Genomic DNA, 115,343 nt, shown 5'->3' with positions numbered 1-115,343 from the left:
CCCGCGTCACCCGCCGGACCTCCGCGTCGAGCAGCACGGCCGTCGGAGCCGCGTGATCTCCCTTGATCCGGGGCCGGGTGAGCCGTGGATCGGACGTGATCTCCACCTCGGCGGTCACTTGCGCGTACTGCCGCGCCAGGGCGGGAACAGGCCCCCGGCGCAGATCGGCCCCGTGCAACCCCGCGGAGGCGGCGGCCGCCGCGACACAGAGCAGCACAGCGGCGACGGACGCCCGGGGCCACGTACCCGACCGTTCTCCCAGGTTCCCGCCGGCGAACGGAAGCCCCTCACGCCGTCCGCCGAACCGACGCCCCTCCTCGGTGTGCGCCTCCCTTCGCCCCACCATCAGCAGCGCCCCGCCCACGACGAGGCAGACCACCGTGACGCCCGCGACCCACCCGGGCGGGGCACCCAACGTCACCGCCGCCGTCGCCCAGGCCGCCAGCGCGGGCGGTACGAGCCGTAAATCCGCCGGCCCTTCCTCCCGGGGATTCGAGGCTCCCAGCCGCTTGCCCGAGGCAGCATGCACAGCCCGCCGATTCGGAACGCCGAGGCCGGGTCCGCCAACATCAGCGCCACTCCCAGACCCCGACCCCGCACCGGCACCGGCACCGGCACCGGCACCGGCACCGGCACCGGCACCGGCACCGGCACCGGCACCGGCACCGGCACCGGCACCGGCACCGGCGAAGCCCACAACCCTCCTCCGTCCGCTCATGGCCGCACCAGATTCCGCAGATCGGCGAACCTGCGGTCCCCGATTCCATTGACCTCGCGAAGTTCGTCGACCGAGCGGAAGCCGCCGTTCTGGGTGCGGTAGTCGACGATGTGCTGGGCCAGGACGGGGCCGACGCCTGGGAGGCCGTCGAGTTGCTCCACGGTGGCGGTGTTGAGTGAAACAGGAGCGGCGGGTGCCGCACCGCCGACGGTCCCACCAGTGCCGGCCGCGCCCGCGCCGGATCCCCCCGCGAACATGGGTGCACCGACCACGATCTGCTCTCCGTCCATGAGGAGGCGGGCGCGGTTGAGTCCCTCGGTGTTCGTGCCAGGACGCACTCCGCCCGCGGCTCGCAGCGCGTCCTCTACGCGAGAGCCGGACGGCAGGCGTTGGAGCCCCGGGCTGCGCACCTTGCCGCTGACATCCACCACGATCGCGGTCCCGGCCGCACCGAACGGGCCGGGTGACCCCGCCGAGGCGTCCGGCGCCGCCCCCTGCTGCTTCGCTTGTCCGGCTGGTTCGCCGAATGGAGCCGCAGCCCGTACGACCTCGGGAGCCCGCACCGACTGGGTCCGGCCTGCCCAGAAGTGCTGCACGGCGAAGACCGCGGCGACGACGAGCAGCACGGTGAGAGCGGCCACGCTCCTGCGTTCAAGCCCGCACCTCGACTGCAGCCAGAGCGGCATCCGCTCCCGCACGGCCGGCCCGACCCGATCCCGCCAGGCGCCCGAACTCGCACCCGCACCGGCGCCCGCGCCCGAAGCAAGATCGCCCCGCACACCCGCGTCGACAGTCCCACCATCACCGGAAGCGCCGTAGCCGACCGCCCTGCCCACTCGGGCAGGGTCACGGTCCCCCACCACACGCCCCCGGGCAGGACCGGGATCCTCCATCCCGCTCCCCCGGAAGCCATCTCGGCCGACCTCCCCACTCCCCGGGAAAGCATCGCGGCCGACCGCCCCGCTCCCCCGGAAACCGCCCCGGACCCCGGCCCCGCGTACCCCGAAATCGCCCTCACCACGATCCGCAGCCCCGCCGCGCCCCTCAAGCCCCCAGACATCAGCAACGCCCGCCCCCACGACAGTTCTCGCCCTCGGGCTGTCCCCTACATCCCGGTCCCCCACATCCCAGTCCGCCCCCGGCGGCCCGTTCCCGTTCCCCAACTCCCGCCGTTCCCCGGCCCTTTCGGCGAAGAGCGCCTCCGCGCGCAGGCGGAGTGCCTCGGCCGAGGCCTCGCGGCGTCGGGCCCGGCCGCGGGGATGGTGGCGGCGATGGCGGGTGCGGCCGTCGGAGACGGGCCCGCGACCCGGGCCGCTGGTCGGAGTGGCTGTGCGTGAGCGTGATCGAAGTGCCATGCGGCGAGGATCCGGCACCTCGGCACATTCGCGATGATCTTGCTCAATTCCCGGGGACTACTGCCCAGTTGTGGATAACTGCTTCACCCACACGCGCCACACCCACCACATACGCCACGGCACCCCAACAGGCCCCTCTGGCCTCACCTGGGCGAGACAACAGCTCCCAGCAGCCCAGGCCCCGTGTGCGCACCGATCACCGCGCCGACCTCGCTGACATGCAGATCCGCGAGACCGGGCACCCGCGCCCGCAACCGGTCCGCGAGAGCCGCGGCCCGGTCGGGGGCGGCGAGGTGGTGGACGGCGATGTCGACCTGGGCGCTGCCCGCGCGGTCGGCGACGATCTCCTCCAGGCGGGCGATCGCCTTCGACGCCGTCCGTACCTTTTCCAGGAGTTCGATGCGGCCGCCGTCGAGCTGCAGCAGCGGCTTCACCGCGAGCGCGGAACCCAGCAGCGCCTGCGCGGCTCCGATCCGGCCACCACGGCGCAAGTAGTCGAGGGTGTCGACGTAGAAGTACGTGGAGGTGCCCGCGGCCCGTTTCTCCGCGGCTGTCACCGCCTCGTCGATCGTGCCCCCCGCCTCCGCGGACTCCGCCGCGGCAAGCGCGCAGAAGCCGAGAGCCATCCCGACCATCGCGGTGTCCACCACGCGCACGGGCACCGGGGCCTCCCGCGCGGCGAGGACCGCGGCGTCGTACGTCCCCGAGAACTCGGACGACAGATGGAGGGAGACGATGCCGGTGGCGCCCGCTTCGGCGACCCTGCGGTAGGTCTCGGCGAAGACCTCGGGGCTGGGCCGCGACGTGGTGACGGAGCGCCGCTTCTGCAGCGCCTGGGCCAGGGAGCGGGCCGAGATCTCGGTGCCCTCTTCGAAGGCCCGGTCGCCGAGGACGACGGTCAGGGGCACCGCTGTGATGCCGTGGCGCTCCATCGTCAGCGGCGGCAGGTAGGCCGTTGAATCGGTGACGATCGCGACATGGCGGGACATGAGCTGGAGGTTACCTGCCGGGGCGCACGGACGGCAGCCCGGCCCCTCCCACCTGCGGCTGGAGTGGCCGGATCAAGTCGTGCTCTCGGGGCGGGGCTTCTTCTGCCAGGGGTAGACGGGCCGCTGCCCCGGCGGGGTGATGGCGGGACGCGTCGGCTCCTCGGCCGTACGGGACTCCGGGCTGTCGGGCCAGGTCTGCCCGTCGGAGGCGGCCGGGTCCGGCGCCGGTGCCTCGGGCCAGGAAGCCGTGGACTCCGGCTCCGTGGTCCAGTGCCGCAGTGCGCCGGCCTCGACGTCTATCTGGGCGCTCAGCGAGTCCAGGTCGTCGTCCGCGAACCGGTGGGCCCGGTCACGCGCGGCCCAGCGCAGCGAATCCGCCGAGTGTGTGATGCGCTCGGTGCGCTGGCGCAGTCCGGGCAGCAACGAGATGAGCGTGCGCCGGTCGGGCTCGGTCTCCAGGCGCTTGAGATCGGCGTCCAGTTCGTGCCCGTGCGCGCTGAGCCGCGCGAAGAGGCCGATGGACTCCTTCAGGGACTCGTCCTCCGTCACGCCCGCGTGCAGCGCGTCCTGCGTGGCCCGCATCGAGGTGCGCAGCTTCAGGCGGAGCTGGGCCAGCTCGCCCAGCGGGCCCGGCTGGGCGAGGGTCTTGGCGCGCAGCGTGGTGTCCTCGACGGTGCGACGGGCCTGCGAGATCGTGCGGTCCACACCGCGCTTGGCGGCACCGACCACCTTCACCGTGGCGTACACGCCCAACACCACGAACAGCAGGAAGAGCAGGGCGATCACTGTGATCACGGCTTCCACCACGCTCCTCCTCCGGCCGGTCGCGGGCAGTTGCCGCGGCACTCTTCAACGGTAAACGCTACGGGCAGGTCCGGAGTTCCAGAAGAACCCCGAACCTGCCCGTAGGGGACTACCCCGACGGCCGCACCCGACATCGTGCGAAGGGCACGGCGGCCGCAGGCCGACGAGGGTCCGCCACCCGCCGGCTTCCGGGCTACGCCGGAACGATGTTCACCAGCTTCGGCGCCCGCACGATCACCTTGCGGATCCCCGCACCACCCAGCGCGGCGACGACCTTCTCGTCGGCCAGCGCCGCCTTCTCCAGCTCCTCGTCGGAGATCGAAGGGGAGACCTCCAGGCGCGCCTTGACCTTGCCCTTGATCTGCACGACGCAGGTCACGGCCTCGTCCACGACGTACGCCGGGTCGGCGACCGGGAAGTCCTGGTGGACGACCGAGTCGGTGCGGCCCAGCTTGCGCCACAGCTCCTCGGCGATGTGCGGGGCAAGCGGCGCGACCAGCAGCACCAGGGGCTCGGCGACCGTGCGCGGGACCGGGCGGCCCACCTTGGTCAGGTGGTTGTTCAGCTCGGTGACCTTGGCGATCGCGGTGTTGAAGCGCATGCCCTCCAGGTCCTGGCGTACGCCGTCGATGGTCTTGTGCAGGGCACGCAGCGTGTCCTCGTCGGCGTCTGAGTCGACGACCGTGACCTCACCGGAGTCCTCGTCCACGACATTGCGCCACAGCCGCTGCAGCAGCCGGTACTGGCCCACCACCGCGCGTGTGTCCCACGGCCGCGACACGTCCAGGGGGCCCATCGCCATCTCGTACAGGCGCAGCGTGTCCGCCCCGTACTCGGCGCAGATCTCGTCCGGAGTGACCGCGTTCTTCAGGGACTTGCCCATCTTGCCCAGCAGCCGGGAGACCTTCTCGCCCTGGTAGTAGTACGCGCCGTCGCGCTCCTCCACCTCGGCGGCGGGCACCGCGATGCCACGGCTGTCGCGGTACACGAAGGCCTGGATCATGCCCTGGTTGAACAGCTTGTGGAACGGCTCGGCCGAGGAGATGTGGCCCAGGTCGAACAGCACCTTCGACCAGAAGCGCGCGTACAGCAGGTGCAGCACGGCGTGTTCGGCGCCGCCGACGTACAGGTCGACGCCGCCGGTCGGCTGTCCTTCGCGCGGGCCCATCCAGTACTGCTCGATGGCCGGGTCGACCAGCTTCTGGTCGTTGTGAGGGTCCAGGTAGCGCAGCTCGTACCAGCAGGAACCGGCCCAGTTGGGCATGGTGTTGGTCTCGCGGCGGTACTGCTGCGGACCGCGGCCGTCGCCCAGGTCCAGGGTGACGTTGACCCAGTCCTGGTTGCGGGACAGCGGGGTCTCCGGGGACGTGTTCGCGTCGTTGGGGTCGAAGGTGCGCGGCGAGTAGTCCTCGACCTCCGGCAGCTCCAGGGGCAGCATCGACTCGGGCAGCGGGTGGGCGATGCCGTCCTCGTCGTAGACGATCGGGAAGGGCTCGCCCCAGTAGCGCTGCCGGCTGAACAGCCAGTCGCGCAGCCGGAAGTTGACGGTGCCCGCGCCGACGCCCTTGCGCTCCAGCCACTCGGTGATGCGGGCCTTGGCCTCGGTGACGTCCAGGCCGTCCAGGCTGATCTCGTCGTTCGACGAGTTGATGATCTTCGCCTCGTACGACCCGAAGGCGTTGTCCCATGTCGAGGTGTCGGTGCCGCGGCCGTCGGTCGGCTCGACCACGCAGCGGATCGGCAGCTCGAAGGCGCGCGCGAACTCGAAGTCGCGCTGGTCACCGGCCGGGACGGCCATGATCGCGCCGGTGCCGTAGCCCATCAGGACGTAGTCGGCGATGAAGACGGGGACCTGCTCGCCGTTGACCGGGTTGGTCGCGTACGCGCCGATGAAGACGCCGGTCTTGTCCTTGGCCTCGGCCTGGCGCTCGACGTCGGACTTCGAGGCGGCCTGCGCGCGGTAGGCGGCGACGGCCTCGGCGGGCGTGGCGTGGCCGCCGGTCCACACCTCGTGGGTGCCTTCGGGCCAGGTTGCCGGCGTGAACTTCTCGACCAGCGGGTGCTCGGGCGCCAGCACCATGTAGGTGGCGCCGAACAGGGTGTCCTGGCGGGTGGTGAAGACCGTGATCGCTTCGCCGTCGATCGGGAAGTCGACGCGGGCGCCCTCGGAGCGGCCGATCCAGTTGCGCTGCTGCAGCTTGATGGCCTCGGGCCAGTCCAGTGCTTCCAGGTCGTCCAGCAGGCGGTCGGCGTATGACGTGATGCGCATGTTCCACTGGCGCAGCTTGGCCTTGAAGACGGGGAAGTTGCCGCGCTCGGAACGGCCGTCGGCGGTGACTTCCTCGTTGGCCAGTACGGTGCCCAGCCCGGGGCTCCAGTTGACGGGCGCGTCGGACGCGTACGCCAGGCGGTACTCGCTCAGGACGTCGGCACGCTCGGCCGGGCTCAGCTCGTTCCACGCGCGCGTGGAGCCGTCGGTCGCCGGTACGGCGCGCTCACCGCTCTCGAACTGGGCGACCAGCTCGGCGATCGGACGGGCCTTGTTCGCCTCGCCGTCGTACCAGGAGTTGAAGATCTGCAGGAAGATCCACTGGGTCCACTTGTAGTAGTCCGGGTCGATCGTGGCGAACGACCGGCGCTTGTCGTGACCCAGACCCAGGGCACGCAACTGGGACTTCATGTTGTTGATGGCCGCCTCGGTGGTGATCCGAGGGTGCTCGCCCGTCGACACGGCGTGCTGCTCGGCGGGCAGGCCGAAAGCGTCGAAGCCCAGGGTGTGCAGGACGTTGTGGCCCGTCATGCGCTGATACCGGGCGGATACATCGGTGGCGATGTAGCCCAGGGGGTGGCCGACGTGCAGGCCCGAACCGGAGGGGTACGGGAACATGTCCATGATGAACTTCTTGGGCTTGGCGACCAGCTCCGGGTCGCCCGCCAGGTCGCCGCTCGGGTTCGGAGCGTCGTACGTACCCTCGGCGTCCCAGAAGTCCTGCCAGCGTGCCTCGATCTCAGCGGCCAGCGCGGCCGTGTAGCGGTGCGGCGCGGCCACCTCGGAGGCGGCAGCGGTATTCGTCTCGCTCATGATCCTCAAAGCTCCATCGATCGTCTCTGCCAGCGGCTTAGGAAATGAAAAAACCCCTCGCACAGGAGGGGACGCCGCGCCGATGCCGACCACGATTCGTCAGTGGCCGGGACTGGTCAGCGCGGCTCGCTAAGCAGAAGGCGTACGGCACGCATGGCGTCAGGGTACCGCAGCCCCCGCGCGGGCCGCGACGAGCTTCCGACGACCCGTCGGCACTCCGTGCCACTCCACGGAATCGTCACAAAAATCTGAACAACGTTCAAATATTACTTCGCGTAACGGACTCTAAGGGACAACACAAGGGCCTCACGGCCCTTAGATAACAACGCAATAACTCAAACGTCGCACTCATAGGTATGGCTCGACTTAGAGTGCGGCTTCGGGACCGCTTCCCCGAACTGTTTGGGAGTAACCCCATGACCCCTCGTCGTAAGAACAGCTCGCTTCCCCAGCCGGGCCGATCGGCTTACGGGGCCCTGACGGCTGCCGCGCTGTTGCTCATACCCGTGGTCGTGCTGGTCGGAGGTGACGGCCTGCGCGACTTCCTCAACTTCGGCGCCGGCGTGCTGTCGCTGGTCGCCCTCACCTGCTCCGTGGTGTGGGGAATCGTCGCCACCGACCGGCTGTTCCTCAACACACGCCAGCGACTGGTCGCGCAGGCCGTGCACAGAACGACCGCCGTGTCCTCGGTCGCCTTCCTCCTGCTGCACGTCTCGGTCAAGCTGGTGCTGGACCACACCACAGTGGTCGCCGCCGTGGTCCCCTTCGGGCTCGGCGTCACGGGCACCAACGGACTCATCGGCTTCGGCTCACTGGCCGGCCTGCTCATGATCTTCACGGCCATCACCGGTGCGCTGCGCAGCGCCTTCGCGTCCCCCGCGCCGATCGCCGCACGCTGGCGGGCCGTGCACATGCTGGCGTACCCGGCCTGGTGCTCGGCCCTGGTGCACGGCCTGTACGCGGGGCGTCCCGCCGCGACCTACGTCACCGTGATGTACAGCCTCTGCCTGGTCTTCGTGGCAGTCGCCCTGGCCCTGCGCTCGTCCTCCGGCCCCCTCAAGCGCGCCATCGCCGAGCGGATCCTCGCGATCATCGGAGAGAACAACCGCACCGGTGGCCGCCTCGCCCGTGAGGATCTCGAGGCATCCCGTGCCGCCGCGGGGGGCGCCTCGCAGCCGGGATTCGCCCCGCGCCCGCGGCAGTCCCTCGAGGACACGTACGTGCCCCAGCAGCGCATGGCGTCCCCCGCCTCGCCGTACGAGGCCCCGTACGACCCGGCCGCGACCAGCGGAAACAACGGCTTCGCAGCCGCCTACCGCGCGGTGTCGGGCCCTCCCGGCGGAGACGCCCTGGGCCCCGACCCGACCGAGCGCTTCCAGATGCCCATGGACATGCAGCCCACAGAGACGTTCCAGCGCGTCGACAACGGAAGCACGTCGGGCAGTTGGCCGATTCCCTCGCCGCCGCCCGTCGGTGCCGCGCCCCCCTCTGCCTACGACCCGCTCAATGACACGGGATACAACATCCCCGTCTATGACAATTCAGCCGCCAACACGTACGGCACGAGTGACGTGTACGACACCGGTGAGTCGAACGATGCCTACGGCACGTACAACCCCAACGACACGTACGACAGCGGTCCCACGACTGAAGTACTGCCAGGTGCCTTCGACGCTCCTGGCTCCGGTGAATCATGGAACGCCCCTTCCGGAGGCTTTAAGTGAACGAGGCCCTACCCGACGTCCCGGAAGTCCGCGTCGTCGGACTTCCGCAGCTCACGTCGGGTTTCGACCTGGTTGAACGACTCGATCTCCCGATGCACCTCAAGGTGCACGGGCCGCTCGAACCCATGGGCGGCGAGCAACTCGCGGGCCTCGCCGAAGCGATCTCCCTGAAGGGCCGCGGCGGCGCGGGCTTCCCCTTCGCCAAGAAACTGCGCTCCGTGGCGGAATCGGCCATCAAGAAGGGCATCCGCCCCGTGGTGGTCGTCAACGGAAGCGAGGACGAACCCGCCTGCCGCAAGGACACGGTGCTCATCAACCGAGCCCCGCACCTCATCCTGGACGGCGCGCTGCTGGCCGCGGAGGCCATGGGCGCCCGCACCCTCGTGATCGGCGTGACCCGTGAGTCCACCCAGCGGTCCATGGAGGCCGCGCTGGCCGAGCGCGGCCTGAGCAACCGCCGCGGATCACCCCTCCGCGCGCGCGTGCAGCGCAATCCGGTGCGCATGGTGACCGGAGCGGCGGCCTCGCTGATCCGTTCCATCGACGGCGGCCCGGCCATCCCGCCCGGCCGCAAGATCAGCGCGTCGCAGACCGGTGTCGGCGGCGCGCCCACGCTGCTGTCCAACGCCGAGACGTTCGCCCAGCTGGCCATCGCGGCCCGCATCGGCCCCGACCGCTACCGCAACACCGGTCTGTACGACGAGCCCGGCACCGTCATGCTGACCGTCTCCGGCGCCGTCGCCCGCCCCATGGTGATCGAGGTCCCGACCGGTGTACCGCTGCGGTACGTGCTCCAGCTCGCGGGCGCCCCGCCCATGCCGCAAGGTGTGCTGACCGGCGGATACCACGGCAAGTGGCTGGACGCGGCGACGGTCAACGAGGCGATCGTCTCGCGCAACAACCTGGACGCGGTGGGCGGCGCCCTCGGCGCCGGCGCGATCCTCCCGATCACCCAGCAGACCTGCCCCCTCGGTGAGTCACTGCGAGTGGCGCAGTGGCTGGCCGAGGAGAGCGCGGGACAGTGCGGTCCCTGCTACCTCGGTCTGCCCGCCGCGGCGCGCGGCCTGGAGGACATCCTCAACGGCGGCGGCCCGGCCGCCCTGGAAGCCGTGAAGCAGGTCGCCAAGGCCGTGAAGCGGCGCGGCGCGTGCTCGCACCCGGACGGCTCCGCGATGTTCATCGAGTCGACGCTCAAGGCCTTCACCGACGACCTCGCCGCGCATGTCCTCGGCAACGGCTGCGGAAGGCCCGTGGAGGGCGTTCTGCCGCTCTTCGAGGGCGGCCAGACCCCGACGGGCATCCCTGGCGGCCAGAACCAGCTGGAGGCGGGTCCTCCCCGCCAGAAGATCTACGTCGACTGGACGCTGTGCCGTGGGCACGGCCTGTGCGCGGACATCCTTCCCGAGGTCTTCGAACTGGGCGCCGACGGCTTTCCCACCGTCGCGCAGGCATCGGTGCCCCGCTACGCGGAGGCGAAGGCCCTGCGCGCCGTACGCCGCTGCCCGGCGCTGGCGCTGCGCCTCGAGGAGGACACCAGGTCCTCCGCCCCGGCGCGCAACAACCTGCCCGTGCTCTCCGAGAAGCGCGGCCGCCGGGCGCTCGGCTCCGGCCGCTGAACACGAAGAAGCGGGCCACCCTGATCGGGTGGCCCGCTTTCAACGTCTGTGGAGCTAAGGAGAATTGAACTCCTGACCTCCTGCATGCCATGCAGGCGCTCTACCAACTGAGCTATAGCCCCTTGTGGTCATGCGGCGAAGCCGCATCTTGACCGTGTCGCCCGGGTTTCCCCGGCGGCGACGCCAACATTACACGGTCCTCCGGGTGCACCACCAAATCGTTTCCGTGCTGTGCGGACAATACGGATATGCGGGATAGTGTCGGCCTTCGTGACCGTGATCGCCGCGCCCCGTGTCCGCCGCCGGGTGCCCGTCGCCCTGGGGGCGTGCCTGCTGTCGTTCGCGGCCTTCTGGTGCGCGCAGCGGGCCGCGCACGTGTCGATGATCGACCTGATGGTGTACCGGGCGGAGGGCGAGACGGTCCGCGCGGGCGGCGACCTCTACGCACTGCGCACGACCGAGGCCCATCTGCCCACCACCTACCCGCCGTTCGCGGCGCTGCTGTTCACACCGCTGACGCTGCTGGACACGGCGAGCATGCGAACCCTGGCAACGGTCGGAAACCTGGCTCTTCTTGTGAGGTTCGTGGCCCTCTCGCTGCGGCTCGTCGGGCACGCCCGCGTGGAGCACGTCTGGTGGGTCTCGGCGGCTGCCGTGTGGTGCGAGCCGGTGTGGACGACACTGCGGTACGGGCAGATCAATCTGCTGCTCGCCGTACTGGTGCTGTGGGACCTGTCACGCCGGCCCGGACACCGCTGGGCCGGAGTGGGCATCGGCATCGCGGCGGCGATCAAACTGACGCCCGCGCTCTTCGCGGTGTTCCTCCTGCTCACCGGCGCCGTGGAGTACATGAGGCGGGGCTCCGCGGGGCCGTGGTTACGGCACGCGCGCGGGGCGGCCGTCGCGTTCGCCGGGGCGACGCTGCTGGCGGCGGCCGTCCTGCCGTACGACTCATGGCGCTTCTGGACCCGCATGGTCTTCGAGGCGGGTCGCGTGGGGCTCGTCGAGGACACCGCGAACCAGTCGCTGCGCGGCGTCCTGGCCCGACTGCTGCACACCACGGAGCCCGGCGTCTGGTGGGCCGCCACGGCGGCTGTGGCGGGCGCGGCGGGCCTCGCTCTCGCCGTGGCCGCGGAACTGCGCGGAGGGCGGGCCTGGGCGGTGCTCGCGTGTGCGGTGACGGCTCTGCTGGTCAGCCCGGTGTCGTGGTCGCACCACTGGGTGTGGTGCGTACCGATGGTGCTGCTCCTCGCGACGGCCAGCCGGACCGCCGCCCTCTGCACGGCGCCGGCCTTCTGCTCGTACGCGCTGTGGTGGGTGCCGCACGGCCCGGGCAGGCTCGAACTGCACCAGACCGGCGCAGAGTTGACCTTGTCGGCCCTCTACGTAGGAGCCGGTTCCGCTTTCCTGGCCCTCGCCGGGCTCAGGCTGTCGCGAACGAATAGAACCGCTTGAGCGTGCAGTGCTCGTCGAGGAGCCGGCCGTAGATCGGCTCGCCCTCCAGTTCGCGGTACGTCTCGATCGGGTCGCCTTTTATGATCAGCGCCCGCGCGCACTCCTCGCACCAGTACTGGTAGTCGTGGTTGACCGGTTCCATGTCGCGGACGATTGGCGTACCACTGCCGCACCAATCGCACTTTCGCCTGTGCGCACCCATCGATCAGCTCCAGCTGTGGCCGCAGGCCGTGCACACGTAGGAGATCCCGCCGTTGTCGCCGAGAACCTGGGCGACATGGACCGATCCGCAGGAAGGGCAGTCAAGGAGAGTTACTTTTCTGCGTGTCTGTGCCGCTTCGAGGAGATCGTCGACCTCCTCGAGGATGCTCGCAGGCATCGCTTCTCCCTCCCGTCGGGCCGCGCCCCCTTCCGGCCGTTTGATTCTGCCACGGCCGGAGCAATACGGTCAGCGACGCCTTCGTACCAGTCCGGACACGGCACCCAGCGTGGCCGTCCCGGCCAGCGCATACATGCACGCGAGGAGCGCGTCCGCAGAGGTATACGCCCCGGGGGCCCCAAGTGACTCAAGCCGGTTCAAGAAGAGTGTGCCGAAGGCCGCGACACCGATCAGCTGACCGAGCTGGGTGACCGTCGCGAGCAGCCCGCTGGCGTCCGCCGCGTCCTCGGCACGGACGGTGGCCAGGGCCTTGGTGAGGGTGGGACTGAAACCGAGCGCGAGGCCCACGCCCACCCCCGCGAACGCCACGTACAGCCACGGGCCGCCGTCACCTCCGTCCCGCAGCACACGTCCGACACCGGCAACGGAGATCGCCGCGAGCGCGAAGCCGGCCGGAATCAGGCTGCGCTGCCAGGACGCGGGCCAGTTGCGCCAGGTCAGACCGACCAGGCCGAAGACCACAGCGGTCGGTGCGAAGGTGAGCCCCGCGCGCAGCGCGCTGTAGCCGAGACCGCCCTGTATGTGCAGCGTGAGTGTGAAAAGGAAGCCGGCGTTCACGGCCATCACGGCCAGTAGCCGGAAGACCGCGAGGCCGACGCCGGGCTGCCGCAACACCCTCGGCGCGATCAGCGGCGCCCCGCCACGTCGGGCGAGGCGGGACTCGTACAGACAGAACAGCCCGAAGCACACCGCGGCCGCGCCCAGCGACAGCCAGGACCACAGCGGCCAGTCCTCCTCCTGCCCCAGCACGAGCGGCACGGTGAACAGCGAGACAGCGGCGGCGAGGAGGACGAGCCCCGGCAGGTCGAGGCCGCGCGAACGCTCGAGGGCCCGCGCGTCGTCCCGCGGCAGTATGCGTCGGCCGACGGCCAGGAGTACGACGCCCACGGGCACGTTGACCAGGAACACCGGCCGCCAGCTGGTGCCGAACAGGTCCGCGCTGACCAGGACGCCTCCCAGCACCTGCCCGGCCGCGGCACCGGTCGCGAGGACGGCCGCGTACGCGCCGAGCGCCCGGGCTCGCGCCTCGCCGCTGAAGTTGCGCTGGATGAGGCTGAGTACCTGCGGGATCATCACGGCCGACCCGGCACCCTGAACCAGCCGGAAGGCGATCAACTCGCCGGTGCCCTGCGCCAGTCCGCAGGCCAGCGACGCGGCCGTGAACAGGGCGAGCCCGGCCAGATAGACACGGCGGTGGCCGAGCCGGTCGCCCAGCCGCGCTCCGGTGATCAGCAGCACGGCGTACGCGATGGTGTATCCGGCGACCACCAGTTGCAGGCCCGCGCCGGACGCGTGGAGTTCGGAACCGATCGTGGGCACGGCGACGTTCACGATGAAGACGTCGAGCAGTGCCATGAACTGGGCCGCGAGCACCACCGCGAGCAGCCGTCCGGGGCGATTGTCAGTGCCAGGGGCTTTACTGGTCACAGGACTTGGACCTGCTGCAGGACCTGGTCCCGAGGGGGTTGTCGTCGTCATGGCATCGAGCCTGACGGCGAGTGGATACGGGTAACGAGAGCCCGCCGATGCTGGTACTGACAGCACCTGGCAGCGGACGGGCCGAGCACGGACGATGGGTGACGGGGGATGTGATGCCGATGAACACGGCACAGCGCCGCAGGCCGGAGCTGGCCGCCTTCCTGCGCGGCAGGCGGGCGCGGGTGACACCCGCCGACGTGGGGATGCCGCCGGGCTTCCGGCGCCGCACACCCGGGCTGCGCCGCGAAGAGGTCGCGCAGCTCTCCGGCGTCGGCGTCACCTGGTACACGTGGCTGGAGCAGGGACGCCCGATCAACGCGTCCGCGCAGGTCCTGGACGCAGTGGCGCGCACGCTGCGCCTCGACCAGCCGGAGCGCGAGCATCTGTACCACCTGGCCGAGGTGCCGTACGAGCCGGATCCCCAGACCGCCGCGCGAGCCGTGGGCCCGCAGGTCCAGAGCATCCTCGACGCCCTCGACCCGCACCCGGCGGTGGTCTACAACTCACGGTTCGACATCCTCGCCACCAACCCCGCCTACCGCGACGTGTTCTTCGTGCCGGGCGCCCTCAAGACCCGGTCGTACAACGCGCTGTGGACGCTGTTCACGATGCCCGAGCCCGACTGTCCGCTGGTGTTCCGGGACACCGAGCTCCCGGTGATGGTGGCGACACTGCGCTCGTCGTACGGGCTCCATGCGGGCGAACCAGTCTGGGAGGACTTCATACGCAGGCTGTCGGAGGCCAGCCCTCTCTTCGCCCGGCTGTGGAGCGTCGGCGATGTGGCGCAGCCCGGTTCGCGGGTGAAGACGTTCCGGCACACGGCGGTCGGTGAGATGCGGATGACGTCCGTCTCGCTGTCGATCCACGGCATGTCCGAGTGCCGGATCGTGGTCTACCAGCCGGACGACGAGGAGACGCATCTGCGGACGGCACGACTCCGCGACCTGCGGGCGGCACCGGCAGCTGTTCAGACATAACTGTCCAGACAACGAAAAACCCCGTCCCCTGACGGGAACGGGATCATTCACCACTGATCTTTGACAACTCAAAAGAGTCGATCTGTGGAGCTAAGGAGAATTGAACTCCTGACCTCCTGCATGCCATGCAGGCGCTCTACCAACTGAGCTATAGCCCCGTGTGTTCTTCCCGCCCGGCGGGGCGAACAAGAAGAACTTTAGCCTGCGACCAGCCGGAAAGTGAAATCCGGTCCCGACGGGTCCGCGGGACCGGACAGGGGCCGCTCAGTCGTCGTCGCCGAGCACCGGCTCCGGCAGCGTGCCGGCGTTGTGCTCCAGGAGTCGCCAGCCTCGGGCGCCCTCTCCGAGGACGGACCAGCAGCAGTTGGAGAGCCCGCCGAGGCTCTCCCAGTGCTGGGATTCCAGACCGAGGAGACGGCCGATGGTGGTGCGGATCGTGCCGCCGTGGCTGACGATCACGAGGGTGCCGTCGTCGGGGAGCTTTTCGGCATGCCGCAGCACCACGGGGGCAGCGCGGTCGGCGACCTCGCTCTCCAGTTCGCCTCCACCGCGGCGGACGGGCTCTCCGCGCTTCCAGGCGGCGTACTCCTCGCCGTGCCGGGCGATGATCTCGTTGTGCGTCAGCCCCTGCCAGACGCCCGCGTAGGTCTCACGCAGGCCCTCGTCGTGGGTGACGTCGAGGCCGGTGAGTACGGAGAGCTCGGCGGCCGTGTCGGCGGCGCGCTTGAGGTCCGAGGCGACGATCACGTCGGGCTTCAGCGAGGCGAGCAGCCGAGCGGCGCGGCGGGCCTGGCCGATGCCGGTCTCGGTCAGCTCGACGTTCGTCGTGCCCTGGAAGCGCCGCTCGACGTTCCAGGACGTCTGGCCGTGCCGCCAGAGGATGACGCGGCGGCCCCGGCCGGGCTTCTTCCCGGCCTCGGCGCCCGCGGCGGTCACCGGAGCTCTCCGAGCTCGGCGGCGTCCTCCGCATCCTGGAGCTTGGCGTGCTCGGCGCCCTTGCCTCGGGTCGCCAGGGCGTCGGCGGGCAGGTCCAGCTCCGGGCAGTCCTTCCACAGCCGCTCGAGGGCGTAGAAGACACGCTCCTCGCTGTGCTGCACGTGCACCACGATGTCGACGTAGTCGAGCAGCACCCAGCGGGCCTCGCGGTCGCCCTCGCGGCGCACCGGCTTGGTGCCGAGCTCCTTGTTCAGCCGCTCCTCGATCTCGTCGACGATCGACTTGACCTGGCGGTCGTTGGGAGCGGACGCCAGCAGGAAGGCGTCGGTGATCGAAAGTACGTCGCTGACGTCGTACGCGATGATGTCGTGCGCGAGCTTGTCGGCGGCCGCCTGTGCGGCGGTCTTGATGAGCTCGATGGAGCGGTCCGTGGCGGTCACTACGCGGCTTTCCGTAGGCGGTCAGTAATGACTCAAGGGTCTCACGGACCGCCGACGACACCCCACGCGTTTCTCCGGCCCTGCCCCCGGCGCCCCGGTACAGGCCGCCGGCCGTCCCCGGGACGGCTCGTCGACCGTCCCGGGGCGGGCGCCCTCTCCCGCGTCCTGTCTACGAGGACGAGGGCTCGTAGTCCTGGCCGAGGACCACGGACACGTCCGCGTTGGAAGTGACCGTGCCCTTCTTCACCGAGGTGGCGGGCAGCCCCAGGGTCTTGGCGACCTCGGCGGCGTTCTCCTTCTGGGCGGCGTCGGCGTATGTGATCTGGGACACGCTCTGGCTGGTGGCGGCCGTGCCGGAGTCCAGGAAGGTGTAGCCGCCGTTGACCAGGACGACGCGGGCCTTCTCGGTGAAGTCCTTGTCGCCGGTGGCGTTCTTGATGCCGACGCGGACGGCGGCGCCCTCCTCCGGGCTCTTCACGGTGCCTCCGAGCACGTCCTTGACCACGCTGTCGGTGGCCTCCTCGCTCAGGGTGCCGTCCTGCTGCACGGGAAGCAGTGCCGTCTTGTAGTCGCCGCCCTTGGCCTGGTCGGCGAGGGTCGCGAGGAAAGTGCCGAGATCCTTGTCGGTCAGCGACGGGTCGAGGATCTGCGCCAGGGTCTGCACGGTGATCGTCGCGGCCTGCGGGTCGGAGGACAGCTTGCGCAGCACGCCCTGCATGACCTGCCCGAACCGCTCCAGCTGGGCGGTCTGGGACTCACCGGAGCCCTGGTAGGTGGCGTAGGCGACGGCCATCTTGCCGCTGAGGGACTGGTCCGAGCCCTTCTTCACGAGGGCCGCCTCGCCCTTCTTGTCGGAGTCGGGGTCCGGCACATCGGCGTTGGTGTCGATCTCGATGCCGCCGACGAGTTCGACGAGGTTGTTGAGGTACGGGGTATCGAGACGCCAGGTGCCCTCGATGTCGGTGCCAAGCACCGTGTCGACGGCGTCCAGGGTGCCGGCCGAGCCGTCGTCGTCGACGGACTTGGCGAGCGTGGTCGTGCTGCCGTCGTCGTCCGTCAGGGCAAGGGAGTTGGGCAGCAGGACGCTGGTGCCCTGCTTGGTGGTGGTGTTGTTCACGAGCAGCATCGTGGAGGTGCCGCTGCCACTTGTGTTGTGGAGGTGGACGACGATCACGTCACGCTTCTGGGCGGCCGCGGACGTGGCGGTGCCGGATTTGTCGCTCGTCGACGACAGGCCGGGGAGCTTGCCCGCGTACCAGAGGTAGCCGACGCCGCCGGTAGCGACCAGGGCGAGCACCACGACCAGGCCGATGATCCGGCCGCGGGTGCGGCGCCTGGCCTCCTCACGGCGTTCGGTGCGGTTCTCGGTGAACTTCAGCCAGTCGATGACGTCTTCGGAGTCGGCTTCCTGCTCCTCGACGAAGGCGAACTGCTCGGTGCCGTAGTCCCGGTCGGCCCGGGGCTCGCTCTTCTCCGCGGGACCCGCCTGCTGCGGGATGTAGGCGGTCTGCTCGGCAACCCGGGGCTGCTGACCGGTACTTGAGGTCTGCCCGGTCCGGCCCGCCTGCCCGGCCTGGCCCGTCTGCCCGTACGGGTCGTACCCCGTCGAGGTCCCGGCGGCACCGGGCGCGCCGGCGCCGTACGGGTCGTAGGAGTCCTGCGTGTTGTAGGTGGGGGCGGGCGGCTGCCGGCCGGTGTCATGGGACGACACAGGCGGCTGCTGACCGGTGTCATACGGCGACACAGGCGGCTGCTGGCCCGTCGCGTACGGGTCGTAGCCGTAGCCCTGCGGCTGCTGCTGTCCGTAGGTGTCGTAGCCCTGCTGCTGAGGCTGCTGGGGCGACACCTGCTGGTACACAGGCTGCCCGAACTCGTCGTAGCCGACGAGCTCGTACTGGTCGCCGCCCGCGTACCCGTCGTATCGGTCGTTCACCGGTGCCCCTCTCGGCTCACTAGCCGCGGTACAGCTCACGCTTGTCGATGTAGCGCACCACACCGTCCGGCACCAGATACCAGACGGGATCGCCCTTGGCGACCCTCGCGCGGCAGTCCGTGGACGAGATGGCGAGCGCGGGTACCTCGACGAGCGAGACACCGCCCTCGGGAAGCCCCGGATCGGTCAGGGTGTGGCCGGGCCGGGTGACCCCGATGAAGTGCGCGAGGGAGAACAGCTCTTCCGCGTACCGCCAGGTGAGGATCTGGCCTAGCGCATCGGCGCCGGTGATGAAGAAAAGGTCCGTGTCGGGGTTGAGCGCGCGCAGGTCGCGCAGGGTGTCCGTGGTGTAGGTCGGGCCGCCGCGGTCGATGTCGATGCGGCTCACCGAGAACGTCGGGTTCTCCGCGGTCGCGATGACCGTCATCAGATAGCGGTCCTCGGCCGGGGTGACCTTGCGGTCGGTCTTCTGCCACGGCTGCCCGGTCGGCACGAACACCACCTCGTCGAGGTGGAACTGCGCGGCGACCTCGCTGGCCGCCACGAGGTGTCCGTGGTGGATCGGGTCGAACGTTCCGCCCATGACGCCGAGGCGGCGCTTGCCCGGATTCGACGGGGCGTTCCCAGGACCGATCGTCAGACGCTTCACCACGCCAGGACTCACCATGTCAGGACTCATCGCACCAGAACCCACCGCTCCACGGGCGATTCCGCCGCTCACAGTGCCGTCGGCCGCGCCGCTCTCCGTGTCACCCGCCGGACCGGTAGGCATGTCCTGCTCTCCCATGCGTGCAGACCCTACCGGCCCGGTCTGTGGGCCCTGGTCGACAGGGGTCCCCGACCGTCCCGGTGGGTGTCAGCGGTCCCGGTTGAAACGCGTGGTGATCCACAGCAGCAGCATCAGGATGAAGAAGGCGCCGCCGCCGGTGAGGTAGGGGCTGAGGCTCTCGTGGTTGCCGCCGTGCTCTTCGCCCTCGGCGGCAAGAGTGACCAACTGTGCGGCGGTGCTGTGGAAGCTCATCTCGGCAGAACCTATCCGGTGTGGGCGGGATAAAGACGTCGGCCCATCGTAAGCGTGGGGCTCGGCCGCGATCACGCCGACTCCGCCGTTGGTGACGCGCGCCGCCCCGGCGACCGCTTACGCCGCTCGAAGCAACGTCGACCGCGAGGACGACGTCAGTCAAGGAGTAGGCCGGCGGTGAGCACGCCGGTCGACGAGAACCTCAGTCGTCCCGCTTGTAGCCGCGCAGCAGGAACCACGCCACAAGGACGGAGCCCAGCACCATCACGATCAGCACGACGCGGAGCAGATTGCCCGCCCCCTGCGTGTCTGCGGCGGCGGCCGCCTCGGTCAGCCGGAAGGCCGCGGGAATGTGCTCCATGGGGATAGCTCCTTACGTGTGCTGCCCCTTGACGGTATCTCCGCCTACGCTGGAGCCCGCTTCGGGGGCACGGCACTCAGAGCATGGGGGAACACATGTCCGATGACAGCCACGAGCAGAACGGGCACGAGAACGTGCCGAGCAGGCAGCGCAGGCGCTTCGAGGGGATCTCCTCGCGGGCGTACGAACACCCGGCGGACCGCTCGGCCCTGGTGGCCCTGCGCAAGCTCAGCGGCTTCGACACGGTCTTCAAGGCGCTCAGCGGCCTGCTTCCGGAACGCAGTCTGAGGCTGCTGTTCCTGTCCGATTCGGTGCGCGTCTCGGACGCCCAGTTCGCGCACCTCAACGCCATGCTGCGGGACGCCTGTCACATCCTGGACCTGGAGAAGGTCCCGCCGATGTACGTCAACCAGGACCCGCAGCCCAACGCGATGTGCATCGGCCTGGACGAGCCGATCATCGTCGTCACCACCGGCCTCGTGGAGCTGCTGGACGAGGAGGAGATGCGGGCCGTCGTCGGGCATGAAGTCGGCCACGCGCTGTCCGGCCACGCGGTCTACCGCACGATCCTGCTGTTCCTGACCAACCTGGCGCTCCGGGTGGCCTGGATCCCACTGGGCAACATCGCGATCATGGCGATCGTGACCGCGCTGCGCGAGTGGTTCCGCAAGTCGGAGCTGTCGGCCGACCGCGCAGGGCTCCTTGTCGGGCAGGACCTGAAGGCCTCGATGCGCGGCCTGATGAAGCTTGCGGGAGGCAATCACCTGCACGAGATGAACGTCGACGCGTTCCTCGCACAGGCCGAGGAGTACGAGGCCGGGGGCGACCTGCGCGACTCCGTGCTCAAGATCCTCAATACCCTTCCCCGCACGCACCCCTTCACCACCGTTCGCGCCGCCGAGCTGAAGAAGTGGGCGGAGTCCCGCGACTTCCAGCGGATCATGGACGGCCACTACCCGCGGCGCAGCGAGGACAAGGACACCTCGGTCGGGGACTCCTTCCGGCAGTCGGCGGCCAGCTACGCCTCCGACGTCAAGAACTCCAAGGACCCACTGATGAAGCTGGTCGGAGACATCGCGGGCGGCGCGGGAGACCTCGGCGGCCGGGTGCGACGCGGCTTCGGAGGCTTCGCGAGCGGTTCACCGAAGGACACGGGCAGCTCGACCAAGGAAGCGCCACCGAGGGACACCGACGAGCACCCCGAGGACGAGACCCCCAACGGAAACGGCTGACCGGAGACCAGCTCAGCAAAGGAGACCGGCTCAGCAAAACGGGCTCACAAGGCGCCCAGAAGCTCAGACCTTAGGCTGCGCGCTGGTCGCCAGTGATCCGCACAGCGCGGTGGCGCTACCGGTCGCGTACGGGTCCGTACCGGCCGGGCCGCCCGCCTTCGCCGTCTGCCCCGCGAGCAGCGGGCGCAGCTGGTTGACCGAGTCCTCGGAGCAGGCGAGCGGACCGGCCTGGACGTAGGAGACGACCAGCTCCGCCTGGTGCATGCGCAGGTCGTCGCGGTCGAAGCGGAAGTGCAGCTCGCGCCGGACGGTGAAGAGCGAGGCGTCCGCCTTCTCGTCCGAGCCCGCCGGCTTCAGCGCGTACACGAAGGTGTGGTCGGCGATGACCTCAAGGGTGTTCGAGTCGAACTCGGCGGCCTGGAGGGTGCCCTGCACACGGATCTTGGGGTCGGCGAGCTCGACACGGGTCGCGTCGAAGCGGACCAGCCAGCCGGTGGGGACGTGCCGCCCGTCGGCAGCCGGGCGGTCGAAGCTCTCGTCGAACTGGTCGAGCTGCTGTGGGTCGAGCAGGATCCGTACGGGCCGGGTGGCGCCGCCGGTGAGTACCTCCGGGTCGAGGGAGGACTCGACGAGGTAGTCCTTGGCGGTGGTCAGGGCGGTGACGACCTGGCTGTCGGAGAAGTGTGCGGTGCGCCGGGAGGCGGGCAGCGTGATGCCTTCGGCGCCCATGCGGAACTGGGCGGCCGGGCTGTTCGTGTACAGGTCCTCGGGGCGCATGGCTCCGGGTACCGCGCCCTGCGGGGCGAGCGGGATCACCGTCATCCGAAGCGGCTCGGGGGGCTGGGCTACGGGGGTCTGGTACGGGTGGCGGACGCCCATGTAGATCGCGGTGCCGAAGGCGACGGCGATCAGCAGGACGAGGATCAGCGCCTGCCGGGAGAGGCCGCGGTGGAGGGGTGGGCGGCGGCGTACGGCCGGGGCGTGGTCGGCCAGGCGCTCCTGCGCGGAGAACTCCTGGAGGCGGGCAGCGCGGACGAACGATTCGTCGAAGACGACGGATCGGTACTCGTCCTCTCCACCGGCGGAAGCACCCTCGGGTGTTCCCCCAGGTGGTTCTCCAGGCCCGCCCATACCTTCAGAGTAGGTCTCCGGGACCTCAGGTAAACGCCCTGCTACACGACAAGTTCTGACAGGTTCTCACCAGAGTCGTCCGAGTATTCGCACAGGGTTCGCCCTGGTGCCGGCAGCGGGGCCGAGCCCGGCTCGTCACGGGGTCGCCCCCGGTTCGTCACGGCGTGCGAGGGACCGCCGACACCGCAGGCTGGGAATAGTCGGCCGAAGCGGAGGGGCTGGTGCCGGTGACCTTGTCCAGGCCTTGCTCCAAGCCCGTCGAGGCGGGCGGCGGGACCTGTTCCTGGCGGTTCGAGGAAGCCCCCCGGTAGACCGCCGCGAAGGCCAGGGCGACCATGCCGATGCCCATCACGAGGGCGAGCATCCAGGCGACGGGGCGTTGCCAGCGGGTGTGTTTTCCGTAGGCTCTGCCGTACGTTCCCGCCAGGCCGTAACGGCCCTGAAGGACCTCGGTGTCGTCCAGATCGTCCAAATCGCGGTCCCGGCCGAAATCACCGCGGGCATCCGGTCCGAAGCCGTCCTCGTAGCGCTCGTCGTCCCCGCGTGCGCCCCGGGTGTGCGCCCGGCGCGTCTCGGCCTCGGCAGCCTCCGCGCGGGCCTGGGCGGCCGAGAGCAGCCGCTCCACGGCGGTCGGCTCGTGGATCGCGGCAGCCTGTACGAAGTCCTCGTCGAAGACCACGGAGGCGAACTCTTCGTCCGCACCCCCGCGGTCGCGGTCGTCGTCGGGCTCCCAGCCGTCGGGAAACGGCGAGCCCCCCACGTCCTCCGGCACGGATCCAGAGTAGACCTGGGGTGTCAATTTGGGCAGACGGTATGGAAATTCATCCGCCTGACGAGACGCGTCTCACGCGCCGCGCGCCCCGTCCCCGCGCCGGACGCGCCCGCACAGCGCCCGTACATCGCCGGGCGGGCGCCTTACCGCCGAACGTGTCCGTCCCCGGTGACGATGTACTTCGTGCTGGTCAGCTCCGGAAGCCCCATCGGCCCCCGCGCGTGCAGCTTCTGCGTGGAGATGCCGATCTCGGCGCCGAAGCCGAACTGACCGCCGTCCGTGAACCGGGTCGAGGCGTTGACCGCGACCGTCGTGGAATCGACCAGCTGGGTGAAGCGGCGGGCGGCCTGCTGCGAGGTGGTGACGATGGCCTCGGTGTGGCCCGAGGTCCACAGCCGGATGTGGTCCACGGCCCTGTCGAGCGAGTCGACGACGGCGGCGGCGATGTCGTACGAGAGGTACTCGGTCTCCCAGTCCTCGAGGGTGGCCTCGACGACGGTGGCCCTGGAGTCCTTGGCGTACGCGAGGACGCGCTCGTCGGCGTGCACCGTGACCCCGGCGTCCGCGAGGGCGTCCAGGGCACGCGGCAGGAACTCGGGGGCGATGTCCTGGTGGACGAGGAGCGTCTCGGCGGAGTTGCAGACGCTGGGCCGCTGCGCCTTGGAGTTGATCAGGATGTCGACCGCCATGTCGATGTCGGCGTGCGCGTCGACGTACACATGGCAGTTGCCGGTGCCGGTCTCGATGACCGGGACGGTTGATTCCTGGACGACCGTGCGGATCAGCGAGGCGCCACCGCGCGGGATGAGGACGTCGACCAGCCCGCGGGCGCGCATCAGCTCGCGTACGGACTCGCGGCCCTCGCCGGGTACGAGCTGGATGGCGTCGGCGGGCAGTCCGGCGCCGCCGACGGCGTCGCGCAGGACGCGGACCAGGGCGGTGTTCGACTCGAACGCCGAGGAGGAGCCGCGCAGCAGCACGGCGTTGCCGGACTTCAGGCAGAGGGCGGCGGCGTCGACCGTCACGTTCGGGCGGGCCTCGTAGATGATCCCGACGACGCCGAGCGGGACACGGACCTGGCGCAGGTCGATACCGTTCGGGAGGGTCGAGCCGCGGACGACCTCGCCGACCGGGTCGGGCAGGGACACGACGTCGCGTACGTCCGAGGCGATCGCGCGCACGCGCTCGGGCGTGAGCGTGAGCCGGTCGATGACGGTCTCGCTGGTGCCGGCCTCGCGGGCGCGCGCGATGTCCTTGGCGTTGGCCGCCACGATCTCGCTCGTACGGACCTCCAGCGCGTCCGCGATCGCGAGCAGCGCGTCGTCCTTCTCGGCCCGCGGCAGCGGCGCGAGGTCGGCGGCGGCGGACTTCGCGCGGTAGGCGGCCTGAGTGACCGGAGACATCGAGTCGTACGGCGAGAGCGTGGTCATGTCGGCAGCGTAATGCTCCGAACGGGTCTGTATCGCCGCTGTCCCAAACTCCAAGACACCCGGCGAAGGCGGCTCAAAAGGGATGTACGCCGACGGGAGTCGCGGGCAGTGGTCCGTAGCCCTCCGCGATCCGCTGGTGGTAGGTCCCGCGGTCGATGACCTCCAGGCCGACGATCTCCCAGGGCGGCAGCTTGGCGGTCTGCCGGTGCTCACCCCACAGGCGCAGCGCGACGGCCGCCGCGTCGTGCAGGTCGCGGGCCTCTTCCCAGTAGCGGATCTCGGCGTGGTCGTTGGCGTACCGGCTGGTCAGCAGAAAGGGGTGGTCGTGGGCGAGCTGCTCGAGACCGCGCCTGACCTCCTTCAACGGTGCCTCGTCACCCGAGACGCTCAGCGTGACGTGCCACAGCCGGGGCTGGTGCGCCGGTTCCCCGCTCGAGTACGTGTCTCCGGCCGCGACGCTGGTCAGCGCCCGTTCCTCGCCCACCGCACGGGAGGCGGCACCACCGCGGGACGCCGCCGCCCCAGGGCGCACTCGTCTCACGACGGCCTCCTTTACGCAATGGTCCGCAATGGTCCAGCTGAATCCGGGGGTCTCCCTGCAACAAAGTTGAGCAGGTGGGGCGCCGTCGCGTGGCGGTTTTACGGAACGTCCCCCCGCGGAGGACGGGCTTTCGGACGTTTATGGGGCAACCGGCACGTCGACGACATGGCGCCGCACGTACGGGTGCACGAGATCGCTACAGGTGCAGCAGCACGAGAGCGTCCCTGTGTACGACTTCGCGTTCGTACTCGGGCCCCAGTTCGCGCGCCAGTTCCCTGGTCGAGCGTCCGATGAGCTGGGGGATCTCCTTGGCGTCGAAGTTCACGATCCCCCGCGCGACCGCCCGGCCCGTGCTGTCGCGCAGTTCGACGGGGTCACCGGCGGTGAACTCGCCCTCGACGGACGCGATACCCGCAGGCAGCAGCGACATGCGCCGCTCGACGACCGCGCGCACGGCCCCGTCGTCCAGGGTGAGCGCGCCCTGCGGCGTGGAGGCGTGCTGCAGCCACAGCAGCCGGTCGGTGGAGCGCCGGCCCGTGGGGTGGAAGTACGTGCCCGTGTCGCGCCCCGCGAGCGCGTCGGCGGCGTGGACGGCGCTCGTCACCACGACCGGGATGCCCGCGCCGGTCGCGATCCGGGCCGCCTCGACCTTGGTGACCATGCCGCCGGTGCCCACGCCGGCCTTGCCCGCGCTGCCCATGTCGATGCCGTCGAGATCGGACGGCCCACGTACTTCCGCGATCCGCGACGTACCGGGTTTGCCGGGGTCGCCGTCGTACACGCCGTCCACGTCGGAGAGCAGGACGAGCAGATCGGCTCGTACGAGATGGGCGACGAGCGCGGCGAGACGGTCGTTGTCGCCGAAGCGGATCTCGTCCGTGGCGACCGTGTCGTTCTCGTTGACGACCGGCAGGGCGCCCATCGCGAGGAGCTTGTCGAGGGTGCGGGAGGCGTTGCGGTGGTGGGCGCGGCGGCTGGTGTCGTCGGAGGTGAGGAGCACCTGTCCGACGCGGATGCCGTGGCGGGCGCAGGAGGCGGCGTAGCGGGCGACCAGGAGGCCCTGGCCGACGCTGGCCGCGGCCTGCTGCCGGGCGAGGTCCCTGGGGCGGCGGCGCAGTCCGAGGGGGGCGAGACCGGCGGCGATGGCGCCGGAGGAGACGAGGACGACTTCCTTCTCGCCGCCGCTGCGGCACTTGGCGAGTACGTCGACGAGGGCGTCGACCCGGTCCGCGTCGAGGCCGCCCGCGGCGCTGGTCAGCGAGGAGGAACCCACCTTGACGACGATCCTGTGCGCCTGTGCCACGGCCTGCCTTGCCCCTGCCACCTGCTGTGCATCCCCTCGCGTCCGGTCCTGCTGCCCACCCGGCAATCTACGTGAAGGGGACCGGGCGTCGCGCATCGGTCCAGTTCCCGGACAGGCTTCTCGCGCGTTTCGCCCGGGTGTCACGCGGAAGGGCCCGGCTCCCGAGGGAAGTCCTCGGGAGCCGGGCCCTGAAGCAACCAGCGGAACCCGCGATCAGCCCTTGACCGCGGCTCCGTCGGTGTCGCCGGGAAGCGCACTCGCCAGGTCCGCGGCCGGAGCGCCCGCGGCCGAAGTGCCGTTCTCCTGGCCGAGGTTGCGCGTCTCGGCCTTCTGCGCCAGCTGCCGCACCGCGGAGTTGAACTGGTCGATCGAGGTCGGCTCGTCGGGCCCGAGCAGATACCGCTTCAGCTCCTGGCGTTCGGCGGCCTGCGCGTCGGCCGCCGGGTCGCGCACCGCGGCCAGCAACTGGCCCAGTTCGGCGGCCGAGTTGGACAGGATCACGGCGGCACGTACCGCGGTGTTCTGCCGCTTGAACTCCTCGGCGCCGAGCTCGGCGGAGTCGGTGACGGCGTACGGCTTGCCGCTCGCGATGAAGTCGGAGACCACGCTGGAGATGTCCGAGACCATCGCGTCGGAGACGTTGAAGCAGTCGTACAGACGCGGTTCGGCGCCCGTGACGACCTTGTGCTCCCAGCTGGGGATGGCACGCCAGTAGGCGTCGTCCCACTCGCCCCGCAGCCGGGCGATCTCCGCGTGCTTCTGGACGTCGACCACGCCGTCCCGGCTGGCCTCGGCCTCGTCGCCCTTCTGAGCGCCGGCCCCGGACAGCTCGGCCAGGCGGGCCTCGATACGGGTCAGCTCGGCCTTGGCCTGAGCCTGGACGGCCGTGTCGACGGTGAACCGGGAGTCGGCGGCGCGGGCGACCGCGGCCTTCTCGACCAGCGCGGTGATGCGCCGATGGGCGGCAGCGGCCTCGGCGCTGACGGTGCCGGTGAAGGGGTGCGGCTTGTAGAGCACCCGGACCGGCGGGTCGGCCTTCACCAGCTTCTTCACGATGGTCTCGCCGGCGAGCACGAGGGAGGTGTTGCCGGGGTTGCCGTCCCAGCCCTCCCAGGTGGGCGCGTACAGAACCGTGGGAGTACCTTCCGGCACGCCCTGCCAGGGCTGGATCGGCGCCAGTTGCGGGCGGCCGACCTCGACGATGTCCTCGTCGCGGACGCCGACGTCGGCGATGGCGTAGCGGTCGCGCCCGGCACGGCCGGCGGTCCACACCTCGTCGTACGCCTTGCTGAACGGGTTGACGCTGGCGAGCTTGTCGCTGTCGCCGTGGCCGATGAAGACGTGCTTCATGGTCGGGACGCGTAGCAGGTGGATGTTCTTGCCGACGTTCGCCGCGTACAGCGCGACCCGCACCGTGGACAGGTCCATGTTCATCAGGTGCACCCCTCCGGGCACGCAGATGACCGGCACGGTGGTGGGCGCCATGAGCTCCAGGATGGCGCGCTCACGGAGGATGATCAGCGGCCGGGTGTCCAGCTCCTCCATCGTCTCGAGCCACATGTTGACCTGGTACGCGGAGTCCTTGGAGCCCGAGAAGTAGAGCGCCGTCTCCGGGCGGTGCTCGCGCAGCCAGGAGTCGGTCGCCGCCAGGACCTCGTCCGCGCTCGGCGGGGTGCTCTTTCCGCGGACGTACGGGACGAGCGCGACGACGTAGCCGAAGGCCAGCACCAGTGTGATGGCGATGCCGACGAACCCGTACACGGCCGAGTCGGTCGCCGCGGTGACGAGCACGCCGACGACCGCGGCCAGGTCGAGGTGGAGCATCTTCTCGGCGTTCCGGTCCAGCAGGAACGCCGGGGGCGCGTCCGGGATGCGGATGCGCGAGCCCAGGTCGAGGTTGCGGGTGGCGACGGGCATCTTGCGGCGCGACCGGATCAGCGTGACCAGCGCGCTGTGCGGGGCCTGGAAGCCGTAGAAGGCGAGGAAGCACGCGATCGCCGCGTAGAAGACCGTGCTCTCGGACAGGTCGGCGCGCGCCAGGAGCAGCACCAGGAGCAGCTGCCGGATCAGGAACCTGATGGACAGACCGGCCCGTACCTTGCTGAGGCGGTTGATCAGATAGCTGCCACGCCGGTGCAGATAGTGGTCCGCCAGGTACGTCACGGCGGCCGCGGCCGCGAAGGCGGGGACGCTCGGAATGAGCGCGGCGAGCATCAGGCAGGGGAAGCCCAGCATCATGAGGGCCGCCGCCGCCAGCTCGGCCGCGCTGCCCACCCGGGCGACGCGAATAGCGGTGGAAATCACGGAGAAACCTGCTCTTGAGGGGTGAGTGCCGGTTTAATGCCAAAAAAGAGAGTTTGAAATTTTACGGATTCAGGCCTCTGCGAATGCGTGGAAAACACGCGAACACAGAGGCCTGAATTCTGAAGATCGATTAATTGATTATGCCACGCCGTCCTGGCGGTCCAGGACGGCGGCCAGGGCCGCCTCGAAACCGGAGGCCGTTCCGGCACCGGCCGTCGGGTCCTGCTGACGGACGTCGATCACGTGCCCGGTGAGCTCGGAGAGCAGCACGTCGAGCGAGGTCTGCGCGACGGCCTCGGACGAGAGCAGCGAACCCGCGGGCTCCTGGCCGAACGCCTTGGTCCGCATCGGGGTCGCGGTGCGCTCGGGGTTGATGCAGTTGACGCGGATGCCGTCGCCGGCCCACTCGTCGGACAGCGCCTGGGTCAGGTTGACCATGGCGGCCTTGGTCGAGGAGTAGAGGCTGTACTCGGCACGCCCGCGGGTGTAGCTGCTGGACGTGTAGAGGAGCAGCTGGCCGTTGGTCTCGGCCAGGTACTTGTAGGAGGAGCGGGCGATCTGCACCGGGGCCAGGTAGTTGACCTTCAGCGCTTCCTCGATGGTCGCGTTGTCGGTCTCGGCGAGCTTGCCGATGCGCAGCACGCCCGCGGTGTTGATGACGTAGTCGATGCGCCCGGTCTCCGCGTACGCCGTGGACAGCGCGTCGTCGACCTCCTCCGGGTTCTCGACGTGCGTGCCGGTGGTCGAGCGGCCCAGCGCGTACGTCTTGGCGCCGAAGCGCGCGGCGAGTTCGGCTATGTCCTTGCCGATGCCGTACGAGCCGCCGAAGACGACCAGGGTCTTGCCGGTGAGCAGCTCCCGGTAGGCGGCCTCGTCGGCCTGCTCGGGCGCGGCGGTGGAGGCGAGCTGGAAGAGCTTGTCGGCGATGAAGACGTCGACGGGCTGCGTGACCTTCATGTTGTACTCGTCGCCCGCGACGACGTGGATCGGCACGTCCGGCAGGTACTTGAGTACGACGCTGCAGTCGTCGGTGGCCTGGAAGTTCGGGTCGTTCGCGGCGACCTCGTAGGCCCGGCGGATCGTGGACAGCTTGAACGCCTGGGGCGTCTGGCCGCGGCGCAGCCGGGAGCGGTCCGGGATCTCGGTGATGAACTCGCCGTCCTCGCCGTGCGTGCGGGTCACGATGATCGTGTCCGCGGACGGGATGGCGACGTCGACGGCCTGGTAGCGCTCCAGGGCGGTGACGCAGTCGTCGATGACACGCTCGGAGAGCAGCGGGCGCACGGCGTCGTGGAACAGGACGTTGGCGTCCTCGCCCTCGGCCAGGCCCTCACCGAGGGCCGCGATGGCACGCTCGGTGGTCTCGTTCCGCGTCGAGCCGCCTTCGATGATCCTCGTCACCTTGGCGAAGCCCGCCTTCGCAACGATCTTCTCCACGTCCGGCACATAGCCCGGAGCCATCAGCACGATGATGTCGTCGATCGAATCGGCGTTCTCGAAGGTGGTCAGCGTGTGCTCGATGACCGCCTTGCCGGCGATCTTCAGCAGCTGCTTCGGAATCGACAGACCCACGCGCTGTCCGGTCCCACCAGCAAGGATCACTGCGGTGGTACGGGGCTTGGCAAAGTGCTCAGACACAGGTGACCTACCTTGGGGCGACAGGGAACCTACGAATGGTCCCACTTTCGGTTACTGGCATGCAAGGTGAGCGATGTCTGTTGCATATGTGCACGCAACCGATTATTCACCTTGCATGCAGGCGCCTTCCCAGAACCCGAACCGGATTGTCCGGATTTGCTGTGAGTAACTGCACACGATTTCCGTGCGTCCTTCACTCCGGCGGCAAGTGCTTCGCCTCACTCAGGTCCGCTTCAGGCGCTTGAGAACCCGGTGACCCAGTACCCGGACGAGTTCCCTGGACGAGGTCTGGTGAACAGTACGCACCGGCGCCGCCCGGCGCGCAGGAGCGGCGGCCGCGACGGCGAGCGCCCCGTACAGCGCCTGGGCCGCCACCTCCGGAGCGATCCGCGCACCCGCCGGCGCCGCGCCCTCCGGAGCCGGTACGACGGCCGGTACGACGGACAGCAGCGCCGGATCGCCCAGAACCCGTACGCCCATGGCCCCGATCCGCCCGGCCATTTCCGCGCCGATACCCGCGGCGGCCTCCAGCGCCCACACCGGTGTGCTGATCCGCGCGTCTCCCGGGGCGGGGCGGCAGGTGTTCTTCATATGCATGACCGCGCCGCCGCGCACGAGCTTGGAATACAGCTCGTCGGGCAGTCCGTTGCCGCGGAATTCCATGTTGAGCTTCCGCAGCATTTCGGTCTCGGCGAGCGTGAGGGAGCGGTTGGCCGTGTCCGGCACCTCCTCCAGAAGGCCGTCGGGCAGGCCGAGGAGCGATTCGAAGGTGCGCATCAGGCCGCCGCGGTCGCTGTCGTCGACCACGACGACGGTGATGTTCTCCGCGCCGACGACCCGCGCCCAGCGCTCCACGAGCCGGTCGTGGCGGTGCCGGCGCCAGAAACTCGGGTTGGGCTTCTCGTACGGGGCCTTGCGCAGCATGTGCGTCAGCCAGTCCTCGTAGCCCATGCGCAGGCCGTTCTGCACGTACTGCTGCCACTGCGAGGGCATGATCTTCGCGAGCGGGCGCAGGGTGATCAGGACGTGTACGCGGTCCCGGCCCAGGTCGTCGACGATCCGGGCGATGGTCTCGTCGTCGGGAGCGTCGGCGAAGAACTCGCTGCTGACCACCGAGGTGCGCTTCCCGGTGGCGTGCACCAGGTCCACGAGCCGCTGCCAGTGCCCCTCGGTGGGCTTGGTCTCGCCCATCATGCCGGGCCGGGCGCAGACCCCCAGGGCGGCCTCCATCGGGTGTCTGCTGGGCGCCGGGAAGACGACGCCGTGCTCGGCCATCGCGTCCCTCGCGGCGAACAGCGCGCCCTGGATCGACGTGGTCCCGGTCTTGTGGGGACCTATGTGCAGCAGCCGGGTACCCACCGGAAGCGGGGCCGGCGCGGCCGTCTCAGCGGCCGCCGCGTCAGGTGTCGAACAATCAATCTCCATGGTAAGAGGACATTAAGAGCAGATGCTGAGGACAGACTGAGAATGCCCTGGGACTCGCGTGAGTCCCAGGGCACCGGTTTGTTCGTACGAGTGGAATGGGCCGTACGGGTTGTACGAGCCGGACGGCCCGGCACCTGTACCAGGCGCCCCGGGCAGCCAGGGAGCCTAGAAGGGCTCGAAGTCGTCGTACTCCTTCTCGGCCTCGTCCCGCTCCGCCTGCTTGTCACGGCGACGCTGGGTGGCGGGACGCGGTTCGTCCAGCCGGTGGTCCTCGCCACGGCGGCCGAGCATCTCCGCACCGGCCATGACCGTGGGCTCCCAGTCGAAGACGACCGCGTTCTCCTCGGGGCCGATGGCGACGCCGTCGCCCGAGCGGGCGCCCGCCTTCATCAGCTCCGTCTCGACACCGAGACGGCTGAGGCGGTCGGCGAGATAGCCGACGGCCTCGTCGTTGCTGAAGTCGGTCTGGCGGACCCAGCGTTCGGGCTTCTCGCCGCGGACGCGGTAGAGGCCGTCCTCCTCGCGGGCCACGGTGAAGCCGGCGTCGTCGACGGCCTTCGGGCGGATGACGATGCGGGTCGCCTCCTCCGTCGGCTTGGCGGCGCGTCCCTGCGCGACCACCTCGGCGAGCGCGTAGGACAGCTCCTTGAGGCCCATGTGCGCGACCGCGGACACTTCGAAGACGCGGTAGCCGCGCGACTCCAGCTCGGGCCGCACCATCTCGGCGAGGTCCTTGCCGTCCGGTACGTCGATCTTGTTGAGGACGACCATGCGCGGCCGGTCGCCGAGACCGCCGTACTGCTTCAGCTCCTCCTCGATGATGTCGAGGTCGGAGACGGGGTCGCGCTCGGACTCCAGGGTCGCGGTGTCCAGGACGTGCACCAGCACGCTGCACCGCTCGACGTGGCGCAGGAACTCCAGGCCGAGCCCCTTGCCCTGGCTGGCGCCGGGGATGAGCCCGGGCACGTCGGCGATCGTGTAGACCGTCGAACCGGCCGTGACCACACCGAGGTTGGGGACCAGGGTCGTGAAGGGGTAGTCCGCGATCTTCGGCTTGGCGGCGCTCAGCACCGAGATCAGCGAGGACTTGCCCGCGCTCGGGTAGCCGACGAGTGCCACGTCCGCGACGGTCTTCAGCTCAAGGACGATGTCCTGGAGGCCACCGGGCACACCGAGCAGCGCGAAGCCGGGCGCCTTGCGGCGGGCCGAGGACAGCGCCGCGTTGCCGAGGCCACCGCGGCCGCCCTCCGCGGCGACGTACGTCGTGCCCTGGCCGACCAGGTCCGCGAGGACGTTGCCCGCCTTGTCCTGCACCACCGTGCCGTCCGGCACCGGCAGGATCAGGTCCTGCCCGTCCTTGCCGGAGCGGTTGCCGCCCTCGCCGGGCTTGCCGCTGGTCGCCTTGCGGTGCGGGGAGTGGTGGTAGTCGAGCAGCGTGGTCACGGCCTGGTCGACGACGAGGATCACGTCACCGCCCTGGCCGCCGTTGCCGCCGTCCGGGCCGCCGAGCGGCTTGAACTTCTCCCGGTGTACGGAGGCACAGCCGTGACCTCCGCTACCCGCGGCGACATGCAGCTCGACGCGGTCCACGAAGGTGGTCATGGGATGTGCCTCCAGTTACGTACGGAAAGTCTTTTGGATGTCGTGCCCTCGTTAGGGCCACATCCATTGAAAACACGCGAAAGGCGGACCCGCTTCCCGAAAGGGAAGTGAGGTCCGCCTCGCGAAAAGTACCGGTCAGGCGACCGGAACGATGTTCACGACCTTGCGGCCACGGTGGGTACCGAACTCCACCGCACCGGCGTCAAGGGCGAACAGCGTGTCGTCCTTGCCACGGCCGACGCCGTTGCCCGGGTGGAAGTGGGTGCCGCGCTGGCGGACCAGAATCTCACCGGCGTTGACGACCTGACCGCCGAAGCGCTTCACGCCGAGCCGCTGAGCATTGGAGTCGCGACCGTTCCGAGTGGACGATGCGCCCTTCTTGTGTGCCATGTCTCCTCAGTCCCTTACTTCGCAGCCGCGGGGATCTCAGTGACCTTGATCGCCGTGTACTGCTGGCGGTGGCCCTGACGACGGCGGTAACCGGTCTTGTTCTTGTACCGAAGGATGTCGATCTTGACGCCCTTGTGGTGGTCCACGATCTCGGCCTGGACCTTGATCCCAGCCAGGACCCACGGGTCGCTGGTCACGGCTTCGCCGTCGACAACGAGCAGCGTAGAGAGCTCTACGGTGTCGCCAACCTTGGCAGTGGAAATCTTGTCAACCTCAACGATGTCGCCTACAGCAACCTTGTGCTGGCGACCACCGCTGCGCACGATGGCGTACACGCGGATCTCACTCTCTGACTCGAAGCGGGACCCTCGCAGTCCAGCCGCACGCAGGGCGAGCGGCCTCTCCCGGAGACCGGGAGGCTTCCGGAAGAGTCCGGAAGGAAGGGTTTACGAGGGGCATGGCGCGCAATGAACACGCCGACGGTCTAGGTTACGGGGCGCCGGTCGGGGGGTCAAACCGGGCCCTGGCAGGGGCAGCGCCCCGCATTTCAGCCGACGAAGTCGGCCTTGTCCCCCGGGCCGTCGTCCTCGGCCCGAGGGTCAATCGGTGTCAGCCGGCAACCGCTTCGATGCTGCGGCGGATGGGCGCGAACGCCGAGCGAGGGCGACGCAGATTGCGGGCCCTGACCAGGGCCGGCCAGAAGTCCGCCCCGAGCAGGGCCTCGCCCTGGATGGCGTTCTTGCGCAGCAGGACTTCCTCCGGGACGACCTGCGGGTCGTCCCTGCGGTACTCCTCCATGATCTTGTCGTAGTTGTCCTTCAGCACGGTGCTGGTCGGGTCCGCCCCGAAGATCGCGACGACACCGGTCGGAACCGTGTCGAGTTCCACCACCACAAGATCGGGGCGGAAGCGCCGCAGTACCTGCGCCACCTTGAACACGTCGCCGGTCCACATCCCGGTGTGCCGGTCGCGGGCCGCCTCGTCGACGTCGCGCGGCAGCATGTCGTCCAGCACGATCACGCTCGACCAGCGCGAGTGCCGCTCGACGTTCATGAAGTCCCGCAGTGCGAACTCGAAGAGGTGCATGCCGTCGATGAACGACAGGTCGAGCCGCGGCTCACCGCCGAGGAGGTTCAGCACATCGCGGCGGGCGAGAGCGCGGAACGGGTTGCGCCCGTTCCGCAGGTGGATCAGCGGGTCCTTCCGCTCGAAGAAGGCATCGCTCGTCGCCTTGACCAGGTGCACGTCACAGCTGAGCTCCGACGTCACCTTGAATGCCGGGTCGATGGCGACCGTGGGGACTCGAGACAGCGTCAGGCTGCGGCCGTCATTGACTCCGATCTCAAGATAGTTGCGGGGTCGGTAAACCTTGTGCAGCTGGCGAAGAATTCCGTGCCGATCCACGTGGAACGCGCCCTTCACTGGCAGTTGACGAAACACCGATCCAACGGAAGCTAGCGGGGAGTTGACCGGGGAGTAAACACCTACCGGTCGGTAACCTCAGCGCTTGTCAAGGTCCGCACGATAAGCGATGCAGTCCTCGTATCTGGGGAGCAGTCCCTGAGCCGCCGCGTCCGCGAGCGTCGGAGCAGCGGCATCCTTGTCCGACAGCAACGGCTCCACGTCCGCCGGCCATTCGATGCCCAGCTCGGGATCGAGGGGATGGATGCCGTGCTCCCGCTGCGGTGCGTAGCCCTCGGAACAGAGGTAGACGACCGTCGCGTCGTCGGTCAGCGCCAGGAAGGCGTGGCCGAGACCTTCGGACAGGTAGACCGAGGCGTGTGTCTCGTCGTCGAGCCGGACCAGTTCCCACTGCCCGTAGGTGGGGGAGCCGACCCGGATGTCGACGATGGCGTCGAGCACCGCGCCGCGTACGCACTTCACGTACTTGGCCTGGCTCGGCGGCACGTCGGCGAAGTGGATACCGCGCAGGGTGCCGCGGCGGGAGACCGAGCAGTTGGCCTGGGCCAGGGACAGGTCGTGCCCGGTGCTCGCCCGGAAATCCGCTCCGCCGAACCACTCGTGGAAGCTACCGCGCTCGTCCGGAAAGACGTTGGGCTCGTAGACCCAGGCGCCTTCGATAGAGAGGGGTTTCATGATGTAGCGGGACCTCCGGGTCAGGATGCGAGAACTCGTTTGACCTTCTTGGCGACTCTGCGCCAAGCGGTCTGGGATCCGGCCGACTTGTCCGGCACCTTGTGCATGTTTCCGCCGATGTCCAGAGCCAGCCGCCCGTCCCGGGTCCAGTAGGGGGCGGCCTGGATGTTCTGGCGCTGCGAGCGCGCACCGCCGCAGGGCAGCAGTTCACTCACCGGGCCGCCCTCGACACGGGCCATCCGGTCGATCCCGAGCAGCTGGACGTTGACGTGAACGTCGTAGAGGCCCTTGGGGAGCCGACCGCCGCACGCGGCGGTGTCGGGGTCGATGCGGAGGGTTCCCTGGATCTCCACGGTCCCGTCAGCGGTGACAGTCACCTTGGACTCGACTTCGGGGAACCAGGCCTGCGACTTGTTGCGCTGTCGCAGCTGGAAATCGATGGCCGCACGGTTCTCGATGTCCTTGAAGGTCCAGTCGGGTCCGCCGTCGATCCCGTGGACCAGGGCGAGGTCGAGGCCGTAGCCGTCGGCCAGCTTCCTGACCTTCACCGTGGCACCGTCCTCGTACCGCAGCCGGGCACGGAACGGCGCCACAAGGGCGCCCTTCCGCCAGCGCACGGGTCCGCTGAACTCGACCTCGCTGACGGCGTCGCGGTAACGCTTGGCCACCTTGCGCAGGTCCTCGACCCGGTCGGCCTCGAGCAGTTCGGCGCGGAACCGCCAGAGCGGCGGCAGCCCCTCACGGACGGAGTCCGAGTACTCCTCGACGACTACCTTCCGGGCCGCCTCGTAGTGCCCCATGCTGTGGGGATCGCCGTTCAGGAAACCCGTCGTGGCGGTGTTCCGCAGGACTTCGACCCGGTAGTTACGCGTCAGGAAGGCGTCGCGCGCCGGTCCGGGAGTCGTGTTGGCCTTGACGATCTGCGCGGTCTTGGCAAGCCACGGGTAGTACTCCGCCGGCTCGGTACGGCCCTTGCTGTTGTTACTGCCGTCGTCGCGCTTGCTCCAGTCGTAGCACACGACATCGCCGACGATCGTGATGCTCTTGGCGAGCGGAAAGGCCTTCGCCAGGAACATCTGGTCCTCGAGACGGCAGCGCCCTTCCTGGAAGGTGATGTCGTTGTCGAGCAGGAACTGACGCCGGAACATCTTGTGCGGAGTCAGCGTCTCGTACAGCTCGGCGAACTCCGGACCGGTGCGTTCGACCGACTCGCGGAAAAGGCGAATGGGGCCACGCATGTTCCCCTTCACCTTGCCGACGACGATGTCGGAATTGTTCTTCAGCGCCCGGTCGTACATGACCTCCAGCGCCTTCGGGCCCAAGCCGTCGTCCTGGTCGAGGAAATGCACGTACTCGCCGAGTGCGCTGGCGACACCGACGTTACGGGGGCGCCCGGGCCAGCCCGAGTTCGGCATGGAGAGCACCCGGAAGTTCTCAGTCTTTTCGGCCACCGACTGGAGCCGCTCCGCGGAGTCATCGGTCGACCCGTCGTCGACGAAGATCACCTCGATCTCTTCCTGCGGCAGCGTCTGCTTCAGGATCGAGCTGATCGGGCGCTCGATGTACTCCCCCGCGTTGTAGACCGGGATGACGATGCTGACCTTCACGGTCATGGATTCCCCTCCTGAAGCTCTGCGACCAGCACGGGCATCGCGGAGCTGAGTCCTTCGGACCAGTCACGTATCGGTTCGATGCCGGCCTGCTGCCAACGATCGTGACCCAGCACGCTGTACGCGGGCCGGGGCGCGGGGCGGGCGAACGCCGCGCTGGTGGTCGGCCGGACCCGCGCCGCATCGGCGCCGAGCAGCCGGAAGATCTCCTGCGTGAAACCGAACCAGGTGGTCTCGCCACTACTGGTGCCGTGATACACGCCGGCCGGAGCGGTGCCGGCCAGCGCGGCCTGGCCCAGCAGGACCAGCCGGTCGGCCAGATCCACCGTCCAGGTGGGCTGACCTCGCTGGTCGTCGACGACGTCCAGGGTGTCCTTGACGGCTTCCAGCTTGATCATCGTGCGGACGAAGTTGCCGCCGCCCGCGCCGTACAGCCATGCCGTACGGACCACGAAGCCGCTGTCGGGAAGCGTCGCGAGGACCGCCTGCTCACCGACCAGCTTCGTGCGGCCGTACGCGCTGCGCGGGCCGGTCGGGGCGTCCTCCGCGTACGGCTTCTCGGCGTCGCCGGGGAAGACGTAGTCCGTGGAGACGTGCAGGAGTACGGCGTCCAGCTCGCGGCACGCCTCGGCCAGGTGGCGGGGGCCGTCACCGTTGATCCGCAGGGCGTCGTCCTCGCGGGTCTCCGCGTCGTCCACGGCCGTCCAGGCGGCGCAGTTGACCACGACGGCCGGGCGGTGCTCGGAGAGAACGGCCTGTACGGCGGCGGGGTCGGTGATGTCCAGGTCGGCGCGGGCGACCGCGACCGCCGGGATGCCGGCGCCGGCGAGCCGGGCCAGGACATCCTGCGCGAGCATCCCGCCCGCACCGGTCACCAGCCAGTTCCGGGTGTCACTCACAGGGCCGCGCGCTCCTTCAGCGGTTCCCACCACGCGCGGTTCTCGCGGTACCACTGGACCGTCTCCGCGAGACCCTGCTCGAAGGTCTTGCGCGGGACGTAGCCCAGCTCCTCGCGGATCTTGGTGCAGTCGACCGAGTAGCGGCGGTCGTGGCCCTTGCGGTCCTCGACGTACTCGACGCTGGTCTCCCAGTCGGCGCCGCACGCCTCGAGCAGCAGCCCGGTCAGCTCCTTGTTGCTGAGCTCCGTACCGCCGCCGATGTTGTAGACCTCGCCCGCGCGGCCCTTGGTGCGGACCAGGTCGATGCCCTGCACGTGGTCGTCGATGTGCAGCCAGTCGCGGACGTTGCCGCCGTCGCCGTACAGCGGGACCTTCTTGCCGTCGAGGAGGTTGGTGACGAAGAGCGGGATGACCTTCTCGGGGAAGTGGTGGTGCCCGTAGTTGTTCGAGCAGCGGGTGACGCGGACGTCCAGGCCGTGGGTGCGGTGGTAGGACAGCGCGATCAGGTCGCTGGAGGCCTTCGCCGAGGAGTAGGGCGAGTTGGGCTCAAGCGGGTGGGTCTCCGGCCAGGAGCCCTCGTCGATCGAGCCGTAGACCTCGTCGGTGGAGATGTGCACGAAGGTCTTGATGCCCGCCCGGTGCGCCGCGTCGATGAGCGTGTGGGTACCCACCACGTTCGTACGGACGAACTCGGCGCCGCCGTCGATGGAGCGGTCGACGTGCGACTCGGCGGCGAAGTGCACGACCTCGTCGTGCTCGGCCATCAGCTTGCCGACCAGCTCGGGGTCGCAGATGTCGCCCTGCACGAAGGCGAATCCGGGGTGCTCGCGCACCTCGTCGAGGTTGGCCGGGTTGCCCGCGTACGTCAGCTTGTCCAGGACGGTGATCGAGACATCACCGGGACCCTGGGGGCCGAGCAGCGTACGGACGTAGTGGGAGCCGATGAAACCGGCGCCGCCGGTCACCAGAATCCGGGTCGGGCGGGCGGGAGAAGAAGGCGTCGTCATGAAGAGATCTGCACCTTGCTGTGATCACCGAGCACGAGCCGGTGGGCTGCGGGGTTGCGGGGGGCGGGAGTGACTTCGACATCGCGGCCGATCAGCGAGGCCTCCACCCGGCGCACGCCGGTCACGGAGGAGCCGCGCAGCACGATGGAGTACTCGATCTCGCTGTCCTCGATCCGGCAGTCCTCGGAGACGGAGGTGAACGGACCGATGTACGCGTCGCTCACCACTGTGCCGGCGCCGATGATCGCGGGTCCGACGATCCGGCTGCCGCTGACACGGGCACCCGCCTCGATGCGCACCCTGCCGATGATCTCGCTGTCCTCGTCCACCGTGCCCTCGTTCACCGGGTCCACGGTCTCCAGGACGGACCGGTTGACCTCCAGCATGTCGGTGACGTTGCCGGTGTCCTTCCAGTAGCCGGAGATCGTGGTGGAGCGGACGTCACGCTTCTCGTCGATCAGCCACTGGATGGCGTGCGTGATCTCCAGTTCGCCGCGCCAGGAGGGCTCGATGGAGCGGACGGCCTCGTGTATGGCCGCGGTGAAGAGGTAGACGCCGACGAGCGCCAGATCGCTCTTGGGCTTCTTCGGCTTCTCCTCCAGGCCCACCACCAGGCCCTTGTCGTCGAGTTCCGCGACGCCGAAGGAGGTGGGGTTGGGAACCCTGGTCAGCAGGATCTGCGCGTCGGGCCGGTCGGCCCGGAACTCCTCCACCAGGCCGGTGATGCCACCGACGATGAAGTTGTCGCCGAGGTACATGACGAAGTCGTCGTCGCCGAGGAAGTCCTGGGCGATGAGCACCGCATGTGCGAGCCCGAGCGGCGCGTCCTGCGGGATGTAGGTGACCTTGATTCCGAACTGGGAACCGTCACCCACCGCCTCGCGGATCTCGTCGGCGGTGTCCCCGACGACGATCCCGACCTCGGTGACCCCGGCTTCGGCGATCGCCTCCAGGCCGTAGAACAGCACAGGCTTGTTGGCTACCGGCACCAACTGCTTGGCCGAGGTGTGCGTGATCGGGCGGAGGCGGGTGCCCGCTCCCCCGGAGAGCACGAGAGCCTTCACGTGTTGCCCCCAGATACTATGTTCATAAGGGAAAAATATCCCATTTTGTCTAAGTTTGATGTCAATCTCGCTCCTCATCTTAGCCCGGTCGTGCATCATCGATTCACACGTCGTTCACCTATGCGATTCACAGATGACGACCCGCGGTCCGGAATGATCCGGCCCATCACGCAAGAACGGCGGTGGCCCGCCCGGTTCTCACCGGGCGGGCCACCGCCGTTCTTCAGCCCCGTCGCGCGGGGCGCTGGAGGGACTGGGTCAGTCCTCCGTGACCGCCGACACCGTCGACTGGTCCTGCTGCTCGGCCGCCGCGGTCTTCTTCGACGCCGCCTTCTTGGCGGTCGTCTTCTTCGCGGCGGTCTTCTTCGCAACCGCCTTCTTGGCCACGGCCTTCTTGGCGGGGGCCTTCTTCGCGGTCGCCTTCTTGGCCGTCTTGCGGGCGGCCGTCTTCTTGGCCGGAGCCTCGGCGTCCGCCTCGGTTTCGGCCGTCTCGGTCACCGTCTCCGCCTGGACCGACGGGACGACCACGACGGCCGCCTCCTCGGACGCGGTGGGCGCGGTGGCCTTGCGGACGGCGCGACGCCGCGGGCGGGCCGGGGCGGCGCTCTCAGCGGGCGCCTCGACGGTCTGCTCGGCCTTCGGCTCCTGCGGGGCAGCCTCCGGCACGGGCGCCGCGACCGGCTCCGTGACCGTCACGACGGCCTCTTCCGCGGCCTTCGGCGAACCGGCCGGGGCCGACACCTTCCGGGTCGCACGACGCCGCGTACGCCCCTTGGGAGCGGCCTCGTCCTCCTGTACGGCGGCCACGGGGGCCGGGGTCTCCTCGACCGCCTGGACAGCCGGAGCCTCGACAACCGGAGCCTGCGCGGCCGGTGCCTCGACGACCGGGTCCTCGACCGCGGCCGGCTCGGCCTCGGCGACCTCGCGGGACTTCCGCTCCTCACGCCGGCCACGGGGAGCCCGCTCCTCGCCCTTGGGCGCACCCGCGGGAGCCGACGCACGCCGGGTGGCCCGGCGCCGCGAACGCCCACGGGAAGCCGCGGCCTCCGCCTCGGCGGCGCTGCTGTACAGCTCCTCGTCGGGCACGAACTCGGGCTGCGCGAACGGGACCGGAGCGGCGACCTCGGCAGCCACCTCGGCCTCGGTCTCGATCTCGTCCTCGTCGACGGATTCGTCGGTCTCCGTGCCCAGGGCCTCGTGCTCGTGCGTGTGCTCCTGCTCGGAACCGCCCCGGCCGCGCTTCTTGCGCTTGCCGCCGCCTCCGGCGGAGGTCGGCTGCTCCATGTGCACGATGACACCGCGGCCGTTGCAGTGGACGCAGGTCTCGGAGAAGGACTCGAGCAGACCCTGTCCGACGCGCTTGCGCGTCATCTGGACGAGGCCCAGCGAGGTCACCTCCGCCACCTGGTGCTTCGTACGGTCGCGTCCCAGGCATTCGAGCAGGCGCCGCAGCACCAGGTCCCTGTTGGACTCCAGGACCATGTCGATGAAGTCGATGACGACGATGCCGCCGAGGTCGCGCAGCCGCAGCTGGCGCACGATCTCCTCGGCCGCCTCCAGGTTGTTCCTGGTCACGGTCTCTTCGAGGTTGCCGCCCTGACCGGTGAACTTGCCGGTGTTGACGTCGACCACGACCATCGCCTCGGTCTTGTCGATCACCAGCGAACCGCCGCTGGGCAGCCAGACCTTGCGGTCAAGCGCCTTCATCAGCTGCTCGTCGATCCGGTACGTCGCGAAGACGTCGACCTCGGAGGTCCACTTCGACAGCCGGTCGGTCAGGTCGGGCGCGACATGGGCGACGTACCCGTGGATGGTGTCCCATGCCTCGTCACCGCTGACGATGACCTTGGAGAAGTCCTCGTTGAAGATGTCGCGGACGACGCGGACGGTCATGTCCGGCTCGCCGTACAGCAGAGTCGGCGCGTTGCCGCTCTTCGACTTCTTCTGGATGTCCTCCCACTGACCCTGCAGCCGCTCGACGTCACGGCGCAGCTCGTCCTCGCTCGCGCCCTCGGCGGCGGTGCGCACGATGACGCCCGCGTCCTCGGGGACGATCTTCTTGAGGATGGTCTTCAGGCGAGCGCGCTCGGTGTCGGGCAGCTTGCGGCTGATGCCGGTCATCGAGCCCTCGGGCACGTAGACCAGGTAGCGGCCGGGCAGGGACACCTGGCTGGTGAGACGGGCGCCCTTGTGGCCGATCGGGTCCTTCGTGACCTGCACGAGCACCGACTGGCCGGACTTCAGCGCGCTCTCGATACGGCGCGGCCCGTTGGCCATGCCGAGCGCCTCGAAGTTGACCTCACCGGCGTAGAGCACGGCGTTGCGGCCCTTGCCGATGTCGATGAAGGCGGCCTCCATCGACGGCAGGACGTTCTGCACCTTGCCCAGGTAGACATTGCCGACGTACGAGGTCGACTGCTCCTTGTTGACGTAGTGCTCGACGAGCACGTTGTCCTCGAGGACGCCGATCTGGGTGCGCTCGCCGCTCTGGCGGACGACCATCACACGCTCGACGGCCTCACGGCGGGCCAGGAACTCGGCCTCGGTGATGATCGGAACGCGCCGGCGGCCCTGCTCGCGCCCTTCACGGCGGCGCTGCTTCTTGGCTTCGAGGCGGGTCGAGCCCTTGATGGACTGCACCTCGTCGGACGGGTGCTCGTCCCGCTTGCTGCTGCGGGGCTCGCGGACCTTGACGACGGTGCGCTCGGGGTCGCTCTCGGCGGGCTCGGTGTCGGGACCGGAGTCACCGGCGCGACGCCGACGGCGCCGACGCCTGCGGCTGCTGCTGGAACCGCCCGACTCCTCGCGCTCGTCGCCCTCCTCGGCGTCCTCTTCGGCCTGCTCGGCGGTGTCCTCGGCGTCCTGCGCGGCCTGCTCGGCGGCGTAGTCGTCGTCACCGGACTCGCCGTCCGACTCGGCGGACTCACCACGACGACGGCGACGGCCGCCACGGCGGCGACGACGACGGGAGCCCGCGGACTCCTCGTCACCCTCGTCACCGTCTGCGGCATCCTCGACGTCCTCGGCGGGCTCCTCCACCTCTTCGGCGGCGGGCTCCACAGCCGCGGGCTCCTCCTCGACGGCCCGGCGGCGACGGCGCCTGCGCGGCCCCGTCTCCTCCTCGACGGCCTCAGGGGCTACGACGGTCTCGCGAACCTGCGGAGCGGCGGGGGCCTCGACGACCTCCTCGACCTCCTCCTCCGCAGCCTCGGCGGCAGCCGCTGCGGCGGCCCGCTCCGGCGTCTGGAACATCGGCTCGGTGAACACGGGCGCCTGGAACACGGCGACGGCCGGACGCGCGGGCTTGCGCGCTGACTCGGCTTCCTTCGGTGCGGGCGCGGAGAACCCGACGGCGGCCTTGCGCGTGGCGCGGCGGCGGCCGCGCCGCGGGGCCTCGTCCTCGGTCTGCGCGGGCTCGGCCTGCGCGACCTCGGCCTGCGCGGGCTCCTCGGGCTGGGTCTCGCTGGTCACGGGCGCCTCCACACGCTCGTCGACGGTGTCGCCCTCGGGCGCACCGGCGGGTGCGGAGACGCGCCGGGTGGCGCGACGACGGGTGGTGCGGCGGGGGGCGGCTTCCTCTACGGGAGCGGCCTCCTCTGCCTCGACGACGGCGGGCTCCGCCGGGGCGGCGTCGACGGCCGTCACCGGCTCCTCGACGGCCTCGGCGGCCTTGGGCGCGCCGGTGGGCGCGGAAGCGCGGCGGGTCGCACGACGACGCGGACGACCGGCCGGAGCGGCTTCCTCGGTCTCGACGGCGGCAACGGGGGCGGGTGCCTCGGCGGGCACCACGGTCTCCGCGACCTCAGCCGCCTCGGCCGTCTCCGACGCACCGGCGGGTGCGGACACCCGACGAGTGGCACGACGACGCGCACGACGCGGCGCGGCTTCCTCAGCCACCGCCTCTTCGGTGTCTTCGGCCTCAACGGTCTCTTCGACCGCTTCGGCCTGGACGACCGCTGCTGTTTCGTCCGCCTCCTCCGCGAGGTCGGCGGACGCCACGGCCGGTATGGCCGGCGCGGTGGTCTCGGCCACGGCTTCGGCGGCGCCCGTGGGCGGGCCGGCCGGGCGCGACGCTGCGCGGCGGCGGCGCCGCGGCGGCAGGGTGTCGCTGGGAGTGTTGTTGTTGTCGGAACCCTCAGTGGGTTCGATCGGCTCGAGCATGCGGGTGGATCTCCCGTCAGGCTCCCGGGCGCCGCACCTGGTCCGGCAGTGCCGGTGACGTCCGCGGCTCGCGCGATGCGCGGTGCCGCCGTCCGGGGCGCGGGCGCCGCACGGGAGCTCTCTGTGTCCTGTCTCGCCGGTTCCGTACGCCATGTGTGCGTACGGCCTGGCGAAAGTCTTGTGGTCGGTGCGCTGCCCGACCCAGGTGGCTCCCGAGTACGAGGGCGGCGCTACGACATCTGTCCTTACGCGGGACCTTCCGGCACCGGCGCCTTCGCGGCGGCAGATCCGGCGACCGCCTCTTCGTGAGAGGGAGGGACTGCCATGACTGCCTCGCGGTCGGGCGCGAGCGGGTCGGTCACCGTGCCGGTCTCTTCATCGAACAGCCCCTGCGCCAGCCTGGTCACCGCAGCGGCGACCGGCGGCGCCAGGTCGGCCACGGCGCGAAGACCGGACAGGACGTCGTCGGGTCGAACGGCAGGCGTCACGTGCCGAACAACCAGCCGCAGTATCGCACAGGCCTGGTCGCTCGACCTATCAGCCTGTGGACTGTTCGTCTCACTGCTTGTCTCGCTGCTTGCTTCACTACTTGCTTCACTGCTTGCCGCAGTGCTTGATCCGCTGCTTGCTTCAAGGCTTGCCACGGCGGCGCGGGCATCGAACGTCCGCATGCCGTTCTTGGTCTTGCGCTGCACCTCGACGGCGTCCGCCGCCTTGAAAGCCTCGACCGCGCGCTCCGCCTCTGCCGGGTCCACGCCGTCGAGGCGCAGCTCCCAGACGGAAGCGGTGAGCCGGTCGGCGAGCCCGGAGGTCCGGGCCTCGACCGCCTCGATGATGTCGAGCCCGACAGGCATCGACTCGTCGAGGAGATCGCGCAGCTTGTCCGGGTCACGCGCCTCGGTGAGCGCGATCTCCAGATACTCCGCCTCACTGCCCGTGCCGGTGGGTGCGGCATTGGCGTACGACACCTTCGGATGCGGCGTGAACCCCGCCGAGTACGCCATCGGCACCTCGGCACGGCGCAACGCACGCTCGAAGGCGCGCTGGAAGTCACGGTGGCTGGTGAACCGGAGGCGGCCGCGCTTGGTGTAGCGCAGTCGGATGCGCTGCACCGCGAGTGCGGGCGGCGGGCCTTCGGGCTGTCGCTTGCCCAGTGTCGTTCAGTCCTTCGTGAGAGCGGTCCTACTACTACCTAGAGTACGTGTCTCGTCGGCTCCCGGTTCCCTCCGGGACGCTCCGGAAGGAATGGGCGAGGGCTCGAGCGGCACCGGCACGGGCTCCCCAGGCGCCCCGAAAAGCATCCGCCGGAAGTCCGCGCGGGCCTGCCGGGCGGACTCCCGGGCGGTCGCGAGGGCCTGCCGTGTCGCCCGTCCCACGCTGCGCGCGGCCTCGGCGGCGGGCCGCAGGACCGTGTCCCGGACGGCATGCCCGACGGGCGTCAGCACGCTCAGGTACACCCACCGCACCGGCTCCACGAAGATCCACCGGAAGAGTCGCCCGAGGAACCGCCCGACGGCGAGCGAGATGTACCCGGCGACGCGCCAGGCGTGCCCGAGCGCCTCACCGACCTCCCGCCCTATGACGAGGAGGACACGCCCGATCGGCGCGAGCACCCACCGCCACACGGCGAGCGCGGGCAGCACCAGCAGCACACGCAACGTCCAGTAGAGCGCGACACCGATCCCGGTGAAGATCATCCGTACGAGCCACACGAGCCCCCGCACGGTCCAGGCGATGCCCCTCCCGACGGGCGCGAGGATCCACTCGTACAGCCACACACCCGGCACGACGAACAGGTACTTCACCAGCCACGCGACGGCGGTGTACACCCCGGTCCCGACAGCCGCGAGCACCATCCCCGCGCCCTTCCCCAGCCAGGCGATCGCATGCCCGACGGGCGTGAGCACCCGCGCGTACACCCAGCCGGCCCCGGCCCCGATCCCGCGGAACACCCAGCCGATCCCGGCCCCGACACCCCGGGCCAGCCAGGCGAGCGCATGCCCGATCGGCGTCAGCACGGTCCGGTACAGCCATACCAGCGGCACGACGACCAGCACGTGCCCGAGCCACCCGACCGCCTTCCCGGCCGGCACGACGACGTACCGCCACACCGTCACCAACGGCCAGACGAACACCGCCCACGCCAGCAACGCCAGCGCCCGCCCCACCGGCCGCAGCGCGTAGTCCCGCAGAAACCGGCCACCGACGACCAGCGCGTCCCACACCATCCGCACCGGCACGACCAGTACGAGCACCACGATCCGCACCGGGATGCGGATCGCGACCGCGAGGCACCCCTCGGCCTGCGCCTGGGGTACGGGTCGCTCGGCGGGCGTTTTCTCCAGATCCATACCGACGTAGACGCATCAGCCCACCGCATGGATGCGCCCTGTCCGGTCCGGATCCGATAACGCTGTTACCGGGGGACGGTGACCAGCACGCGCCCCCGGCCGCCGGCGTCGACGCGGTCGTGGGCCTTGGCGATCTCGTCGAGCGGGCAGCGGTCGCCGATGTCGACGGTGAGGGCTCCGACGGCGGCCGCGGCGGTGAGATCGCGGGCAGCCTGGCGTCTGGCCCCGGCGGGGAAGTCGTCGCTGCCGAGCATGCGGAGGGTGACGTTGGCGAACAGCAGGGGCCAGAAGGGGAGTTCGGGGCGGTCGGTGCGGGTGGCGTAGGCGGCGATGACCGCGTCGTTCGCGACCACCGCGGCGTCCAGGTCGGCGTTGTCCGACAGGGCCACCTCGACGATGCGGTCGACGCCCCGCGGTGCGTACGCGCGGATCGCCCCGGCCGGGTCGTCCTGGTCGAGGGCGACGGCGTGGGACACCACGGCGGGGTCGACGCGGTCCAGGTCTTCGCCGTGTCGCACCGTGGCGAGGACGGTGGCCCCGCCCCAGCGGGCGAGCTGGGCGGCCAGTGAGCCGACGCCGCCGAGCACGCCGTGCACCAGCACGAGCCTGCCATCGACCGGGCCGTCGGCGAACACGGTCCGGTGGGCGGTGATCCCGGGAATGCCCAGGCTCGCCCCGAGTTCGTCGCTCAGGTGCTCGGGCAGCGGCACCGCCAGATCCTCGGGTACGACGGTGTACTGGGCGGCGGTGCCGAAGGGCCGGTAGGACTGGGCGCCGTACACCCACACCCGCCGACCGACCCGGCGTGCGTCGACACCGTCGCCCACCGCGTCGATGACACCGGCCGCGTCACTGTGCGGGATCACCCGGGGATAGGGCATGGCCGAGCCGAGCCAGCCACGCCGTTTCTTGGTGTCGCCGGGATTGACACCCGACACGGTCACCCGGACGCGGACCTCGCCGGGACCGGGCTCCGGATCGGGCAGTTCACAGACCCGAAGCACCTCGACAGCGGGACCCTGTCGCTCGTACCAGGACGCAAGCATGGTCAGCCCTCCTTGGCCCCACCGGCCCCGAGTGCCCGGCCGGGGCGATCCTCAGTGCGTGTGCCCGCTGACCGCCGGCTGATTGACCGTCAGCGGCAGCAGCTTCTTGCCCGTGGGGCCGATCTGAATCGTCGTGTCCATGGCGGGGCATATGGAAAAAGCTCCAAAACCACGCCACGCTGGTCCGCATGGCGAAACGAGGACAGCGACGGCTCGCGGCAGAGCGAGCGACCTACAACGTGGAAGCCGAGTGGACCAAGGCCGACCTTGCCTTGTTAGGGGAGTTGCAGCAAGCCGAGGCGCTTCTCCCCGATGACGCTCCGCGGGCTCTGTTATCCATCCGTCTGTCTGTACTGACAGACGACACGACATCACCGGTGCGGCAGGAGCTCGACCTCCGCGTCCTGGCCAGGGAGCGAGGTTGCCGAGTCGTCGGCGTCGCCTCGGATCTCAACGTGTCGGCGACGAAGGTTCCGCCCTGGAAGAGGAAGCAGCTCGGGGAGTGGCTGAACAACCGCTCCCCCGAGTTCGATGAGCTCCTGTTCTGGAAGCTCGACCGCTTCGTACGCCGCCTCTCTGATCTCTCAACGATGATCGAGTGGAGTCTGAAGCGCGGGAAGAACCTGGTCTCGAAGAACGACAGCCTCGATCTCACGACGACAGCCGGGAAGATCATGGTCACGATCATTGGCGGTATCGCCGAGATCGAGGCGGCCAACACCTCCACGCGAGTCATGAGCCTGTGGGGCTACGCCAAGAGTCAGGAAGACTGGATCATCGGCAAGCCGACGTTCGGCTATGTCACGGATGACGACGACTCAGGGAAGCTCGTTCTCGTCATCGACCCCGAGGCGCACAAGGCACTGCACTGGGCTCGACGCATGGCACTTCGAGGACACTCCGCCCGATACATGGTGCGCTGCCTGAAGCGGTCCGGCCTCATGAGCCAGGGCCTCACCGTGGCAACCCTCCACCGCCGGCTCCGTAACCCTGCGCTCCTCGGCTACCGAGTAGAAGAGGACAAGCAAGGAGGGCAACGACGCTCGAAGCCGATCCTCGGCAAGGACGGCAGGCCGATCAAGGTTGCTCCCCCGATCTTCACTGAGGAGGAGTTCGAGACTCTCGGCGCCGCTCTCGACAAGCGCAAGAAGAACCAGCCTCCGCGCCGTGTCGGCGGAGCGACCCAGTTCCTCGGCGTCCTGCTGTGCGCCGACTGCACGACGAACATGACCGTGCAGATCACGAACAACAGCTACGGGACCTATCACTACCTGAGGTGCCGCAACTGCAAGAGCGGTGGACTCAGCGCGCCCCACCCCAACCAGGTCTACGAACGCCTCGTGGAGGACGTGCTCAAGGTCCTCGGGGACTTCCCCGTACAGGTTCGCCAGTACGCCGAGGGTGCCGAGGTACGGCGGGAGATCAAGCGCCTTCAAGAAACCATCGCGCTCTATATGAAGGAGCTCGAACCCGGAGGCAGGTACACGAAGACCCGGTTCACGAAGGAGCAGGCAGAGGCGACTGTCGACAAGCTCATCGGGGAACTGGAAGCCATCGACCCCGAGACGGCACAGGACCGATGGGTCAACGTCCACGGCGGGAAGACCTTCCGCGAGCACTGGCAGGAAGGCGGCATGGAAGCCATGTCCGCAGACCTGTACCGCGTCGGCATCCGGTGCGAGGTCACGCGCACGAAGGTGCCGAAGGTACGGGCCCCGAAGGTGCACCTCCGCCTGCTGATCCCGAAGGATGTACGCGAACGGCTCGTGATCCGAGAGGACGACTTCGCGCAAGCCCTCTAGCTTGAGTGTCAACCCCCGGGCCCGTTCAAAGGAGGCTGTCGTAGCGCTCTGACAGACTGCCCGCCATGGACACGGAAGCGTTCTGGTACGTGCTCGACGCCGCTAAGGAGGGTGACGAGCCGCTCGGCGTTGCTGTCTCCGATCACCTGTCGACCCTGCCGGCGGAAGAGATCCTCGCCTTTGAACGTCGCTTCTCCCGCCTGCGCGACGCGGTCTTCCGCTGGGACGTGTGGGCAGCCGCCTACCTCATCGGCGGGGGCTGCTCCGATGACAGGTTCAGTGACTTCACGGCTGGTCTGGTGGCGCTCGGACGTGAGTGGTACGAACGCGCAGCCGCCTGCCCGGATTCCCTCGCCGAGCACCCTGCCGTGCGTACCGCGGCAGCCGCAGGGGACTAGGACGTCATCTTCGATGAAGACTTCAACTTCGTATCGTCCCAGGCATATCAGCGGTTGACCGGTGACTCAGACGCCTTCTGGGAGGCCTCTACCGATGCTCGCGCCACGTCCGAGGAGGAAGAGCGCACGGGCATGGGCGAGTCGTTCAACTTCGACGATGCCCAGCAGATGCGCCGGCGTCTGCCGCGGCTGGCTGAGCTCCACCTCGGTCTTGGACCAGGCTGACTCCCGCCGGGCGAGCCAGCCCTCGGAATCGACTTCGGCGAGGGGGAAGCGCTCCGCGAAGCCGTCGACCTGGACGTAAGCGCGTCCGTGTTCGGTCCCTTACGACTGTCCGCAACTCGGCGGATGACTCGCCCGTCCAGACGATTTCGTTGCGCTCGTATGGTGGCGTTTCGACCGGGCCTTCCGGTCCATGAGCCGCATGCACGAACTCGCGAAGTGGGCGCGCGAGTACCGCAAGAGGTTGGGACGACGCGACGTAAGTCACTCCGGCCCTCTACCTGATGCCCGGATGTTCTGGGTTGGCGGCAGGGGGCCGCTCGGCTCCGTGCTCTGGTCGGTGCCCGTTGTGCCTGGCGCGGGTCACGGGTCGCTCGTCCTCGCGGACGTGGGTGGACGTAGACCACGTGCAACCGCTCTGTCAGAGCTGCCACAAGTTCAAGACCGCGAGGACTTCGGGGCCGCGTCGCCTCCGTTCTGGCACGGTTTCCTGCCCGAGCATGGTATGACTGCGTGCCAAAGACCGTGGCATATCGGCGAGTTGGAGTTCTGCCGTGGCAATCGCAGCTCAAGAAGTCCCGTGGACAAGCGTTGTGCTTGCCGCTGTTGGGGTGTCCACTCTTGTTTCCACGCTAGTGACGCTGACATGGCAGTTTGTGTCGTGGAAATGGTCGGGTGCCAGAGTAGTACCCACTATGACCTTCATGAACATGGTCCAGCTTGGTTCAGAACCCGTGCCGGTAATTTCGGTTCAAGCGTCCAACAAGGGTCGCGGGACCTGCGAGGTCACGCAGTGGTGGCTACAGGACAACCTTGATAAGAAAAAGGGGACTGTGATCATTGGACACGTGATCGGGTCCGCGAAACTGCCTGTCACTCTGGAGGGGTTGCACTCGGTTGCTTGGATGGTACGAAAAGACACGGTGATGAGGGACCTAGTGAACCGTGGTGTTTCACGCGTTCGGCCCATCGTGTCGATCGGCTCAGGCAAGCGATTTCACGGGAAGTGGGTAAAGGTCACCAAGCCGGACTGATCAACTTTCCCCGCTCCTAAAGACCCCCGAGCCCCGTTCAACCCTCAACTACACGTTCAGCGACTCGTCCACCACGTGACCCCCGCTCCCGTGGCGGTGGTCACCAGCGTGACGAGCCATGCGGGCACTCGCTGAATCGTCAAGTGCAGCCATCCCCCGCAGCGCAGTTCGAACTGTGGCGGCGCGCTTGGGGTGTTGCTGACCTGCTGATCGGTTGCCATGCATAGAGAGAAGCAGGCTGAAAGCGGCACAGCTACAGGAAATCGGTAGTCCCGCTGTAGTCCCGCCTGTCCGCTCTGTCGTGCATTCAGCGAGTCGTGATCCAGGCCGTGAACGCTGAACCGCCGCAGGTCACCAGCGCAGTCAAGAGCCGCACGGGGACGCGCTGCACAGTCATGCGGAATCCGCCAATGCGGATATCCAGTACGGGACTGCCATGATCGGGCTCCATGCGCTGACCCTCCATCAAGTCACCTACTCACGCTGCTGGGTTCGGATGATGGTGATGCCCCGTACGGTTGGCGATCACCTAACTCGGCAGCAGCACAGTATCCCCGAGTGCCCCCTCCAGGAAGATGTGGCGGCACTCAGTGCCACGCACTGATGAAGCGCGGTTCGAGTCGTGACAAGCCGTGTGGGCACACGCCGTGCATAAGCCCCGCCCCCTGCCGGAGCCGGTCCGGGGGACGCTTCCGTAGCCTCACTCGAACCATGTCGAGGGATCGAACGGTTCCTCGTTGCCGTCGTCGTCCACAATCACGATCTCGCTCTCGATCATGCTCGTCGCTTCGGCAGCCGAAGGGCGACGAACGGACGTCTCGCGCGGAGGCCGAGCCTCATGCTCGAACGCAGCGGCTATTGGCTCCGCCTCCCCTCTTCGCCTGCTTCCGCGTGGAGCCGCCGGGAATGTTCGAGGTCTTCGGCGATCCCTGCCGCGATCAGGGCGGCACCGGGGGTGTGGCCGGAGCCGACGTAGCGCCAGTGCCGTTCGGTGACCCCCTTGGGCATGTCTGCATGGCCCATGTGATCGGCGCGTTCGGCGCGCAGCGCCGAGTACGTCGTCGAGTAGGCGCGGGACTTGGTCAGGATGTGGCCCCGGTAGCCGAGGGTGTGAGCCCAGGCTCGGAGGTGAAGAGGCGCGTACTCGGGCAGGCCACCGAGGCGCCAACAGGTGCGCATGAGCGCCCGCACGTGGTCGGCGACGGGGGCAGCGTCGATGTCGTCCCAGGTTGTAAGCCGGTAGTCCGTGCCGGCGCCTGTCTCGCCCGCTCCCTTGGTGACGTACTTCGCGACGTACGCAGCCACAGCATCGCCGTCCGGGCCGAGACCGTCGGCACGCAGAGGACGAGCGTCGATCTGGACGCCCCAGCGTAGGTCGAGGTCTCCGACGGCGGGACTGTGGGCGGTGCGGACCACGACGCGTTGTGCAGATGCTCGTACGGCCTCGATGACGCGGTCCGTGGTCCCCCAAGCCGGGGGGTCGTCGGTCGGTCCGGCCGGACCGTCGAGTCGGATTACGGCGTGCACATGGACGGCCGCCCGTTTCTGGTACTCAGCGACTCGCGCGAAGGACAGCCGCGCATGGTCCGGGAAGCGGGACTGTGCCACGCCGGACGCCGAGGCGAGTTGGCGCCGGACGCCGATGACGAAGCGGTCCCAGAGCTTGCCCGCATGCGCGTGCCAGAGAGCGTGTGCCACGTAGTCGTAACAGTCGGCGCAGACGGGTTGGCCGACCACGGGATCAGTAACGTCGTGGACGGCACCGCAGCCGAGGGGCCGACCGTGCTCGCACTGTCCGCCGTCGCGACGGGGTCGGCAACGTTCCCCAGCTCGATGCACGGGCCCGAACGACGGAGCCGTGAGTGTGATGAAAAGCCGGGGACGGTGGCGGACGGTGTCCGGCACGTTCTTGCCTCCGACCAGGCCCACGCGGACGAGGTGGAAGGTGTCCCCTGCGTGGAGGCGGGAGCACGGGGCGCAGACGGTCGAGCGTCTGTTGCGGCAGCGGACGAGGAGCCGTTCGCCGGGTTCGGTGCGGGTGTCGTAGTGGTGGAGGATTTCGCCGGTTGCCGAGTCGTGTGCCGTCGTCGAGCCGGACAGATGCACGGGGTGTGCACAGCCGCCCGTGGCGGTGATCTGTTCCAACCAGCGTGCGAACTTGGGGTCTTGGGCGATGCGTATTGCGTCGCGGTCTGCTTCGGGGAGCTGTCGCAGGCGCGCCGCGCGGTCGAGGGCGGCGCGCCTGTCAGCCGGGGTGAATTCCGGGGTGATGGTGGTGACCTTCCGGGTTGGGCCGCCGAAGCGGCTCGGGTGATGGTTGGTGGCGCGCTGTCGGTCATGGGGATCGCTCCCTTGCGTGGTTGGGCGTGGTGTCTGGACTCAGCGGATGGTTCCGGTTCCCCGGCAGACGCGGCAGCGGCGCAGCCGTCCGGTCCAGGTCTTCCGGGCTCCGTCGCCCTTGCAGTGGGGGCACCTCACGCGGCGCATGGACATGGCGTACAGGCCTCTCTGCTCAGGTGTGGGAAAAGCCGCTGATCATCCACGTGAGAAGTCCGTGGACGGTGAAGACCACCGGCGTCTGTCCGAGGTAGACCCCGAAGAGGCCGACGCAGACCGCTTCCCAGGCACGGACATCGCGGGAGCGGACAAGGAGGACGGTGATGATCCCGAAGATCACCGCGAACGTGAACGCCGTACCTTCGCTGATCACTTGTCGTCTCCTTCCAGCGCCGCAAGGGCGCGGTCTACGCCGGGCAGTTCCGGAGTCATGGCCGCGTGTTTCCGGGCCGTGGCCATGGCCTCTTCAGTGGTCGTCAAGTGCGAGCGGGCACGGCTCCAGCCACCCTCCGGACCTGTGCATATGGCCACGCCCTGTTCCTCCGCAGTAATCGACTGGGCGACGACGACGGCGTCCTTGTTGAGGTCACCCAAGGCCATCTCGGCCGTGCCGGGATCGTTGACCCGGTGGCAGATCCGGCCGCCGAGTTGGGCGCGCAGGGCGGTGACGCCGGGGCCGAGGTCGGAGCCGACGCGTTGTCCGGCGACGACCAGGTGCATACCGAGTGCGGCGCCGAGTTGAGCCAGACGCAGCAGCAGCGTGGAGCACTGTTCCGCCTCTGCCTTGCTCTCGCGCCTGCCGTCGGAGAGGTACAGCTCCGCCAATTCGTCGACGATCACGACGACCGGTACGGGGCGCAGCTTCTCGGGCAGTTCCCAGATGGAGCGGACGCCCGCTGAGCGGCAGGTGCGCATGCGGTCCTGCATGTCGATGACGAGTGCGGTGAGTACCGCGACCGCCTCGCGTCGGCATGTCGTGAGTGCGCTGAGTCGCGCGGCGAAGAGGCCGAGTTCCATGCCGCCTTTGCAGTCGATGCCGACCAGGGCGACGGGTTGCGGGGCGAGTTGGATGATGAGCCGGGCGAGCAGGGTGGACTTGCCGGACCGTGTGGCCCCGGCGATGAGCCAGTGCGGCACGAGCCGCAGGTCCATGACCCAGGCGCCGCCGTTCTCCAGTACGCCGATGAGTGCGGACAGGAGCGCGGTGGGCGCCGAGGCTAAGCCGGGCCGCGCGAGCGGATCAGTGGCGGTTGCGGTGAGGAGTACGAGGCCGCGTTCCGGCGAGGTGACCCGTACGGCGTGCACCTTCCAGGCGTGCACGAGGGCATCTGCGGCCTTGAGGTACGTGGCCGGGGTCTGGCCCGCGTGCAGGCGGACGGTCGCCGTCAGCCCGAGACGGGTGGCTCGCGGGAAGGAGATCCTGGGAGTTACCGGCCGCAGCGGATCGCCCTTGACGACCAGGTCCCCCAGGAGCCCGCGGGGCGGACGCCGCGAGACGGAAAGGTCGTTGAGCATCGCGACCTTGCGCCAGGTGAACAGCACCCGGCAGGCGGCGACCGGGTATCCGGTGAGGTACCAGTGCCAGGCCGGACGGTGCCGTCGCAGCAGGTCACCGAGGACGAGCACCCATGCCAGCGCGGCGAGAGCGAAGGCGAGCGCGATCGGACCCATCAGGCACCACCCGCCTTGGCCGGCCCGGTAGCGGGAGCACCGTGCACGGGCGTGATCGCGTCGGCACGGAAGCTGATTCCGTGCCGGTCGCCCATGGCCCAGGCGAACGCGGTCAGTCCGGTGACCTTGAGGATCTGGCCTTCCTCGATGCCCTTGGGCTCACCGGCCACGGCGATTTCGATGACGGAGATCCGCCGGCCGTCCTGCCGCACCATGACGGCGACGGTGTAGATCGTGTTGCCGTCGCGGTCCTTCTTGACCTCCTGTGTTTCGAAGTTACTGATCTTTGCTTCGGGCGTGATGGCGCACCGCAGTACGCCCAGTCGCGCTGTGTCCACGGGTATGGACTGCATTGCTTGGCCTCCTAGGCCAGTCGGGACGCCTGACATATTCAGACGTCACTTGTCCTTATGAGTTATGACTATGTGGCTCTGTACGGCGAGGATGCAACTACTTATGCTGACGAGTGATGTCGCGCGTGCGACGTACCTACGACTTCGACCCGGAGATGCCGAGATGACGGAGATCCAGCGCCCCGGAGCGCTCTACCAGCAGGTGGCCGCAGCGATCCGGGAAGCGATCCTCAAGGGTGAGTTCGAGCCCGGCGCTCCGCTGCCCTCCGAGGCGCAGCTCATCGAGCGCTACAAGGTGTCCCGCCCCACCGTCCGCAACGCCGTTGCAGCTCTGCGCGCGGAAGGGCTGATCGAGGTGAGGCACGGCAAGGGCAGCTTCGTGCGCTCTGACGGTCAGCCGAGCGTCACCCTCGAACGCCGGATCAGCCGCACGCCGGACGGGCGGTTCGTGATGCCCAACGGCGCCGTCTGGGACGAGGTCGAGGAGCCGACCCCGTACCGCTCGCACACCACCAAGGCCACCGGCACGCTGCTCGAACTCGGCGAGGAGGAAGCCCTCTTCGGATGCGACCGCCTGCTCATCGACCCTGCCAGCGGCACGCGGGCGATGCACCGCACGTTGATCCCGTTCGAGGTGGCCGAGGGCATCCCGATGCTTGCCGAGGCCCCGGACCGACGCCCGGCCTCCGCCTACTGGATCCTTACGCAGGCCGGACACAAGCTGTGGTGGTCCGAGACGGTCCGCGCCCACATGCCACTCCCTGACGAGCGGACCGCCCTCCAGCTCCCCGACGCGACACCGATCCTGCATCTGGCCCGTGTCACGCACGGCACCGACGACCGCCCCTTGATCCTCGAAGAACTCCGCGTCGGGGCGGACCGTGCCGAACTCGCCTACCGGATCACTGCCGACAAACAGCCCGCACGGCGCACCCGCACATGAACGTCGGCACGCCCCGTGCTGCATGCTCAGGACATGAGCGCATTCAGAAGCGATCTGGACCTTGAGGTCTACGACGTGACGGGCAACGGGGTACAGGTCGATGTTGCAACCAACGCCCTGAACGGCACAGTTCGGCTGGCGGTGTTGTTCACCCAAGAGATTCTCTTGTCGGCCGATGACGCCGAGCGAGTTGCCCAATCGCTGCTGCGTGCCGCGGCACACGCTCGCCGCTTCGAGCCGAAGGCGGACCGAGAACCGTAGATCGGTCGAAACCTTCTGCACTTCCTCAAGGGCGCGCCTGCGGCGCGCCGGGCAGCCCGGCCGCCCCGGCCGGGCATGCGGCGTGGCCGCCGGTCCCGTCCGGTCGCCCGACTGCCCGCGCCGCAGCACGACTGAGGTCGGGAAGCGTCGACCGGACGACTCGGGCCGAGGCCCGCGGGGCTGGGGGTCGACGGCCGCAGAGACTTTAGGCAGCTCCCATGGGGCGAGCCTCGAAGAACAGGGGGCCCATCGGACACAACCGCGAGCAGGCAGACTGCCTGCCCGATTCGCCGGGCCAGCGTAGGGCCCCCTGTTCACTCGCCCCATGGCAGCTACCGCCCAAAGTCTCTGCGGCCGGCGACGTGCCCAGGCGCGCCACTCACCAGCGATAAGGCGCCTCATGCTGCACCGCCGTCGCCGTCCGCGACCGCCGCCAGGAGTCCGGCGAGCCGTTCCGCAGCGTCCGGCCAGCCCGCCAGGCGCACGACGCCGCGCCCGCTCTCATCCGTCGAGGCGACGGCCCGTACTTCCGACAGCTCGAACCCGGCACCGAGCAACGCCCGGTTCAGCCGGTCCGCAGCTTCCCTCGCATCGCGCCAGCCCGCCATGTAGTCGACGCCGGGCACCCACAGACCGCAGTCCGCGCCCGCGACGTCGAGCCCATCTCTCAGCCAGTCCTCACCCGCGCCAGTCACCTTGCCCACCTCTGCCCTGATCTAGGTAACGGATCGTCAACTCTCTTTGGCTCAGGGCAGATGCGCAGCGCAACGGCCCCGGTACCATCAGGCACCGGGGACCGCTGTCCCCTGCCGGACCACCCCAGTTGCTGTCCAGGCGCGGGGGTGGTCCGGTCTCGGTATGAGGTTGTGAAGCGCGGCCCCTCACTTCGGGAGGGGAGCTCCCGGAATCACCGAGGAGCCGCGCCCCTTACGGCCGGAGTGGTCAGACTCCGGCCGGCGTCCGGGCCGCCGTCAACTCCCGATCGCGTGGGAGCCAACAGGAGACGACGGCCCGGAGATCTCTACGTAGTGCCGTCGAGGTCGAAGCGGCACCACACGGTCTTGCCGCCCTGCTCCCTCGGCGACCACCACACCGCATCGGCCAGCCGCTGAATGATCAGCAGTCCGCGCCCTCGGTCCGGCAACATCGCCTCGGAGAAGTCGCCCACCAGTTCCGGTGAAACGAACTCGCCCGCCGGAAGGTCTGGGGGAGTTGAGTCCTCATCAGCGACGCCGATGAACAGCCATCCCGGCCACGCCTTCACCAGCACGTCGATCCGCCGTGCGGCACCAGGCCGCGTCAGACAGTCGTCCGGCACGGCGTGGTGCACGACGTTGCCGACCAGCTCCGAGACGACGAGCCGGGCATCATCGACCATGTGGCCAAGTCCCCAGTCCTGGAGGCAGCCGCCCACCATGTTGCGTGCGGCGCTCACGGTGCTTGTGGACTCGTCGAAGAGCGTCATCGCCCGGAAGTGGCCAGCCGAGGGATCTTGCGCCGCTGCACGCGACGAGACCGTCCCGAGGGTGTTCGCTCTGTGTTTGCTCTCTTGAGCATTCATGGCGTCCGTTCCCGACTGTCGACAGGCTCCGTAGCCCGCCGCTCCGTGCCGAACAGTGAACGGCGCAGGCCGCCCAGCCGGGAGCGTTCACCAGGGGGTTCACGTGAACACCAGCAAAGGCAAAGGGGGTTCGCCGATGAACCCCCCAATGTCAGTGCGCTGTGCCACGATGAATACTCGCTGTCATTCTCGGGCTGGCAGGGGAGCATGAGCCGAGAGCCGAACGCGCACTTAATCGCCGTCATGGACGAAGCGAAGGTCTCGAACAAAGGCCTCGCGAAACGCATGCAGGATGCCGCCACACGCCGGGGCACGAGTCTCGGGACAACGCACGTCGCCGTGCAGCGCTGGCGAGACGGCTCCGGCATCCAGCCCCAGACAGCAGCGATCATGGCGGATGTGCTCGGCACCAAGCTGAACCGCCGCATCACGCCCAGCGATCTCGGATTCTTCCGCCAGCTCCAGCAGCCCACACCGCAGCCGGTCGGCTACCCGGACACCGTGCCCGATGTGCTGTCGATGCTCGACGGACTCGCCGAGGAGCGAGCCGACACCCCATCGGGCGGACCGCTGGTCATCGCGGACACCGATCTCAGCTCCGCAGTCCTGTCATGGATGGTGGCCCGCCCCGACGGCGTCCAGGCCGACAGACCCGCTTCCCAACGCGTCGGCATGCGCGACGTCAACGCGATCCGAGCCGCCGCGGACATGTTCATGCAGCTCGACTTCAAGTTCGGCGGAGGGCACGGCCACAAGGCCTTGCGGCACTATTTCCGCCACGAGGTCCTACCGCTGCTCAGCGCCAGCTACAGCGAACGGGTCGGTACGGCGCTATTCGGCGCCGCCGCCGAGATCTCCCAGTTGCTCGCGTGGACCGCGTACGACTCCGGAAACCACCCTCTGGCCCACCGCTACCTGACATCCACCCTGCGCCTGTCGCAGGTGATCGACGACCGGATGTTCGGCGCCCGCATCCTCGGCAACCTCAGCCACCAGGCCAACTACCTCGGGAACCACGCCCAGTCCGCCCAGCTTGCCCGCGCCGCCGTCGAGGGAGCGAAGGGCCGGGCCACTCCCCGTGCCATGGCGTTGAACTCGGCGATGGAGGCCCGCGCCCTGTCCAACGCAGGTGACCCGATCGGTGCTGGCCGGGCCATGAACGAAGCGGAACGCTACTTCGAGCGCGCTGATATGGCCGACGACCCGTCATGGCTCAGCTACTTCGACTCCGCGGAGCTCATGGGCGAGTTGTGCCACTGCTTCCGCGATCTCAAGATGCGCCGCGAGTCCGTCGAGCACGCCCAGCGCGCCGTCAACGACACCGACCCGAAGTACGCCCGAACCCTGGGGTTCTGCCGCATGGTGCTCGCCCAAAGCCAGCTACTGAACGGCGAGTTGGAAGCCGCCGTCACGACAGCCAGTCTGGCCGTGGACGACGGCGACAGTCTCCAGTCGTCACGCTTCCAGCGCTACGTGACCGACTTCCAGGTTGAGGTGAGCGCCCACGCGTCGAACCCGACGGTGGCAGCCTTCAACGACCAGGTGCACGACGCGCTCGCCCGCCTGGACGACGAGTAGCAGCTACCAGGGCCGCCAATCCCGAGGCGCGTCGTCATTGCGCAGACCAGCAATGCGCCGGCGGTACTCGGCCGCCGTCTGCTCGTCTTCCTGCACGTTCTGCATCAGCCACGTCGTCATGCCGAACTCTTGCAGGCCACGCAGCGTCTCGTACCCGTGCCAGTCGTACAGGTCCCGCCCGTACGCGGCCACGAAGTCGGCATACTGCTCGTCGGTCTGCCACCCAAGACTGTGGTGCTCAACGGACGTGACCATCAGGTCCCATTCAGGGTGATCGAAGCAGAAGGCCTCGAAGTCGATCAGGATCACTTGCCCTTGATCGTCGACCATGAGGTTCTGCACGTGAGCATCACCGTGCACCGGCCCCTTGGGGGTCTCGAACCTCAACTCCGCGTACCTGTCTTGCAGCTCCCGCCACCGCTTCCGGAGGAAGACCTTGTCATCCTCCGGGATCACGGCCCGGTCTAGCCGCAACTCCTGCTTGTCGAAGGGCTCGAACGAGGGCAGCTCCAGACCGTCCGGCACCGTCAAGGAGTGCAGATCCCGCAGGACACCCCCCAACTCCCCATAGGTCGCCTTCCGATCACCCTCAATGATCAGATGCCAGAAGGTCACCGGATGCCCTTCGATCAAGAACGGCTGCTCAAGATCCTCAACGATGCGAGCGGCAGGGAATCCTTCCTCCGCCAACCACCGCGAGACGCCCACCTCAACACGCGCTTTCGGCAGCCACTCTTGCCCACGGGCCACACGCACGATCACCGGGGCCGAAGCCAGCCGGAACAACCCGTTCTCTCCGAGGCGGATCAACTCCGCGCCTCTGTCGTCGAGCCCCGCAGCCTGGCACGCGGCCACCATCACCCGCGTAGCACCCGCCGACGTGAATCCCTCTTCTGATTGAGCAGCGTCAACCGCCATGCCCGTACCAGCTCCCCTTAGTCGCGCACGATCAACCAGCGCACGCCTACGGGTGACCAACCCAGCGCGCGCCAGACACGAAGACGACCGTACCGAGGAGCCACAAGCAAGGACGAGTCCAAGGTCGGGAGACGTTGATCAATACGGAGTCTCAAGCCAGAGGCGCGCATTGGAGAGCTCTGGTCCCAGCCTGACCGTCCACAACTGCCCACACCTGCCTCGAAACTGACTGGATGTGAACAAACTCTGCGCACTGCCATCAGGTCCGATAACCTGACACACCTCCCCCTTGGGGCACAGTTTCAAGTAGGACCTCAGGGGCCACAGGGGCCAGTAGCGGAGCGACTAGAGCGGTACATGACAGAGATCACTGGACGCCGAGATGGTGGCTACAACGCCATAAAAGGCTTCATCTTCCAATTCGATGCCTCCTTGCTCCGGATTTACGACGAGCCCAGTAGAGAATTCCAAATTGAAGGTGAGCAAGACCTAAGTGTCGAAGACTCTTACATTCAAGTAAAGCATCGCTCTCAAAAGTTCTCGCATGCCGCGATCTCCGATGCCATCAGGCAAATGATCCATCAGTTTTCCGTCGACCGAGAGAAGCGGTTCCTGCTGTACTGCTATTTTCAGGATAGGGCCCCGGGAAGCGAGCTTACGCTAGACATCAGCGAGCTGAAAAAGATTCTGCGAAAGGACACGCAAGAGTTCTCTGAAGAGCTAATCACGGAATTCTCGAAGTGCCTTACGATTCAGTTTTCCGTCGACTATAAGGAACAGTTCAATAAGGTCGTAACCCTGTTGATGAAAGAGCACTGCCTACAAACAGAGGTAGAGGCCATTGCTTGTCACGCCGTCATTCAGAAATACTTGTTCGACCTGGTGGTCAATAATCCCCCTGGAGCCCGTTTGGTATCGGGAGAAAGGCTTCGCGAGGTCGTAAATTCTACGCGTACATCGATCTTCCATTCTGGGTATCAAAATTTCTTCGGGAATGAACGCTACATTAAACTTCTCAGGTCTGAAGTTACGCAGCGTGGAATTAACCTTCCAAAACGGGAACGTCTGTTTGTCGTTGAATGTCCCCCTCAGCTGAATGCACATGATGTAGTTGACATTGCATTGGCTGTGCGCAAGCGGTTCTATAGGCGCCATAACTCCTTTTCTCCGTACCTCGTTCTACGAGGAATGGAAGACCTGTCCATTGCCAAGCGCCTACTGATTGATGCAGAAGTGGGAATATTTGATGGCACCTACTTCAACGGAGATAGGCTGCGACTGGGAGATCTAACTAATCCGAAGATTGGACGTTCGGTCGAACTTAAGATCTCGGGGGAGGAGAACATTCCTGGCATGGTAGAGATGGTCAGTTTCGCCGACGTCTATGACTTCTTCATTTCGTCGCCATCGCAACTCATTCCCGACTCCGCTGACGCCAGGGTGTATCGGCGATTCGTTCAGTGTCCGCAGCATGTGTCGAGAGTTCTTCGATAGGGGGAAATAAATGCCCGGTGCCGAAGTGGTGGCTGTCTATCCCAACAAGATCAAGATTGCTGTGCACGAGATTGCGGATCTGGGTCGCGGTGAGCCCGTCGAGGTTGGATCATACCTACGCATCTACGACAGCAATAATTCTTCCATTATTGCAATTATCGAGAACTATTCGATCGAGGTAAGAGGGCAGGAGTCTGTCGACGGAGAGAGGGAGAAGGTATATCTCATCGAGGCTGTCCCTCTCGGATTTATCGGTGAGGACGGAAAATTCCAGCGCGGAGGCGGAGGAATTGCGATCCCACCCAAGGAGGTGACAGTAGCAAGCCATGATCAGATCCAGAAGATCTATGATGCGCTTGGAGATGACATCCGTCGATTCCATTTTGCTCAGCTATCGCAAGATAGGAAGGTGGCCGTTCCGGTAGACGGCGACAGGTTCTTTAACAGGCACATTGCAATCGTAGGATCTACAGGTTCTGGTAAGTCTCACGCTATGGCAAGGATTATTCAGGCTGCAACAGGAATTAGGGACCGCAAACGTGGCGAGTACTCTCTGAATAATTCACACATCGTGATCTTCGACATCCACTCGGAGTACCTGTCGGCATTCCCTGATGCCAATTATCTAAGCGTGGATTCTCTAATTCTCCCCTACTGGCTTCTCAACTCGGAAGAGTTGCAAGACCTGTTCATTGAGAGTGTGGAGGAGCAATCACATAATCAAGTTGCAACACTCAAGCGAGGAATTACAGAAAATCGCAGGAAGCACTATGCCGGATCGGACGAAAAGCGTGACCTGATCCACTACGACTCGCCACTCTTCTTTGATATCGGCGAGGTTATCGGGTACATTCAGGCCAAGAATGACGAGATGGTGCCCGGATCTAGCGGAAAGCAGGTTAACGGGCCACTCAAGGGTAAGCTTGTCAATTTTCTAACCCGTCTGGAAAACAAATACACGGACAGAAGGCTTGACTTCCTGCTTGGGGAAAGGGTTAAGAAGGTTACACTCGAGGAGGTGCTGCGGCAGTTCACTGGCTACCGCAAAGATAGCCCCTCGAACGTGACAATTGTTGACCTAAGTGGGGTCCCGTTTGAAGTACTCAGCATTAGCGTCTCGTTGATCTCTCGACTGCTATTTGATTATGCCTTCTACTACAAAAAGGCTCATGCTGAGGGCCGAGCGGAGACTCCGATTCTGGTCGTTTATGAAGAGGCGCACAAATACGTACCTCGCAGCGATCTTTCGCGATTTAGTGCGTCGCGTGGCGCTATCGAGCGTATCGCTAAAGAAGGACGGAAGTATGGAATTACGGCTGCCATTGTGAGCCAGAGGCCGGCTGAGATCTCCGAGACTATCTTTTCGCAGTGCAGCAATTTCCTTGCTATGCGCTTGACTAATCCCGAGGATCAGCGTTACGTGCGGAGGCTGATTCCTGATTCGCTTGGCCCACTCACAGATTCCCTGCCCATGTTGTCATCGGGGGAAGCTCTCTTGTTGGGGGATTCTGCTGTCATGCCATCTGTAGTGAAGTTGAGGGAAGCAAATCCTGCACCGTCCTCGAGCGATGTCTGTTACATGCAAGAGTGGATTCGCCCGTGGCATGACGTGATATTTGGCCCTCTTTTGGAGGACTGGGAAAAGTGAGTCATCACACGATCGCCGACGGATCCTCAGAAGTGCATGGCTGACTTGGCGCCCGTTCGGCGTGTCTGTGCTGTACGTCTGGCCTATCAGGTCAGACGGTAACCCCAGGTATCAGAGCCACCAGCCCTGAGAGGAAGCTGCCTATTGCTGCGAGTGTAACGAGCGCTGCCTTGCCATCCGAGAACAGCCCGGAGCAGAACTCGCGCACTCGCCGGCGCAAGATCAGCATCTTGAGCTTCTGCCACCGGTGTTGATGGATATGACAGCCCATGAGGATGCCAGTCGCGTTGTTACGGCATCCGTCGACGCGCCCTCTGACCGGAGCCCCACAGGTCACCGGAGCTTGAAAGAATGACCAGAGAAGCACAGCGGCAGACAGGGTGATGATCACCACTGGTCCTGCAGCTCCATTGATCCAGGCGGCGATGAGCAGGGCGCCAGCCAAGACGCCCCACCATTGCCCTAAACCGCCGAGCAGACTGCTCTTTGCCCCCGAAGTCGCCATGTCTGTAATCGTGGCGGTGGTCGTGCGAAATCATGCCGTCAGCGGTCGGTATGACCGAAAGGGGCCGAAGGAAGGCTGATGCTCTGCGTAGCCACGTCACGAACGGCGAATGGACCGGCTGTGTCGCCGTCCTGACTGGCGGTCGGCAGCGTAGCTGGTTGGGTCGGGTCGCTCCTCCGTTGCGGACGACGCCAGGCTAGGAAGCCAGAGCACACCCCGCGAACCGAGAGCAGCCGTCAGGCGACGGCCAACACCGTACGGTCCTCTCCTGGGCTGTCAGCCCGGTCAGACCCACTCCACCTCGGAGTGGACAGTAGAAGAGCCTCCAGGAGCTGGCAGAGGCGTTCTCGGCGCCTCCCGCACGATCCCCTGCCGTTCGCCCCGAGCACCGAGCGCCCGCAGGACAGCAGCCACCTCTTCCTCGCTGCCGTCCCCCAGTGCCTCTACAACGCGCCGCAACCCTGCGCTCACCTCAGTGAGCGTGTCCGCTGCCAGCAGCGCCCTTGACCGCCAGCGGCAGCAGCTTCTTCCCGCTGTTACTTACTTGTGGCCAAGTGTCCATCTGCGGGCACACGCCACAATCGAAGCACGGCGTCCACCGGCAGTCCTCGACCTCGGTCTCGTCGAGGGAGTCCTGCCAGTCCTCCCAGAGCCAGTCCTTGTCGAGGCCGGAGTCGAGGTGGTCCCAGGGGAGGACCTCCTCGTAGGTGCGCTCGCGGGTGGTGTACCAGTCGACGTCCACGCCGAAGGCGGGCAGCGTCTTCTCGGCGCAGGCCATCCAGCGGTCGTACGAGAAGTGCTCGCGCCAGCCGTCGAAGCGGCCGCCGTCCTCGTACACCGCGCGGATCACGGCGCCGATACGGCGGTCGCCGCGGGACAGCAGGCCCTCGACGATGCCGGGCTTGCCGTCGTGGTAGCGGAAGCCGATGGAACGGCCGTACTTCTTGTCGCCGCGGATCTTGTCGCGGAGCTTGGTGAGGCGGGCGTCCGTCTCCTCGGCGGAGAGCTGCGGGGCCCACTGGAACGGGGTGTGGGGCTTCGGCACGAAGCCGCCGATGGACACCGTGCAGCGGATGTCGTTCTGGCCGGAGGCCTTGCGGCCCTCGGCGATGACGTTCATCGCCATGTCGGCGATCTGGAGGACGTCCTCGTCGGTCTCCGTCGGCAGGCCGCACATGAAGTACAGCTTCACCTGGCGCCAGCCGTTGCCGTACGCCGTGGAGACCGTCCGGATCAGGTCCTCTTCGGAGACCATCTTGTTGATGACCTTGCGCATGCGCTCCGAGCCGCCCTCGGGCGCGAAGGTCAGGCCGGACCTGCGGCCGTTCCTCGTCAGCTCGTTGGCCAGGTCGACGTTGAAGGCGTCCACCCGCGTCGACGGGAGGGACAGGCCGATCTTGTCCTCCTCGTACCGGTCCGCGAGGCCCTTGGCGATGTCGCCGATCTCCGAGTGGTCGGCCGACGACAACGACAGCAGGCCCACCTCCTCGAAGCCCGTCGCCTTGAGGCCCTTCTCCACCATGTCGCCGATGCCCGTGATCGAGCGCTCGCGCACCGGGCGGGTGATCATGCCCGCCTGGCAGAAGCGGCAGCCGCGCGTGCAGCCGCGGAAGATCTCGACCGACATCCGCTCGTGGACCGTCTCCGCGAGCGGGACGAGGGGCTGCTTGGGGTACGGCCACTCGTCGAGGTCCATGACGGTGTGCTTGGACACCCGCCACGGGACGCCCGACTTGTTGGGTACGACACGGGCGATACGGCCGTCGGTGAGGTACTCGACGTCGTAGAACGCCGGGATGTACACCGATCCGGTCTTCGCGAGGCGGAACAGGACCTCCTCGCGGCCTCCCGGCCGACCCTCCGACTTCCAGGCCCGGATGATGTCCGTCATGTCGAGGACGGCCTGCTCGCCGTCGCCGATGATCACCGCGTCGACGAAGTCGGCGATGGGCTCCGGGTTGAAGGCCGCGTGGCCGCCCGCGAGGACGATCGGGTCGTCGAGCGTACGGTCCTTGGACTCCAGCGGGATGCCCGCCAGGTCAAGGGCCGTCAGCATGTTCGTGTAGCCCAGCTCCGTGGAGAAGGACAGGCCGAAGACGTCGAAGGCCTTCACGGGGCGGTGGCTGTCCACCGTGAACTGGGGCACCCGGTGCTCGCGCATCAGCGCCTCCAGGTCCGGCCACACGCTGTACGTGCGCTCGGCGAGGACGCCCTCGCGCTCGTTCAGCACCTCGTAAAGGATCATGACGCCCTGGTTGGGCAGTCCGACCTCGTACGCGTCGGGGTACATGAGCGCCCAGCGGACATCACAGGCGTCCCAGGGCTTGACCGTGGAGTTGAGCTCTCCGCCGACGTACTGAATCGGCTTCTGCACATGCGGGAGCAGAGCTTCGAGCTGCGGGAAGACCGATTCGGCTGGCATCTGGCAAACCTTCGTGAGCTGAGGGAGCAGAGGGAGCTGACTGTGCTGCCAGGGCTGGCTGACAGAGGTGACCATCTAGCCTAACGCGGCCCGAGGCACCCGCCGCACCGCCGGACCAGGACCCCGTCCCCGCCCGCCCCGCGATCAGACGGCCGCCCGGCCCACGATCGTCTCCCAGGCCTCCGGCAGAGCCGCCTCGGCCGCCGCGGCCCGCTGCTCCTCCCGCCCGTACAGCACCCCGTACGTGAAGGCGTTCTCCCCCGCCGCGTGCGCCTGGGCCGCGAGTCCGAGCACGGCCTCGCGGACCATCACGCTGTCCTGGTGGTCGCCGAGCAGGGTCTGCAGGGACTTCATCGACTTGACCAGGTCGGCGGCCGGCCTGCCCAGGGCGGGCGCGGCGGTCTCGGCCGCGTACCGGGTGCGCTTGGCCTTCTTGCGGGCCTCGTGCATCGCGAAGTCGCGGTCCGCGCCGGACGGCCGGTCGAGAGCCTCTTCGATCAGGTCGGAGACCTTCTTGAAGTCCTTGCGTACAGCGTTCGCGATCACCGTCGACGGGTCGCCCGCCGCCGCCTTGAGCAACGGCGGATCCGCGACGATCGCGTCGAGCGCGGTCAGCAGGTCGAGGTAGCGCTTCCCGTCGAGTACGGCGATCAGACGGCGCCTTGAGCCGGAGCTGCGGGCGTGCGACCAGGTGCGCAGTCGGGTGCGGACGGGCCCGGAGAGCAGGTTGCGCGGCAGGTCGGCGAGGGACTGCGTCAGCCGCTCGGTGAGTACTTCCTGATCGCGGTCGACGCCCAACTCGCCCGCCAGCCACTTCAGTTCGTCGCCGATCGGGTCGGTGACGGTGCGGTCGAGGACCTTGCCGTAGGAGCGGAAGGCGCTGCGCATCCGGCGGGTGGCGACGCGCATGCTGTGCACGGAGTCGTAGACGTCGCGGCGGACGGCGGGGTCCAGCTCGACGATCGCGTCGCGCTGGGCGCGGATGTACGCGAGGACGTGGTCGCCCGCAGTGACCGGTTCCGTCTCCGGCGCGGGCGCCTTGGGCTTCTTGCCCTTCGTCTTCGGCGCGGTCTCCGCCAGCGCCTTGGCCAGCTTGGACGCCGACGACGAGCGGGCCAGGCCCGCCTTGCGGAGCTTCTTCTCGACCTTGTCGAGGAAGGCGGGGTCGCCGTCGTCCGCGAGCTCGACCTCGATCTCGGTCCACTCGGCGGTGCCCTCGCCGCCGCTGAGCCGCTCGGCGCGGACGCGGTCGAGGCTGACCTCGGCGAGCAGGGCGCCGGAGTCGTCGACGAGGTGGCGGATGTCGCGGGCCGACCGCAGGCGTACGAGGGGGACGAGCTCGGCGTCACGCACCCGGGAGCGTACGAGGCCGCTCAGCGAGCGGGGCAGGTCGTCGGAGAGCGGGGCCTGGATCTCGTCGCGGACGTCTTCGGAGACGGGGAGTTTGAGGTGCCAGCCGGCGTCGGAGCCGCCGGTGCGGCGGCGCAGCGTGAGCGAGGCGGCGGCTAGCCGCTGGTCGGCCGTGTCGTAATACGTGGCGTCGAGCTCGGCGACGCCCTTGTCGATGACGGACGCGACCCCCGCGACGCCCGTCAGTTCTGGCAGGCCCGCGTCACCCTCGGCCGCGGGACCTTCGTACTTCCGCTCGATCTCGCGCTTCGTGTCCGCCATGACCCGAATCTAGACGCGATTACGGCCCGGGGGCAGTCCCCCATGTGTCCGGACTTGCCATCTCGGCCACATTTGTCGTTTTCCCGGGTGTCGCCTCATGTTTTCCGGGGCGACACCCGAGCACCACCTAGGCCGACATCGGCCGCTGCACCCTGATCGACTGCAACAGCCCCACGGCCACCCACACCGCGAACATCGATGAGCCGCCGTAGGACACAAAGGGCAGCGGCAACCCCGCGACCGGCATGATCCCGAGGGTCATGCCGATGTTCTCGAAGGACTGGAAGGCGAACCAGGCGATGATGCCGGCGGCGACGATCGTGCCGTACAGCTCGGTGGTCTCGCGGGCGATACGGCAGGCGCGCCACAGGATCACGCCGAGGAGCACCAGGATCAGTCCGGCGCCTACGAAGCCGAGTTCCTCGCCCGCGACGGTGAAGACGAAGTCCGTCTGCTGTTCGGGGACGAACTGGCCGGTGGTCTGCGAGCCCTTGCCGAGGCCGGTGCCGAACAGGCCGCCCGAACCGATCGCGATACGCGCCTGGTTGGTGTTGTAGCCGACGCCTGCCGGGTCGAGTTCGGGGTTGGCGAAGGCGGCGAAGCGGTTGATCTGGTACTCGTCGAGGATCTTGAGCTGCCAGACCGCGATCGCCCCGAGCGCGCCGGCGCCGAGCAGTCCGAACACCCAGCGGTTGGACGCGCCGGAGGCGAGCAGTACGCCCAGCACGATGATGACCATGACCATGACCGAACCGAGGTCGGGCATCAGCATGACGATCATCATCGGGACGGTGGCCAGGCCCAGTGCCTGGAGGACCGTGCGGTGGTCGGGGTAGGGCTTGTCACCGGCGTCGACGCGGGCCGCAAGGAGCATCGCCATGCCCAGGATGATCGTGATCTTCACGAACTCGGAGGGCTGGAGCGAGAAGCCGCCGCCGAGCACGATCCAGGCGTGGGCGCCGTTGACCGTGGCGCCGAGCGGGGTCAGCACCGCCAGGATCAGGGCGACCGAGAGGCCGTAGAGGATCGGGACGGCGGTGCGCAGGGTGCGGTGGCCGAGCCAGACCGTGCCGACCATCAGGCCGAAGCCGATGCCGGTGTTCATGAGGTGGCGGATCAGGAAGTAGTACGGGTCGCCCTGGTTGATCTCGGTGCGGTTGCGGGTCGCCGAGTAGACGAGGACCGAGCCGATGAGCGAGAGCGCGATGGCCGAGAACAGTATCGGCCAGTCGAGCCGCCGGGCCAGCGAGTCACGGGCGAACAACCGGGAGAGGCTGCCGCGTTCGGGTCCGTACCCGGAGACGGAGAAGTTGTTCGCGCCGGTCATGTGAGCAGTCTCCGATTCCCGGTCGTCCTGCGCCTGCCGCACCCTCGGGCTCTGCGCCGTCGGGTGTCACGGTTCTCCGCCGACGGCGAGGAGACCGTCGCGCCCGGGAGCTGTCCGTCGATCCCGCCGAGCGCCTCGGTCTCGCTGGCCTGCTCCTTCTCCGGGTCGTACTTCTCGATCTTCGGGGCGTCGATCGAACCGTCGGACTGGATCTTCGGCAGGCTCTTCTGCGGGGTGGGCAGCAGCGCCTTCTTGCTGTCGATCGTGCCGTCCGCGGAGACGCCGTAGAGCGCGTTGTAGATGTTGCGCACGGCGGGGCCCGAGGCGCCGGAGCCCGTACCACCCTGGGAGATGGTCATGACGACCGTGTAGTCCTTGGTGTACGTGGCGAACCACGAGGTCGTCTGCTTGCCGTAGACCTCGGCGGTACCCGTCTTGGCGTGCATCGGGATCTCGTCCTGCGGCCAGCCGCCGAATCGCCAGGCGGCCGTACCCTGCGTCGCGACTCCCGCGAGGGCACCGTCTATTTCGTCGCGCGTCTTGGACGTCATCGGCAGCTTGCCGTTCGCCTTCGGCGCGATCTCCTCGACGTTCTTGCCGTCGGCGCTCACGATGGCCTTGCCGACGGTGGGCTCGTACAGCGTGCCGCCGTTGGAGATCGCTCCGTAGATCGCGGCCATCTGGATCGGGGTGACGAGGGTGTCGCCCTGGCCGATGGAGTAGTTGACGGAGTCACCGGCGCGCATCTTGTTGCCTTCGAGGCAGTTCTCGTACGCGATCTGCTCGGCGTACGTGCCGCCCTTCTTGCCGTACTTGCACCAGGAGTCCTTGTTGGCCTCCCAGTAGCTTTCCTTCCACTGGCGGTCGGGGATGCGCCCGGTGACCTCGTTGGGGAGGTCGATGCCGGTCTCCGCGCCGAGGCCGAACTGGTGGGCCGTCTTGTAGAACCAGTCGTTCGGCTTCCCCTTCGGGTCGATGCCGCCGTCCTTCTTCCACTCCTCGTGCGAGAGGCGGTAGAAGACGGTGTCGCAGGAGACCTCCAGGGCCCGGCCGAGGCTGATCGGGCCGTAGCCCTTGGTCTCGAAGTTCTTGAAGGTCTGGCCGCCGATGGAGTACGAGCTGGAGCACTCGTAGGGGCCGTCGAAGGAGTAGCCCGCGTTGATGGCGGCGGCCGTGGGGACGACCTTGAAGATCGAGCCGGGGGCCGACTGGCCCTGGATCGCGCGGTTGAGCAGCGGGTAGTTGGAGGTCTTGCCGGTGAGCTGGGCGTAGTCCTTGCCGGAGATGCCGCCGACCCAGGCGTTCGGGTCGTACGTCGGGTTCGAGGCCATGGCGACGACGCGGCCGGTCTTGGCCTCCATCACCACGACGGCCCCGGAGTCCGCCTTGTAGTTCTCGCCGGTGTTCTTGTCGAACACGTCACGGGCGTCCTTCATCGCCTCGTTGAGCTGGTACTCGGCGACCCTCTGCACGCGTGCGTCGATGCTGGTGACGACGTTCGAACCGGGCTCGGCCGCGTCGCTCTCGGCCTGTCCGATGACGCGGCCGAGGTTGTCGACCTCGTAGCGGGTGACGCCCGCCTTGCCGCGCAGCTCCTGGTCGTACTGGCGCTCCAGGCCTGAGCGGCCCACCTGGTCGGAGCGCAGATACGGCGAGTCGCTGTCCTCGGCCTTGGTGATCTCGTCGTCGGTGACGGGCGAGAGGTAGCCGAGCACCTGGGCGGTGTTGGCGCCGCCGGGTGCGGCGTAGCGGCGTACGGCCTCAGGCTCGGCGGTGATGCCGGGGAAGTCCTCGGAGCGTTCGCGGATCTGCAGGGCCTGCTTGGCGGTGGCCTCGTCGGTGATGGGGATCGGCTGGTAGGGCGAGCCGTTCCAGCAGGGCTGCGGCGTCTTGGCGTCGCAGAGGCGGACCTTCTCCATGACGTCCTGGGGCTTCATGCCGAGGACGGCGGCGAGCTTGGTGAGGACGGCCTTGCCGTCGTCCTTCATCTTCAGCAGGTCGGTGCGCGAGGCGGAGACCACGAGCCGGGTCTCGTTGTCGGCGATCGGCACCCCGCGTGCGTCGAGGATCGAGCCGCGTACGGCGGGACTCACGACCTGCTGGACATGGTTGCCGGATGCTTCCTTGGCGTACTCGTCGCCGTTGCGGATCTGGAGGTACCAGAGGCGTCCGCCGAGGGTGCCGAGGAGGGAGAGTACGAGAATCTGGATGACGACGAGTCGGATCTGGACCCGTGGGGTCCTGCCGGTCTCGGGGATGTTGGTCACTGCTGCTGCCTCCCCCTCTCAGTGTGCGTACGAGTCATACGAGTACACGGTGAACCTGTGTGGCCGGGCCACCGACCGGGCCACCAACTGGTGCGTGCTCAAAGCCGCTTGACCCCCTTGATGCGTCCCGCCCGGGCGACGCGCGCCTTGGCGGCCTTCACCCGCAGTCCCCCGCGCTGGCTGCCGATGCGCAGCCCGGTGCCGGACGACAGCCAGCCCGAGGCGACGTCGCCCGATTTGCCGCCCGAATTGGCCTCGGCGAGCGGATCGTTCTCGGCGCGTCTGGCCAGGGCCATCAGCCCGGGGACCACGAAGGGCGCGAGCAGCAGGTCGTACAGGGCGGCGGTGAACAGCAGCCCGGTGAGGCCCACATGGCGGGCGGAGGTGTCGCCGACGAGGGCGCCGACTCCGGCGTACAGCAGGGTGGATCCGACCGCGGCGGCGACCACCACGGCCATCGGTCCTGTCGCGGACTTGAGCTGGCCGCTCTCGGGCTTGACCAGGCCCGCCAGATAGCCGATGACGCACAGCACGAGGGCGTAGCGCCCGGCGGCGTGGTCGGCGGGCGGGGCGAGGTCGGCGAGGAGGCCGGCGCCGAAGCCGATGAGGGCGCCGCCGACATGGCCGTAGACCATGGCGAGGGCCAGCACGGTGAGGAGCAGCAGGTCGGGGACGGCGCCCGGGAGGTGGAGCCGGGCGAGGACGCTCACCTGGATCACCAGGGCGACAACCACCAGGGTGGTGGAGAGCAGCATCCGGTTGAAACGCATGGGGGTTCGGCTCCTACTGCTCTTGCTGCTGGCCGTCGACGGGCACGAGCGCCGAGGGGGTGACCGTCACGGTCACCGTCGGCGTGGGCGTTGGCTTCGGTTTCGGCGGCAGCACGGCGTCGCGCGGGTCCTTGCTGGGGGCCTCGACGACTACGCCGACGATGTCGAGCTTCGTGAACGAGACGTACGGCTTGACGTAGATGGTGCGGGTCAGGTCGCCGCCGGAGGGGTCGACGCGGGAGACCACGCCGACCGGGACGCCGGGCACGAAGGGCTTGTCGGCCTGCGAGCCGAAGGTGACCAGACGGTCGCCGTTCTTGATCTTGGCCTTGCCGTTGAGGAGTTCGACGCGGAACGGCTGGTCGCCCTGCCCGGAGGCGAAGCCGAGCTCGTCGGTGGACTCCATGCGCGTGCCGACGGTGAAGTCGGGGTCGTTGGCGAGCAGCACGGTGGCGGTGTTGGGGCCGACGGTGGTGACGCGCCCGACGAGTCCGTCTCCGTTGAGGACGGTCATGTCGCGGGTGATGCCGTCGCTGGAGCCGACGTCGATCGTGACGGTCCAGGAGAAGCCCTGGGCCGCTCCTATCGCGATGACCTCGGCGCCCTTGATGCCGTACTGGCCGGCGCCCGCCGTCTTCAGCATCTTGTCCAGCTGGGTGAGCCGGCTGCTGTTGCGGTCGTCGCTGCCGAGCTTCACCTTCAGGGCCGCGTTGTCCTTCTCGAGCTGGGCGATGCGGTCGTGCCGCTCGCCCGAGTCGCGGACCGCCGCGATCGCGTTGCCGACGGGGTCGACCGCGGACGCCACCCCGTTCTCGATCGGGCCGAAGACCGTGGCGGCGGCCCCCCGGGCACCGTCGACCGGTGAATCCTCGCCACCGCGGATGTCCACCGTGATCAAAGCGAACGCGATGGCGATCAGCAGCACCAGGAGCAGCCGGCTCTCTCGTGTGTCCCTCACGTGCGGCGGCCGTGCCTTCCTTCGTGGGTCAACAGGGGCGCACCCCGAGCAGAAATGCCAAGGGTGTTGAGGATGTTATGGGGGAGCTTATGCCTGAATATCAACGATCCGCCGTACGAGAAGGGTGCATCTCGTACGGCGGAATCGAAGAGTTACCTCATCTGCGCGGCTGGGCGTCCAGAACCTGCTGCAGCGCCTCGAACTCCTCGACGCACTTACCGGCGCCGAGCGCAACGCTGTCCAGCGGGTCCTCCGCGATATGGATCGGCATGCCGGTCTCGCGGCGCAGCCGCTCGTCGAGACCGCGCAGCAGGGCTCCGCCGCCGGTCAGAACGATTCCGCGGTCCATGATGTCGCCGGACAGCTCCGGCGGGCACTTGTCGAGAGTCGTCTTCACGGCGTCGATGATCGAGTTGACCGGTTCCTCGATGGCCTTGCGCACTTCGGCCGCGGAGATGACGACGGTCTTGGGCAGCCCGGACACGAGGTCCCGGCCGCGGATTTCGGTGTGTTCGTCATTGTCGAGGTCGTACGCCGAACCGATCGTGATCTTGATCTGTTCGGCACTCCGCTCACCGAGAAGAAGTGAGTACTCCTTCTTGATGTGCTGGATGATCGAGCTGTCCAGCTCGTCGCCCGCGACGCGGATGGACTGGGCGGTGACGATGCCGCCGAGCGAGATGACCGCGACCTCCGTGGTGCCGCCGCCGATGTCCACCACCATGTTGCCCGTGGCCTCGTGGACCGGCAGGCCGGAACCGATGGCCGCGGCCATGGGCTCCTCGATGATGTGCACCTGGCGCGCCCCGGCCTGGGACGACGCCTCGATGACGGCACGGCGCTCGACGCCCGTGATGCCCGAGGGCACACAGACGACGACACGGGGGCGGGCGAGATAGCGCCGCTTGTGGATCTTCAGAATGAAGTAGCGGAGCATGCGCTCGGTGATCTCGAAGTCGGCGATCACACCGTCCCGCAGCGGACGCACGGCAACGATGTTGCCAGGGGTCCGCCCGATCATCTTCTTCGCTTCCGCGCCGACCGCGAGAATTCCACCGGTGTTGGTGTTGATCGCGACGACGGACGGCTCGTTGAGTACGATCCCGCGACCCCTGACGTACACCAGCGTGTTGGCGGTCCCGAGGTCGACAGCCATGTCACGGCCGATGAACGACATTGAGTTCCCCATCAGGATTCGTCTGGCCTTCCCAAGTGGAGCTTTGACGGCTTTTTAGGACGGCGAGGTGGGTGCAGTGACGTGAAGGCTTCCATCGTAGACGCGCCTGCACGAACACTGCGCGAGGGTCTTCGCCATTGTCAGCAGATGAGACGCCGCCCCGCTCCTGGAGACGGGCCATCGGGGGTACGCGTTCCCCCGATCGGCACGCATATGCCACGGGACGGCCGGAAATCCACGGCCGCCCCAGGTCAGACACCCGAGTGGGGCTGACGCCCCCTCAGAAAGTTTCTCGAAATACTTACGGCCCGGTGCCTGCGGTTCGGTGCTCGGCCCGCTTCGGACCCGGCGGTTCAGCCGCGGCCGGGGAAGAAGATCTTCAGCTCACGCTCGGCGGACTCCTCGGAGTCGGAGGCGTGGATCAGGTTCTCGCGGACGATCACACCGAAGTCGCCACGGATGGAGCCGGGGGCGGCGGCGATCGGGTCGGTGGGCCCGGCGAGCGCGCGCACGCCCTCGATGACCCGGTCGCCCTCGACGACGAGCGCCACGACAGGACCCGACGCCATGAACTCCACCAGCGGCTCGTAGAAGGGCTTGCCCTTGTGCTCGCCGTAGTGCTGCTCCAGCGTGTCCTGGTCCAGCGTCCGCAGCTCCAGCGCGGTGATCTGCCAGCCCGCCTTGCGCTCGATACGGCTGATGATCTCGCCGGTCAGGCCGCGACGGACGGTGTCGGGCTTGAGAAGGACGAGGGTGCGCTGGCTCACTTGATGGCTCCTTCGATCACATGGTGTGCGGGGAACCGAGGCTACAGGGCGTGTCTGGGTGGGTGTTACGCAGCGTCAGGTGGTACGGAGGTACGCGGCCGCCACTACCCCGCGTTGCCCTCCGCCGGAGCCTGCCCCGCGCCCTGTGCCTGCGCCTGGGCCGCGAACCTGGCCTTGGCCTCGTCGATCTTCCGCCCGTAGTGGATGGACGCCCACCACAGGGCCCCGAAGGCCAGTCCCAGGATGAACATCGTCGGCACGATGAAACCACTGGCGACCAGCGCGATCTGCAGGGCCCAGCCGAGCTGGACGCCCCCGGGCCGCGTGATCATCCCGCAGAGCAGGACGCTCAGCGCCATCAGGATCCCGCAGACCGTCAACACCGTGGAGGTCGCCAGATCGGGATCCTTCATCGCGACCAGACCGGCGAACCCGATGACGAAGAACTCGCCGATCAGCGTCGAAGCACAGAGCGTACGCACAGTGTTCAGCCCCTCCCCAGCAGCAGTCGGGCCTCGCCGACGGTGATGACGGACCCGGTGACCAGCACACCGCTGCCGGCGTACTCGCCCTCTTCCTCGGCCAGCGTGATCGCGGCCTCCAGCGCGTCATCGAGCCGCGGCTCCACCTGCACCCGGTCGTCACCGAAGATCTCGACGGCGACACCGGCCAGCTCGTCCGTGTCCATCGCGCGATCACTGGAGTTCTGCGTGACCACGACCTCGGCGAAGATCGGCTCGAAGGCCTCGAGAACCCCTCGTACGTCCTTCTCCCCGCTCGCGCCCACCACACCGATCAGCCGGCTGAAGTCGAACGCCTCGCTGACGGCCTCGGCGGTCGCACGGGCACCGGCCGGATTGTGCGCGGCGTCCAGGACGACGGTCGGCGAGCGGCGTACGACCTCCATGCGGCCCGGTGCGGTGACCGAGGCGAAGGCCTTGCGGACGTTGTCGATGTCGAGGCGCTGGGTGTGCGCGGCGCCGACTCCGAAGAACGCCTCGACCGCGGCGAGCGCCACGGCGGCGTTGTGCGCCTGGTAGGCGCCGTGCAACGGCAGGAAGACCTCCTCGTACTCCCCGCCGAGCCCGCGCAACGTGACCAGCTGCCCGCCGACGGCGACCTGCCGCGCGACCACCCCGAACTCCAACCCTTCCCGGGCCACCGTCGCGTCCACCTCGACGGCCTTCTTCAACAGCACCTGCGCCGCGTCCACCGGCTGCTGCGCCAGGATGACGGTCGCGCCCTGCTTGACGATGCCGGCCTTCTCGGTGGCGATCTCACCGGGCGTTTCACCGAGCCGGTCGGTGTGATCGAGGTCGATGGGGGTCACCACGGCGACGTCCCCGTCGATGACGTTGGTGGCGTCCCAGCTGCCGCCCATGCCGACCTCGACGACGGCGACGTCCACCGGTGTGTCGGCGAACGCCGCGTACGCCATGCCGGTCAGCACCTCGAAGAACGACAGCCGGTACTCCTGCTGACCGTCGACCATCTCGATGTAGGGCTTGATGTCGTTGTACGTCTCGATGAACCGCTCGGCGGGGATCGGCGCCCCGTCGAGGCTGATCCGCTCGGTGATCGACTGCACGTGCGGGCTGGTGTACCTGCCGGTGCGCAGGTCGAAGGCGCCGAGCAGGGCCTCGACCATGCGGGCCGTGGACGTCTTGCCGTTCGTGCCCGTGATGTGGATCGACGGGTACGCCCGCTGCGGCTCGCCCAGCACGTCCATCAGCGCGGCGATGCGGCTGACGGACGGCTCCAGCTTCGTCTCGCCCCAGCGGGTCGCGAGCTCGGCCTCCACCTCGCGCAACGCCTTGTCGATCTCGGGGTCGGCAGGCCGGCCGGGCACGTCGGCCTCCGGCGCGCCACCGCCCTGCGTACGCAGGGTTCGGCTGCCGGCCTCGATCACCGCGAGATCGGGATCCCGGCCGGTCTCGGCTTCGACGATCTCGTCGAAGAGCCCAAACGGATCCTGCGGCTCTGACTCACTGCTGTCGTGCGGGGGAAGCTGGCTCACGGGGTCAGTCTACGGAGGGGTTTTCGCCCCCGCCGCCCCTACCCATTCCCGTCCCCTGGGGGCTGCCGCCCCCAGACCCCCGCCAAAGATTTTTAGCCCCTCCGGCGTTTGAGGAGCGGGGTCTGGGGCGGAGCCCCAGGAACAAGGGACGGGTAGGGGCGGAGGGGGCGAAAAAACCACCCCCCGCCCCCGGTCACGCCTCCGGCAGCCGCTCCAGTTGCTCCTTGATCCGGGCGATGTCCTCGTCCGCCTTGGCAAGCCGCGTGCGGATCTTCTCGACCACCTGGTCCGGCGCCTTCGCGAGAAACGCCTCGTTGCCGAGCTTCCCGTTCGCCTGGGCCTTCTCCTTCTCGGCAGCGGCGAGATCCTTGGCGAGCCGCTTACGCTCCGCGCCGACGTCGATCGTGCCGGAGAGGTCGAGCGCGACGGTGGCACCGCCGACCGGCAGGGTCGCCGTGGCCGAGAAGCTGTCGCCCTCGGGCTGGAGACGCAGCAGCTGCCGGATGGCCGCCTCGTGCGGAGCCAACGCGGTCCCGTCGAGGCTCAGCCGCGCCGGCACCCGCTGACCGGGCTGCAGCCCCTGGTCGGCACGGAAGCGCCGCACCTCGGTGATGACCTCCTGAAGCGTCTCGATCTCCCGCTCGGCGGCGGTGTCACGGAACCCGCTGTCCTTCGGCCACTCGGCGACGACGACGGACTCACCACCGGTGAGGGTGGTCCAGAGCGTCTCCGTCACGAACGGAACGACCGGGTGGAGGAGACGAAGCGTCACGTCCAGGACCTCACCGAGGACCCGGCCGGACACCTTCGCCGGCTCGCCGCCCGCCATGAACGTCGTCTTCGACAGCTCGACGTACCAGTCGAACACCTCGTCCCACGCGAAGTGGTAGAGCGCGTCGGACAGCTTCGCGAACTGGAAGTCGTCGTAGAGCGCGTCGACTTCGGCGACGGTCTTGTTCAGCCGGGACAGGATCCACCGGTCGGTCGCCGACAGCTTCGACGCCTCCGGCAGCGGCCCCTCGACCGTCGCACCGTTCATCAGCGCGAAGCGCGTGGCGTTCCAGATCTTGTTGGCGAAGTTCCGGGACGCCTGGACCCAGTCCTCACCGATCGGCACGTCGGTGCCGGGGTTGGCGCCGCGGGCGAGGGTGAAACGGACGGCGTCGGAGCCGTACTTGTCCATCCAGTCCAGCGGGTCGACCACGTTGCCGAAGGACTTCGACATCTTCTTGCCGCGCTCGTCGCGGACCAGGCCGGTGAGGGCGATGGTCTTGAAGGGGACCTCGCCGTCCATGGCGTACAGGCCGAACATCATCATCCGGGCGACCCAGAAGAAGATGATGTCGTGGCCGGTGAGCAGGACGTCCGTCGAGTAGAACTTCTGCAGGTCCGGGGTCTGTTCGGGCCAGCCGAGCGTGGAGAACGGCCACAGCCCCGACGAGAACCAGGTGTCGAGGACGTCGGTGTCCTGGGTCCAGCCCTCGCCGCTCGGCGGCTCCTCGTCGGGGCCGACGCAGACGACCTCGCCCTCGGGGCCGTACCAGACGGGAATCCGGTGACCCCACCACAACTGCCGTGAGATGCACCAGTCGTGCATGTTGTCGACCCAGTCGAAGTAGCGCTTCGACATGTCGGCGGGGTGGATCGCGACGCGGCCGTCCCGGACGGCGTCGCCGGCGGCCTGGGCCAGCGGGCCGACCTTGACCCACCACTGCATGGACAGGCGCGGCTCGACGGTCGTACGGCAGCGCGAGCAGTGGCCCACGGAGTGGACGTACGGACGCTTCTCGGCGACGATCCGGCCCTGCGAGCGCAGCGCGCCGACGATCGCGGAGCGGGCCTCGAAGCGGTCGAGTCCCTGGAAGGGGCCGTGGACGGTGATGACCGCCCGCTCGTCCATGACCGTGATCGACTCCAGGCCGTGGCGCTGGCCGATGGCGAAGTCGTTGGGGTCGTGGGCGGGGGTGACCTTGACGGCGCCGGTGCCGAACTCGGGGTCGACGTGCGTGTCCGCGACGACGGGGATGGTGCGGTCGGTCAGCGGCAGTTTGATGCGCTTGCCGACGAGGTGCTTGTAGCGCTCGTCGTCGGGGTGCACGGCGACGGCGGTGTCACCGAGCATGGTCTCGGCACGGGTGGTGGCGACCACGAGGGTCTCGTCGCCCTCCCCGTACTTGATGGAGACGAGCTCGCCGTCGTCCTCCTGGTATTCGACCTCGATGTCGGAGATGGCGGTCAGACATCGGGGGCACCAGTTGATGATCCGCTCGGCGCGGTAGATCAACTCGTCGTCGTACAGCTTCTTGAAGATGGTCTGGACGGCCTGCGAAAGACCCTCGTCCATGGTGAACCGCTCGCGCGACCAGTCCACACCGTCCCCGAGCCGGCGCATCTGCCCGAGGATCTTGCCGCCGTACTCTTCCTTCCACTGCCAGACGCGCTCGACGAACGCCTCGCGCCCGAGGTCCTGCCGCGACTTGCCCTCTTCGGCGAGCTGCTGCTCGACCTTGTTCTGCGTCGCGATACCCGCGTGGTCCATCCCCGGCAGCCACAGCGCCTCGAAACCCTGCATGCGCTTACGACGCGTCAGCGCGTCCATGAGCGTGTGCTGGAAGGCATGCCCCAGGTGCAGCGACCCGGTGACGTTCGGCGGCGGGATGACGATGGTGTACGCGGGCTTGTCGCTCTTCGCGTCGGCGGCGAAGTAACCCCGCTCGACCCAGCGCTCGTACAGCTTCCCCTCTACCTCGGCCGGCGCGTACTGGGTCGGCAGTTCGGAGGTGGGCGCTGGAGGCTGCTGCTGAGCGTTGTCGGTCACGGAGTCAGTTTAGAGGCGTCACGGGGGTGTCCCGAAACGCGTTTACTTCGTAACGGTGCGGCCCCCGAGGACGTGCGTCCCTGACCTGTACGCCAGGATGTCAGGAACACATAAGCTTCTGGAGGGGAACCCAGTAATGAGCTACAACCAGCCGGGCCCGTACGGCGGGCAGCCCCAGCAGCCCGGACCGTACGGTCAGCCGGGCCCCTACGGCCAGCAGCCCCAGCAGCCGCAGGCCGCCCCCCAGCCCGGCTATGGGTACCCGCAGCAGGCTCCCCCCGCTCAGCCCGGCTACGGCTACCCCCAGCAGGGTGCCCCGGGCGGCCCGCCGCAGACGCCGCCGTACGGCCAGGCTCCCTACGGCCAGCAGCCCTACGGCGTTCCGCAGCCGCCCCCGCCCGGCGGCGGCAAGAAGAAGACGGCCCTCATCATCGGCGCGGTGGCGGTCGTCGCCGCGATCGCCGTGGGGGCGTACCTGGTCCTCGGCAGCACCGGCAGCAGCTCGGACGTGGCGGACGACGGCCCGCACAAGCTGACCACGCCCGCGAAGGTGCTCAGCGACGAGTACACGAAGGGCAGCAGCTCGGACAGCAGCGGCGGCTTCGACGAGAAGGACCTCAAGACCGCCGAGGACGCCGGCGTCACGGACGCCAAGGACGTGGATGCCGCGTACACGGCGGGCGACGACAGCAACCCGCTGGCGCAGAAGATGCTCCAGTTCATGGGCGTCTACGGCACCGTCGAGGACCCGGAGAAGGCCGTCGACGCCATGTTCGCCGACATGAAGAAGAGCGCGGGCGAGGACGACAGCGAGGGCGAGGTCGTCGGCAGCCCGAAGACCTTCACGCCCGCGGGTCTCGACGGCGCGATCCTCAAGTGCCAGGAGACCAAGTTCACGAACACCGAGGCCGGTTCCACCGATGAGTCCGGCCCCTCGGAGTTCAGCATGCCGGTGTGCATCTGGGGCGACAACAGCACCCTCGGCGTCACCATCTCGATGGACATGGCCAGCATCATGGCGGGCAAGGGCGCCGACCTCGACGCCGCCGCCGAGACAACCGCCAAGTTCCGTAAGGAAGTTCGGGTCAAGATCTGACCCCGCGCGTCAACGACGAAGGGGCCCCGGTCGGTTGACCGGGGCCCCTTCGTCGTAAGAGATCTGCCTACGCCGTCTTCTGCTCGCCCGGGCCGCGGCCCCGCGAGTCCCGCGGGATCAGTGTCGGGTTCACGTTCGAGTGGACGACGTCCGCGGTGATGACGACGCGGGCCACGTCCTTGCGGGACGGGACCTCGTACATCACGGACATGAGGACTTCCTCCATGATGGCGCGCAGACCGCGGGCGCCGGTCTTGCGGAGGATGGCCTGGTCGGCGATGGCTTCGAGGGCCTCGCTCTCGAAGTCCAGCTCCACGCCGTCGAGTTCGAAGAGGCGCTGGTACTGCTTCACCAGTGCGTTGCGGGGCTCGACGAGGATCTGGAGAAGGGCTTCGCGGTCCAGGTTGTGGACCGAGGTGATGACGGGGAGGCGGCCGATGAACTCGGGGATCATGCCGAACTTGACCAGGTCCTCGGGCATGACGTCCTCGAACTGGTCCTTGGCCTCGATCTCCCGCTTCGAGCGGATCGTCGCGCCGAAGCCGATGCCCTTGGCGCCGGCCCGCGACTCGATGAGCTTCTCCAGGCCCGCGAAGGCGCCGCCCACGATGAACAGGACGTTCGTCGTGTCGATCTGGATGAACTCCTGATGCGGGTGCTTGCGTCCGCCCTGCGGCGGGACCGAGGCCGTGGTGCCTTCGAGGATCTTCAGCAGGGCCTGCTGGACGCCCTCGCCGGACACGTCGCGGGTGATCGAGGGGTTCTCGCTCTTCCGCGCGACCTTGTCGATCTCGTCGATGTAGATGATGCCGGTCTCGGCCTTCTTGACGTCGTAGTCCGCTGCCTGGATGAGCTTCAGCAGAATGTTCTCGACGTCCTCGCCGACGTACCCGGCCTCCGTCAGCGCCGTCGCGTCCGCGATGGCGAACGGAACGTTCAGCATGCGGGCCAGGGTCTGCGCGAGAAGGGTCTTGCCGGAACCCGTCGGGCCGAGGAGCAGGATGTTGGACTTCGCCAACTCGATGGCGTCCTCGCGGTTCTGACCCGTGCTGTTCTCACCGGCCTGGACGCGCTTGTAGTGGTTGTACACCGCGACCGAGAGCGCCTTCTTGGCCGGCTCCTGGCCTACGACGTACCCCTCGAGGAACTCGTAGATCTCGCGAGGCTTGGGAAGTTCCTCCCAGCGCACCTCGCTCGTCTCCGCGAGTTCTTCCTCGATGATCTCGTTGCAGAGATCGATGCACTCGTCGCAGATGTACACACCAGGGCCTGCGATGAGCTTCTTGACCTGCTTCTGGCTCTTGCCACAGAACGAGCACTTGAGCAGATCGCCGCCGTCACCGATGCGTGCCACGGTGTGCTTCCCCTTCGCCTGGGAGACGCCTAGGTCCAGCGGCTCCTGGTGCTGCCTTATGTCCGACGGTACCTTGCCTAGCCCCCCGTTCGGGCCCCCCTTGGCGCGGTTCACTTTGTCGTGAACCGCGTCAAGGAGCGGCAGATGCTACAGGGATACGTCAGACGACCGCGTTGTTGTTCATCTTCCGGGTGGAGATGATCTGGTCGATCAAGCCGTACGCCAGCGCGTCCTCAGCGGTGAGGATCTTGTCGCGCTCGATGTCCTCGCGGATCTTCTCGATCGGCGTGGTCGAGTGCTTGGCCAGCATGTCTTCCAGCTGCGCACGCATCCGGAGGATCTCGTTCGCAGCGATTTCGAGGTCCGAGACCTGGCCGCGGCCGGTCTCGCTGTAGGGCTGGTGGATCAGCACACGGGCGTTCGGAAGCGCCATGCGCTTGCCCGGCGTACCGGCGGCCAGCAGGATCGCGGCGGCCGAAGCTGCCTGGCCCATGCAGACCGTCTGGATGTCCGGCTTCACGAACTGCATCGTGTCGTAAATCGCCGTGAGCGCCGTGAATGAGCCACCGGGGCTGTTGATGTAGACCGAAATATCGCGGTCGGGGTCCATCGACTCCAGGCACAGCAGCTGCGCCATGACGTCGTTGGCGGAGGCGTCGTCGATCTGCACGCCGAGGAAGATCACGCGCTCCTCGAACAGCTTCGCGTACGGGTCGTACTCACGCACGCCCTGCGAGGTGCGCTCGACGAAGCGCGGGATGACGTAGCGGGACTCCGCGCGAGGACCGGTGTACTCGGCCTGCGTGCGGGCGAAGAGGCCGCTGCCGGGGTAGTCGTTCACTGTGTCTCCTGAAGAGCCTGGAAAGGGCTGAGGCGGTCGACTGGGGGCGCTGAAGGCCCTGCGCCGCCCCGTGGGGGCGATGGAGAGGCCCGCGCCGCCCTGGGGAGCGCTGAGGGGCTTACGCCGCCCCGGTGCCGCCGCCGCCCGGCATAGCGGCAGCGGTGGGCATGATGTCGTCGATGAGGCCGTACGCCTTGGCCTCGACCGGGTCGAACCAGCGGTCGCGGTCCGAGTCGCGGGTGATCTGCTCCACGGTCTGGCCGGTGTGGAAGGAGGTCAGCTCCGCCATCCGCTTCTTGGTGTGCAGCAGCCGCTCGGCGTGGATCTTGATGTCCGACGCGGAGCCGGCGAGGCCGGCCGAGGGCTGGTGGATCAGGATCTCGGCGTTCGGCAGCGCGAAGCGCTTGCCGGGGGTGCCGGCGCTGAGCAGGAACTGGCCCATCGAGGCCGCCATGCCCATGGCGATCGTCACCACATCGTTCTTGATGTACTGCATGGTGTCGTAGATCGCCATACCGGCAGTGATCGAGCCGCCGGGGCTGTTGATGTAGAGGAAGATGTCCTTCTCCGGGTCGGAGGCAAGGAGCAGCAACTGCGCGGTGATCTTGTTGGCGATGTCGTCGTCGACCGCCTGGCCGAGGAAGATGATCCGCTCGCCGAGCAGCCGGTTGTAGACCTGGTCGCCGAGGCCACCACCGATAGGGTCGCCGGCAGCTGTGGGCATCAGATTCGTCACGTATCCACCTGCTCGTCTTACGACGGCGCCGGGCCGTCTCACGTCTTCGGCTGGGGCGTGGGACCCCGGTGCTGCACCGCCACGGGAGCGGCTGCACACCGCCTCTGGGCGGCTTCGGGGACTCCCCTGCCCTCGTCTTCATGGACCCTAACGCGCGGGTCCCTCCGGGGAATCCCGGAGAAGGAACTGTTCGCTGTGAGCGCATGCGTTGCACTGGCTTGAACGGGGGCTCAGTGGACCCCGGCAGGGGCGCGGGGAACTGCGCGCTCAGCCCCCTGAAGGCCGCAGACGCGTCTGCCACGGGCGGCCCATCGGCGGGTGCGGCCTGTCGTGGGTTGCTCGCGCAGTTCCCCGCGCCCCTGAGGAGACGACGGCCCCCGGGGGCAAGAAGTCCCCGGGGGCCGTCGTGGCGTACTAGTGGGGCGGTCAGGCCTCGGTCTTGTCCTCGGCGGCGTCGCCGTCCGTGGCCTCGGCGGCGACCTCGGTCGCCGTCTCGGTCTCGTCCTCGTCGTCGAGGTCCACGACCTCGCCGTTGGTGTCCTTGACGACGGCGGCCTCGACGACGACCGCGAGGGCCTTGCCGCGAGCGACCTCGCCGACCAGCATCGGGACCTGGCCGCCTTCGACGACGGCCTGGGCGAACTGGTCGGGGGACATGCCGGAGGAGGCGGCGCGCCGCATGAGGTGCTCGGTGAGCTCCTCCTGGTTGACGTTCAGCTTCTCCTTGTTGACGAGCTCGTCCAGGACGAACTGCGTCTTGATGCCCTTGACCGCGGCTTCCTCGGTCTCGGCGTCGAACTCCTCGGCCGTCTTGCCCTGGATCTCGAGGTACTTCTCGAGGTCGAGGCCCATCTGGCCGAGCTGGTGGTGCTCGAGGTTGTGCTTACGGGTGTTGATCTCGTCCGCGAGCAGCTTCTCGGGGACCGGGACCTCGACCAGCTCGAGCAGCTTCTCCAGGACGCGCTCCTGGGCCTGCGTGGCCTGGTCGTACTGCTTCATGTTCTCGAGGCGCTTGCGGCTGTCGGCCTTGAGCTCGTCGAGGGTGTCGAACTCGGACGCGAGCTGCGCGAAGTCGTCGTCCAGCTCGGGCAGTTCGCGCGCGGCGACCTGGGTGACCTTGACGGCGACCTCGGCCTCCTTGCCGGTTGCCGAGCCGCCCTTGAGCTCGGAGGTGAAGGTGGTCTCGCCACCGGCCTCCAGGCCCTTCACGGCCTCGTCGATGCCGTCGAGCAGCTCGCCGGAACCGATCGTGTACGAGACGTCGGAGGCGATGCCGTCCTCCAGCACCTCTCCGTCGACCTTGGCCTCCAGATCGAGGGTGACGACGTCGCCGTCCTGGGCGGCGCGCTCGACCGGGGAGGTCGAGGCGAAGCGCTCGCGCAGCTCGGTGACGGCCTTCTCGACGTCCTCGTCGCTGACCTCGACGGCGTCGACCTCGACCTCGATGCCGGAGTAGTCCGGGATCTCAATGGTCGGGCGGACATCGACCTCGGCGGTGAAGTTCAGCGTCTCGCCGTCCTTCAGCTCGGTGATGTCGACCTCGGGCTGGCCGAGGACGTTCAGCTCAGCCTCGTTGACCGCTTCGGTGTAGAACTTCGGGAGCGCGTCGTTGACGGCTTCCTCCAGCACGGCGCCGCGACCGAACCGCTGGTCGATGACGCGCGCCGGGATCTTGCCCTTCCGGAACCCCTTCACCGTGACCTGCTGGTTGATCTTCTTGTACGCCGCGTCGAGGCTGTCCTTGAGCTCCTCGAAGGGCACCTCAATGCTGAGCCGAACCCGAGTCGGGTTCAGGGTCTCCACGGCGCTCTTCACGGTTCGGTCTCCTTGTGGCTGACTTCTTGGGGGTTCTGCTGCGTGCGTCTGCCGACTTCTGCTGAGTCGACCGGAGCACTGAGGCGGATTCGCGGCCCTTGAGAGACGTAACAGTGCAGACATACGGGCGCGCAGCTTGCATAGTAACCGCAGGCGGTACACGGCCCAAAAGGCGATCTTGACATCGTCCGGCCCGATGGTCCGGCACGGTGGTCGGGGTGGCGGGATTTGAACCCACGGCCTTCCGCTCCCAAAGCGGACGCGCTACCAAGCTGCGCCACACCCCGTCGGTGCGACACGTAGGGTACATGCCCCCAGGGGGCACGGCTGCCGCATTTCAGGAGCGTGCACGGGGCACGTAACGGGGTGTGCGACGAAGGGGTGCGACCCGCTACGATGCTTTCTGTGCCGCGGTCACTGACCTGCGGTGCGTCCTGTGCGGGCGTAGCTCAATGGTAGAGCCCTAGTCTTCCAAACTAGCTACGCGGGTTCGATTCCCGTCGCCCGCTCTTCGTAGTCGCTTGGGGCCCGGTTCCACGGAACCGGGCCCCAAGTGCGTTCACGGGCGTCGCCCCCGCATGACATCCGGGCCCTATGGCATGCAGGCATGGTGGAGTCCCCGCGGCCCGGCTCTCGTCGCGGGGCGCTCTCGCCGGGCGCGGCCGTCCGCTCAGAACTGGATCGAGTTGATGGTCTCCGCCACCGAGTTGAGGAACCGTTGTATGTCGTCCGCCATGCCTGTGGACGCGAGGAAGAAGCCGAAGAGCACGGCTACCGCCGCCGGCCCTCCCTTGATCGATCCACCCCGTATCAACACCACCAGGACGATCCCCAACAGCAGCACCACTGACAGCGAAATGGCCACAACTGATCACACCCTACGGTCGGTCCGCTCTCCCGGCCCGGGGATGCAGCCCCACACCCCCGCCAGAACCATCGTGCCACCAACCCGGCTTCGTCATGCCGCGGGTGACACATCGTCGGCCACGGACTCCCGGCCCCCGCACCGCCGTTACCCCTCCGGCCAAGCGAACAGCGGTGCTGTGCACCGTAATTCGAAGGTGTGTCCTCATAGGAAATTCAGAGCGACCGTTTCCATACCCACACATCCTGTTCGCAGGTAATTCGAATTGTTGCCACAGGCACATCGCAGACTCCCTGAGCGGGCCACAAAAACCCCACGAACCGGACATGCCGCCAGAGTCACCCGCGGGACTTATGCACCATTTAGTCGGGATGAATAAGGACAGAACGACCGCATGTGGTAAGCAAATCGATATAAGGAGTCACTTGCGAACCAGACCGCAAGCCCTCCTCATTCCTGGGTACTCGCAGGCAATAAGCAGGAATGACGTCGACGGTTTTACGGGAACACATAGACAACGCTAGGGTGCCTCAGATGTTCCACGCCGCCACGTCCCCCGTATGCGCAGCGAGGTCACACATCATCTCCCCGAGTTTCTCCTCGGAGGGACTGTGACGAACTCGCTACGTCCGCAAGGCCATCGCGGAGCCGCACTCCCCCCGGCGCAGCAGTCGGCGCGGGGAGTGCCGAGTCCCCGCTCGTCCCCGACGCTGAAGGCCGCCACCTCCCTGACGCCGAAGGCGGCCACCGGTGCGGCCGCCCCGGGCACCAAGCCCGCGAAACAGCGCGACGCGTTCTTCGACAACGCCAAGTACCTGGCGATCGTGCTCGTGGCCATGGGTCACGCGTGGGAGCCGCTGAAGGGCCAGAGCCGCGTCCTCGAAGCGGCTTATACCGTCGTGTACGCCTTCCACATGCCGGCCTTCATCCTCATCTCCGGCTACTTCTCGCGCAGTTTCGACATGCGTGCGGACCGCCTCAAGCGACTGGTGACCGGCGTCGCCGTGCCGTACGTCGTCTTCGAGGTGGCGTACTCCCTCTTCAGCCGCTGGGCCGACGACAATCCGGGACAGTCGATCAGCGTGCTCGACCCCCTGTACCTCACCTGGTTCCTGGCCGCGCTCTTCGTCTGGCGGCTGACGACTCCGCTGTGGAAGCTGGTCCGGTGGCCGCTTCCGCTCGCCCTCGTCATCGCCATGCTCGCGAGCGTCTCACCGGACATCGGTGACGATCTGGACCTCCAGCGCGTACTGCAGTTCCTGCCGTTCTTCGTCCTGGGCCTGTTCATGAAGCCCGAGCACTTCCAGCTGGTGCGCCGGCGTGAGATCCGGATCCTGTCGGTGCCGGTCTTCGCCACCGCGCTGGTGGTGGGCTACTGGGCGGTGCCGCGGATGAACACGGGCTGGTTCTACCACCGCGACAGCGCGCAGCAACTGGGTGCGCCGTGGTGGACGGGGCCCGTCATGACGCTCGCTCTCTTCGGCTGCTCGCTGCTGCTCACCGCGTGCTTCCTTTCCTGGGTGCCGCGTCGCAAGCTCTGGGTCACGGTGCTCGGTGCGGGCACGCTGTACGGCTATCTGCTGCACGGCTTCCTGGTCAAGGGGGGCGAGTACTGGGGCTGGTTCAACCACGCGTGGCTGCACAAGCCGCTCGGTGAGGTCTTTGTGACCCTCGTCGCGGCCGCGGGCGTCACTCTGCTGTGCACGCCGCCCGTCCAGCGGGTCTTCCGCTTCGCGATGGAGCCCAGGATGGAGTGGGCCTTCAAACGGGACGCGACGGAGCTCGCCCGTGAACGGGCCGGGACCGCCAAGTCGTAGCTCTCCTGGCCGCGTTCAGGGAGCGAGGCCCAGCAGGGCGCGCATCGAGGCGTACTTCTTCGTCAGCCGGGCTCTGGTGTGTTCGTCGAGGACCGCGAGCCTCGCCGGGTCGGCGTTGTGCGCCAGGTCCGAGGCCTTCACCAGGAGGGCGCCCGGGGTCGTGCGGATACGTTTCGCGTACGACTCCGGGGGCTCGCCCTCGCGCTTGGTGAGCGCCAGCACGATGGCCTTCGTGCGGTTCGTCAGGGCGGCGTCGGTCAGCCACTCCTCCGACAGCGCCTCGTCCTCGACCGCGTCGTGCAGCCAGGCCGCCGCTATCTGTTCGTCGTCGCCGCCGCGGTCGCGGACGCCCTCCGCCACCGCGTGGAGGTGCTCGGTGTACGGCCGCCCCGCCTTGTCGGTCTGGGCGGCGTGCGCCTCACGGGCGAGGGCCTCGACTTCGGCCAAGGTCAGAAGAGTTCGCGTCACCCGACCAGTGTCACCCCACGCGCCGCACCGCGGACCCCGGACGGTCGCCCCGCCCCACCCAGCTTTTCTCGCCCCCTCCGCCCCTACCCGTCCCTTGCTCCTGGGGGCTCCGCCCCCAGACCCCCGCATCGGCCTGAACGGCCTCGTCCTCAAACGCCGGACAGGCTGAAAGATCTCCCCGGCCGGGGCTGAAAAGGTAAGCCCCCACGGGTGGGTGGGGGATCGGGATGGCACCACCTCGTCCTCAAACGCCGGACGGACTGAAAGATCTCCCCGGCCCGGGGCTGAAAAGCGCAGCCCCCACGGGTGGGCGGGGGATCGGGATGGCACCACCTCGTCCTCAAACGCCGGACGGACTGAAAGATCTCCCCGGCCCGGGGCTGAAAAGCGCAGCCCCCACGGGTGGGCGGGGGATCGGGATGGTGCTGCCTTGTCCTCGAACGCCGGACAGGCTGAAAGATCTCCCCGGCCGGGGCTGAAGAGCGCAGCCCCCAGGGAAGAGTGGAGCCCTCTCGGGTGGGCAGGGGATCTGGACGGCACCAGCTTGTCCTCTCACGCCAGACGGGCTGAGTGATCTGCGGCCCGGGCGGAAGATTTCAGCGGCGGCTGGGTAGAGATTCAGCCCCTCCAGCGTTTGAGGAGCGGGGTCTGGGGCGGAGCCCCAGGGACAAGGTACGGGTAGGGGCGGAGGGGGCGAAAAACCACCCACCAAAGCGGACGCCCCGCAGCCACCCACCGGCGGGAGGGGGCGTGCCGGTACGTCCAAAGCCCGTCGCGTACGTTCGCGTCACCGGACGTTTCAGTGCTCGGCCGACGTCTGATCCGGCGGCGACGGGCGGACGTACCGGCACGCCCCCGACCCACCCACCCACCCGGCACAAGGCCCCGCTCAGACCACCGCCGCAGCCGCAGCCGCCCCGCCCTCCCGGCAGATCAGCAGCAGCGCCCTGTCGTCGTTCACGTCCTTGGCCACCGCCTCGATGAGGTGCCAGGCGGCGCCGTGGAAGCCGCCGGCGACGTAGCGGTCGGCTTCGCCGGTGAGGCGGTCGATGCCTTCCACGATGTCGCGTTCGGAGGTCTCGACGAGACCGTCGGTGAAGAGCATGAGGACGTCACCGGGGCGCAGGGAACCCTTGACGGGGTCGAACTGGGCACCGTCGTACACCCCGAGGAGCGGGCCTTCCGCAGCCTTCTCCTCCCAGCGCCCGCTGCCCGCGCTGAGCTGGAGCCCAGGCGGGTGCCCGGCGGAGAAGAGCTCGTAGTCGCCCGAGTCGAGGTCGAGGACCAGGTGGATCGACGTGGCGAACCCCTCGTCCCAGTCCTGGCGAAGGAGATAGCCGTTCGCGGCGGTGAGGAACGCGTGCGGGGGAAGCGACCCCAGGAGGCCACCGAACGCCCCCGACAACAGCAGCGCACGCGACCCCGCGTCCATGCCCTTGCCCGAGACGTCCGTAAGGACGACCTCCAGCGTCCGGCCACCGTTCGTCCGCGCCGCCACCACGAAGTCGCCCGAGAACGACTGCCCGCCGGCCGGCCGCAGCGCCATCTCCCGGTGCCAGCCCAACGGCAGCTGCGGCAGCTTGCTCTGCACCCGGATGCGTTCGCGCAGGTCGAAGAGCATGGTTCCGCCGCGTCGCCACGGCACCCCGACCCGGCTCCTGAACTGCGCGATCAGCAGTCCGAAGAAGCCACAGGCCGCGACGACGAGAACCACACCCGGCGTAACCCGGGACGGACCCTCCGTGTACGGGCCGAGCTCCACGGACTCCACTATCAGCGCGGTGGCGGCCGCGGCGTACAGGCCCAGCAGGCTGGCGGGACGCAGCAGCAGGCCGCCCGCCACGATCGGGAGGACCAGGGCGGCCGGTGAGCACCACACCGAGTTCGCCAGCGTGGTGGCCGCGATGAGCGGGATCGTCAGCAGCAGACCGGCCAGCGCGATCCAGTCGGACCCGTCGCCGCGGAAGTAGTCGACGGCGGATCTGCGCAGGCCGGTGCGGGCCCGGTGCGCCTGCTTCTTCAACCGGGCCGTGAACGTATCGGCCTCCGCGCGCCGCTCTCGTCCTGCTGCCATTAGTTCGGGACCCTATCCATCGGACCAGGTGCTTGGCACGGGAGGTCCCACTTGTCCCCCGTCCGAGCGCTCAACTTCACAGAGAAATCCACAGAAGACGTCCAGCAGACGTCCAGTAGACGTCACGGAAGGCGCCGGCGAAGACGTCTTGGAAGACCTCGCACAGGGCCTCCGCGACGGTGGGGAGAAATTCCCTGGCTCGTACCGCATTGCCCTGGTAGTCATGGCCTATGACGACTGACGTGCGGGTACTTCAGCAGACCGAGTGGAACGCGTGGTACGACAACCTGGTCCGCGCCTTCGGCGGAGTGCCGGAGTCGTCCGACGAGCGCGGACTTTACAACGTGCTTACAGAGTACGACCGTTCCATCGGAGTCTGGGACGGCGACCAGGTGGTGGGCACGGCGGGCGCGTTCAGCTTCCGCGTCACGGTGCCGGGCGGCGCCTCCGTACCGGCCGCGGGCATCACGATGGTGAGCGTCGCGGCCACGCACCGGCGGCGCGGGGTGCTGAGGTCCATGATGCGGCGCCAGCTGGACGACATCCGCTCGTGGGGCGAACCGCTCGCGGTGCTGACGGCGTCGGAGCCGGCGATCTACGGCCGGTTCGGCTACGGCATCGCGACGTATCAGCTCAACGCCGAGATCGAGACCAGCCGCGTACAACTGTCCGTACCGCCCGGCACCGACGACGTACGCCTGCGGTACGCGGCACCGGCCGATGTCCTCGACGCGTGCGAGGCGGTGTACGCGCGGCTGGTACCGGGGCGTCCGGGCATGCTGGCGCGGCGGGCCGGCTGGGAGCAGGTGGGGCTGCTCGACCCGGAGGGCGAGCGGGACGGCGCTTCGCCGTTGCAGTGCGTGGTCGCCGAGCGGGACGACGAGGTCGTGGGCTACGCCCGGTACCGGGTCAAGCCGGAGTGGGAACCGTCCGGGCCCAGGAGCGCGGTCGTGCTCGAGGAGCTGGAGGGTCTGGACCCGGCGGTGCAGGGCGCGCTGTGGCGGTTCCTCTTCGAGATCGACCTGACGTCCAGGCTCCGCACCCGCGGCCGGCCCGTCGACGAGGCCTGGCAGCACATGGTGTCCGACATCCGCCGCTGCAATCTGCGGCTGAGGGACGCGCTGCATGTGCGGCTCGTCGATGTCGGCGCCGCGCTGGAGGCGCGGACGTATCAGGCGCCGGTGGACCTGGTGTTCGAGGTCGAGGACGCGTTCTGCCCCTGGAACGAGGGGCGTTGGCGGCTCACGGGTGACGCGAAGGGCGCGTCCTGCGTGCGTACGGAGGACGCGGCCGATCTCGCGCTGTCCGTACGGGAGTTGGGGGCGGCGTATCTGGGTGGGATGCCCCTGGCCTCGCTGGGGGCGGCGGGCCGGGTGCGGGAGCTGCGCCAGGGTGCGCTGACGGAGGCCTCGGTGGGGTTCTCCTCGGCGGTGGCTCCGTGGCTGCCGCACGGGTTCTAGACCGGCCGGGTCAGGCTTTCTGGCAGGTCGGGCACCAGAAGAGGTTGCGGGCGGCGAGATCGGCGGTGCGGATCTCGCCGCCACAGATGTGGCAGGGCAGGTGTGCCCTGCGGTACACGTACACCTCGCCGCCGTGGTCGTCGACGCGCGGCGGGCGGGCCATGGCCTCGGGGGTGTGTTCCGGGCGGACGGTGTCGATGCGGTTGTTGCGGACGCCCTCGCGCATCAGGTCCACGAGGTCGGTCCAGATCGCTTCCCACTCGGCGGGGGTGATGTCCCTGCCGGTGCGGTACGGGTCGATGCCGTGCCGGAAGAGGACTTCGGCGCGGTAGACGTTGCCCACGCCCGCGATGATCTTCTGGTCCATGAGGAGGGCGGCGATCGTCGTACGGCTGCGGGAGATGCGGTGGTACGCGGCTGACGGGTCGGCGTCCTGGCGGAGGGGGTCCGGGCCCAGGCGGTCGTGTATCGCCTGCTTCTCGTCGTCCGTGATCAGGGCGCAGGTGGTGGGGCCGCGGAGGTCGACGTACGCGGTGGGGTTGGCGAGGCGGAGGCGGACGGTGTCCGTGGGCGGGGGTGCGGGGGCGTCGCCGAAGTTGACCTTGCCGAAGAGGCCGAGGTGGATGTGGATCCAGTCCTCGGCGCCGAAGTGCAGGAAGAGGTGTTTGCCGTGGGCGTCGGCGGTGTCGAATTCGGTGCCGTCGAGGAGGGCTGCGGCGTCTGCGAACTTGCCCTGCGGGCTGGTTACGCGGGTGGCCCCGCCGGCGAACCTGGCCTCGTAGTCCTCGGCCAGGCGGTGAATCGTGTGCCCTTCGGGCACGGGTCCTCCCGTGTGTGCTCGGGCGGGGCACAGGGGTTTTCGCCCCCTCCGCCCCTACCCGTCCCGTACCTGGGGGCTGCGCCCCCAGACCCCCCTGTCGCGCAGTCGCGCTGACGCGCTCGTCCTCAAACGCCGGACGGGCTGAAAGATCTCCCCCGCCCCCGCGGGTGGGCGGGGGATCGGGACTGCTGAAAACCTAGTCGCCCTGCGGGTGATGCGCCGGGATCGGCGGCAGGTCGCCCGTCGTCTCGTAGGCCGTGAGCATGTTGATGCGGCGGATGTGGCGTTCGTCGCCGGAGAACGGGGTGTTGAGGAAGGTCTCGACGAACTTGGTCGCCTCTTCCTCGGAGTGCATGCGGGCGCCTACGGCGACGACGTTGGCGTTGTTGTGCTGGCGACCCAGGGAGGCGGTCTCCTCGCTCCAGGCGAGGGCGGCACGCACGCCGGCCACCTTGTTCGCGGCGATCTGCTCGCCGTTGCCGGAGCCGCCGATCACGATGCCGAGGGAGTCGGGGTCCGCCGCTGTCCGCTCCGCGGCGCGGAGGCAGAAGGGCGGGTAGTCGTCCTGGGCGTCGTAGATGAGGGGCCCGCAGTCGACGGGCTCGTGCCCGGCGGCCTTGAGCCACTCGACGAGGTGGTTCTTGAGTTCGAGACCGGCATGATCGGAGCCGAGATACACGCGCATGCTCCGAGTGTGACACGGCTGTTTCGGATCGGCCTCGCCGGGTGCCACCAGCGAAATCTGCGAGCAACACCATAGAACCTCAAGGAAACCTCAAGTAACGATCTGGATTCAAAGGTTCAAGAATTCCTTTACCTCCGATTCACTGGACCGGCTCGTACGCCCCACTGACACCACTCGTACGGGTTATCTGCTCGTCCGGCGAAAAGGAATCCCCCTACATGACCTCGCAGCCGACCCCCACGAAGGCCGCAAGCGGCCCCGGAGGCCCCGGAGAACCCGGTGGCGGCCTCCAGGCCGGACTCAAGAACCGTCATCTGTCGATGATCGCCATCGGCGGTGTCATCGGAGCCGGGCTCTTCGTGGGCTCCAGCTCCGGTATCGCCACCGCCGGGCCCGGCATCCTCCTCTCTTATGCCTTGGTCGGGACGCTCGTCGTCCTTGTCATGCGGATGCTCGGTGAGATGTCCGCCGCGAATCCGACGTCCGGTTCGTTCTCCGCGCACGCCGACCGGGCGCTCGGGCGCTGGGCCGGGTTCTCGATCGGCTGGCTGTACTGGTTCTTCTGGGTGGTCGTGCTCGCCGTCGAGGCCACCGCCGGGGCCAATATCCTCGAAGGGTGGATCCCCGCCGTTCCCCAGTGGGGGTGGGCGCTCATCGTGATGGTCGTCCTCACCGCGACCAACCTCGTCTCCGTCGGGTCGTACGGCGAGTTCGAGTTCTGGTTCGCCGGGATCAAGGTCGTGGCGATCAGCGCGTTCGTCGTGATCGGCGGGCTCGCCGTCTTCGGTGTGCTGCCGGGTGTCGACGCCGAGCAGGCCGGACTCGGGAATCTCACCGGCCACGGCGGCTTCCTGCCCAACGGGCCCGGCGCCATCCTGACCGGTGTGCTCCTGGTCGTCTTCTCCTTCATGGGCAGTGAGATCGCGACCCTCGCCGCCGGCGAGTCCGAGGACCCGCAGCGCGCCGTCACCAAGTCCACCAACAGCATCATCTGGCGCGTCGGCGTCTTCTACCTCGGCTCGATCTTCGTGGTCGTGGCGCTGCTGCCGTGGAACGACCCGTCGATCAAGGAGCAGGGCTCGTACGTCGCCGCCCTCGACTCCCTCGGTATCGCGCACGCCGGTCAGATCATGAACTTCATCGTGCTGACCTCCGTACTGTCCTGCCTCAACTCCGGGCTCTACACGGCCTCCCGGATGGCGTTCTCGCTCGGACAGCGGCGGGACGCGCCGAAGGTGTTCGCGAAGACCACCTCGCGTGGTGTGCCGATGGCCGCGATCCTGGCGTCGGTCGTCTTCGGTTTCGTGGCCGTCTTCTTCAACTACGCGTACCCGAAGACGATCTTCCTCTTCCTGGTCAACTCGTCCGGTGCGGTCGCCCTGTTCGTCTGGCTCGTCATCTGCTTCTCGCAGCTGCGGATGCGGAAGATCATCCAGCGCGAGTCGCCGGAGAAGCTGGTCGTGAAGATGTGGCTGTACCCGTATCTGACCTGGGCGACGGCCGCGCTGATCGTGTTCGTGCTCGGCTACATGCTGACCGACACGGAGCACGACGGCCGGGAGACGGTCCTGCTGTCCCTGCTCGTCGCGGCGGTGGTGCTCGCGATCGCCGTGATCCGGCAGAAGAGGGGAGCGGGCGCGCCGTACGTCCACCAGGTGGCTGACGATCCCCGCGACGAAGCTCCGGTGAAGGTCGGCTGAGGCCGGTCCAAAGGCAGTAGGGAGGGGCCCCGTGGCGTTCGTCTTCGCCTCGGGGCCCCTCCCTTTTCTCCCTTTTCGCGCCTCGGCTCACATCCCCGCTCACAGCACGGTGAAGGTCTTCTTGACCTGCTCATAGACCTGGAGCGCCTGGGCCTCGATGTCCGGCTGGTACCAGGTGTTGATCTGGTACGACTTCCCGTCGGCGTCGAAGCCGAGCAACTGGGCGTGCCAGCCCACTCCTTGGAGCGTGAAGAGGTACTCCCAGACGATCGCGGGCCGGCCCCGGAAGGTCGTCTCCTCCAGGCGGATCTTCCGGTAGCCCTGCCCCTGGCGGGCGTTCTGCTCCGAGGTCTCCCAGGTGTCCATGAGGTTCCCCTTGGCGAGGGAGGACTTGGCCGCGATCTCCTGCTTGCCGTCGGGCGAGGTGTAGTGCACCTCCGAGCCCGTCTTCAGGTCCCGCCGCCAGCCCTTGGGCGTCACCCACGCGTACCCGCCGGCCTCGCGGTGTGCTCCCGGGGGCAGGCTGGGCGGGCGTGAGGTGCCTTCGACGGTGGGCGATGCGCTGCCCGTCGGGCCGGTGGTCGCGGACGACGTCGGGGAGCCCGCGTTGTTGTCGTCGGGCGGTCCGCCGATCACCGCGACGACCAGCCAGACGGCCACTCCCGCCGCGACCACACCGCTCGCGGCGGCCAGCCACAGACCGCGCCTGCTCCGGCGCGGGCCGGGGGGCCCGGCGGGTACTGCGGGGCCGGGGAGTTCGCCGGGCGGCATCGCCGTGTGGGCGGGCACCGTCGAGAACTGGGCCTCCGTCACCGCCTCCGCCGAGCGGGAGACCGAGGGGGTTGTCGAGCCGACCTCCGCGCGCAGTTCGGAGGGGACTTCGGTGGAGGCGTTGGAGGCACTCGACGCGTTGGACGTGTTCCGGGTGTCCGGGACGGCGGGGGCCTCCGCCGGGGTTTCCGCTGCCGCTTCGGCGCTTGGGACCGGTGGCGGCTCGGGCCGGGGCTTCTTGAAGTCGAGTGAACTCTTCCGCGCCGGGGTGCGCTGCGCCGGTATCGCGTCCTGCACGGGGTCGAGTTCCGGCGCGTCCGCGGGTTCCGGCTCGGGCTCCGCCGCGGAATCATGCGGGGGCTCCGGCTTCCGCACCTCCCCCATGAACTCCGCGTCCAGGAGTACGGGCGTGGGCGACTCGACGTGGACCGGTGGAACGGGTGGCGGCGCGGCTTCCGGCTCTTCGAGCGCCGGCTCGGCGACGGGTCCCGCGTCCGGCCCAGGACCGTTCCGTCCCGCCTCCGGTCCCGGTCCCGGTTCCGGCCCCGGGAACACCAACTGTCCGAGTTCCGCCTCGAGTTCCTCCAGACCGGGGCGCGTGGACGGCTCCTTCTCCAGGATGGCGGCCAGGATGTCCCGCAAGTCGCCCACGGAGGCGGGGAGTTCGGGCTCCTCGTACAGGACTGCGTGCAGGGTGGCCAGGGTGGTGGAGCGGGAGAAGGGGGAACGGCCGCCGAGTGCCGCGCAGAGGGTCGCGCCCAGGGACCACACGTCGGACGGCGGGCCCTGCGGGTGGCCGGAGACGCGTTCGGGCGCCATGTAGTCGGGGGAGCCGACCAGCATCCCGGCCATGGTGAGCGCCTTCGTGTCCTGGATCGCGGCGATGCCGAAGTCGGTGAGGACGACCCGGTGGTGACCGCTCCGCTCGACCAGCACGTTGCCCGGCTTGATGTCCCGGTGCAGCACTCCCCCGGCGTGCACCTGGCGCAGCGCCACAACCAGTTCGAGTCCGATACGGGCCGCCTCGCGGGTGCTGAGCGGCCCGTCCTCCACCACGATCTGCTCCAGCGAGCGGCCGGCGACCAGTTCCATGACGATCCAGAGCCGCTCGCCCTCGTCCACGACGTCATAGATGCGTACGACATTGGGGTGGTCGATCCTGGCCGTGGCCCTGGCCTCGCGCAAGGTGCGTTCCCTGCGGGTACGCGTGTCCTCCGGATCGAGTCCGTCTATCCGCATTTCCTTGACCGCGACCTGCCGGTCGAGCATGTCGTCGGCGGCTCGCCACACCCGCCCCATTCCCCCCTGCCCAATGCTCTCGACCAGCCGATAACGCCCCGTCACCAATAATCCCGGAACACCGCCCCGCACATTCCCCGACAATCCCCGCACCCCCTCAACACCCATCGCAATCACCCGTCACAACTGCACCACTCGGAAACACAATGGTCACACTTCATGCCGTACCAGCATAGTGCGGAGAAATCTTGTGGTACCTCTTCAAGTACTGCGAATTCAGGCGCAGCCAAGGGGGACGAACATGAGTTCTCGTCGCACGACGATCATCGCTGGATCGCTGCTCACGGCATCTTTCTCGGCCGTGATGATCCTTTCCTACACCGCCGTGGCGGACGACCAGGGCCCGGGGAGCAGTGAGGGGGGAAAGGCGGTTGACGAGGCACCGGCGGGTGTAAAGCTGACCACGCTGCTGCCGGAGAAGATCTCCGTCGACAACAGTTCACAAAAGACGGCACTTACCGCCACGGTAAAGAACGAAGGGACCAAGGAAAGCGGCGACATCAGGCTTTTGGTGGTCGGTTTCGACGGCATGACGGTCAAAGACGTAAAGGGCTGTGACGCCATAGCCGAAGGGGATCTTCCCGAGGGATCGAACAGTGGTTTCAGTTGTGCCGTCGGCAATCTCGCGGCCGGTAAGTCGCAGTCGTACGACGTCGACGCCACCTTCGATCTGAGCAAGACCGGAAAGATCTGTCTGCCGGTGCAGACGAGCGACGGAGCGAAGACGTACTGGCAGCAGGGCCCGGTGCCGTTCGGTACGACGAACCCGTCGCCGAACGCCCCGGCCACCCCGTTGCTGCTCGGCACCGACAACACTCCGGTGGCACCGGGTGGTGACGAGTTGCCGAGCACCGGCCCCGTGAGCGATGTCCTGCCGCTCGGCGCGGCGGGCGCGGCGCTGGTCTCGGCGGGGGCGGCGGGCCTGTGGTGGGTCCGTAGGCAGCCGCAGCAGCACTGAGTTGAAGATCAGGGGGTGGGAGCCGGGCCCGGCTCCCACCCCCTGATCGATGAGAAAACCTGACGGCACATGTCAGGTTATGGACCCACGATGGCCGGCATGAACATCGTGGACAGCAAGGCGAATCAGCTCGTCCTCCGTCCCGGCGACGCCGGGTACGACGAGGAACTCGCCGGTTTCCAGACCGGTTTCACGCAGCGGCCCGCCGTGATTCACGCCGTCTCCTCGGCCGCCGACGTGGCCGCCGCGGTGCGGTACGCCGCCGCCGAGGGCCTGCCGGTCGGCATCCAGGCCACCGGGCACGGGCTGCCCGGCGAGGCAGAGGGCGGCGTACTGATCACGACGAAGCGCATGGACAAGGTGACCGTCGACCCTGAGGCGCGCACCGTCCACGTCGAGGCGGGCGTCCGCTGGGGGCAGGTGGTCGCGGCTGCCGGGCCTTACGGGCTCGCCCCGTTGAACGGTTCGGCGCCGGGTGTGGGCGCCGTCTCGTACACGCTGAGCGGTGGACTCGGCATCCTGGCAAGGGAGTTCGGGTACGCGGCCGACCATGTGCGCGCACTGGATGTCGTGACCGCCGACGGCCGGCTCCGCCATGTCACACCGGAGGCGGAGGCGGACCTGTACTGGGCGCTGCTCGGCGGCGGCCACAACTTCGGCGTCGTGACGGGGATGGAGATCGGCCTCGTGCCGGTGGCGCGGCTGTACGGCGGCTCGGTCTCCTTCGACGGGCGCGAAGTCGGTCCGGGGGCGGTGCTGCGGGCGTACGAGCGGTGGACGCGGACCGTGCCGGACGGGCTGACCTCGTCGTTCGCGGCCGTTCCGTACCCGGACGTCCCCGCGATACCGGACCGGCTGCGGGGGCGGTACGTCGTCTCCGTACGCGTGGCCTACACGGGTGCCGACGGGGATCAACTCGTCGCCCCGCTGCGGGAGATCGGCCCGGTGCTCGCGGATTCGCTGCGCGAGATGCCGTACACGGACAGCCACACCATCCACAGCGACCCCGCCTTCCCGCATACGTACTACGGCGACAGCTCGGTGCTGCGCGAGCTGGACGTCGATGCGGCGGCCGGGCTTCTCGCCCTGGCCGGGCCGGAGGCGCCCGTGATGTGCGTCGTGCAGATCAACCACTTGGGCGGAGCGCTGGCCGCTCCGGCGCCGAACTCCGTTCCGCACCGCGAAGGGCGGTTCCTGGTGCGGCTGTTGGCGATGGGCGACCGGGGCACGGCCCGCGAGGTGCTGGATCCGGCGTTCGAGCGGCTCGCGCCGTGGGCGGTCGGGCGGGCGCTCAACTTCGCGTTCGGGGCGGGGGATCGTACGGAGGGGCTGTACGGGGACGCCGGAACGCGGAAGAGGCTCGCCGGGTTGAAGTCGGAGTACGACCCGGCGAACCTCTTCAACAGGAACTACAACATCGTCGGCTGAACCTCAGCGGTTGAGGAACTTCCAGGCCGTGGGCAGCACGCCCATCGCCAGGGCCGCCTTCAGGGCGTCGCCGATCAGGAACGGGGTCAGGCCGGCCGCGATCGCGGCGCTCGCCGACATGCCGGTGGCGAGGGCCAGGTACGGGACGCCGATCGCGTAGATGATCGCCTCGCCGAGCAGCATCGTGCCCGCCGTGCGCAGCACGGAGCGGTCGGCGCCGCGGCGGGCGAGGGCGCCCACGACGGTGGCGGCCAGGAGCATGCCGAGGATGTAGCCGAAGGACGGGGCGGCGGTGCCGGAGCCGCCGCCGGCGAACCACGGCACGCCCGCCATGCCGACGAGCGCGTACACCGCGAGCGACAGGAAGCCGCGGCGGGTGCCGAGCGCGGTGCCTACCAGGAGTGCCGCGAAGGTCTGGCCGGTCACCGGGACCGGGGAGCCCGGGACGGGGAGGGAGATCTGGGCGGCGAGGCCGGTGAGGGCGGCGCCGCCGAGGACCAGGGCGGTGTCCCTGACGCGGGAGGCGGGGAGCAGGTCGGCGAGGACCTCGCCGGGGCGGATGCCCGTGCGGGTGGGGGCGGCAGCGGTGCTCATGGGGACTCCGGCGGGGTGGCGGCAGGTTCGGGACACGGTGACGCTATCCCAGGGGTGTGCGGGCGATCACCGTCAGCGGTCGACAAAGGGGGGAACCGGGGGTTGGTTGGCTTCTGACAAAGCGTGCGGTGTACACCCGTGGGGGCGTGATGCTGGTCACTGAGGTGGGGACGGTTTGCCCACGGGGTGGGGGGCGGCGGGACTGTTGGGTCCCGCCAAAGCGTTTTTTCGCCCCCTCCGCCCCTACCCGTCCCGTACCTGGGGGCTGCGCCCCCAGACCCCCCTGTCGCGCTGACGCGCTCGTCCTCAAACGCCGGACGGGCTGAAGACTCTCCCCCGAAGAAAACCGCCCCTAGCAGGATCCGCCGGACAAGCCCTACCCTTCACCCCATGGTTGCCCAGGCTGAGAACTTCGCGTCGCGTCGCTATGTCGACCTGCGTCGCCAGGGCACGGCCACCTGTCGCCGCACGGTGTAGGGCGGGACGGAGCGGATCCGGCTCGCCGATACGAAGACGGCGCAGTGTCGGACCAGCCCCGAGGAAGTTCCCCATGCTCTCCATGCCCCGTACCGCGGCACCACCGCGGACCCGAGCCGCCGACAGCGCGCGCCGCAGGACCAGCGCCAGTGTCATCCTGCGGTCCGTGCTGGACCACGGACCGGTCGCCCGAAGCACCGTCGCCCGGCTGACCGGACTGTCCCCGGCGTCGGTGACCGACTACTGCGCCCAGTTCACGGCGCTCGGTCTGATCCAGGAGGCGCCCGCGCCCCGGCAGTCGAAGGGCGTGGGGCGCCCGCACGTACCCGTCGACCTGGACGACGCCCGGTTCGTGGTCGGCGGAGTCCACGTGGCGGTGCCGTACACGACGGTCGCGCTGCTCGATCTGCGCGGCCGGGTGGTGGCGGAGCGGGAGCTGAGCCACAGCGGTGGCACCGAGCCGGGCCGGGTACTGGCGAACGCCGCCGACGGGCTCGGCGCACTGCTGGCCGAAGCCCCCGACCGTACGCCGCTGAGCGTGGGCGTGGCCGGCGGGGGCTGGGTGGACCGGGACTCCGGGACCATCGTGGAGCACCCCATGCTGGGCTGGCGTGAGGTCGCCGTACGGGACGCGATCGGCGCGCGTACCGGGCTGCCGGTCCATGTGGACGGCCACTCGCGGGCGTTGGTCAACGGGGAGCGGCTGTTCGGGCGGGCGCGCGGCAGCCGGAGCGTGCTGCATCTGTTCGTCGGCAATGTGGTGGACGCGGCCTTCGCCACCCACGACCAGGTGCACTACGGTCCCCGCTCCCAGGCCGGTGCGATCGCCCATCTGCCGCTCGCGGGCGGCACGGAGCGGTGCGACTGCGGCCGGACGGGGTGCCTTCAGGCCGAGTTGAGCGAGCGGACGCTGTCCCGCCGGGCCCGCGAGGCGGGGGTCATCGCCGGTGTGAACCCGATGCACGTGGTGGCCGCGGCGGCGGACGGTGACCAGGTCGCCGTACGGCTGCTGGTGGAGCGGGCCCGGATGATCGGGCGGGCGGTGGGGCTGCTGCTCGACGTCCTCAATCCGGACACCGTCGTCGTCACCGAGGTCGGGATCATCCACCGGGAGGACTGCCTGCGGGCGCTGCGCGAGGAGGTCGGGCCGGACCGGGCGGCGGCCGTCGTGCCGACGAGTTTCCCGGAGTCCGTGCTGGCCGTGGCGGGCGGTTCGGTGGCCCTCGACGTGTTCTACCGGGATCCGCTGGGCGCGTCACCGAAGCCGTCGCCAGAGTCGTCACCGGGCCCTCACCGGGACCGATTTAATTCAGAAACTCCGAATGTTGACAGGCCTTACGGACGACCAGGAGCATCCTCCTCATGAGCAGCTCGCGGGTGCAGGTTCCGCTCACCAAGTGCCGTGTCGTCGACCTCATGCGGGTCGCGCGCACGCTTTGTTGCTGACGCGTTGACGCACTGACGATCACTCGGATCCCTCTTTTCGCCGCGCCTCCGGCGTGTGCCTCATGTGCCTCTTCATGCGCGCATTCCTCCTTGCCGGCTTCGCCCTGCCCGGCTTCGCCCTGCCCGGAATTCCGCGCGCTCTCCTGCCACTTGAAGTCACGGAGTCCTCCCATGCCACCACTGTCCTCCTCCGCGTCCGGTATCGACCGGCGGCTGTTCCTGTCCTCCCTGCTCGGCGCCGCCGCTGTCGCCGGCCTCAGTGGCTGCGCGGGCAGCAGTGCCGCGAGCACCTCGGCCAAGGGGTCGACGTCCGCCCCGCTGGCCGCCGAGGTTCCCTCCGGTACGAGCCTGAAGATCGCCTCGTACCAGGGCCGGCAGCAGGTCCAGTTCAAGCTGGCGGGCCTCGACGACCTGCCCTTCACCGTCGCCGACTGGCCGAACATCGGCGCCGGTCCCGATGTCATCAACGCCTTCCGCGCCAAGTCCCTGGACCTCGCCAACAATGCGGGTATCCCGCCGATCCAGGCGCACTACCAGGGCTTCGACGCGAAGATCGTCGCGATCAACGTCACCCGCAAGCCCAACTACGCCTTCGCCACCAAACCCGGCAGCGACATCAAGGACGCCCAGGGCTTCAAGGGCAGGAAGCTGGCCTTCTCGCAGGGGCAGGCACAGGGCGTCGTACTCCTGCGTGCCCTGAAGGAAGCGGGGCTGGCGTACGACGATGTGGAGCTGGTGCCGCTGACCAGCAACCAGTTCCTCACCGCGCTCCAGTCCGGCCAGGTGGACATCGCCCCGCTCGCCAACGAGCAGGTGCCCGCCTATATCAAGCAGTACGAGTCCAAGGGCGCGCACATCATCGCCACCGACGTCGTGGACCTCCTCAACCTGCTGTGGGCGCCCACCTCCGTGCTCGCCGACCCCGCGAAGGCCGCCGCGGTCGCCGCGTACATCCCGCGCTGGGCGCAGGGCACCGTGTGGGCGTACGAGCACCCCGACAAGTGGAACGAGGAGTTCTTCGTCAAGACGCAGAACCTGAACCTCGCACAGGCCCAGGCGATCACCGAGCTCGCCAACAAGCCGCTGTACCCGCCGAGTTGGGACGAGGCGGTGAAGTGGGAGCAGGAGACCGCCGATCTGCTGGCCGAGGGCGGCTTCGTGAAGGCGTTCAAGGTCGACTCGCTCTTCGACCGGCGCTTCGAGGGCATCGCGGCGAAGTCCGTGGCCGCCGAGTACCGGAGTTGACCGCCATGACCACCACCACGACCGGCACCGTGACCGCCGCTGCCACCACCACCGCACCCGTGGCGGTGACGGAGAAACCCGCTCGCGCCCGGCGCCGCGGGCTCGCACCCGGCAAGCGGCTGCCCGCCGCCGGTTTCATCGGCCCCGTCCTCTTCGCCACCCTCTGGGCCGTCGCGTCCGCCGCCGGGCAGCTGGACCCCGGCGCGATACCGGCGCCCTGGACCGTCCTCAGCACCGCCGGCCATCTGTGGACCGACGGCACGCTCCCCACGGATGTGCTCACCTCGCTGGAACGCGCCGCGTACGGGTTCGCCCTCGGCCTGACCGCCGGGGTGGTCCTGGCGCTCGCGTCCGGGCTCAGCCGGATCGGCGAGGCGCTGATCGACGGGACGGTGCAGCTCAACCGGGCCATCCCGACCCTCGGGCTGATCCCGCTGTTCATCCTCTGGCTGGGCATCGGCGAGACCTTCAAGATCGCGATCATCGCCATCGTCGTCTACATCCCGATCTATCTGAACCTGCACTCCGCGCTGTCCGGCATCGACCACCGCTATGTCGAACTCGCCGAGGTCCAGGGGCTGTCCAGGGTCGCCTTCATCCGGCAGATCGTCATCCCCGGCGCGCTGCCCGGCTTCTTCGTCGGACTGCGGCTCGGGGTGACCGGGTCCTGGCTGTCCCTGGTCGTCCTGGAGCAGATCAACGCCACCAACGGGCTCGGCTACATGATGTTCCAGGCCCAGAACTACGGCCAGTCGGACGTGATCCTCGTCGGCCTGCTGATCTACGGGGTCTTCGGTCTGGTCTCCGACAGCGCGGTCCGTCTCATCGAACGGAGGGTGCTGTCATGGCGACGCACGCTGAGCAACTGACATCCACTCAGACGAAGCTCACCGTCCAACTCCGGGGACTGACACGCTCCTTCGAGGGCCGCACCGTCCTCGACGACATCGACCTCGACCTTCCGGCGGGCCAGTTCACGGCCCTGCTCGGGCACAGCGGCTCCGGCAAGAGCACGCTGCTGCGGGCCATCGCAGGGCTCGACCACACCGTCGCCGGCAGCGGGCAACTGACCGCCCCTGAGCGGGTGTCCGTCGTCTTCCAGGACTCCCGGCTGCTCCCCTGGCGCCGGGTCCTCGACAACGTACTGCTCGGCGCGGACGGCAAGGAGGCCGCCGAACGCGGTCGCGCCGCCCTCGCCGAGGTGGGCCTCGCGGGCCGCGAACGGGCCTGGCCCAACGAGCTGTCCGGCGGTGAGGCGCAGCGTGCCGCGCTGGCCCGCTCCCTGGTCCGCGAACCCGAACTCCTCCTTGCCGACGAGCCGTTCGGCGCCCTGGACGCGCTCACCCGGATCAAGATGCACGTCCTGCTGCGCGAGCTGTGGGAGCGCCACCGGCCCTCCGTGCTGCTCGTCACGCACGACGTGGACGAGGCGATCGTGCTCGCCGACCGTGTGCTCGTGCTCGACCAGGGGCGTATCGGCCTCGATCTGACCGTCGACATCCCGCATCCCCGCTCGTATCGCGACCCCTTGCTCGGCGAGTACCGCGAGCGGCTGCTCGCCGCCCTGGGCGTCACGGAGGACCACAAGTGACCACTGCACCCACCGCTTCCCGCCAACTCCACCTGAACGCCTTCCTGATGAACACCGGGCACCACGAGGCCTCCTGGCGGCTGCCCGAGAGCGATCCGTACGCGAGCGTCGACCTCGCGCACTACGTCAACCTCGCCCGTATCGCGGAGCGCGGCACCTTCGACTCGCTCTTCCTCGCCGACGGCCCGGTGCTGTTCAACAGCGTCGGTCAGCGCCCGTCCGGCACCCTCGAACCCATCACCCTGCTCACGGCGCTGGCCGTCGCCACCCAGCACATCGGCCTGATCGCCACCGCCTCCACCTCCTACAACTCCCCCTACAACCTGTCCCGCAGATTCGCCTCCCTGGACCATCTCAGCGGCGGCCGGGCGGGCTGGAACATCGTCACCACCGCCGGCGCCGAGGCCGCCCGCAACTTCGGCCTCGACGACGAACCCGCCCACGCCACCCGCTACGAGCGCGCCGCCGAGTTCCTCGACGTGGCGCTCAAGCTCTGGGACAGCTGGGAGGACGACCTCGTCGTCGGCGACAAGGCGACGGGCGTCTGGGGCGACGAGCAGAAACTCCATCCGCCGCGCCACAAGGGGACGTACTTCAGTGTCGAGGGCGCCCTCAACGTCCCCCGCACGCCCCAGGGTTACCCCCTCCTCGTACAAGCGGGGTCCTCCGAGGACGGCAAGCGGTTCGCGGCCCGGTACGCGGAGGCGGTGTTCACCGCGCAGCAGACCCTCAAGGACGCGCAGGACTTCTACGCCGACCTCAAGTCCCGTACGAGCGCGGCGGGCCGGGACCCGGACCACATCAAGATCCTGCCCGGCATCGTCCCGGTGATCGGCTCGACCGAGGCCGAGGCGCGCGAACACGAGCGGGTCCTCGAGGACCACATCGTGTACGAGCACGGTCTTTACCGCCTGGAGCACCTGCTGCATCTGGAGCCGGGCACGCTCGAACTCGATGCCCTACTGCCCGCGGACCTGCCGCCTGAGAGCGCCATCGAGGGCGCCAAGAGCCGCTACACGCTCGTGGTCGAACTCGCCCGGCGCGAGCGGCTCACCGCCCGCGAGCTCATCGGCCGGCTCGGGGGCGGGCGCGGTCACCTGACCTTCGCGGGCACGCCCGAGCAGGTCGCCGACGCGATCGAGGACTGGTTCCGGCTCGGCGCCGCGGACGGCTTCAACATCATGCCCGCCGTGCTGCCGTCCGGCCTCGAACTCTTCGTCGACCAGGTCGTGCCGATCCTGCGCACCCGCGGTCTGCTCCGCACGGAGTACGGGCCGCGGCAGACGCTGCGGGAGCGGTACGGGCTGCCGCGGCCGGCCAACCAGTACGCCGTCCCGGCACTCGCCTCCCACTGAAACCGCCCGCCTGAAGCCGCCCGCTGCAATCGCCCGAGAAGGAACCCACGGAACCGCCCGCTGAAGGAACCCGCAGACACCCTCAGTTGAAAGGACCGCCGCACATGTCCGAGATAGAGATCCGCAAGGTCACCGCGAAGATCGGCGCCCAGATATCCGGCATCGACATCGCCAAGCCCCTCGACGACGAGACCATCGCCGCCGTCCGTGCCGCTCTCAACGAGCACAAGGCGCTGGTCTTCGACGCCGAGGGCCTGGACGACGAGGGCCAGCAGGCATTCGCCCGCCAGTTCGGCGACCTCACCACCGCCCACCCGACCGTGCCCGCGGTCGACGGCGCCCCGAACGTGCTGCCCGTGGACAGCGAGCGGGGCCGCGCCAACCACTGGCACACCGACGTCACCTTCGTCCTCAACCCGCCCCAGGCCAGCACCCTGCGCAGCATCACCATCCCGCCGTACGGCGGCGAGACCCTCATCGCCAACTCCGCCGCCGCCTACCGCGACCTGCCCGAGCCGCTGCGCCGGCTCGCCGACAACCTGTGGGCCGAGCACACCAACGACTACGACTACGCGGTGCCGGACGAGGAGATCGACGAGGAACAGGCCGAGCAGCGCGCCCAGTTCACGTCCATCAAGTTCCGCACCGCCCACCCGGTCGTCCGGGTCCACCCGCTGACCGGTGAACGCGGGCTGTTCATCGGCGGGTTCGCGCAGCGGATCATCGGCCTGTCGGTGGGCGAGTCCCGCAAGATCCTCGACATCCTCCAGGCGTACGTCACCCGGCCGGAGAACATCCTGCGCTGGCGCTGGTCGCCGAACCAGCTCGTCCTCTTCGACAACCGGATCACCCAGCACTACGCCATCGACAACTACGACGGACAGCCCCGCCGCCTGCACCGCGTGACCGTCGCCGGTGATGTGCCGGTCGGCATCGAGGGCAAGGAGAGCTACTCGATCGCGGGCGACGCCTCGCACTACACCTCGGTCACCGAAGTCGGGTAACCGAAGTGGGGTAAACGAAGTCAGGTAACCGGAGCCCCACCCTCCGTATCGCTCTCGTCCACATGCTGGGCGGCCGCTCCGCCCGACCGGAGAGGCCGCCCAGACTGGCGGCGTTTTTGCCCGCCTCACGTAATGGACGAGCCGCGCCCATGCCCCGCACCACCCTCGACGCCCCGCCCGGCACCCCGGACACGGACGCCTCCCTCTCCCACGGCCTCAAGCAGCGCCACCTGTCGATGATCGCCCTCGGCGGTGTGATCGGCGCGGGCCTCTTCGTCGGCTCCGGCGCGGGAATCGCCGCCGCCGGACCCTCGATCGTCATCGCGTACGCCGTGAGCGGCCTGCTGGTCATGCTGGTGATGCGGATGCTCGGCGAGATGTCGGCCGCGTATCCGTCGTCCGGTTCCTTCTCGGCGCACGCCGAGCGCGCGATCGGCCCGTGGGCGGGCTTCACCGCCGGCTGGTCCTTCTGGGTCCTGCTGTGCACGGCCGTCGGCCTCGAAGGCATCGGCGCCGCGAAGATCGTCACGGGCTGGCTGCCCGGGACCCCGGAGTGGGCCTGGGTCGCCCTCTTCATGGTGGTCTTCTGCGTCGCGAACCTTGCCGCGGTGAAGAACTTCGGCGAGTTCGAGTTCTGGTTCGCCGCACTGAAGGTGGGCGCGATCAGCCTCTTCCTGGTTCTCGGCCTACTCGCCGTCGCGGGCGTCCTGCCCGGCACGGACTCCCCCGGGACCGCCAACCTGACCGACTTCCTGCCGAACGGCGGCGAGGGGCTCGTCATCGGCCTGCTCGCCTCCGTGTTCGCGTACGGCGGTCTGGAGACCGTGACGATCGCGGCGGCCGAGTCGGACAACCCGGTGCAGGGTGTGGCCCGGTCGGTCCGTACGGCGATGTGGCGCATCGCGCTCTTCTACATCGGCTCGATGGCGGTCATCGTCACGCTCGTCCCATGGGACTCGAAGGAGGTCGTCGAGAAGGGCCCGTACGTCGCCGCCCTCGACCACCTGGGCATCCCGGGCGCCGCGCAGCTGATGAACGTGGTCGTCCTCGTCGCGCTGCTCTCGGCGATGAACGCCAACATCTACGGCGCCTCGCGCATCGGATACTCGCTGGTGGAGCGGGGTCAGGGGCCGAAGGGTCTTGGCAAGGTCTCGGGCGGGGTCCCGCGCGTCGCCGTCCTCGCGTCGTCGGTCTTCGGCTTCGTGTGCGTCCTGCTCAGCTACTGGCGGCCCGACGACGTCTTCCCCTGGCTGCTGAACATGATCGGCGCGGTCATCCTCGTCGTCTGGATCTTCATCGCCGTCTCGCAGCTCCGGCTGCGGCGGAGGGTGGAGCGCGAGGCGCCGGAGAAGCTGGTCGTACGGATGTGGCTCTTCCCGGCGCTGACCTGGGTGGCGCTCGCCGGGATGGCCGGCATCTTCGTCCTGATGGCACGGGAACCGGACACGCGGGTGCAGCTCTACTCGACGGGCGGAATGACGCTGGCGCTGGCGGCGGTCGGGTACGCCCGGCAGAAGGCGCGCGCCGCCCGCGACTGACAGCTCTCAACTGCACGTCTCAACTGTGCGTCTCCACTGCACGAAGGCCCTCGCATGCGTCACGCGAGGGCCTTTTTGTTGCTAGCGTGTAGTTGCACATAGATTGCAATAAGAGGTCGGAGGGGACCCGCCATGCCCGTCTACACACTTCCTGAGCTGCCGTACGACTACTCCGCGCTCGCGCCCGTGATCAGCCCCGAGATCATCGAGCTGCACCACGACAAGCACCACGCGGCATATGTGAAGGGGGCCAACGACACGCTGGAGCAGCTCGCGGAGGCGCGTGACAAGGAGTCGTGGGGCTCGGTCAACGGGCTGGAGAAGAACCTGGCCTTCCACCTCTCCGGCCACATCCTGCACAGCATCTACTGGCAGAACATGACCGGCGAGGGCGGCGGCGAACCCCTGGCCGCGGACGGCGTGGGTGAGCTGGCGGACGCGATCACCGAGTCGTTCGGCTCCTTCGCCGGGTTCAAGGCCCAGCTGACGAAGGCATCCGCGACCACACAGGGCTCCGGGTGGGGCGTCCTCGCGTACGAGCCGCTGAGCGGGCGTCTCGTCGTCGAGCAGGTCTACGACCACCAGGGCAACGTGGGCCAGGGCTCGGTCCCGGTCCTCGTCTTCGACGCCTGGGAGCACGCCTTCTACCTCCAGTACCGGAACCAGAAGGTCGACTTCATCGAGGCCATGTGGCAGGTCGTCAACTGGCAGGACGTGGCGCGGCGTTACGCGGCGGCGAAGTCCCGCGCGGATGTGTTGCTGCTGACTCCCTGAGGCAGATATGAAGCGTCCTGCTCGTGATCGTCTTCTCAACCTTCACGTGGCAGGCGGATGGAAGGAGAGCCCCCGCGAGGACGTGACTCGCGGGGGCTCTCTCCATGTTCCCTACGCGCAGGGCACATTGAGCGCGATGAGGCCGGCCGACCTCTCGTCCATACGGAGTTCGCTCACCGCCGCGTTGCGCAGTTGCGGGAACACCCGGCGGTACTCGCCCAGCGGGATGGACAGCAGCGAGCACAGGGCCAGGCGGAGCAGGGTGTTGTGGGCGACGACCAGGACGCGCTCGCCCTGGTGGGCGGTCGCGATGCGGCGCAGGGCCTTTACGCCGCGGGCGGCCGCGGTGCGGGGGTCCTCCGCCTCCGGGAAGGGGTACGCCACCGGGTCCGACCGGAACGCCTTCGCCCTCGCCGGGTTCTCGGCTTCGAACTCCGCCAGGGTGCGGCCCTCCAGGATGCCGAAGTCGCATTCCCTCAGGGACGGTTCGCGGGTCGCGGTGAGGCCGAGGGTTCTGCAGGCGGGATCTGCCGTGGCGGCGGCGCGGGACACCGTCGACGTCCAGACCGCGTCGACCCCGTTTGCCGCGGACCAGTGGCCGAGGGCCTCCGCCTGGGCGTGGCCTTCGTCGGTGAGAGCGACGTCGCTCACCCCGGCGTAACGGTTCTCGGCGTGCCAGACGGTCTGCCCGTGCCGGGCGAGGAGAAGGGTCGTCGTTGACCCGAGGGGCGTGCTCATTCCCCGCAGTATCCAGGGCGTGGGGGTGCGGCGTGGGGTGATCGCGGGGTTTCTTCGCCCCCTCCCCCGCAAGCAAGATTTTCAGCCCCTCCGGCGTTTGAGGAGCGGGGGTTTGGGGGCGGAGCCCCCAAGTGACGGGAACGGGTAGGGGCGGAGGGGGCGAAAAAACCCTAGGCTCGCGGCACCGGGGCGTCCCTCAAGGAGGCGTACATGCCGTACAAGTGGTGCCGGAACTGCGGCAGGATGCGGGACTTCCGGCGGCTGGAGGGTGACGCGGAGCGCGCGGCGGCCAGAGAGGTCACCGGGCAGCGCAACGTGGACGCCTACATCCGCTGCGCCCACGAGGGCTGCCGCCGAGTCCAGCGGCACGGCAAGAGCAGCGACGGCGGGACCCTGCCCGAGGAGCTCCGGATCCCCGCCGCCGAGTGACGGTTACAGGTTGCTGAAGTCCGGTCCTGCCGTCCGCGACCGCTTGATCTCGTAGAAGCCGGGCGTCGACGCGACAAGGAGCGTGCCGTCCCACAGCCGCGCGGCGGCCTCGCCCTTCGGGGCGGGGGTGACGACCGGACCGAAGAAGGCGATCTGCTCGCCGTCGGCCCCGGGGACGGCGATGACGGGCGTGCCGACGTCCTGGCCGACCTTGTCGATGCCCTCCTTGTGGGAGGCACGCAGCTGGGCGTCGAACTCGAAGTTCTCCTGGTCGGCGTAGTCGAGCAGGGAGGCCGGAAGGCCGACCTCGTCGAGCGCGGCGGCTATCGCCTCAAGGGTCGGGCCCTCACCCTGGTTGTGGATACGGGTGCCGAGCGCGGTGTACAGCGGGCCGAGTATGTCGTCGCCGTGCTTCTGCCAGGCCGCGGTCACCACACGGATCGGCTTCCAGGCCTTGGTGGCGAGCAGCTCCCGGTACTCCTCGGGAAGCTCGTCCAGCTTCGGCTCGTTCAGCACCGCGAGGCTCATGATGTGCCAGCGGACCTCGATGTCCCGGACCTTCTCCACTTCCAGGACCCAGCGCGAGGTCATCCAGGCCCAGGGGCACAGCGGGTCGAACCAGAAGTCGACGGGGGTCTTGCCGGAACCGGAACTCGTCTGGGCGGTCTGCTCGGGCATGGGTCTCCTCGGAAAGCGGTCTTTCCGAGGGCAACACCACCGGCCACCCGACCCATTCCCGGGTGCCCCGCGTCAGGGGCACATGACAGGATCGGCCCTGTACCAACCTGTCGGACCAGCCCTGAGGGAGTGCCCCCGTGCCCGGTGAGAATCTGTCCCGCGACGAGGCCCAGGAACGGGCGGCGCTGCTGTCCGTCGACGGGTACGAGGTGTCCCTCGATCTGCGATCAGCCGTCGGGGACCAGGACGCCGGCCGGGCCGCCGAGGGCGCGCCGCGCACCTTCCGCTCGGTGACCACCATCCGCTTCCGCTCCGCCGAGCCGGGCGCCACGAGCTTCGCCGACCTGATCGCGCCGAGCGTGACGGCGCTCTCGCTCAACGGCAAGGACCTCGATCCCGGCGAGGTCTTCGACGGGACCCGGATCCTCCTCGAGGACCTGGCGGCCGACAACGAACTCGTCGTGGACGCCCAGTGCGCCTACTCCCGCACCGGCGAGGGCATGCACCGCTTCGTCGACCCCGAGGACGGCGAGGTGTACCTGTACACGCAGTACGAGCCCGCCGACTCGCGGCGCGTCTTCGCCAACTTCGAGCAGCCGGACCTCAAGGCCCCCTTCCGTTTCGAGGTGCGGGCCCCGGAGGGGTGGACGGTCTGGAGCAACGGGGTCGGTGAACTCACCGACGGCGTCTGGAAGTTCGCGGAGACCAAGCCCATCTCGACGTACATCACCGCCTTCGCCGCCGGCCCGTACCACTATGTGACCGACAGCTACTCCCGCACCTTCGACGACGGTACGACGCTGGAGATCCCGCTCGGCGCGATGTGCCGCAAGGGCCTGGCGCCCTACTTCGACTCCGACGACGTCTTCCTCGTCACCAAGCAGGGCCTGGACTTCTTCCACGAGCACTTCGACTACCCGTACCCGTTCGGGAAGTACGACCAGGCGTTCGTGCCCGAGTACAACCTCGGCGCGATGGAGAACCCCGGACTGGTCACGTTCCGCGAGGAGTTCATCTTCCGCGGCAAGGTGACGCAGGCGTCGTACGAGGGCCGGGCGAACGTCATCCTGCACGAGATGGCGCACATGTGGTTCGGCGACCTCGTCACCATGGAGTGGTGGGACGACCTGTGGCTCAAGGAGTCCTTCGCCGACTTCATGGGCGCGTTCTCGCTGGTCGGCGCGACCCGCTTCAAGGACGGCTGGATCACCTTCGCCAACCGCCGCAAGGCCTGGGCCTACCGCGCCGACCAGCTGCCGTCCACCCACCCGATCACGGCGGACATCCGCGACCTCCAGGACGCCAAGCTCAACTTCGACGGCATCACGTACGCCAAGGGCGCCTCCGTACTGAAGCAACTCGTCGCCTACGTCGGCCAGGACGCGTTCCTGGAGGGCGCGCGCCGCTACTTCAAGCGGAACGCGTACGGCAACACGCGCCTCGGCGATCTGCTGTCGGTCCTCGAGGAGACCAGCGGGCGCGACCTGGCGACCTGGGCACGGGCGTGGCTGCAGACCGCCGGGGTCAACTCCCTCACCCCGCAGGTGATTCTGAGCGCGGAGGGCCGGATCACCGAGCTGGCCGTACTCCAGGAGGCCGCGGAGTCGCACCCCGAACTGCGCCCGCACCGCGTGGCGGTGGGCCTGTACCGGCGTACGCCCGACGGCGCCGTGGAGCGGTACGCGCGCGCCGAGCTGGACGTCGAGGGCCCCCGCACCGTCGTCGCCGAACTGGTCGGCGCCGAAGCCCCCGAGCTCGTCCTCGTCAACGACGACGACCTGACGTACTGCAAGATCCGTTTCGACGAGGGCTCGTTGGCCACGCTGCGCGAGCGGCTCGGCGAGATCACGGACCCGCTGGCGCGCGCCCTGTGCTGGTCGGCGCTGTGGAATCTCACCCGTGACGCACTCATGCCGGCCCGCGACTTCATCGGCCTGGTGCTGCGCTTCGCAGGCCGCGAGTCCGACATCGGCGTCCTGCAGATGCTGCACGCCTGGGCCGACTCGGCGCTCACCTTCTACGCGGCGCCCGGCTGGCGCGCGGAGGGCGAACGCCTGCTCGCCGAGGGCGCGTTGAAGGAGCTGCGGCTCGCGGAGCCCGGCAGTCAGCACCAGCTCACCTGGGCCCGTTTCTTCGCGCGGGTCGCCTCCGGCCCGGCCGATCTCCAGCTCCTGGGGGGCCTGTTGGAGGGCACGGCGAAGATCGACGGTCTGGTCGTCGACCAGGAGCTGCGCTGGGCGTTCCTGGAGCCGCTGGCCGCGCACGGAGTCGCCGACGAGTCCAGGCTGGCCGCCGAACTCGCCCGCGACGACACGGCGTCCGGCAAGCGCCACCAGGTCCGCTGCCTCGCCGCCCGCCCCTCCGCGGCGGTCAAGGCACAGGCCTGGGCGGCCGTGGTCGAGTCCGACGCGCTCTCCAACGCCCTTGTCGAGGCGACCATCGCGGGCTTCGACCAGCCCTCCCAACGCGAGCTGCTCGCGCCGTACGCCGCGAAGTACTTCGACGCGATCGAGCGTGTCTGGGCGGACCGCTCCATCCAGATCGCGATGGACGTGGTGAAGGGCCTCTTCCCCTCCCTCCAGGACTCCCAGGAGACCCTGGACGCGACGGACGCGTGGCTGGCGGCGCACGAGAGCGCGGCGCCCGCGCTGCGCCGACTGGTCCTTGAGGCGCGGGACGATCTGGCGCGGGCCCTGCGCGGGCAGGCGTGCGACGTGGCGGCCGCGGGCTGACACCCGACGGCATCCCCCGAGGGCACCGGTTCCGCCGGTGCCCTCAGTCGTCGCCGGCCCCCGGCGCCCCGTGGTTAAGAAATATCGGCGCCCCCAGTGGTTACGAAATACAGGTATTCAGAGCCGTAACCCCTATTACTCCCCATCTGGACCAGCGCCTTTCGGCAGTCGAACGCCCGTACTTTAGGGCGGGCTTGTCCGGATTTGTCGACGGGCGTGTAACAGCGGTTAGAGGACGGATCCGGAGCGGGAAACCCCGGGTCATGAACCACAACACCCCGCTCTCCCACTCCCCCCGCCCCCT

The 115,343-nt window shown here is 68.5% G+C and carries 96 protein-coding genes, 4 tRNA genes and 1 pseudogene (2 of these 101 cut by a window edge); 31 read left to right on the top strand and 70 right to left on the bottom strand.

Annotation, left to right across the window (positions count from 1 at the left end; all coding sequences use genetic code 11):
* From OG266_RS29610 to leuS, 5 genes are all read right to left on the bottom strand, one after another.
* Positions 1-529, bottom strand: the 5' end (the start) of a protein-coding gene (locus tag OG266_RS29610; protein WP_371549271.1) for a ComEC/Rec2 family competence protein. 2,024 nt of this gene lie to the left of the window's left edge; 529 of the gene's 2,553 nt are visible here — the first part of the coding sequence; it begins with the start codon at positions 527-529; the stop codon falls past the left edge of the window.
* A gap of 185 nt (positions 530-714) precedes the next feature.
* Positions 715-1,611 carry a helix-hairpin-helix domain-containing protein gene (locus OG266_RS29605; protein WP_371549268.1) on the bottom strand — a complete coding sequence of 299 codons (897 nt, stop codon included), beginning with the start codon at positions 1,609-1,611 and terminating at the stop codon, positions 715-717.
* A 605-nt stretch (positions 1,612-2,216) separates the two neighbouring features.
* On the bottom strand, positions 2,217-3,062 hold the full coding sequence (locus tag OG266_RS29600) for a DegV family protein (protein ID WP_371549266.1): 846 nt from the start codon (positions 3,060-3,062) through the stop codon (positions 2,217-2,219).
* 72 nt (positions 3,063-3,134) lie between these two features.
* Positions 3,135-3,866 (bottom strand): hypothetical protein, encoded by a 732-nt coding sequence (locus OG266_RS29595; protein ID WP_371553008.1) that lies wholly within the window; start codon positions 3,864-3,866, stop codon positions 3,135-3,137.
* Positions 3,867-4,059: 193 nt separating this feature from the next.
* A complete protein-coding gene (leuS, locus tag OG266_RS29590) occupies positions 4,060-6,948 on the bottom strand; it encodes a leucine--tRNA ligase (RefSeq protein WP_371549265.1) in 2,889 nt (962 codons plus the stop codon).
* 416 nt (positions 6,949-7,364) lie between these two features.
* Here leuS and OG266_RS29585 point away from each other — a divergent pair, with 416 nt between their 5' ends.
* On the top strand, positions 7,365-8,672 hold the full coding sequence (locus OG266_RS29585) for a cytochrome b/b6 domain-containing protein (RefSeq protein ID WP_371549263.1): 1,308 nt from the start codon (positions 7,365-7,367) through the stop codon (positions 8,670-8,672).
* Complete coding sequence (locus tag OG266_RS29580; protein ID WP_266462458.1) at positions 8,669-10,288, top strand: NADH-quinone oxidoreductase subunit NuoF family protein; 1,620 nt, start codon at positions 8,669-8,671, stop codon at positions 10,286-10,288. The genes OG266_RS29585 and OG266_RS29580 overlap by 4 nt, the downstream gene beginning before the upstream one ends.
* Before the next feature lie 49 nt (positions 10,289-10,337).
* Here the strand turns inward: OG266_RS29580 and OG266_RS29575 are convergent.
* Positions 10,338-10,410 (bottom strand) — tRNA-Ala (locus OG266_RS29575).
* A 148-nt stretch (positions 10,411-10,558) separates the two neighbouring features.
* On the opposite strand from OG266_RS29575, the gene OG266_RS29570 reads away from it, so the two are divergent.
* The gene (locus OG266_RS29570; RefSeq protein WP_371549260.1) at positions 10,559-11,743 is read left to right on the top strand and encodes a glycosyltransferase 87 family protein; all 1,185 of its coding nucleotides are present in this window, start codon (positions 10,559-10,561) and stop codon (positions 11,741-11,743) included.
* Here OG266_RS29570 and OG266_RS29565 read toward each other — a convergent pair.
* From OG266_RS29565 to OG266_RS29555, 3 genes are all read right to left on the bottom strand, one after another.
* A complete protein-coding gene (locus OG266_RS29565) occupies positions 11,712-11,945 on the bottom strand; it encodes a hypothetical protein (protein ID WP_010986886.1) in 234 nt (77 codons plus the stop codon). The two genes, OG266_RS29570 and OG266_RS29565, sit on opposite strands and share 32 nt — an antisense overlap.
* A gap of 3 nt (positions 11,946-11,948) precedes the next feature.
* Positions 11,949-12,122, bottom strand: a complete 174-nt coding sequence (locus tag OG266_RS29560) for a hypothetical protein (RefSeq protein WP_266462448.1) — start codon at positions 12,120-12,122, stop codon at positions 11,949-11,951.
* Positions 12,123-12,191: 69 nt separating this feature from the next.
* Positions 12,192-13,556 (bottom strand): MFS transporter, encoded by a 1,365-nt coding sequence (locus tag OG266_RS29555; RefSeq protein WP_266464285.1) that lies wholly within the window; start codon positions 13,554-13,556, stop codon positions 12,192-12,194.
* Positions 13,557-13,780: 224 nt separating this feature from the next.
* Here OG266_RS29555 and OG266_RS29550 point away from each other — a divergent pair, with 224 nt between their 5' ends.
* Complete coding sequence (locus OG266_RS29550; protein WP_329547624.1) at positions 13,781-14,638, top strand: helix-turn-helix transcriptional regulator; 858 nt, start codon at positions 13,781-13,783, stop codon at positions 14,636-14,638.
* Positions 14,639-14,723: 85 nt separating this feature from the next.
* On the opposite strand, the gene OG266_RS29545 is transcribed toward OG266_RS29550, so the two are convergent.
* The 7 genes from OG266_RS29545 to OG266_RS29515 form a co-directional block, all read right to left on the bottom strand.
* A tRNA-Ala gene (locus OG266_RS29545) sits at positions 14,724-14,796 on the bottom strand.
* Between the two features lie 106 nt (positions 14,797-14,902).
* Positions 14,903-15,574, bottom strand: coding sequence for a histidine phosphatase family protein (locus OG266_RS29540; RefSeq protein WP_266462441.1), 672 nt, complete (start codon positions 15,572-15,574; stop codon positions 14,903-14,905).
* On the bottom strand, positions 15,571-16,014 hold the full coding sequence (gene rsfS, locus OG266_RS29535) for a ribosome silencing factor (protein ID WP_266462438.1): 444 nt from the start codon (positions 16,012-16,014) through the stop codon (positions 15,571-15,573). Before rsfS ends, OG266_RS29540 begins: the two co-directional genes overlap by 4 nt.
* Positions 16,015-16,183: 169 nt before the next feature.
* Positions 16,184-17,947 carry an LCP family protein gene (locus tag OG266_RS29530; protein WP_371549255.1) on the bottom strand — a complete coding sequence of 588 codons (1,764 nt, stop codon included), beginning with the start codon at positions 17,945-17,947 and terminating at the stop codon, positions 16,184-16,186.
* A gap of 19 nt (positions 17,948-17,966) precedes the next feature.
* Positions 17,967-18,734: a nicotinate-nucleotide adenylyltransferase gene (gene nadD, locus OG266_RS29525; protein WP_371549253.1), complete on the bottom strand. Its 768-nt coding sequence runs from the start codon at positions 18,732-18,734 to the stop codon at positions 17,967-17,969.
* Positions 18,735-18,803: 69 nt separating this feature from the next.
* Entirely contained in the window at positions 18,804-18,968 is a 165-nt protein-coding gene (locus tag OG266_RS29520) for a hypothetical protein (RefSeq protein ID WP_198655517.1), read from the bottom strand.
* A gap of 202 nt (positions 18,969-19,170) precedes the next feature.
* Complete coding sequence (locus OG266_RS29515) at positions 19,171-19,329, bottom strand: hypothetical protein (protein ID WP_266462430.1); 159 nt, start codon at positions 19,327-19,329, stop codon at positions 19,171-19,173.
* A 95-nt stretch (positions 19,330-19,424) separates the two neighbouring features.
* Between OG266_RS29515 and OG266_RS29510 the strand changes: the two genes are divergently transcribed.
* Complete coding sequence (locus tag OG266_RS29510; protein WP_371549251.1) at positions 19,425-20,561, top strand: M48 family metallopeptidase; 1,137 nt, start codon at positions 19,425-19,427, stop codon at positions 20,559-20,561.
* A gap of 63 nt (positions 20,562-20,624) precedes the next feature.
* Here OG266_RS29510 and OG266_RS29505 read toward each other — a convergent pair whose 3' ends face one another.
* The 21 genes from OG266_RS29505 to OG266_RS29405 form a co-directional block, all read right to left on the bottom strand.
* Positions 20,625-21,692: a hypothetical protein gene (locus OG266_RS29505; protein ID WP_266462423.1), complete on the bottom strand. Its 1,068-nt coding sequence runs from the start codon at positions 21,690-21,692 to the stop codon at positions 20,625-20,627.
* A 157-nt stretch (positions 21,693-21,849) separates the two neighbouring features.
* The gene (locus OG266_RS29500; RefSeq protein WP_266462421.1) at positions 21,850-22,464 is read right to left on the bottom strand and encodes a hypothetical protein; all 615 of its coding nucleotides are present in this window, start codon (positions 22,462-22,464) and stop codon (positions 21,850-21,852) included.
* A 143-nt stretch (positions 22,465-22,607) separates the two neighbouring features.
* Positions 22,608-23,894: a glutamate-5-semialdehyde dehydrogenase gene (locus OG266_RS29495; RefSeq protein ID WP_266462418.1), complete on the bottom strand. Its 1,287-nt coding sequence runs from the start codon at positions 23,892-23,894 to the stop codon at positions 22,608-22,610.
* Positions 23,895-23,967: 73 nt separating this feature from the next.
* On the bottom strand, positions 23,968-24,426 hold the full coding sequence (locus OG266_RS29490) for a hypothetical protein (RefSeq protein ID WP_266464278.1): 459 nt from the start codon (positions 24,424-24,426) through the stop codon (positions 23,968-23,970).
* A gap of 205 nt (positions 24,427-24,631) precedes the next feature.
* Positions 24,632-25,759: a glutamate 5-kinase gene (gene proB / locus OG266_RS29485; RefSeq protein WP_266462415.1), complete on the bottom strand. Its 1,128-nt coding sequence runs from the start codon at positions 25,757-25,759 to the stop codon at positions 24,632-24,634.
* A gap of 192 nt (positions 25,760-25,951) precedes the next feature.
* Positions 25,952-28,042 (bottom strand): hypothetical protein, encoded by a 2,091-nt coding sequence (locus OG266_RS29480; protein ID WP_371549248.1) that lies wholly within the window; start codon positions 28,040-28,042, stop codon positions 25,952-25,954.
* Between the two features lie 138 nt (positions 28,043-28,180).
* On the bottom strand, positions 28,181-29,680 hold the full coding sequence (locus OG266_RS29475; RefSeq protein ID WP_371549246.1) for a D-ribitol-5-phosphate cytidylyltransferase: 1,500 nt from the start codon (positions 29,678-29,680) through the stop codon (positions 28,181-28,183).
* 222 nt (positions 29,681-29,902) lie between these two features.
* Positions 29,903-31,105: a hypothetical protein gene (locus OG266_RS29470; protein WP_371549245.1), complete on the bottom strand. Its 1,203-nt coding sequence runs from the start codon at positions 31,103-31,105 to the stop codon at positions 29,903-29,905.
* 165 nt (positions 31,106-31,270) lie between these two features.
* Complete coding sequence (gene obgE, locus OG266_RS29465) at positions 31,271-32,707, bottom strand: GTPase ObgE (protein ID WP_371549243.1); 1,437 nt, start codon at positions 32,705-32,707, stop codon at positions 31,271-31,273.
* A 135-nt stretch (positions 32,708-32,842) separates the two neighbouring features.
* Positions 32,843-33,097, bottom strand: a complete 255-nt coding sequence (gene rpmA / locus OG266_RS29460; protein ID WP_028802588.1) for a 50S ribosomal protein L27 — start codon at positions 33,095-33,097, stop codon at positions 32,843-32,845.
* A gap of 14 nt (positions 33,098-33,111) precedes the next feature.
* Entirely contained in the window at positions 33,112-33,432 is a 321-nt protein-coding gene (gene rplU, locus OG266_RS29455; protein ID WP_081221565.1) for a 50S ribosomal protein L21, read from the bottom strand.
* A 274-nt stretch (positions 33,433-33,706) separates the two neighbouring features.
* Positions 33,707-34,501, bottom strand: a complete 795-nt coding sequence (locus OG266_RS29450) for a class I SAM-dependent methyltransferase (RefSeq protein WP_329547617.1) — start codon at positions 34,499-34,501, stop codon at positions 33,707-33,709.
* A 96-nt stretch (positions 34,502-34,597) separates the two neighbouring features.
* A complete protein-coding gene (rfbC, locus tag OG266_RS29445) occupies positions 34,598-35,194 on the bottom strand; it encodes a dTDP-4-dehydrorhamnose 3,5-epimerase (protein ID WP_266462392.1) in 597 nt (198 codons plus the stop codon).
* Between the two features lie 20 nt (positions 35,195-35,214).
* Positions 35,215-36,807: a glycosyltransferase family 2 protein gene (locus OG266_RS29440; protein ID WP_371549240.1), complete on the bottom strand. Its 1,593-nt coding sequence runs from the start codon at positions 36,805-36,807 to the stop codon at positions 35,215-35,217.
* Positions 36,804-37,703, bottom strand: coding sequence for a dTDP-4-dehydrorhamnose reductase (gene rfbD / locus OG266_RS29435; protein ID WP_371549238.1), 900 nt, complete (start codon positions 37,701-37,703; stop codon positions 36,804-36,806). Before rfbD ends, OG266_RS29440 begins: the two co-directional genes overlap by 4 nt.
* The gene (gene rfbB / locus OG266_RS29430) at positions 37,700-38,710 is read right to left on the bottom strand and encodes a dTDP-glucose 4,6-dehydratase (RefSeq protein ID WP_266462385.1); all 1,011 of its coding nucleotides are present in this window, start codon (positions 38,708-38,710) and stop codon (positions 37,700-37,702) included. The genes rfbD and rfbB overlap by 4 nt, the downstream gene beginning before the upstream one ends.
* A complete protein-coding gene (locus tag OG266_RS29425; protein WP_266462382.1) occupies positions 38,707-39,774 on the bottom strand; it encodes a glucose-1-phosphate thymidylyltransferase in 1,068 nt (355 codons plus the stop codon). The genes rfbB and OG266_RS29425 overlap by 4 nt, the downstream gene beginning before the upstream one ends.
* A gap of 258 nt (positions 39,775-40,032) precedes the next feature.
* The gene (locus OG266_RS29420) at positions 40,033-43,935 is read right to left on the bottom strand and encodes an Rne/Rng family ribonuclease (protein ID WP_371549235.1); all 3,903 of its coding nucleotides are present in this window, start codon (positions 43,933-43,935) and stop codon (positions 40,033-40,035) included.
* 245 nt (positions 43,936-44,180) lie between these two features.
* Positions 44,181-45,047, bottom strand: a complete 867-nt coding sequence (locus tag OG266_RS29415) for a TIGR03936 family radical SAM-associated protein (protein ID WP_371549233.1) — start codon at positions 45,045-45,047, stop codon at positions 44,181-44,183.
* 48 nt (positions 45,048-45,095) lie between these two features.
* Positions 45,096-46,286 carry a hypothetical protein gene (locus OG266_RS29410; protein WP_371549231.1) on the bottom strand — a complete coding sequence of 397 codons (1,191 nt, stop codon included), beginning with the start codon at positions 46,284-46,286 and terminating at the stop codon, positions 45,096-45,098.
* A gap of 65 nt (positions 46,287-46,351) precedes the next feature.
* Positions 46,352-47,332 (bottom strand): NADPH:quinone reductase, encoded by a 981-nt coding sequence (locus tag OG266_RS29405; RefSeq protein ID WP_371549229.1) that lies wholly within the window; start codon positions 47,330-47,332, stop codon positions 46,352-46,354.
* 188 nt (positions 47,333-47,520) lie between these two features.
* Here OG266_RS29405 and OG266_RS29400 point away from each other — a divergent pair, with 188 nt between their 5' ends.
* The 3 genes and pseudogenes from OG266_RS29400 to OG266_RS29390 all read left to right on the top strand — a co-directional run.
* Entirely contained in the window at positions 47,521-49,134 is a 1,614-nt protein-coding gene (locus tag OG266_RS29400; RefSeq protein WP_371549227.1) for a recombinase family protein, read from the top strand.
* Positions 49,135-49,199: 65 nt separating this feature from the next.
* Positions 49,200-49,532 carry a DUF4240 domain-containing protein gene (locus OG266_RS29395; RefSeq protein WP_371549225.1) on the top strand — a complete coding sequence of 111 codons (333 nt, stop codon included), beginning with the start codon at positions 49,200-49,202 and terminating at the stop codon, positions 49,530-49,532.
* Positions 49,533-49,778: 246 nt separating this feature from the next.
* Positions 49,779-49,995, top strand: a pseudogene (locus tag OG266_RS29390) (recombinase family protein); the annotation flags it as partial.
* Positions 49,996-51,643: 1,648 nt separating this feature from the next.
* Here the strand turns inward: OG266_RS29390 and OG266_RS29385 are convergent.
* From OG266_RS29385 to OG266_RS29370, 4 genes are all read right to left on the bottom strand, one after another.
* Positions 51,644-53,002 carry a replication initiator gene (locus tag OG266_RS29385; RefSeq protein ID WP_371553006.1) on the bottom strand — a complete coding sequence of 453 codons (1,359 nt, stop codon included), beginning with the start codon at positions 53,000-53,002 and terminating at the stop codon, positions 51,644-51,646.
* Positions 53,003-53,300: 298 nt separating this feature from the next.
* The gene (locus tag OG266_RS29380) at positions 53,301-53,498 is read right to left on the bottom strand and encodes a hypothetical protein (RefSeq protein ID WP_371549223.1); all 198 of its coding nucleotides are present in this window, start codon (positions 53,496-53,498) and stop codon (positions 53,301-53,303) included.
* A complete protein-coding gene (locus tag OG266_RS29375; RefSeq protein WP_371549221.1) occupies positions 53,495-54,796 on the bottom strand; it encodes an FtsK/SpoIIIE domain-containing protein in 1,302 nt (433 codons plus the stop codon). The genes OG266_RS29380 and OG266_RS29375 overlap by 4 nt, the downstream gene beginning before the upstream one ends.
* A complete protein-coding gene (locus tag OG266_RS29370) occupies positions 54,796-55,149 on the bottom strand; it encodes a hypothetical protein (protein ID WP_371549218.1) in 354 nt (117 codons plus the stop codon). Before OG266_RS29370 ends, OG266_RS29375 begins: the two co-directional genes overlap by 1 nt.
* Before the next feature lie 163 nt (positions 55,150-55,312).
* On the opposite strand from OG266_RS29370, the gene OG266_RS29365 reads away from it, so the two are divergent.
* Both OG266_RS29365 and OG266_RS29360 read left to right on the top strand, forming a co-directional pair.
* The gene (locus OG266_RS29365) at positions 55,313-56,092 is read left to right on the top strand and encodes a GntR family transcriptional regulator (protein WP_371549215.1); all 780 of its coding nucleotides are present in this window, start codon (positions 55,313-55,315) and stop codon (positions 56,090-56,092) included.
* 33 nt (positions 56,093-56,125) lie between these two features.
* Complete coding sequence (locus OG266_RS29360; RefSeq protein WP_371549213.1) at positions 56,126-56,353, top strand: hypothetical protein; 228 nt, start codon at positions 56,126-56,128, stop codon at positions 56,351-56,353.
* 398 nt (positions 56,354-56,751) lie between these two features.
* Here the strand turns inward: OG266_RS29360 and OG266_RS29355 are convergent, their stop codons facing one another.
* Complete coding sequence (locus tag OG266_RS29355) at positions 56,752-57,048, bottom strand: hypothetical protein (RefSeq protein ID WP_371549211.1); 297 nt, start codon at positions 57,046-57,048, stop codon at positions 56,752-56,754.
* 326 nt (positions 57,049-57,374) lie between these two features.
* Positions 57,375-57,914 (bottom strand): ATP-binding protein, encoded by a 540-nt coding sequence (locus tag OG266_RS29350; protein ID WP_371549209.1) that lies wholly within the window; start codon positions 57,912-57,914, stop codon positions 57,375-57,377.
* Between the two features lie 207 nt (positions 57,915-58,121).
* On the opposite strand from OG266_RS29350, the gene OG266_RS29345 reads away from it, so the two are divergent.
* Complete coding sequence (locus OG266_RS29345; protein ID WP_371549206.1) at positions 58,122-59,492, top strand: sporulation protein; 1,371 nt, start codon at positions 58,122-58,124, stop codon at positions 59,490-59,492.
* A gap of 3 nt (positions 59,493-59,495) precedes the next feature.
* Here OG266_RS29345 and OG266_RS29340 read toward each other — a convergent pair whose 3' ends face one another.
* On the bottom strand, positions 59,496-60,410 hold the full coding sequence (locus tag OG266_RS29340) for a phosphotransferase enzyme family protein (RefSeq protein ID WP_371549204.1): 915 nt from the start codon (positions 60,408-60,410) through the stop codon (positions 59,496-59,498).
* A gap of 357 nt (positions 60,411-60,767) precedes the next feature.
* Here OG266_RS29340 and OG266_RS29335 point away from each other — a divergent pair, with 357 nt between their 5' ends.
* The gene (locus OG266_RS29335; protein ID WP_371549202.1) at positions 60,768-61,904 is read left to right on the top strand and encodes a hypothetical protein; all 1,137 of its coding nucleotides are present in this window, start codon (positions 60,768-60,770) and stop codon (positions 61,902-61,904) included.
* 10 nt (positions 61,905-61,914) lie between these two features.
* On the top strand, positions 61,915-63,552 hold the full coding sequence (locus OG266_RS29330; RefSeq protein ID WP_371549200.1) for an ATP-binding protein: 1,638 nt from the start codon (positions 61,915-61,917) through the stop codon (positions 63,550-63,552).
* 91 nt (positions 63,553-63,643) lie between these two features.
* Here the strand turns inward: OG266_RS29330 and OG266_RS29325 are convergent, their stop codons facing one another.
* The 12 genes from OG266_RS29325 to OG266_RS29270 all read right to left on the bottom strand — a co-directional run bounded on the left by OG266_RS29325 (position 63,644) and on the right by OG266_RS29270 (position 80,251).
* On the bottom strand, positions 63,644-64,057 hold the full coding sequence (locus OG266_RS29325; RefSeq protein WP_371549198.1) for a hypothetical protein: 414 nt from the start codon (positions 64,055-64,057) through the stop codon (positions 63,644-63,646).
* A gap of 472 nt (positions 64,058-64,529) precedes the next feature.
* Complete coding sequence (locus OG266_RS29320; RefSeq protein ID WP_371549196.1) at positions 64,530-66,479, bottom strand: TIGR03960 family B12-binding radical SAM protein; 1,950 nt, start codon at positions 66,477-66,479, stop codon at positions 64,530-64,532.
* A 144-nt stretch (positions 66,480-66,623) separates the two neighbouring features.
* Positions 66,624-68,150 (bottom strand): CHAD domain-containing protein, encoded by a 1,527-nt coding sequence (locus tag OG266_RS29315; protein ID WP_371549193.1) that lies wholly within the window; start codon positions 68,148-68,150, stop codon positions 66,624-66,626.
* 127 nt (positions 68,151-68,277) lie between these two features.
* On the bottom strand, positions 68,278-69,477 hold the full coding sequence (gene rodA, locus OG266_RS29310) for a rod shape-determining protein RodA (protein ID WP_266462303.1): 1,200 nt from the start codon (positions 69,475-69,477) through the stop codon (positions 68,278-68,280).
* The gene (mrdA, locus tag OG266_RS29305) at positions 69,474-71,744 is read right to left on the bottom strand and encodes a penicillin-binding protein 2 (RefSeq protein WP_266462300.1); all 2,271 of its coding nucleotides are present in this window, start codon (positions 71,742-71,744) and stop codon (positions 69,474-69,476) included. Before mrdA ends, rodA begins: the two co-directional genes overlap by 4 nt.
* Positions 71,745-71,842: 98 nt before the next feature.
* On the bottom strand, positions 71,843-72,514 hold the full coding sequence (mreD, locus tag OG266_RS29300; protein ID WP_266462297.1) for a rod shape-determining protein MreD: 672 nt from the start codon (positions 72,512-72,514) through the stop codon (positions 71,843-71,845).
* Positions 72,515-72,527: 13 nt separating this feature from the next.
* Entirely contained in the window at positions 72,528-73,472 is a 945-nt protein-coding gene (gene mreC, locus OG266_RS29295; RefSeq protein WP_266462294.1) for a rod shape-determining protein MreC, read from the bottom strand.
* 157 nt (positions 73,473-73,629) lie between these two features.
* A complete protein-coding gene (locus tag OG266_RS29290; RefSeq protein WP_266462291.1) occupies positions 73,630-74,649 on the bottom strand; it encodes a rod shape-determining protein in 1,020 nt (339 codons plus the stop codon).
* A 353-nt stretch (positions 74,650-75,002) separates the two neighbouring features.
* Complete coding sequence (gene ndk / locus OG266_RS29285; RefSeq protein WP_266462288.1) at positions 75,003-75,416, bottom strand: nucleoside-diphosphate kinase; 414 nt, start codon at positions 75,414-75,416, stop codon at positions 75,003-75,005.
* A 104-nt stretch (positions 75,417-75,520) separates the two neighbouring features.
* Entirely contained in the window at positions 75,521-75,898 is a 378-nt protein-coding gene (locus OG266_RS29280; RefSeq protein ID WP_266462286.1) for a DUF4233 domain-containing protein, read from the bottom strand.
* Between the two features lie 5 nt (positions 75,899-75,903).
* Positions 75,904-77,433 carry a folylpolyglutamate synthase/dihydrofolate synthase family protein gene (locus tag OG266_RS29275; protein WP_266462283.1) on the bottom strand — a complete coding sequence of 510 codons (1,530 nt, stop codon included), beginning with the start codon at positions 77,431-77,433 and terminating at the stop codon, positions 75,904-75,906.
* Positions 77,434-77,626: 193 nt separating this feature from the next.
* The gene (locus OG266_RS29270; RefSeq protein WP_371549188.1) at positions 77,627-80,251 is read right to left on the bottom strand and encodes a valine--tRNA ligase; all 2,625 of its coding nucleotides are present in this window, start codon (positions 80,249-80,251) and stop codon (positions 77,627-77,629) included.
* A 136-nt stretch (positions 80,252-80,387) separates the two neighbouring features.
* On the opposite strand from OG266_RS29270, the gene OG266_RS29265 reads away from it, so the two are divergent.
* On the top strand, positions 80,388-81,347 hold the full coding sequence (locus tag OG266_RS29265) for a hypothetical protein (protein WP_371549187.1): 960 nt from the start codon (positions 80,388-80,390) through the stop codon (positions 81,345-81,347).
* Positions 81,348-81,414: 67 nt separating this feature from the next.
* Here the strand turns inward: OG266_RS29265 and clpX are convergent, their stop codons facing one another.
* The 5 genes from clpX to OG266_RS29240 form a co-directional block, all read right to left on the bottom strand.
* Positions 81,415-82,701 carry an ATP-dependent Clp protease ATP-binding subunit ClpX gene (gene clpX / locus OG266_RS29260; RefSeq protein ID WP_266462273.1) on the bottom strand — a complete coding sequence of 429 codons (1,287 nt, stop codon included), beginning with the start codon at positions 82,699-82,701 and terminating at the stop codon, positions 81,415-81,417.
* Positions 82,702-82,861: 160 nt separating this feature from the next.
* Positions 82,862-83,542: an ATP-dependent Clp protease proteolytic subunit gene (locus OG266_RS29255; protein WP_371549185.1), complete on the bottom strand. Its 681-nt coding sequence runs from the start codon at positions 83,540-83,542 to the stop codon at positions 82,862-82,864.
* Positions 83,543-83,660: 118 nt separating this feature from the next.
* The gene (locus OG266_RS29250) at positions 83,661-84,266 is read right to left on the bottom strand and encodes an ATP-dependent Clp protease proteolytic subunit (protein WP_266464267.1); all 606 of its coding nucleotides are present in this window, start codon (positions 84,264-84,266) and stop codon (positions 83,661-83,663) included.
* Between the two features lie 438 nt (positions 84,267-84,704).
* Positions 84,705-86,093, bottom strand: coding sequence for a trigger factor (tig, locus tag OG266_RS29245; RefSeq protein WP_371549183.1), 1,389 nt, complete (start codon positions 86,091-86,093; stop codon positions 84,705-84,707).
* A 210-nt stretch (positions 86,094-86,303) separates the two neighbouring features.
* A tRNA-Pro gene (locus tag OG266_RS29240) sits at positions 86,304-86,380 on the bottom strand.
* A 151-nt stretch (positions 86,381-86,531) separates the two neighbouring features.
* On the opposite strand from OG266_RS29240, the gene OG266_RS29235 reads away from it, so the two are divergent.
* A tRNA-Gly gene (locus tag OG266_RS29235) sits at positions 86,532-86,602 on the top strand.
* 161 nt (positions 86,603-86,763) lie between these two features.
* Here OG266_RS29235 and OG266_RS29230 read toward each other — a convergent pair.
* A complete protein-coding gene (locus OG266_RS29230; protein ID WP_266462266.1) occupies positions 86,764-86,958 on the bottom strand; it encodes a hypothetical protein in 195 nt (64 codons plus the stop codon).
* A 611-nt stretch (positions 86,959-87,569) separates the two neighbouring features.
* On the opposite strand from OG266_RS29230, the gene OG266_RS29225 reads away from it, so the two are divergent.
* A complete protein-coding gene (locus OG266_RS29225; protein ID WP_371549181.1) occupies positions 87,570-88,775 on the top strand; it encodes an acyltransferase family protein in 1,206 nt (401 codons plus the stop codon).
* A gap of 15 nt (positions 88,776-88,790) precedes the next feature.
* Here OG266_RS29225 and OG266_RS29220 read toward each other — a convergent pair whose 3' ends face one another.
* Together OG266_RS29220 and OG266_RS29215 are read right to left on the bottom strand one after the other, a co-directional pair.
* Positions 88,791-89,243: an HD domain-containing protein gene (locus tag OG266_RS29220; RefSeq protein ID WP_266462260.1), complete on the bottom strand. Its 453-nt coding sequence runs from the start codon at positions 89,241-89,243 to the stop codon at positions 88,791-88,793.
* An 889-nt stretch (positions 89,244-90,132) separates the two neighbouring features.
* Complete coding sequence (locus OG266_RS29215) at positions 90,133-91,317, bottom strand: PP2C family protein-serine/threonine phosphatase (RefSeq protein ID WP_266462257.1); 1,185 nt, start codon at positions 91,315-91,317, stop codon at positions 90,133-90,135.
* Positions 91,318-91,547: 230 nt separating this feature from the next.
* On the opposite strand from OG266_RS29215, the gene OG266_RS29210 reads away from it, so the two are divergent.
* Positions 91,548-92,777, top strand: a complete 1,230-nt coding sequence (locus OG266_RS29210) for a GNAT family N-acetyltransferase (RefSeq protein WP_371549179.1) — start codon at positions 91,548-91,550, stop codon at positions 92,775-92,777.
* 10 nt (positions 92,778-92,787) lie between these two features.
* On the opposite strand, the gene OG266_RS29205 is transcribed toward OG266_RS29210, so the two are convergent.
* Both OG266_RS29205 and OG266_RS29200 read right to left on the bottom strand, forming a co-directional pair.
* On the bottom strand, positions 92,788-93,597 hold the full coding sequence (locus tag OG266_RS29205; protein WP_266462251.1) for an Fpg/Nei family DNA glycosylase: 810 nt from the start codon (positions 93,595-93,597) through the stop codon (positions 92,788-92,790).
* Positions 93,598-93,793: 196 nt separating this feature from the next.
* Positions 93,794-94,282, bottom strand: a complete 489-nt coding sequence (locus OG266_RS29200; RefSeq protein WP_326723108.1) for a ribose-5-phosphate isomerase — start codon at positions 94,280-94,282, stop codon at positions 93,794-93,796.
* 218 nt (positions 94,283-94,500) lie between these two features.
* On the opposite strand from OG266_RS29200, the gene OG266_RS29195 reads away from it, so the two are divergent.
* Entirely contained in the window at positions 94,501-95,982 is a 1,482-nt protein-coding gene (locus tag OG266_RS29195; RefSeq protein WP_371549177.1) for an amino acid permease, read from the top strand.
* 99 nt (positions 95,983-96,081) lie between these two features.
* Here the strand turns inward: OG266_RS29195 and OG266_RS29190 are convergent, their stop codons facing one another.
* A complete protein-coding gene (locus OG266_RS29190; RefSeq protein ID WP_371549176.1) occupies positions 96,082-98,097 on the bottom strand; it encodes a serine/threonine-protein kinase in 2,016 nt (671 codons plus the stop codon).
* Positions 98,098-98,293: 196 nt separating this feature from the next.
* Between OG266_RS29190 and OG266_RS29185 the strand changes: the two genes are divergently transcribed.
* Positions 98,294-99,010 (top strand): LPXTG cell wall anchor domain-containing protein, encoded by a 717-nt coding sequence (locus tag OG266_RS29185; protein WP_329547594.1) that lies wholly within the window; start codon positions 98,294-98,296, stop codon positions 99,008-99,010.
* A gap of 99 nt (positions 99,011-99,109) precedes the next feature.
* Positions 99,110-100,438 carry an FAD-binding oxidoreductase gene (locus OG266_RS29180; RefSeq protein ID WP_371549174.1) on the top strand — a complete coding sequence of 443 codons (1,329 nt, stop codon included), beginning with the start codon at positions 99,110-99,112 and terminating at the stop codon, positions 100,436-100,438.
* A 3-nt stretch (positions 100,439-100,441) separates the two neighbouring features.
* On the opposite strand, the gene OG266_RS29175 is transcribed toward OG266_RS29180, so the two are convergent.
* Positions 100,442-101,032 (bottom strand): biotin transporter BioY, encoded by a 591-nt coding sequence (locus tag OG266_RS29175; RefSeq protein ID WP_266462240.1) that lies wholly within the window; start codon positions 101,030-101,032, stop codon positions 100,442-100,444.
* A 559-nt stretch (positions 101,033-101,591) separates the two neighbouring features.
* On the opposite strand from OG266_RS29175, the gene OG266_RS29170 reads away from it, so the two are divergent.
* The 8 genes from OG266_RS29170 (at position 101,592) to OG266_RS29135 (ending at position 110,462) form a co-directional block, all read left to right on the top strand.
* Positions 101,592-102,875 carry an ROK family protein gene (locus tag OG266_RS29170; protein ID WP_371553004.1) on the top strand — a complete coding sequence of 428 codons (1,284 nt, stop codon included), beginning with the start codon at positions 101,592-101,594 and terminating at the stop codon, positions 102,873-102,875.
* Between the two features lie 251 nt (positions 102,876-103,126).
* Positions 103,127-104,200 (top strand): ABC transporter substrate-binding protein, encoded by a 1,074-nt coding sequence (locus OG266_RS29165; RefSeq protein WP_371549172.1) that lies wholly within the window; start codon positions 103,127-103,129, stop codon positions 104,198-104,200.
* Between the two features lie 5 nt (positions 104,201-104,205).
* Positions 104,206-105,069, top strand: a complete 864-nt coding sequence (locus OG266_RS29160; RefSeq protein WP_371549170.1) for an ABC transporter permease — start codon at positions 104,206-104,208, stop codon at positions 105,067-105,069.
* Positions 105,045-105,791: an ABC transporter ATP-binding protein gene (locus tag OG266_RS29155; protein ID WP_371549169.1), complete on the top strand. Its 747-nt coding sequence runs from the start codon at positions 105,045-105,047 to the stop codon at positions 105,789-105,791. The genes OG266_RS29160 and OG266_RS29155 overlap by 25 nt, the downstream gene beginning before the upstream one ends.
* A complete protein-coding gene (locus OG266_RS29150) occupies positions 105,788-107,146 on the top strand; it encodes an LLM class flavin-dependent oxidoreductase (protein WP_371549167.1) in 1,359 nt (452 codons plus the stop codon). Before OG266_RS29155 ends, OG266_RS29150 begins: the two co-directional genes overlap by 4 nt.
* Positions 107,147-107,250: 104 nt before the next feature.
* Positions 107,251-108,150 carry a TauD/TfdA family dioxygenase gene (locus tag OG266_RS29145; protein ID WP_329547588.1) on the top strand — a complete coding sequence of 300 codons (900 nt, stop codon included), beginning with the start codon at positions 107,251-107,253 and terminating at the stop codon, positions 108,148-108,150.
* Positions 108,151-108,299: 149 nt separating this feature from the next.
* Complete coding sequence (locus tag OG266_RS29140; protein ID WP_371549165.1) at positions 108,300-109,688, top strand: amino acid permease; 1,389 nt, start codon at positions 108,300-108,302, stop codon at positions 109,686-109,688.
* 132 nt (positions 109,689-109,820) lie between these two features.
* Entirely contained in the window at positions 109,821-110,462 is a 642-nt protein-coding gene (locus tag OG266_RS29135; RefSeq protein WP_266462224.1) for a superoxide dismutase, read from the top strand.
* A gap of 111 nt (positions 110,463-110,573) precedes the next feature.
* On the opposite strand, the gene OG266_RS29130 is transcribed toward OG266_RS29135, so the two are convergent.
* Entirely contained in the window at positions 110,574-111,200 is a 627-nt protein-coding gene (locus tag OG266_RS29130; protein ID WP_266462222.1) for a histidine phosphatase family protein, read from the bottom strand.
* A 210-nt stretch (positions 111,201-111,410) separates the two neighbouring features.
* On the opposite strand from OG266_RS29130, the gene OG266_RS29125 reads away from it, so the two are divergent.
* Positions 111,411-111,629, top strand: coding sequence for a hypothetical protein (locus tag OG266_RS29125; protein ID WP_266462221.1), 219 nt, complete (start codon positions 111,411-111,413; stop codon positions 111,627-111,629).
* A gap of 3 nt (positions 111,630-111,632) precedes the next feature.
* Here OG266_RS29125 and OG266_RS29120 read toward each other — a convergent pair whose 3' ends face one another.
* Positions 111,633-112,307 carry a DsbA family protein gene (locus OG266_RS29120; protein ID WP_326723093.1) on the bottom strand — a complete coding sequence of 225 codons (675 nt, stop codon included), beginning with the start codon at positions 112,305-112,307 and terminating at the stop codon, positions 111,633-111,635.
* Positions 112,308-112,444: 137 nt separating this feature from the next.
* Between OG266_RS29120 and pepN the strand changes: the two genes are divergently transcribed.
* Positions 112,445-115,039 (top strand): aminopeptidase N, encoded by a 2,595-nt coding sequence (gene pepN, locus OG266_RS29115; protein ID WP_371549161.1) that lies wholly within the window; start codon positions 112,445-112,447, stop codon positions 115,037-115,039.
* Between the two features lie 263 nt (positions 115,040-115,302).
* Positions 115,303-115,343, top strand: the 5' portion of a protein-coding gene (locus OG266_RS29110) for a hypothetical protein (protein WP_371549159.1). It continues 1,015 nt past the right edge of the window; the window shows 41 of its 1,056 coding nt (coding positions 1-41); its start codon is at positions 115,303-115,305; its stop codon lies beyond the right edge, outside the window.

The sequence above is a fragment of the Streptomyces sp. NBC_00554 genome, from assembly GCF_041431135.1.
Classification (GTDB): Bacteria; Actinomycetota; Actinomycetes; order Streptomycetales; family Streptomycetaceae; genus Streptomyces.
This window is presented reverse-complemented; position numbering and strand designations above follow the sequence as displayed.

Bases quoted from the DNA above. Each gene is read 5' to 3' on its own strand.
- OG266_RS29605 (WP_371549268.1), bottom strand. From the start codon at position 1,611: ATGGAGGATCCCGGTCCTGCCCGGGGGCGTGTGGTGGGGGACCGTGAC.
- OG266_RS29600 (WP_371549266.1), bottom strand. From the start codon at position 3,062: ATGTCCCGCCATGTCGCGATCGTCACCGATTCAACGGCCTACCTGCCG.
- leuS (WP_371549265.1), bottom strand. From the start codon at position 6,948: ATGAGCGAGACGAATACCGCTGCCGCCTCCGAGGTGGCCGCGCCGCAC.
- OG266_RS29585 (WP_371549263.1), top strand. From the start codon at position 7,365: ATGACCCCTCGTCGTAAGAACAGCTCGCTTCCCCAGCCGGGCCGATCG.
- OG266_RS29565 (WP_010986886.1), bottom strand. From the start codon at position 11,945: ATGGGTGCGCACAGGCGAAAGTGCGATTGGTGCGGCAGTGGTACGCCA.
- OG266_RS29560 (WP_266462448.1), bottom strand. From the start codon at position 12,122: ATGCCTGCGAGCATCCTCGAGGAGGTCGACGATCTCCTCGAAGCGGCA.
- OG266_RS29550 (WP_329547624.1), top strand. From the start codon at position 13,781: ATGAACACGGCACAGCGCCGCAGGCCGGAGCTGGCCGCCTTCCTGCGC.
- nadD (WP_371549253.1), bottom strand. From the start codon at position 18,734: ATGGGAGAGCAGGACATGCCTACCGGTCCGGCGGGTGACACGGAGAGC.
- OG266_RS29520 (WP_198655517.1), bottom strand. From the start codon at position 18,968: ATGAGCTTCCACAGCACCGCCGCACAGTTGGTCACTCTTGCCGCCGAG.
- OG266_RS29515 (WP_266462430.1), bottom strand. From the start codon at position 19,329: ATGGAGCACATTCCCGCGGCCTTCCGGCTGACCGAGGCGGCCGCCGCC.
- OG266_RS29510 (WP_371549251.1), top strand. From the start codon at position 19,425: ATGTCCGATGACAGCCACGAGCAGAACGGGCACGAGAACGTGCCGAGC.
- OG266_RS29505 (WP_266462423.1), bottom strand. From the start codon at position 21,692: ATGGGCGGGCCTGGAGAACCACCTGGGGGAACACCCGAGGGTGCTTCC.
- OG266_RS29495 (WP_266462418.1), bottom strand. From the start codon at position 23,894: ATGACCACGCTCTCGCCGTACGACTCGATGTCTCCGGTCACTCAGGCC.
- OG266_RS29470 (WP_371549245.1), bottom strand. From the start codon at position 31,105: ATGGAGATTGATTGTTCGACACCTGACGCGGCGGCCGCTGAGACGGCC.
- obgE (WP_371549243.1), bottom strand. From the start codon at position 32,707: ATGACCACCTTCGTGGACCGCGTCGAGCTGCATGTCGCCGCGGGTAGC.
- rpmA (WP_028802588.1), bottom strand. From the start codon at position 33,097: ATGGCACACAAGAAGGGCGCATCGTCCACTCGGAACGGTCGCGACTCC.
- rfbC (WP_266462392.1), bottom strand. From the start codon at position 35,194: ATGAAACCCCTCTCTATCGAAGGCGCCTGGGTCTACGAGCCCAACGTC.
- OG266_RS29440 (WP_371549240.1), bottom strand. From the start codon at position 36,807: ATGACCGTGAAGGTCAGCATCGTCATCCCGGTCTACAACGCGGGGGAG.
- rfbB (WP_266462385.1), bottom strand. From the start codon at position 38,710: ATGACGACGCCTTCTTCTCCCGCCCGCCCGACCCGGATTCTGGTGACC.
- OG266_RS29420 (WP_371549235.1), bottom strand. From the start codon at position 43,935: ATGCTCGAGCCGATCGAACCCACTGAGGGTTCCGACAACAACAACACT.
- OG266_RS29410 (WP_371549231.1), bottom strand. From the start codon at position 46,286: ATGGATCTGGAGAAAACGCCCGCCGAGCGACCCGTACCCCAGGCGCAG.
- OG266_RS29405 (WP_371549229.1), bottom strand. From the start codon at position 47,332: ATGCTTGCGTCCTGGTACGAGCGACAGGGTCCCGCTGTCGAGGTGCTT.
- OG266_RS29400 (WP_371549227.1), top strand. From the start codon at position 47,521: ATGGCGAAACGAGGACAGCGACGGCTCGCGGCAGAGCGAGCGACCTAC.
- OG266_RS29395 (WP_371549225.1), top strand. From the start codon at position 49,200: ATGGACACGGAAGCGTTCTGGTACGTGCTCGACGCCGCTAAGGAGGGT.
- OG266_RS29375 (WP_371549221.1), bottom strand. From the start codon at position 54,796: ATGGGTCCGATCGCGCTCGCCTTCGCTCTCGCCGCGCTGGCATGGGTG.
- OG266_RS29370 (WP_371549218.1), bottom strand. From the start codon at position 55,149: ATGCAGTCCATACCCGTGGACACAGCGCGACTGGGCGTACTGCGGTGC.
- OG266_RS29365 (WP_371549215.1), top strand. From the start codon at position 55,313: ATGACGGAGATCCAGCGCCCCGGAGCGCTCTACCAGCAGGTGGCCGCA.
- OG266_RS29360 (WP_371549213.1), top strand. From the start codon at position 56,126: ATGAGCGCATTCAGAAGCGATCTGGACCTTGAGGTCTACGACGTGACG.
- OG266_RS29350 (WP_371549209.1), bottom strand. From the start codon at position 57,914: ATGAATGCTCAAGAGAGCAAACACAGAGCGAACACCCTCGGGACGGTC.
- OG266_RS29345 (WP_371549206.1), top strand. From the start codon at position 58,122: ATGAGCCGAGAGCCGAACGCGCACTTAATCGCCGTCATGGACGAAGCG.
- OG266_RS29340 (WP_371549204.1), bottom strand. From the start codon at position 60,410: ATGGCGGTTGACGCTGCTCAATCAGAAGAGGGATTCACGTCGGCGGGT.
- OG266_RS29335 (WP_371549202.1), top strand. From the start codon at position 60,768: ATGACAGAGATCACTGGACGCCGAGATGGTGGCTACAACGCCATAAAA.
- OG266_RS29330 (WP_371549200.1), top strand. From the start codon at position 61,915: ATGCCCGGTGCCGAAGTGGTGGCTGTCTATCCCAACAAGATCAAGATT.
- OG266_RS29325 (WP_371549198.1), bottom strand. From the start codon at position 64,057: ATGGCGACTTCGGGGGCAAAGAGCAGTCTGCTCGGCGGTTTAGGGCAA.
- OG266_RS29320 (WP_371549196.1), bottom strand. From the start codon at position 66,479: ATGCCAGCCGAATCGGTCTTCCCGCAGCTCGAAGCTCTGCTCCCGCAT.
- OG266_RS29315 (WP_371549193.1), bottom strand. From the start codon at position 68,150: ATGGCGGACACGAAGCGCGAGATCGAGCGGAAGTACGAAGGTCCCGCG.
- rodA (WP_266462303.1), bottom strand. From the start codon at position 69,477: ATGACCGGCGCGAACAACTTCTCCGTCTCCGGGTACGGACCCGAACGC.
- mreD (WP_266462297.1), bottom strand. From the start codon at position 72,514: ATGCGTTTCAACCGGATGCTGCTCTCCACCACCCTGGTGGTTGTCGCC.
- OG266_RS29290 (WP_266462291.1), bottom strand. From the start codon at position 74,649: ATGTCGTTCATCGGCCGTGACATGGCTGTCGACCTCGGGACCGCCAAC.
- OG266_RS29265 (WP_371549187.1), top strand. From the start codon at position 80,388: ATGAGCTACAACCAGCCGGGCCCGTACGGCGGGCAGCCCCAGCAGCCC.
- OG266_RS29250 (WP_266464267.1), bottom strand. From the start codon at position 84,266: ATGCCCACAGCTGCCGGCGACCCTATCGGTGGTGGCCTCGGCGACCAG.
- OG266_RS29215 (WP_266462257.1), bottom strand. From the start codon at position 91,317: ATGGCAGCAGGACGAGAGCGGCGCGCGGAGGCCGATACGTTCACGGCC.
- OG266_RS29210 (WP_371549179.1), top strand. From the start codon at position 91,548: ATGACGACTGACGTGCGGGTACTTCAGCAGACCGAGTGGAACGCGTGG.
- OG266_RS29200 (WP_326723108.1), bottom strand. From the start codon at position 94,282: ATGCGCGTGTATCTCGGCTCCGATCATGCCGGTCTCGAACTCAAGAAC.
- OG266_RS29195 (WP_371549177.1), top strand. From the start codon at position 94,501: ATGACCTCGCAGCCGACCCCCACGAAGGCCGCAAGCGGCCCCGGAGGC.
- OG266_RS29185 (WP_329547594.1), top strand. From the start codon at position 98,294: ATGAGTTCTCGTCGCACGACGATCATCGCTGGATCGCTGCTCACGGCA.
- OG266_RS29180 (WP_371549174.1), top strand. From the start codon at position 99,110: ATGAACATCGTGGACAGCAAGGCGAATCAGCTCGTCCTCCGTCCCGGC.
- OG266_RS29175 (WP_266462240.1), bottom strand. From the start codon at position 101,032: ATGAGCACCGCTGCCGCCCCCACCCGCACGGGCATCCGCCCCGGCGAG.
- OG266_RS29170 (WP_371553004.1), top strand. From the start codon at position 101,592: ATGCCCCGTACCGCGGCACCACCGCGGACCCGAGCCGCCGACAGCGCG.
- OG266_RS29165 (WP_371549172.1), top strand. From the start codon at position 103,127: ATGCCACCACTGTCCTCCTCCGCGTCCGGTATCGACCGGCGGCTGTTC.
- OG266_RS29160 (WP_371549170.1), top strand. From the start codon at position 104,206: ATGACCACCACCACGACCGGCACCGTGACCGCCGCTGCCACCACCACC.
- OG266_RS29155 (WP_371549169.1), top strand. From the start codon at position 105,045: ATGGCGACGCACGCTGAGCAACTGACATCCACTCAGACGAAGCTCACC.
- OG266_RS29145 (WP_329547588.1), top strand. From the start codon at position 107,251: ATGTCCGAGATAGAGATCCGCAAGGTCACCGCGAAGATCGGCGCCCAG.
- OG266_RS29140 (WP_371549165.1), top strand. From the start codon at position 108,300: ATGCCCCGCACCACCCTCGACGCCCCGCCCGGCACCCCGGACACGGAC.
- OG266_RS29135 (WP_266462224.1), top strand. From the start codon at position 109,821: ATGCCCGTCTACACACTTCCTGAGCTGCCGTACGACTACTCCGCGCTC.
- OG266_RS29130 (WP_266462222.1), bottom strand. From the start codon at position 111,200: ATGAGCACGCCCCTCGGGTCAACGACGACCCTTCTCCTCGCCCGGCAC.
- OG266_RS29125 (WP_266462221.1), top strand. From the start codon at position 111,411: ATGCCGTACAAGTGGTGCCGGAACTGCGGCAGGATGCGGGACTTCCGG.
- OG266_RS29120 (WP_326723093.1), bottom strand. From the start codon at position 112,307: ATGCCCGAGCAGACCGCCCAGACGAGTTCCGGTTCCGGCAAGACCCCC.